The sequence below is a fragment of the Streptomyces sp. NPDC048416 genome, from assembly GCF_043200435.1.
Classification (GTDB): Bacteria; Actinomycetota; Actinomycetes; order Streptomycetales; family Streptomycetaceae; genus Streptomyces.
The window spans coordinates 287,542-395,135 of sequence record NZ_JBICXU010000005.1 but is presented as its reverse complement, the minus strand read 5'-3'; the positions used below and the strand labels follow the sequence as shown (position 1 = coordinate 395,135).

Below are 107,594 nucleotides of genomic sequence, written 5' to 3'. Positions count from 1 at the left end.
TGGAAGAGGGGGTGCCGGGACAGCGACCGCTCGGGGTTGACGACCTCGACAAGCCGCTCGAACGGCACATCCTGGTTGGCATACGCCGCCAGGTCGCCCTCACGGACCCGCGCGATGAGCTCCGCGACCTTCGGATCACCCGACACATCGGTGCGCAGAACCAACGTGTTGATGAAGAACCCGATCAGACGATCCAGCGCTTCGTCGGTACGACCGGCCACCGCCGTACCCAGCACAATGTCCTCACCCGCACCCAGCCGGCTCAGGAGCATCGCCAACGCGCTCTGCACCACCATGAACACACTCGCCTGCGAACCCCGCGCCAGAGCCGCGACACCCTGGTACAGCTCGGCGTCGATGCTGAAGGTGACGGCGTCACCCCGATAGGTGGAGACCGCGGGACGGGAACGGTCCACCGGCAACGCCAGCTCCTGCGGAGCACCGGCCAACTGCTCACTCCAGTACGCCAGTTGAGCGGCAATCGCACTGTCCGGATCGTCCTCCGAACCCAGCACATCACGCTGCCACAACGTGTAATCCGCATACTGCACGGCCAACGGCTCCCACTGCGGAGCCCGCCCACCGGCCCGCGCCGCATACGCCACCGAGAAGTCACCCGCCAACGGAGCAACCGACCAGCCATCACCAGCAATGTGATGCAGCACAAACAGCAACACGAACTCATCGCCGGGGAGGTCGAAGAGGACCGTGCGCAGCAGGGCGTCGACCGACAAGTCGAAGCCGCGGCCGGCCTCGGCGGACAGGCCGGTCAACAGCCCGTCCTCGTCGACCTGGATCACCGGCACATCCATCCGGACGTCGGCCAGGACCTGGCACGGCTCACCGTCGGCGGTCTGCGAGAAGACCGTCCGCAGGCTTTCGTGGCGGGCCACCACGTCGTCCAGGGCGGCGCGGACCACCTCGGGATCGACGGCGCCGGTCAGACGCAGCGCGCCAGGAATGTTGTACGCGGACGACTCGGGCTCCATCCGGTTCAGGAACCACAGACGACGCTGCGCGAACGACAACGGAACCACCTCGGGCCGCTCCACCGCCCTCAACGCTTTGCGCGCACCAGGCGAGCCCGACACCCGCAACGCCAACTCCGCCACCGTCGGCGCCTCGAACAACGCCCGAATCGCCACCTCCGTACCGAACGACGACCTCACCCGCGACACCAACCGCGTCGCCAACAACGAATGACCACCCAGTTCGAAGAAGTTGTCATCCACCCCCACACTCGCCACACCCAACACCTCGGCAAACAGACCACACAGAATCTCCTCCTGCGCAGACCGCACCGCCCGGCCCCCACCCGCACCACCAAACTCCGGAACCGGCAAAGCCCGCCGATCCAGCTTCCCATTCGGCGTCAACGGCAACGCATCCAACACCACCACAGCCGCCGGCACCATATAACCCGGAAGCGAACGACCCGCAAACGCACGAACCGCACCCCCATCCAGACCCGCCACACCAGCCACACCCGGCGACCCCACCACATAGGCAACCAGCCGACGGTCACCCGGACGATCCTCACGAACCATCACCACCACCTGACCCACCCCAGGACACCCAGCAAGCGCCGACTCCACCTCACCCAACTCAATACGGAAACCACGCACCTTCACCTGATCATCAACCCGGCCCACAAACACCAGATTGCCATCAGGCAACCACTTCACCAGATCCCCAGTCCGATACATCCGCTCACCCGCACCACCGAACGGACACGCCACAAAACGCTCCGCCGTCAAACCAGAACGACCCCAATACCCACGCGCCAACCCAGCACCAGCCACATACAACTCACCCACCACACCCACCGCCACCGGCGACAACCCACCATCCAGCACGTAGACCCGTGCGTTGGACTGGGGGCGGCCGATCGGCACCATGCCGTCGGGCAGCACCTGGCCGGGTTCGATGCGGAATTCGGTGCAGTTGACCGTGGACTCCGTCGGACCGTAGACGTTGCTGACGACCGCGTCGGGGTGCTGCTCACGCCACGTGCGCAGCGTCTCGCTGCGCAGGGCTTCGCCGCCGAGCAACAGGTGCCCGGCCGGCGAGTAGCCCGCGGGCTGGTTCTCAAGGAGCGGCAGGTGACTGGGCGTTGCCTTGAGGAAAGTGGTGGGCGTCTCGGCGAGGAGGGCAGCAGTCTGCTCGTCCTCGTCCTCCACGCTGGCCAGGACGATCCGGCCGCCGGAGACCAGCGGCGTGTAGAGAGCGGTCACGGTCAGGTCGAACGCGACCGGGGAGTGGACCAGGGCGACGCCTTCGGCGGCGGGGTAGGCCTGTCGGGTGTAGGAGAGATAGTCCACGACGCTGCGGTGCGCGACGACGACGCCCTTGGGGCGGCCGGTCGATCCCGACGTGTAGATGACGTACGCGGGGTGGTCGACGCGCAGCGGCTCACGCCGCTCACCGTCCACCACATCCGCATCCGACTGTGCCGCGACCACACCAGCCACCGCCGGATCATCCAGCACCACAACAGGCGTCCCACCCACATCACCCACATCCACACCGGCCAACGTCAACACCACCACCGGCGCCGCATCCGCCACCATGAACGCCATACGCTCAGCCGGATAACCCGGATCCACCGGCACATACGCACCACCAGCCTTCACCACAGCCAGCAACGCCACCACCAAATCCACCGAACGCGGCATCACCACCGCAACAAACGACTCCGGACCCACACCCCGACCCACCAACAACCGAGCCAAACGATTGACCCGACCGTTCAACTCCCCATACGACAACTCCACACCACCAACAACCACCGCCACCGCACCCGACGACACACCCACCTGCCGCTCGAACAACACCGGCAACGTCGACGGCACCACACCCACACCCGTCTCATTCCACTCCACCAACACCCGACGACGCTCCACCTCCCCCAGCACATCAATACTGCTCACCCGAGCCGCCGGATCCGCCACCATCGCCTCAAGCACCCGCAACAACCGCCGCCCCAACCCCTCAACCGTCGAACGGTCGAACAGGTCAAGACTGAATTGCAGATGTCCATTCAGAGCCACGGGACCATCTGCGCCACGGACCTCCGAGAAGGTCCACGCCAGGTCGTACTTGGTCGAGGTGGACTCGACCGCTTCCATGACGCTGCGCACGCCGGGCAGGTCGATGGTCGCTTCGGGGACGTTCTGGAAGACCAGCATCGTCTGGAAGAGGGGGTGCCGGGACAGCGACCGCTCGGGGTTGACGACCTCGACAAGCCGCTCGAACGGCACATCCTGGTTGGCATACGCCGCCAGGTCACCCTCACGGACCCGCGCGATGAGCTCCGCGACCTTCGGATCACCCGACACATCGGTGCGCAGAACCAGCGTGTTGATGAAGAACCCGATCAGACGATCCAGCGCCTCATCAGTACGGCCCGCCACCGCCGTACCCAGCACAATGTCCTCACCCGCACCCAGCCGGCTCAGCAGCATCGCCAACGCGCTCTGCACCACCATGAACACACTCGCCTGCGAACCCCGCGCCAGAGCCGCAACACCCTTGTACAGCTCCGGATCCACCGTGAACGTCACAGCGTCCCCGCGGTACGTGGAGACCGCCGGACGGGAACGGTCCACCGGCAACGCCAGCTCCTGCGGAGCTCCGGCCAACTGCTCACGCCAGTACGCCAGTTGAGCGGCAATCGCACTGTCCGGATCGTCCTCCGAACCCAGCACATCACGCTGCCACAACGTGTAATCCGCATACTGCACGGCCAACGGCTCCCACTGCGGAGCCCGCCCCCCGGCCCGCGCCGCATACGCCACCGAGAAGTCACCCGCCAACGGAGCAACCGACCAGCCATCACCAGCGATGTGATGCAGCACAAACAGCAACACGAACTCATCGCCCGGCAGATCGAACAACGTCGCCCGCAGCGGAGCATCCACCGACAGATCGAACCCCCGGCCCGCCTCAGCAGCCAGCGCCCCGATCAGCGAGGAGTCATCGACCGCGACCACCGGCACATCGACATCCACATCGACGACCACCTGGCACGGCTCACCATCCCCGGCCTCCGGGAACACCGTCCGCAGACTCTCATGACGGGACACCACATCCCGCAATGCCGCCCGCACCACATCCGCATCCACCGCACCCGAGAGTCTGAGTGCGCCCGGAATGTTGTACGCCGCCGACTCCGGTTCCATCCGGTTCAGGAACCACAGACGACGCTGCGCGAACGACAACGGAACCACCTCAGGCCGCTCCACCGCCTCCAACGCCTTCCGCGCACCGGGCGAACCCGACACCCGCAACGCCAACTCCGCCACCGTCGGCGCCTCGAACAACGCCCGAATCGCCACCTCCGTACCGAACGACGACCTCACCCGCGACACCAACCGCGTCGCCAACAACGAATGACCACCCAACTCGAAAAAGTTGTCATCCACCCCCACACTCGCCACACCCAACACCTCAGCAAACAGACCACACAGAATCTCCTCCTGCGCAGACCGCACCGCCCGGCCCCCACCCGCACCACCAAACTCCGGAACCGGCAAAGCCCGCCGGTCCAACTTCCCATTCGGCGTCAACGGCAACGCATCCAACACCACCACAGCCGCCGGCACCATATAACCCGGAAGCGAACGACCCGCAAACGCACGAACCGCACCCCCATCCAGACCCGCCACACCAGCCACACCCGGCGACCCCACCACATAAGCGACCAGCCGACGGTCACCCGGACGATCCTCACGAACCATCACCACCACCTGACCCACCCCAGGACACCCGGCAAGCGCCGACTCCACCTCACCCAACTCAATACGGAAACCACGCACCTTCACCTGATCATCAACCCGGCCCACAAACACCAGATTCCCATCAGGCAACCACTTCACCAGATCCCCAGTCCGATACATCCGCTCACCCGCACCACCAAACGGACACGCCACAAAACGCTCAGCCGTCAAACCCGAACGACCCCAATACCCACGCGCCAACCCAGCACCAGCCACATACAACTCACCCACCACACCCACCGCCACCGGCGACAACCCACCATCCAACACAAACACCCGCGTCCCCACCACAGGACGCCCAATCGGCACCACACCCCCACCCACCAACGGATCACTCACCGACACACACACCGTCGACTCCGTCGGACCATACGCATTCACCATCCGCCGACCCACCGACCACCGCTCCACCAGATCGGCGCCGGATGCTTCGCCGCCGACGATGACGGTGCGGAAGTCGGGCAGTCCGGTGGAGGGGACGCCGGCCAGGGCCACGGGAGAGATCAGGGCGTGGGTGATCCGGGCCTGCGCGAGGAGGTCGCCGAGTTCTTCACCGGCCAGCACTCCGGCCGCGGGAACGACGAGGGTCGAGCCCGCCAGCAGGCTCATGCACACTTCGAGGACCGAGGCGTCGAAGCTCGGGGAGGAGAACTGGAGGACGCGGCTCGTGGCGTCCACGTCGAACCGGTCGATCTCGGTGGCCGTCAGGTGGGCGATGCCGTGGTGGGTGACGACGACGCCCTTGGGGCGGCCGGTCGATCCCGACGTGTAGATGACATACGCGGGGTGGTCGACGCGCAGCGGCTCACGCCGCTCACCGTCCACCACATCCGCATCCGACTGTGCCGCGACGACACCAGCGACCGCCGGATCATCCAGCACCACAACAGGCGTCCCACCCACATCGCCCACATCCACACCGGCCAACGTCAACACCACCACCGGCGCCGCATCCGCCACCATGAACGCCATACGCTCAGCCGGATAACCCGGATCCACCGGCACATACGCACCACCAGCCTTCACCACAGCCAGCAACGCCACCACCAGATCCACCGAACGCGGCATCACCACCGCAACAAACGACTCAGGACCCACACCCCGACCCACCAACAACCGAGCCAAACGATTGACCCGACCGTTCAACTCCCCATACGACAACTCCACACCACCAGCAACCACCGCAACCGCGCCCGACGACACATCCACCTGCCGCTCGAACAACACCGGCAACGTCGACGGCACCACACCCACACCCGTCTCATTCCACTCCACCAACACCCGACGACGCTCCACCTCCCCCAGCACATCGATCGCCGAGGTCGGCCGGTCGGCGTCGCGGATCACCGAGGTGATGACCCGTATCAGGCGCTCCGCGATGGTCTCGACCTCGGCGTGTTCCAGCGCTCCCGACTGGTAGTTGAAGCGGAGGGAGAGCTGCGGGCCCGGCGCCATCACCAGGGCGAGCGGGTAGTGCGTGGCGTCGTGCGGGGTGACGTCGTCCAGGTGCAGTTCGGTGCCGGGGATCGCGGACTGGAGGTCGTGCGGGAAGTTCTCGAAGACCACCAGGGAGTCGAACAGCTCACCGATCCCGGCGCTGCGCTGGATGTCGGCGAGGCCCACGTACTGGTGCCGGGCCATCCGCAGGCTCTGCTGCTGGAGGCGTTCCAGCATGGCGAGCACCGGCTCGTGGGGCTGTACGCGGACGCGTACCGGGACGGTGTTGATGAACAGGCCGACCATGGACTCGGCGCCGGGCACCTCGGCGGGCCGGCCCGCCAGTGTGGTGCCGAACAGGACGTCGTCGCGGTCGGTGTGCCGGGACAGCAGGATCGACCAGGCGCCCTGGACCACGGTGTTGGCGGTGAGACCGTGGGAGCGGGCGAACGCGGTGAGCTCGTCGGTGAGTTCGGCCGAGAGCTCCACGACGTGGTTCAGCGGTGTCTTTGCTGCGTCGGCGGGAACGTCCGGGGCGATCAGGGTCGCCTCTTCCACGCCGTCGAGCAGGTCGCTCCAGGCGGCGTGGTGTGCTGCCGTGTCCTCGCGCATCAGCCAGGACAGGTACGTGCGGTGCGGGACGACGGGCGGCAGGCCCCGGCCCTCGGGGTCGGCGTACAGGCTGAACAGGTCCTCGATGAGCAGCGGCATCGACCAGCCGTCGAGCAGGATGTGATGGTTGGTCAGCAGCAGGACGTGGCTGTTCTCGTCCGTCCTGATCAGTGTGAACCGCAGGAGCGGGGGCGCGGCCGGGTCGAAGCGGCGGGCGCGGTCCTCGGCGACCAGTCGCTCCTGCTCCTCGGGCCGGCCGGCGGGGTCGAGGGCGCGCAGGTCGTGTTCGGCGAACTGGAGCGGGACGGTGCGGTGCACGACCTGGACGACGTCGCCGTCGCGCCGGGACCGGAAGCTCGCGCGCAGGCTGGGGTGGCGGGCGAGCAGCTTGGCGGCGGCCTCGCGGAGCGCGGGGACGTCGAGCGGGCCGCTCAGGGAGAGGGCGAACTGCACGGTGTAGACATCGGGCGCGTCGCTCTCGTCGTACTGCGCGTGGAAGAGCAGACCGGCCTGCAGGGGCGAGAGCGGAAGGACGTCTTCGATCCGTGACTGCTTCACTGTGCGATCTCCCATTCGTGGGCCAACTCGTCTTCGAGCGCGTCGAGTTCGTTCTGGCTGAGGGTGTTCAGGGTGAGGTCCGAGGGGGTCTGGACCGAGGCGTCCGACTGCTGCGAGCGAGCGACGAGCGCTTCGACGGAGCGCTGCCAGTGGTCCGCGAGGCGGCCGATCTCGTCCTCGGTGAACAGGGCCTTCGGCCAGCTCCACCGGGTGGTCAGACGGCGTCCTTCGGCCGTGTCGCGCACCATGACGTTGATGTCGAGCTGGTGGGCGGCGGGCATGGCGGGCTCTGTTGTCTCGCCGAGGGGTTCGTCGGGGGCCAGGCCCCAGCTGTGCGGGTCGGATGCGGCGGAGTCGAAACGTCCGAGGTAGTTGAAGGCGACGTCGGGGCCGGGACAGGCGGCGAGTTCGCGGGCCGTGCCCTGGTTGTGGTGGCGCAGCAGGCCGTATCCGATGCCGTCGCCCGGTACCGCGCGCAGCTGTTCCTTGATCTGCTTGACGGCGTGGTCGGCGCCGTCGCCGTCGTGGGCCGCGGCCCGGGCGTCGGCCGGGCCGAGGCTGAGGGTCACCGGGTAGAGCGAGGTGAACCAGCCGACGGTCCTTGACAGGTCGTGCGATGCGCGCAGCGGCACGCGGCCGTGACCTTCGAGGGCCAGCGTGAGTCGTCCTTCCTCACGCCCGTCCGGGCTGCGCCACGCGGACACGGCCATCATGAGGGCGGTCAGCAGGATGTCCGTGACGGCGCCGTTGATCCTGGCGGGCACCGTCGTCAGGAGCGGTTCGGTCGTCGTGGGCGGCAGTGCGGTGTCCAGCGAGGCGAGCCGGGCCACGGTGTCCCGGGCGGGGTCGAGGCGGGAGCCGTCGGGCTTCAGGGGCGCGGGGTGGGCGAGCGTGTCCTTCCAGGCGGCGAGCTCCGCCACCCGCTCGGGCGAGTGTGCTTCGTTGTCGAGCCGGCGGGCCCAGCTGCGGAAGGACGTGCCGCGTGCGCCGAACTGGGGGGCGTGGCCCGCGGCGGCCGCGGCGTGGGCGCTCTGGAGGTCGTCGAGCAGGATCCGCCAGGACACTCCGTCGACGACGAGGTGGTGCAGGATCAGGAGGAGTGTGCCGGGCCGGGTGTTGCCGGCGTCGAACCAGACGGCCTGGAGCATCACGCCGTCGTCCGGACGCAGCCGGGCGGCCGCGTTTTCGCGGTGGGTGGCGATGGTGGCGGCGAGTGCGCGCTGGTTCAGTCCGGCGACGTCTACGACGTCGGCGAGGCCGGCCGACGGTCCGGTGAGGGGTGCGTCGGGGATGTGGAGCCGCCAGGCCGGGGTGCGTTCGAGGCGGGCCCGCAGGACGTCGTGGTGGTCGGTCAGGGCGCGCAGGGCGGTGTCGAGGTGGTCGGCGCGGACCCCGACGGGGGTCTGGATGAGGGCGAACTGGCCGAATCCCTCGATGAGTTCGCCGCGCTCGCGCAGCCATTGCATGATCGGTGTCGCCGGGACGTCCCCGGTCGCCTCCCCGTCGTCCTCGATGTCGGCCTCGGCGGCCGAGGTGTGGGGGGCGAGGGCTTCGACGGTCTTGTGGGCGAAGATGTCCTCGGCGGTCAGGACGAGGCCGTGACGGCGCGCGCGGGAGATGAGCCGCATGGCGACGATGCTGTCGCCGCCGAGGTCGAAGAAGTTGTCGCTGACGCCGACCGTCTCCAGGCCGAGTACGTCGGCGAACGCCCGGCACAGGACGTCCTCGACCTCGTTGCGGGCCGCGGCACCGGTCGCGAGGCCTCCGTAGTCCGGTGCGGGCAGGCCCCGCCGGTCCAGTTTGCCGTTCGCGGTGGTCGGCAGGTCCGGCATGATCACCACGGCGGCGGGGACCATGTACTCCGGCAGCCGGTCGGCGAGCGTACGGCGCAGGCCTGCGGGGTCGGCGCTCGCGCCGGGCCGCAGGGTGGCGTAGCCGACGAGCTGCTTGCCGCTCGGTCCGTCCTCGCGCACGATCACCGCGGCCTGCGTGACGTCGTCGAGCGCGGACAGGGCGGTCTCGATCTCGCCGAGTTCGATGCGGAAGCCGCGGATCTTCACCTGGTCGTCGGAGCGTCCGAGGAAGATCAGGTTTCCGTCGTCGCGCCGGCGCGCCAGGTCGCCGGTGCGGTACATGCGCTCGCCGTGGCGGAACGGGTCGGCGACGAAGCGTTCGCCGGTCAGTGCGGCGCGGTTGAGGTAGCCGCGGGCGAGCTGGACGCCGGAGAGGTAGAGCTCGCCCGGGACACCGGCGGGGACGGGGCGCAGCGCGGCGTCCAGGACGTAGGTGCGGGTGTTCCACACCGGTGCGCCGATCGGCACGCTGTCCTCGTCGGCGTCCGGTGCGCACTGCCAGGCGGTGACGTCGACGGAGGCCTCGGTGGGTCCGTACAGGTTGTGCAGTTCCACGGTGGGGAACGCGGCGAAGAACTGGCGTTGGGTCTCGCGGGGCAGCGCCTCGCCGCTGCACAGGACGCGGCGCAGCGCGGGGAAGCTCTGGGTGAAGGGTGCCCGTGCGAGGAACGCCTGGAGCATGGAGGGGACGAAGTGGAGGGTGGAGATCCGCTGGGTCTCGATGATCTCCGCGAGGTAGGCGGGATCCTTGTGGCCGTCCGGGCGGGCCACGACCAGGGTGGCGCCCTCGACCAGCGGCCAGAAGAATTCCCACACCGACACGTCGAAGCCCGACGGGGTCTTCTGGAGCACCCGGTCCGCGCCGGTGAGGCCGTACCGTCCCTGGGTCCACTGGAGCCTGTTGACGATTCCGGCGTGCGGGACCACGACGCCCTTGGGGCGGCCGGTCGAGCCGGAGGTGTAGATGAGGTAGGCCGGGTGATGTGTGTGGAGCGCGCTCGTGCGGTCCTGGTCGGTGGGGTCCGTGGCGGCGTACCGGGCGAGCTCCGCCACGGTCGCCGGGTCGTCCAGGGCGAGTCGCGGGCCGTCGCAGGCGGGCAGTGCCGTGGCGAGTGCCGCCGTCGTCAGGACCGCCACCGGGCGTGCGTCGTCGAGCAGGTAGGCGATGCGGTCGTGAGGGTGCCCGGGGTCCACGGGGACGTAGGCCGCGCCGGACTTCAAGGTGGCGAGCAGGCTCACCACGAGGTCGACCGAGCGGGACAGCGCCACGGCGACGCGGTCCTCGGGGCCGACGCCGAGCGCGATGAGCCGGTGGGCGAGCCGGTTCGCCCGGGCGTTCAGCTCCCGGTAGGTCAGCGTCTCGTGTGCGAAGACGAGCGCTTCGGCGTCGGGGGTGCGGCTGACCTGGGCCTCGAACTGGGCGGTGAGGGTGGCGAGGTCGCGGCCGGTGGCGTTCCACTCCTCGATGAGGGTGTGGCGTTCGTGCGCGGTCGTCACCTCGATGTCGCCGAGCGGGCGCTCGGGCGAGGACTCGGCGAGCCGGGCGAGCAGGTGCTCGAAGCGGGCGCCGTGGTCTTCGACGTCGCCCGGCCGGTAGATGTCGCCGTTGGCGTGCAGGTCGATGGCGAGGCCGTCGCGTCCGGGGCGGCCGTCGACGACGAAGGTGATGTCGTCGTTGGGTCCGACGGTGAGGCTGTGCGACACCGTCTCGCAGCCGGGTATCGCGAAGTCCGTGTCGAACATGAGGAAGTTGACCTGGGGGCCGACGAGCCGGCGGTCGTCGCTGACGAGCTTCAGCTCGCGCCGCATGTCCTCGTAGCGGTAGCGCTGGTGGCGTACCGCGCCGTGCATGGCGTCGGACGCCGCCTTGACCAGGTCGGCCACGGTGCCCGTGGCCGGCACGGGTATGCGCAGCGGCAGGACGTTGGAGACCATGCCGGGGGTGCGCTTGGCGGCGCCGGCGCGGCGTGCGGCGACGGGCAGGCCGAGGACGATGTCGGTGGTGCCGGTCATCTTCGCCATGTACAGCGCGATGGCGGCGACGGTGACTCCCGGCCAGCTCGACCCGGTCTCGCGGGCCAGTGCGTGCAGGCCGGCGGTGAGGGTGTCGGGGAGGTGACCGGTGCGCCGGAGGAACGAGGACGGCATGGAGGGCTGGGTGCCCGAGAGGCTGGCCGGTTCGGGGCGGTCCGCGAACAGGTCGAGCCAGTACGCCCCGTCGCTCGCGAAGGCGTCCGACGCGCGGTATGCGGCGTCCGCGTCGACGAGTTCGGCCAGGGTCGCGAACTCCCGTCGGGAGGCGGGGACTTGGCCGCCGGTCAGCTCGCGGTAGAGCTCCGCGACCCGGGTGGCGACCAGGCCCCCGCTGAAGCCGTCGAGGACGATGTGGTGGGTGCGGTAGTACCACTGGTGCCGGTCGCCGCCGAGGTCGATGAGCGCGAACAGATACAGCGGGTCGCGGCCGGGATCGGCCGGGGTGCGCGCGTCGGCGAGCATCCACTGAAGGGCGGCCGCCGCCGGGTCCGGCTCGGCGCTGACGTCGACCTGCCGGACCTGCGCGGGCGGCGCGGGATGCACGCGCTGCACCGGCTCGCCGTCCCGCTCGTGGAACGTGGTCCGCAGGGCCTGCGCCTCACCGATGACCCGGTGCAGGGCCTCGACGAACGCGGCCCGGTCGAGCGCCCCCCGAATGTCGATGTATTCGGCGATGATGTAAAGGGCATTGGCCGGGTCCAAGCGCTGAGCGAACCACATGCCACGCTGCGCCGCAGTGAGATCAATGGTTCCAGCAGGCACTGCTGACATTGTCGTTCCCTCCGTTGGGTTTCTCGGCGCCGGTCCGACTCACATGACGTGATGTGCGCCGACGACGATGCTCAGCCACAGTCATCCGAAGTGATCCGGCTTCTTGGACCCGGCCAGGCGGAAACCGCTCAAGGGTTTCCTCGGATACGCGATGTTCGCCATTTCCGGAGTTCCAGCGCCCATTTCGGGCGTCGCCAGAACTCATCCATTCGGCATCAAAGCGAGACTATGTGCTGAGCGTGCGGAGGTCCTGCTCGATTTCAATACTTCAAAACAGCTTGTCGGAGGGGCGGAGCACGGCGAGGGCGTAGCCGATCTCGGCGACCAGCTCCCCCTCGCACCGGCTCTCGCCGCTCATGATGACGCCGGCGGCCGTGTACTGGTCGATGCGTACGGTGTGCCGCAGCGTGTCACCGGGATGGACGCCCCGGTGGAAGGTGATGCCGCGCAGCGCGGCCAGGAGGGGGGCGTCGGTGTCCGTGCGGCCCTCGGCCCGTTCGCGTTCGAGCCACAGCAAAGCGCCGCCCTGGCCCCAGGACTCGATCAGGAGGGACGGCGGGTAGCTCAGGGCGTGCTGTGCGACGCTCGGTCCGAGCCGGGCGTAGCAGGTTTCGCTGCCCGTGATCGCCTTGCTGGTGACGATGACGTCGTAGGGCTCCATGTCCAGCACCCGGTCGACGTGCAGCATGGGGTGGGCGTGCGGGATCCTGCCGCGGATCGCGGCGTGTTCAAGCATCCGTCACCTCCTGGTCCGCGGCGGGGACGATGCGAAAGCTCATGGAGACCTTGGCCGCCCTGGTTTCGCCCTTGCGGCATTCGGCCGTCACGTCGAGGCCGTCCGGTCCCGAGGGCGTGCACGCGCACCGGATGTCCAGGACGTCGCCGGGGCCGAACGCGGCCAGGAAGCGGACCGAGTCGATCCGTGCGGGGACCGCGAAGGAGCCGGTCCCGCGGGTTTCCCACACCAGGTGCAGAACGGCCTGGTAGACGGACTCCAGGAGGAAGGCGCCCGGGTAGATGGTGACGTCGGGGTAGTGGCCCTCCATGTACGGGTCGTCGGCGCGGACGAGCTTGCGCGCCGTGACGTCGCTCGCCGAAAGGACCGTGCAGGAGTCGACGGCCGGAACCGGCGCCGCCCGTGCCCGGCGGCCGGCTTCGACGGCGGCGCCGGGCACGGGGCGCGGGGTGGGTGGGGCGGTCACAGCACGACTCCGCCGTCCACCCGGATGATCTCGCCGGTGATGTAGCCGGCCTTGTCGGAGAGGAGGAAGGAGACGAGGTCGGCGACCTCGTCGGCGCCACCGTAGCGGCGCATCGGAATGCTCTTCAGCGCCTGGGCCCGCACCTTCTCCGACAGCACCTCGGTCATGTCGGTCTCGATGAACCCGGGGGCGACCACGTTGACGCGGATGCCGTAACCGGCCAGCTCCTTGGCGAGGGACACGCTCATGCCCTGGATGCCGGCCTTGGACGCGGAGTAGTTGGTCTGGGTGGCGTTGCCGTCGAGCCCCGCGACGGAGGACATGTTGACGATCGTGCCCTCCTTGCGCTTCATGAACCCGAAGACCACCGCCCGGCAGAAGTTGAACGTGCCGTCGAGGTTGGTGGAGATGACGGCCCGCCAGTCCTGCGGCGGCATCAGCACCATCGGGTTGTCGCGGACGATGCCGGCGGAGTTGACGAGGGCGCGGACCGGTCCGAGCGCCTTCTCGGCGGCGCCGATGAACTCCTGCACGGCGTCGAAGTCGGACACGTCGCACGGCGCGTGGTAGACCTGCACGCCCGCTTCGCGGAGCAGCTTCTCGGTCTCCTCGGCCGCCGCGACGTCACTGCGATAACAGAAGGCGATGTCGCGGCCTTCCTTGGCGAGCTGGACGGCCACCGCGCGTCCGATGCCCCTGGATCCGCCGGTGACGACGGTGCAACCCTGTTCGCTCACTGCTCTCTCTCCTCAGCTGGTGCGGTGCTGCCCGCGCCGGCCACGGCACACCCCGACGGGTGGCTCGCGGCCGGCGGCCGGCCGGTGCGGCTGGTCAGCCGCAGCCGCCCGCGGTGTCGTGGTCCAGGACGCCGACGCGGTCGACGAGTTCGGCCGGGATGCCCGCCAGCGGGTCCTCGCCCCACTCCGCGTCCACCAGCGGGTAGCCGGCGGACCTCTCGTGCGTCACGGGCATGTGCGCGGTGGCAGTACTCATGGGTCATCCCTTCTTCGCGGAGGTCAGCAGCGACTCCTCGAGCGCCGCGACGAAGTCGTCGAGACGGTCGAGGCCCCAGAAGCGGTGCCGGCCGAGCTTGAAGTACGGGACGCCGAACACGTCGTCCTCGTACACGTCCATCAGGGCCTGAACGCCCTGCTCCCGGATGGCGGGGTCCTCCGGCGCGGCCACCAGGGTGTCCCCGTCGAGCCCCGCCTCGCACAGGATGCGGCGCAGCTCCTCGCGGTCGCAGATGTTCTCGCCGCGCTCCCAGCGGGCGGCCATCACCGCCCGGTAGTAGGCGCGGTGCACACCGAGCTCACGGGCCTTGAGCCAGCCGAGGTGGGGCAGTTCCCACCACTCGTGGCCGGTGTCGAGCGGCCACTTCATGGCGTAGCCGTACTTCGCGGCGAGCCGCTTGGTGTCGGCCAGGATGTACAGGTGCTTGGCCTTGCTCATGGCGATGTAGTGGAACTCGCCGCCGCGGGATTCGAGTTCGGCCATGCTGATGTCGTCCGGCTCGGTGAACGGGACGTACTCGATCAGCTCCTCCGCGTTCGGCAGGCGCTCTTCGAGCTGGCGCACCGCCATCCAGCTGAAGGGGCTGCGCAGCGAGAAGTACAGCCGGGGCGGCCGCCTCACGCCTGCCCCCCGAGCAGTACCGCCTTCACGTCCTCGTCGAGGATCGCGACGGTGCCGGCCTTCTCGCCGCGGCTGATGGCGTAGCCGTGCATGATGGTGGCCGTCGCGGCCAGCTCAAGGCTGTCGCCGCGCCGCACGTAGCAGTCCATGCGGGCCGTGTAGACGGTGTCCTTGATGACGTCCTCGATCGTGAAGACCGTGTGCACGGTCTCCTCCATGAAGATGTCGGACAGCATCTGCACACGGGCGCGGGAGACGACGGGGATCCAGGCGCGCTCGTTGAGGAGCTTGCCGATGGCCAGGCCGCGGTCGTGCAGGAAGCGGTCGACGACCTCCTCCAGGGTGCGGACGTAGGCCGAGTGCTGGAGCCGGTCGGAGAAGTGGCAGTACGGGTAGGGGGCGCGCCAGGACCACAGGTAGGCGCCCGAGCCCTGCGGGACCAGGACGTCGGCGACGTCCTGACCCGAGGCGATGGGCAGGCTCGCGGACTTGGCGTTGACGAGGGCGGCCACCTCGGGCACCACGAAGGGCTCCAGCATCGCGGGGACCGGCTCGGTGCCCGAACCGTCCTTGACGGCGATCAGGGCGACGCGGAGCTTGCCCTTCAGGACGGTGACGGCCTCGCCGTCGCGCTCCACGGTCAGCGTGATGGTGAACGGGGCGCCCTGGCCGGGCTTCGCGGTGGCCGAGACGACGGTGGCGTAGACGCGGTCGTCCACGAAGAGCGTCGCGGGCAGCTGCACCGAGGAGTCGACGATCTCCAGGCCGAGACCGAAGCGGTGGTACATGTCGCGGGCGCCGACGCCGCGCTCGCGGAAGTACTCCAGTACGGCCTCCTCGGCCAGGTACATGAAGTGCTTGAACCCGATCCAGGTGCGGATGTTGGCACCCTCGTAGCGCGGCATGCCCACATAGGTGGTGGGGGCGCCGTCCAGCAGATTCGTCACAGTGCCTTTTCCTTCGGATTCGACGGGAACGTTGGCGGGGTCGAGCAGGGTGTGGCGCAGGAAGGCGCCGGCCTCCCGGGCCAGCTCCCCCGCCTGTGTCACATGGCAGAAATGTCCGTACGCGGCGCGCAGCCGCACCGTGGCCGCGGGCATGGCGCGGTCGAGCGCGGCGGCGCGCATCGGGGTCAGCGACTCGTCGTCGACCCCGGCCAGGACGAGGGTGGGCACCTCGATCCGGGACAGGTCGATCTGTCCCGACGCCTCGAACTCCCGGTAGAAGACGGGGAGTCCGCAGTCGACGGCGCGATCGCTCGCCTTCTGTTTCATCGCGGCGAGGATGTCCGGGTCGAGGGTGGCCGCGCGCGGTCCGAGCGCGATGTCGACGCCCTGGTGGATGACCTTGCGCAGGGCGCCCTCGGAGCGGGTGCGGATGGCGGGGGACACGGGGAAGTCGGCCGGGCGGTAGAACGGCGCGGCGAGCACCGCCGCGTCGGTGCCGGGGTCGCCCGCGCAGTCGGCCAGGTACTCAAGGACCGCGTTGGCCCCGAACGAGTGGCCCACCAGGGCGGCGGGCCGCTCGGGCACCAGGTCCAGGGCCCGGCGCAGCCATGCGCCCGGCGAGCCCTCGGCCCGCCAGGTGTAGGAGTTGCCGCCGTGCCAGGGCAGTTGGAGCGCGTAGAGGCGGTAGCCGGGCAGCTGGTCGGCAAGCGCGCGCCATACCGCCCAGGAGTCCTCTATGCCGTGCACCGCGACCAGCGCGGGCCCCTGCCCCGGGCCGCGGTGGACTTCCAGGCCGTCGGCCCGGGCCACCGTGTCCCATGCCGTCATGCCGGGCTGCCGATCGGTTCGGGCCGGGACACGTCCACGCAGGCCCAGGTGTCCTCGTGGTCGCCGCAGGTGACGACGGTCCGGTCCGCGGCGTGTCCGGCGGCGAGCCGGTCGGCCGCGACGGCCAGCGCGATGACGCCCTCGGCGCCGTAGAACCCGCTCAGGGCGGCCCGCGCGGCATCAGGCCGCTCCCGGTGGCGTGTCACGGACCCGATGCGGAGCTGTGTGCGGCCGGGCCAGGCGCCGGGCACGCCCAGCAGGACGCAGCCGGCTCCCTCGGTGAGCCCGCCGCCGTCGGCGCGCAGCGCCTCCAGGGCGCGCGACACCGGGTCGGCGGGTTCGACGCCCACGACGACAGCCCGCCGGGCGCGGCCCGTGCGCAGCAGCCGGGTGGCGAGCTGCACGGCGTCGAGGCCGGCCGTGGCGCCGCTGCACACCGCGAGGTTGGGGCCGGTGAAGCCGTACCGGATCGCGATGCTGCTGGCGATGATGTTGCTTGAGGCGTTGGGCGCGTCCAGGACGCTCACCGCGGAGCCGCCCTCGGCGCGCATGTCCGACACCATCGAGCAGACGGTCTCGACGTTGCCCAGGTTGGAGGCGACCACGACGGCCGTTCCGGCCGCCCCGTCCACGGCTCCCGCGGGCAGGCCCGCGGGGAGGCCGAGGGCCCGGTGGACGGCGCACAGGGCGAGCCTGGTGGCCGGCTCCTTGCCGAGCAGTCCCTTGCGGCCGAGGACGAGTTTGGCGTCGTTTGCCGAGCAGGCGGGTTCGGCCGGGGAACCGGGGAGTTCGGCCGCCGTCGCGCCGGGCACGTGGACGGCCCAGCCCGCCACCACGACCTGCGTGTCGCCGTCAGACATCGGATGCCTCCACAATCGTCACCGCATTGACTCCGCCGAACCCGAACGCGTTGATCTGCGCCAGGCGCGGACCGGCCGTGAGCGGGGCGCCGTGCACGAGGCCGAGTTCGGCGGCCTCGGCCATCGGTGAGCGCAGTCCCACCACCGCGGGGACGGTGCCGGTGCGCATCGAGGCGAGCGCGATCAGCACGCTCATCAGGGCCGCGCCGCCCGAGGTGTGGCCGATCGCGCCCTTGATCGCGGTGACCGGGGGTCCTTCGCCGCCGAAGACGTCGAGCAGGGCCGCGGTCTCGGTCGGGTCGTTGAGGCCGGTGGACGTGCCGTGCGCCACGACGAGGCCGATGTCCTCGGGCTTCACTCCGGCACGCTCATGCGCCTGGTGCATCGCGTCGATGATCCCGGCCCGGTCGGGCGCCGTCTCGTGATAGGCGTCGCAGGTCAGGCCGACACCACGGAGCGTACCGAGCGCGGGCCTACCGTCGGTGACGTCCTCGGGCCGTTCCAGGACGACGGCGGCGGCGCCCTCGCCGAGCAGCACGCCGGGGCGTTCCGCGTCGAACGGGCGCACCATGTCGGAGGTGCCGTCGGTGACCTTGCCGATGACGGTGAGCATGCTCTCGGTCATCGTGTCGCAGCCCGCGGCGACCACCACGTCGGCTTCGCCGAGTTCGAGGATGTCCGCGCCGAGCGCGAGCGCGTACCCGGAGGCCGCGCACGCGTTGGCGATGGTGTGCACCTCGGTGACCTCGGGCACCACGGCCCGTACGGCGGCGGTGAAGTGCAGCTGGTGCAGGCGCAGTTGGGCGCCGTCGCCGTGCCACTGCTCCACGCCCCGCAGTTCGCGAAGGCCGGTGCCGACGACGACGGCCACCCGGCGCCGCGCGGGGTCGACCCGCGCGGCGCGAAGGGCTTCGGACACGCAGTCGGCGAGCCAGCCGGCCGCCAGGCGCGGGCCGGACCCGTCGGTGCCGGGCCCGTCCGCGATCTGGTAGCCGTGGGCGACGCCGAGTTTGTCGGGGTCGCCCAGGCGCAGCGGTGCGACTCCGCTGCGCCCTTCGAGCAGTGCCTGGTGGGTGGCGTCCAGATCACCCAGGCAGGTGATCATGGAACTACCCGTGATGACCGCCGGCACGGCTCCACCCCCTGATGACCGCGGCGCCGGTGGCGCCCTCGGCCGAGCGGGTCGTGATCACGGAGATCTCGCCGTCACGGGCGGGTTCGCCGCGGTGCCGCGCGAGGAGCGCGGCGACCTGGAAGGCGCCGGTGGCGCTGAACGCCTCGCCGGTGACCTCCTTGACGCGCAGCCGGGGCACGTCCGCGCCGAGCACGGCGGTGACGGCCGCTTCCTCGGCGTCGTCCAGGCGCGGCATGCCGCTCCAGGCCGTCGCCACGGTGGCGACCTCCTCGGGTGCCACCCCGGCCCGGTCCAGGGCGCGCCGCAGGCAGGTTTCGAGACCGGCGGCGAAGGCTCCGTCGGGGCCGGGCGGGTCGAAGACGCCGACCTCGACGGCCAGTATCTCGGCGTCCATCGAACGCCCGGCGGCGCGGACGTCGTCGGCGCGTTCGAGCACGAACACCGCGGCGCCCTCGCCCGCGGGCAGGTCGCCGCCCTCGACGGACTGGCCGAAGTGCGCGGCCCAGGCCGAGTGCGGGCTGAACTCCTCCACGGAGCCGACCAGGAGCGCGTCGGCGTAGTGGCAGTTGATGAGGTTGCGGCCGTAGCGCAGGGCGTTGTGCATCGCCATGCTGCCGCCGGCCACTGTGGCGTTGGGGCCCTTGAGGCCGAACCAGATGCCGGCCTGTCCCGCCGTGCAGTTCATGACGGCGTTGGGGAAGAGCAGCGGGTTGACCAGGTAGGGGCGGTCCTGGACGAAGGTGTCCCGGCTGTAGTCGCTGGTCGACTTGGCGCTGCCGGCCGTGGTGCCGAGGGTGATGCCGACACGGTCCCGGTTGTCGTCGTCGACGACGAGGTCGGAGTCGGCGAGCGCGGCCTTGCAGGCGACGAGGCCCAGCCCGGTCGCCCGGTCGAAGAACGAGGTGCCCTTGCGGCCGAGGTGGTCACGGACCTTGAAGTCCAGGAGCGCGTGGGCCTCCTGGCGCGGCAGCGGCTCCTCGTACAGGTCGCGGACGTCGCTCGGCTCGGGGGCCGGGCCGGCGATCGCGGCCGCGAGGGCCTGGGGTCCGAGGCCGGCCCCGGACAGGACGCCGAAGCCGGTGATGGCCAGGGTGGCGGTGGCCGCCGTCCCGGCCCCGGAGGCGGCCGCAGAACTCCTGGTCGCGGTCGTCAAGACATCCTCCCGAGTATGACGATGGCGTTGTTGCCACCGAAGGCGAACCCGTTCACCTGGGCGATGCGGACGTCCGCGTCGCGGGCGTGATTGGGGACCGGGTCGATCGGCGGCATGTCGGGGTCCGCGGTGCTGTAGTTGATGGTGGGCGGCAGGAACGAGCCGGTGATGCCGAGCACGGACGCGATGGCTCCGAGTCCGCTCGCTGCTCCCATGGCGTGGCCCAGCATCGACTTGGTCGAGCTGATCGGCGGCGGGTTGTCGCCGAACACGTCGACCACGGCGCTCGCCTCGGTGAAGTCGTTCGCCGGGGTGCCGGTGCCGTGGGCGCAGATGTAGTCGACGTCCGCGGCCTCGATCCCGGCGTTCTTGTGGGCGAGGCGCATGCAGGCGGCGATGCTGGCCCGGTCGGGCGCCACCATGTGGCTGGCGTCGCAGTTCAGTCCGTAGCCCAGGACCTCGGCGTGGATGCGCGCGCCGCGGGCGAGCGCGGAGTCCAGGCTCTCAAGGAACATCGCGGCACCGCCCTCACCGGTGATGATGCCGGAGCGGTCCTTGTCGAACGGCGAGCACGCCTTCTCGGTGAGCGCGCCGAGCCGGTAGAAGCCGGCGTGCGACCAGCGGTGCACCGAATCGGCTCCGCCGGCGATCATGTAATCCATCTCGCCCGAGCGGATCATGTCGCAGGCGAACCCGAGCGCGTAGTTGCTGGCCGAGCAGGCGGTGGACAGCGTCACCGCGTCGCCGGTGAGGCGCAGTTCGCGGTTGACCGCCTGGGACAGCCTGGCGCTCGACACCTGCTTGATCAGGCCGGCGTCGAGGCCGTCGTACCCGCCGGCGAGGGTGTCGGCGGTCAGTCGCTCCAGTATCTGCGACTCGCCGCCGGTGGTCCCCATGCTCGAACCGGCTCGCGAGGCCGCGAGCACGTCCTCGTCGATTCCCGCGTCCGCCACCGCCAGACGGGCGGCGGACGCCGCGAAGAGACTGGTGCGGCCCCACTCTTCGACAGACAGCCGACGGACCATGTCCTCCGGCCGAAAATCGTGTACCTCTCCGGCCATGAAGTAGGGGAAACCGGTGGTGTCGAAGCACGCGATCGGCGAGACGCCGTTGACACCCTGCCGCAGCGCCTGCTCGTAGGCGGACGCTCCGATCCCGATGCTTGAGACAGGCCCCAGGCCCGTGATGACTACCCGTCGCATGGGATCAGCCCAGCCGGCCGGTGCGCTCGACGAGGATGTCGTAGACCGCGGTCAGGTTGACCATCTTCGGCAGGTCCGACTGCGGGATCTCGACCTTGTACTTCTTCTCCAGGCGGGCCAGGATCTCGATCGCGCGGAGCGAGTCGGCCTCGTGGTCGTCGGCGAAGCTGCTCGTGTCGGTGATCTCCTCCGGCTCGACCTCAAGAACCTCGGCGACAATCTCGCGGATCTCGTCGAGCTGGTCCTGCTTGATGGTGGCTGACATTCTATTTCTCCCTTTCACGTAAAGGCGAACTTCGTCTTTACGCATTCAGATTAGTACGCCCCGAGTCGGCGAATCCAGCTCGTATGGGGGTTCAGACTTGAGCCGTTTCCGCTCTTTAGCGGGAGGGCATGGTTCACCGGGCCGTGACCTTTTGGTCGCGGCCTTGAAGTGTTCGATGTCCGAGGGACGGAGCCGTTTCTCGCCGGGATTCGGCGCGGCAGGTGGCGCCCGGGTCAGCGGGCGGGCGCGGCTTCCAGCGAGGAGGCCGGCCTGACCAGCGTCACGGCCTGACCGACGGTCAGCAGCGGCTTGCCGGCGACCGAGGACGTACCCTCGAAGAACGTTGCGCCCGCAGCCTTCTGAGTGAGCGTCACCTCGTGGCGGACCACGTCACCCGGGTACGCGCGCCCGTGGACCGTCACGTCGGACATCCCGCCGAACAGGACGACGCCCTCTGCTTCCGTGTCCTGTGCGTCATGTTCTTCCGTGTCCTGCGCGGCGCCGTGCGCCCCGAGCAGCGCGGCGCTCTGGCACCAGGACTCGATGAGCAGCGCCGTCGGGTAGGAGTAGTCGTCGTCGGTCGCTTCCTCCGCAATACCCTGATACCAGGGCTCATTGCATGTGACGGCTTTGAGGGTGGTTATCCTTTCGCCCGCCACGACCTCGACGACCCGGTCCACCAACAGGATCGGGTATCGATGCGGAATAAGTGATTTCGCCGTTGCGGGCCCGAATGTGCCGTCCATGTGCGGCCTGCCTGCCTTTCCCCTGCGGGTTGATCGGTGGATACGTGAACCGTCAGAGCTCGCGGTAGCGCAGCCGGACGGTGGCCGCCTTGACGCCGTCCGCCACGCAGCGCGCGGTGACCGTGCGCAGCGCTCCCGGCCCGTCCTTGAACGCGCAGTCGACGACGACCTCGGCGCCGGGCAGAACCGGCGCGTGGAAGCGGGTCGAGGCGATGGCCTCCAGTTCGAGGGCGCGGCCGTGGCCTTCGGCGAACCGCTCAACGGCGCGTTCGGCCAGGTCGACGAGGAACACCCCGGGCAGCAGCGGGAAGTGGGGGTAGTGCCCGGTGAGCACGAGTGCCTGCGGATCGACCACCACGCTCAGGGTGATCCCGGTGTCGTCCAGGTGCTGCACGGTCTCCCCCGGCAGCAGGGTGACAGCGGACATCGATACTCCTTCTCTTCGGTGGGCGTGGGGTGTTGGGGGGGGGCGGGGGTGTCCGGGGTCGAGTAGCCGGCGCGCGGTCGTGGGGTGCGTGCGCGGCGCGGCCGGGGGCGCCGCACGGTGGGGCGGCGGGGTGCGGGTGGGCGCGAGGCCCGTTGGGTACGAGGCCCGGTTGGGTACGGGCCCGCTCGACGCGCCCGGTCGGGCGCGGGGTTCACAGGCGCAGTGCGCCACTCACCGATGCGCCCTCGCCGGCGACGGCGACCCTCACGTTCAGGGTGCGGGAGGTGTGTGTGTACGCCAGGTGCACTCCCAGGGAGCGGAACAGCGCGGCGTGCTCCTCGCCAGGCACGTCGGGCAGTGCCTGGAGCCGCACGCCGACATGGTGGACGGCGTGGCGCACCTCGGTGGCGTGGGCGCCGTGGCCCGTCAGCCGCAGCACCCGGGCCGGCGTCCACACCCGCCCGAGCCAGGAGACCAGGGCGGTGACGGCGGCCTGCTCGCGCAGGTAGACGTTACGGGGATGCCCGGCCCGAGCCTCCTGGGCGGGCCCGCCGAGAACACGGCAACGGTAGTACCGCTCCCCGTTGTTGAGGGCGCCCTGCATCAGCCGGTTGCACCACGTGCAGCGCACAAGTCCCCGCAGGGCGTAGGTGCGCCCGGACGGCGGGGACGACGCGGCGGCCGTCCGCCGCGCCCGGAACAGCTCGGCGACGCGGTCCATCACGTCGGCCCGCACGATCGGGGTGAGCCCGGCCGCCCGGCCGGCGCCCGCCGTGTAGCGCGGGTTCACCAGGATGGAGCGTACGGCGCCCTTGGACCACGCCGTCGTGACGTCGCCCGCACGGCAGCCCCGGGCGCCGGGGCTGGCAATGGCGTCGGTGGTCAGTCCTTCGGCGATGTCCTGGAGGCCCCGGCCGCCCAGGTACTCCTCGCATATGCGCCGCACCACCGCCGCCGCGTCCTCGTCCGGGACGACGGCGTGTTCCGTCGCCCCCGGCCCCTGGGCCAGGCGGTAGCCGAAGGGGGGACGGCCCCGGGGCCGCGGGGCGCGGGGTGCCGGAGCCTGCGCCCCGGCCGCCCACGGCTGAGTTGATCGGGCCGAACGTGCCGGCGACATGGTCATGGCGTCCCTCCCCTTGCCGCCGTCGAGGGGCAAGTACCGTCGTGCATGCGTACGAGAGGGCGCGGAAGTGCCCTTGCCCGGCCGGGATGTGTGATGCGGGTCCCACGGCGGCCCTGCCCGCTCCGGCGCCGGGTGCGCCCACGCTAGGCCGGGTTGGTGAGCCCGCCGGATTTCGTGTCCACAAGGTGCCATTCACGGGGGCGGGGCCCGTTGGCAGATGATCGCGCGGACGGTGGCGGCCGCCCGTTCAGGGGGCCGTACGACGCTCGGGCGACGACGTCCCCTCGCTCGGCTGCCCCGAGTCTGACCGCATCCGCGGTGCCCGGGCCACTCCAGTTTCAAAGCCTGAAAGCACAGGTGGGGCGCGTGTGGCCGGTCGGCCCGACGGGCCGGTGCCCGGCGCTGCGCCGGGGTCAGACGCCGACGACGCTCTTGATGCTCTCGAACAGGGACAGCATGGCCCGCGCCGAAGGCAGGATCATGCGGCCCTCGCGGGTGAGCCGGGCCCCGGTGGAGTCCCGGTCGAACAGCCTGGTTCCGAGCGCCTGTTCCAGGCACTTGATCTGGTAACTGACGGCCGGCTGGGAATAGCCCAGGTACTTGGCGGCCTGATCCATTCTCCCGATCTCCGCGATCGAGACGAAGGCGCGGAGCTCTCGCTCGTGCATGACCAACTCTCCTCAATGTTGCTGCCCATGGACGGAAGAGACCTCGGTCCACGGTGTCGACGCCCATGTTCGCGCCCGACGGCAGCACGCAGACAGAACGGTGCAGGAAGGTGTAGAGATGTCATCGGCGCTCCGCGGCGGTGTTATAAGTGGTCCACCGGGCCCGTCGTGATCCGCTGCCGGACCCGCCGTGATCCGCCGTCGGACGCGTCGTGATCCGCCGCCGGACCCTCGGCCCCGGCGCCGCGGGATCCACCCTCGGGGCCCCGCCCGGCCGCCACTTCGAAGAATTCGCAGTGGGATCGAGAACGTCCCCCGTACTGCGTACCGTCGTGCCGACGCCGGCTGACGGCCGGTCAGGCGTGAGCGTCACCGGCGTACTTCACCCGCCGGCCTCACGGCCGCGTGCGGACCCGCAGACCGGGGTGGGGCTCTCCGTCGCGCTTTCGGTTGCCGCATGACCCCCCAACTGCGCGAGGAGGCTGGCGTGAAATACGCCATAGAGACGCACGACCTGACCAAGAGCTACGAACGCCACAAGGCGCTGGACGCGCTGAATCTCGCGGTGCCCCGGGGCACGATCCTCGGGCTGCTCGGGCCGAACGGTTCGGGCAAGACCACCACGGTCCGGCTCCTGACGACCCTGCTGCGCCCCGACTCCGGCAGCTGCCGGATCGTGGGCCTCGACGTGGTCAAGCAGGCCAAGGAGGTCCGGCGCAACATCGGCCTCGCGGGGCAGTACGCCGCGGTCGACGAGCGCCTGACCGGCCTGGAGAACCTGCGTCTGATCGGCACGCTCTATCACCTGGGCCGGCGCGCCGTGCGCAGCCGCGTCGACGAACTCCTCGACCGGTTCAACCTGACCGATGTGGCGGACCGCCAGGTCAAGACGTACTCCGGCGGTATGCGCCGCCGGCTGGACCTCGCGGCGTGCCTGCTGGCCGATCCGCCGGTGGTCTTCCTCGACGAACCCACCACGGGTCTCGACCTGATCAACCGCATCGCCATGTGGGAGCTCGTGCGCGAGCAGGCCGCCCGCGGCGCGACGGTGCTCCTGACCACCCAGTACCTTGAGGAGGCCGACCAGCTCGCCGACCGCATCGTCGTCCTGGACGGCGGCCGTTCCATCGCCGAGGGCACGCCCGACGAGCTGAAGGTCAGCGTCGGCGGTGAGCGTCTTGAGGTGACCGTCGACGATCCGGCGCGCGCCCAGGGCGTCGCGCAGGCCCTGAGCGAGTGGGGCGTGGGCACGGCGGTCGTCGGTGAGGGCGGGCGGCGGGTCTCGGTGCCCGTCGACGGCGGGATCGACACGGTCGCGGCGGCGGTGACGGCCCTGAAGGGCGAAGGCGCCCGGATCGTCGACTTCAGCCTGCGTAAGCCCTCCCTCGACGACGTATTCCTCAGCCTGACCGGGAGCGGCACGCGCGCCCAGGATTCGCAGCCGGAACCGGAATCGGAGAACGTGGCATGAGTGAGGCAATCGTCGACGGCTGGGCCCTGATCGGTCGGCACATCCGGCACATCCGCCGGGTTCCGCAGAAGCTGCTCTCCGTCACCATCATGCCGGTGGCCTTCGTCCTGGCCTTCGGCTACGTCCTGGGCAGCGCGATGCAGGTGCCCGGGGTCGAGTACCGCGAGTACTTCATGGCGGGGGTCTTCTCGCAGGTCATGATCGCCGGTCTGACGACCACGGGCGTCGGGATCTGCGAAGACCTCAACAACGGTCTGATGGACCGCTTCCGGTCCCTGCCCATGTCCCGCTCCGCGGTCCTCGTCGGTCGGACCGTCTCCGATCTGCTGCTCTCCGCGATCGCCTGCGTCGTCATGTCCGTGGTCGGTTACGCGATCGGCTGGCGCATCCACGGCGGGCTCTGGAACAACCTGGCCGGTTTCGGTCTGCTGCTCCTGCTGGGCTTCGTCGCCATCTGGGGCGGTGCGCTGCTGGGACTGGTGCTGCGCAGCGGTGAGGCGGTCAATTCCCTCGGCTTCGTGATCGTCATGCCGTTCATGTTCCTTTCGAGCGCCTTCATTCCCCTCAAGGGCCTGCCGGGCTGGCTCCGCGCGGTCGCCCAGTGGAACCCGCTGACCGCGGTGACCGACGAGTGCCGGCGCCTGTGGGGCAACTCGACCACGGCCAGGGGCGACGGCTTCGCGGCCCAGCACCCCGGTGTGGTGGCGCTCGTGGCCCTGGCCGTGCTGTTCGTGGTGATCGTGCCGGCCGCGGTGCGCCGCTTCGGCAAGACCACGGCCCGCTGAATGACGACGCAGGAGAGTGCCCCCTCGCGTCTGGACGAGGTGATGCCGCGCTGGCACTTTCGCAAGCGGCGCCACCAGGTACGGATCGAAGGGTCCGGCGAGGCCGTCCTGCGGGCGGTCGGCCAGGTCACCTGGTCGCAGGTGCCGCTGTTCAGCTCGCTGTTGCGCGTCGCCTCCTTCGGCCGCGTGCGCCGCGATCCCGAGCAGCCGGTGCTCGACGAGTTCTTGTCCAGCGGCTTCGTGGTGCTGAGCCGCAGCGACCGGGAGCTGGTGCTGGCCGCGGTCTCGGGGAGCGAGGCGTTCCCCGAGGACCGCGGCGGGGCACGGCTCGACTGGTTCCTGGCCCACGCGGAGCCGGGGTCCACCAAACTCGCCTTCAGCTTCCGGTACGCCGACGGTGTCCTGAGTACGGAGACCCGGGTGCTCGGCGCCGACGAGACGGCCAGGCGGCAGTTCCGCCGGTACTGGACGCTGATCCGGTTTCCGGCCGGGCTCGTCCGCCGGGAGATCCTGCACGCCGTCCGCCGCAGGCTCCAGACGTGAGCGCGGGACCGCACGCATGACGACGCCGGCCCGCCGGATCGGGGATGTTCTCCCGATCCGGCGGGCCGGCCGCTTGCTTCACCGCACGACGTGCGCGGCGTCAGCTCTCGATGAGCCGCTGGAACACAACCGTGTCGAAGATGTCCTCCATCCGCACGGCACGGCCGTCGCGCAGCGTCCAGGAGTGCACGAACCGCAGCCGCTCGGTGTGCCCGCTCGCCGAGGTGACGTCACGCTCGCCGAAGACCACGACGCGGTCGCCCGACTCCACGAACTCCTGCGGATGGAGCCGCATGCCCCCGAGGACGGTGGGGACGCGGGCCAGGAACGCCTTGACGCCGTCGTGGCCGGTCCTGGTGCCGCCCAGGCCGTATGCGGCCATGCCGTCGGGGTGGACCCAGCGCACGTCGGGGTCCAGGACGTCCAGCAGGGCCTCGGCGTCCCTGCGGTGGAAGGCCTCGTACGCCCGGTGGATCAGCGCGAGGTGGGCCGAGATGCCGCGGGCGAGGGGGGCGCGGTCCGCGCCGGGGTGCGGCTCGTCGAGCGCGGGATACAGGGACAGGGACATCGCTCGCTCCTCAGGCGTGGGCACGCGGACGGACGTGGGCGGGGAAGTGGGCTTGGAGGGTGCGGCGGATGCCGTCGTGCCAGTCGACCGTGCAGGGACCGGTCAGGGTGCGGCGCAGGGCGGGGTCGAACTGGTAGGTCTCGCGGGTCACGGCGCTCGGGACCAGCTTCGCCTCGACGCCGGTCAGCTCCTGCATGAAGCGGACGCAGTCGGTGATGCCCACCGCCTCGTCGCCGCCCCAGTTGACGAGCGTGGCGGGTGTCCGGGCCGCCTCCCACAGGCGCGGCACCTGGGCCACCAGGTCGTCGGTGTGCAGCAGCGAGCACCAGTTCTGTCCGCTGAGCGGGACCGCGATGGGTTCGCCGGCGAGCATGCGCTTGAAGTACAGCATCGGCACTCCGCCGTAACCCCCGGGCCCGTACGCGATGTTGAGCCGCGCGATGGTGGTGGGCAGGTCGAGGACCCGCGCGAAGGCGCGCACCGCGCCCTCCGCCGCGAGCTTGGCCACGGGGTAGGCGGGCAGCCAGTCGGCGACCGCGTCGACCGGGTCGGTCTCGGTGTAGCGGTGGTCGAGGGACTGCCGGGCGTACACGGCGCCGGTCGACACGTACAGGAAGGCCTCGGCGTTGCGGCAGTGCGTCATCAGCCGGCCGGCGGCGACCGCGTTGACCTCGGCGGCGGCGTTGAAGTCGCCGTCCTCGCCCCGGCGTACGGCGGAGTGGATGACGTGGGTGAAGTCGTCGGGGACGCCGTCGAGTCCGGTGGACGACCCGTCGTCCATGTCCCAGAAACGGGTCGTGAGGGACTGCTCGGTGAGCTCTCGTTCGACACCCGGCGTGCCGAACCGGCCCAGGCACCAGACCTCGTTGTGCCGCGCCAGTGCCTCGGCCACCGGCCGGGCCACCTGGCCGGTGCCGCCGGTCACCAGGATCTTCTTGCCTGCCAGGATCGGCTCCTGGTCCTTGGGATGCGTCAGCATCGTCTCTCCCCCGTCATGTGCGTGTGATGCGGTAGTGCCTGACAGTAGCGGTGGGGTGTGTCAGTGGGCCTCGGTGCGCGGGGCTGCCGCCGCCCGCGCGGTCCGGTCGGCATCCGTCAGGGCCCGGTCGAGTTCGCCGCGCAGAATCGTCTGGAAGGCGGCGACGTGCCGGGGGCCCATCAGGGTGTAGTGCTCGCCGGGCACCTCGATGTACCGGTTCGGTCCGGTGGTGTGCTCGTCCCAGCGGCGCAGCTCGTGCGCGAGCCAGTCCTCCTTGGTGCCCCGCAGCGGTGTCGCGTAGAAGACGCTGACGGAGGGCACCGTGCCGCTCGGTTCGTACGTGCGGCCCAGGTTGGTGAGGGAGTTGGCGAGTTCCGCCCAGTCGCAGAACCGTTCGTGGTCCAGGTCGAGGGAGGCCATCCGCTCCGGCGATGCCGCGTCGAGCAGCTGCCGCAGCTGTTCTTCGAGCGGCAGGCCGCGCAGCGGGCCCGGCAGTTCCCGCGCCTGTTCCTTGTCGAGCAGGCCGAGGAAGAAGGCCAGGTTGGCGGCCGTCTCGATGAAGTCGAGTTCTTCCATGCGGTACTTGATGTGGGGCGGCAGATTGAAACTGCCGACGAAGTCGACGCGCTCGCCCTGGGCGCGGAGCGCCTTGGCGATCTCGAAGGCCACCGCCGCTCCGAAGGAGTAGCCGGCCACGGCGTAGGGGCCGTGCGGCTGCCGGGCCCGGATGGCGTCCACATAGGAGTCGACCATCTGGTCGAAGGTCACGAAGGGTTTCTCGCCCTCGTTGAAGCCCCGGGCGCGCAGCGCGTAGAACGGCCGGTCCCCCACGAAGTACTTGGCGAGGTTGACGAAGACCAGGACCTCGCCGACACCGGGGTGCACACAGAACAGCGGGGTCTTGGTGCCGGTGGTCTGGAGGGGCACGACGGGGTCGTAGGTCCCCGTGGCGCCGGCGGGCGCCGACGGTCCGGTGAGCCGGGCGGCCAGGGCACGGACCGTCGGCGCCTTGAGTACGGTGACGATCTGCGGGCCGCTGCCGCCGAGCCGCTGGGCCAGTCTGCTGCGCAGCCGGAGCAGGTCGAGCGAGGTCCCGCCCAGTTCGAAGAAGTTGGCGGTGGCGCTCACGGAGGCCGGGTCGAGGTCGAACATGTCGGCGTAGACCTCGGCGACGGCCTGTTCGGTCGCGCTGACGGGCGCGGTGTAGGCGCCGAGCATGCGGGTGGTGAGGTCGGCGACGGCGCGCTGGTGCGCCGCGTACTGGCCCGATGCGAGCCGGTCGCGCAGCAGGGAGCGCTGGATCTTGCCGAGGCTGGTCTTGGGGAACGCGTCCTTGGGCAGGGGCAGGACGAGCGCGGGCCTGAATCCCCAGTGCCCGACCACGCTGCCGCGCACGGCGGTCAGTACCCGGTACAGCGCGGCGTCGTCACCCGGTGCGACCTCCGCGTGGAAGGCGATCACCACCTGCTCGGTGTCGCTGCCCTCGGGCCGGACGGGAAAGGCCGCGACATAGGACCCGGCCACCGACTCCAGGGTTTCCAGGACGGTCTCGATCTCGTGGCTGAAGTAGTTGACGCCGTTGACGATGACGCTGTCCTTGCTGCGTCCCACCAGCGTCAGGCGGCCCTCGTCGAGGTGCCCGAGGTCGCCGCTGCGAAACCAGCCGTCGGCGGTGAACGCGTCACGGGTGGCCTGCTCGTTGTTGTAGTAGCCGCGCGTGATCACGGGCCCGGTGAGCTGGAGTTCACCGACCTCGCCCTCGGGCAGTTCACGGTCGTCGGGGTCGGCGATCCGGATCCGCACCCCCTCGACGGGCGTGCCGAGCCCGGCGAACTCGCGGCCCCGGTCGATGTCGGGGAAGGACCGCGAGTAGATGCTGCCGGCGCAGGTCTCGGTCATGCCGAAGGCGGGCCACAGGGTGTCGCGCGCCAGGCCGTAGGGGGCGAAGGAGTCGAGAAAGGCCTCTGCGGTGGCGCAGACCACGGCCTCGCCGCCGCTGATGATCTGGCGCACCCGGGACAGGTCGAGTTCTTCTCCCGTTTCCTTCAGCCCCGGCGCCGCGCTGTTGAGCAGACCCAGCAGGAAGTTGGGGGTGAAGGTCATCGTCACGCCGTGCCGCGAGATGAGCCGCAGGAATTCCAGCGGGTCCCCCAGAACCACCGCTGCCTGCGTGTGGAGCTGCCGGCTGCCCGTGGACAGCGGGAGCAGATGGCACTCCAGGAGGGCGGCCACGTGGTCGAAGGAGACCCAGTTCAAGGTGGTGTCGGCCGCGCCGAGCCGGTGGCGGGTGTTCTTGCCGGCCATCGAGGCCAGCAGGTTGGCGTGGCTGAGCATGACGGCCTTGGAGTGTCCCGTCGAACCCGAGGTCAGCACGAGGACCGCGGTGTCCTGCGGCGCTGCGGTGTGCGGCCGGGCCGGCTCCGTGGCGGAGAGCCGGTCGAGGTTCAGGGTGAAGTGGCGTTCCACCGGCGGGAGTTCGGCGGCCAGCGCCGTGCTGGTGACGATGAGCGGACCGTCGAGCAGCGTGTCGACGTGGGCCAGCTGGGCCGCCCAGCGCGTGCGGTCGCCGGGCAGCGGCGCCATGGGGCACGGTATGAACCCGCCCAGTACGGACGCCCAGAAGGCGGTGATGAACTCCCGGGGCCGCTCCAGGATCAGGACGACCTTGTCCCGGGGCCGCAGTCCCTGCGCGCGCAGGGTGGTGAGGAGCCGCAGGGCGTCGTCCAGCAGCTCGGTGTGACTCTGGTCGTGGAATCCCACGGCCGAGCCCTGCGGGCAGTAGCGGATGCCCGTGTCGTCGTGGTGCCGGGCGGCGTTCAGAAGCAGGTCGGTGACGGTGCGCGGTGCGGCGGTACTCACGTGGCTCTCCGTTGCCTCGGGGCGTGACGGGGGCGTGACGGACCCCGTTTCGTCGAAGGGTGGAACACGGGTGGTGGTTCGTCCCGGCGCGGGCCGGGCGGCGTACGGCGGCCGCGGTAGCTCCCGCGAAGGACGCGCTCAGGGGTGGACGGGCTCGGGCGGGACGGGGTCAGACGGGATGGACGCTGATGTCCTGGCCCGTGCCGAGGGGCAGCGCGACCGATGCGGTCCAGCCCTCGGGGACCTTTACGTCCATGACCTGCCAGGCCGAGAGGGAGCCCAGCGCGTCGGTGGTCATCTCGACGGGGCCGGTGAGCTCCGGGTGGGTCTCCAGCGCGGACAGGGTGGTGACGATGCCGATCCCGACGGCCTTGAGCACGGCCTCCTTGCGGGTCCAGCAGCGCAGGAACGCCCTCGTGCGGGCGGGAGCGGGAGTGGCGAGCACGCTCGCGCGCTCGCGCGGGCTGAGCACCTTGTCGGCCAGCTCCGGTGACCACTGGTCGCGTTCCGCCTCCACGTCGACGCCCACGGGAAGGCGGGACACCGCCAGCATGCCGAGCCCGCCGGTGTGAGAAAGGGAGAGGTGAATAGCCCGGCCCGCGTCCGGTGTGAGAACGGCCGGCGGGCCGTGCTCGGCCGAGCCGCATTCGGGACACGGTTTCCGGCCCAGCGAGATCTCGCCGTGGGGCACCCGGAGAACTTCGGCCAGTACCCGGCGTACGGCCGCCCGGCAGGTGACGTACTGCGCCGCGCCCGTGGCTGATTTTATTCGCCTGGCGTTTTCCGCCTCCGCCGCATTGAGGAGTTCCAGGTCGGACCGGCTGAATGTGTCGCTCGGAATCCGCCACCACCACACGCGGACGTCGGAGGTCCCGTCGGCGCGGGGGTCGGGATGACGTGGGGGCGGGGTCTGTGTACGGGTTGTCGTCACATCGTCACCGTAGGCAGGAAGGTGACCCGGAGGCCCGCCTTTTGACCTCTACTGGACAGTCTCGCGGCGGTGTGTGACAGGTGAAAGACAGAGGATGACCGAAACAACAATCGGAGCTTCCGCTTCCGGGATGCTGCTGCAACTTACTGACACCGGCCACAGGGGCCCCTTGCCCGCCGGGACGGGCCACGACGTGAAATATCCGCCAAGTGATGCAGGTCCTTGTGAAGTTGACTCAAACTGACTACTCGATCTACTGTCTGACCGCTTCAAGTTGACTGCTGCCGCCCACGGCCACAACAGCTCTAAACCCTTTAATGCGCAACCAATTACGAGGCTCGGGCGACTCTCGATGTGGCCGCTGCACACCGCGGACGCGACGGCAGACAGGACCTGGACGACATAACGGGGGATACAGGAATGGAAGCAGTACTTGATCTACTTGAATCCGATTCAACAGGGGGATGGGCGGCGGGTGAACACGCCGCTCACCTGGAGCACGCCCTGCTCCAGGCCAGGTCTCTGATCGAGTCCACGGTCTCGATGCACCGTCAGCGCCTCGTGGTCCCGTCACCCGTCGCGCGCAACAGCACCGCCCAGCTGGGCGGCGTCATGGAGCAGTTGATCGCCCGAGGGCGCCACTCCGTCGCGATCGCCCTCACCGGGCCGGGCGAGTTCACCGAGTCCGTCCTGCGGCTGCTGGGCAAGAACCCCGCACGCGCGACCGTCCGTGTGCTGTGCACGGCCGATGCCGCCGAGGCCTCGGCGCCCCGGCTGCGCCGGCTCCCCGAACCGCGGCTGGATGTGCGCGTCTCCGACAGCGAGCTGCGCGGCATCCTCGTGGTCGACGGCGTGACGGCGCTCGTCCCGGCCAACGGGCCCGGTTCGGGAGGGCAGTTCGCGGTGGTGAACGACGCCGCCGCGGTCCGCGCCCTTGAGCTCTTCTTCGCCGGCGCCTGGGCGGGCGGCCGTACGCTCGCCGATCATCTGCGGCTCAGCCCCCGCCTGCGTACGGAACTCGTCCGCAGCATCCTTGAGCGTCTGCGCGCGGGTCACACCGACGAGGCCGCGGCACGCGAGATCAACGTGTCCCTGCGCACCTACCGCCGGTACGTCGCGGAGATCATGCGCGAACTCGATGCCAGCTCCCGCTTCCAGGCGGGGGTCCGCGCGGTCGAGTTCGGCCTGCTGTCCGCTTGACCGGACAGGACCGTGTGCCGGTGAGCCATCCCGCACGCGGGGTGGCTCACCGGCATGAACCGAACGGGGAGGGCGTAAAGACATGTCCGATCGACGCGAGGACGAACTGGAACAGGCTCTGCTCGAAGTGCAGGCCCTCATCGAGTCGTCCGTAGCCATCCACCGCGACCGCAGTGTCCAGGAACAGCTGATCACCACGGTGGCCGGCGACTACGGCGCCGCGCTCGACACCGCCCGGGCTCTGATCGCCGGCGCGACCCGCAGCATCGAAATCGTCCACGCACGGCGTCCCAGCACCTCCGACCGGGCCGCGCGCCAGTCGGAGCGGGCGGAGCGGGAACTGCTCTACGGCGCGGCCGCCGGGGTCCGCGTACGCCTGCTCACCATCCCGCCGCTGCTCGACGAGGAGTTCGTGCGCGAGCAGTTCGGCAGAGAGAGACCGGTGGCCGTGCGGGTGGCACGGCTGCCCCCGTTGCAGGCGCTCATCGTCGACGGCAGCGCCGCCTTCGTGGTCGCGGAGTCCACGGTCGGGCGCCGCTCCTCCGTGATCCGGGCGCCGGACGTGCTGCGCACCCTCCACACGTTCTTCCAGAACGTGTGGAGCGACGCGGTGCCCGCCGGCGAGAGCATCATCTTCAGCGACCGCGAGCAGGCCGCCATGGCCCAGCGCATACTCGGCGCCCTGCGGGCCGGGGTCACCGACGAGGTCGCCGCGCGCGAGCAGACGGTCTCCGTGCGGACCTACCGGCGCTACGTGGCCGAGATCATGTCCCTGCTCGGCGCGAGTTCACGCTTCCAGGCCGGGGTGCGGGCCGCCGAACTCGGTCTGCTCCCGCCCTCGGCGGCCCGGCCCCTGACGGGCCATCCGGAGCGCTGAGCGTCCTTACTCGCAGCCGCGCTGCCAGTTCCACCCGACGAAGCTGTGCTTCAGCTCCACGTCGAAGGTGCAGGTCGCCGTGGCATCGGCGTTCAGCCGGACGGAGGAATGGTGGGTGTTCTCGTACCAGGCACCGGTCACATCGAAGATGCCGCGGTAGGTGAAGTCGGCGTGCGCCTCGGAGTTCACCACGGGGCAGTCCGTGGTGCAGTCGTCCTTGGCGCTCGCCGACTTCAGCGACCAACCGGCGTCCCAGGGCTCGCGGTTCCACTGCTGGGTCGCCGTGGTGGCGGCGGTGGTGACGCGCCCGCCGTCGGTGCTCCAGGCGGAGGTGGTGTACACGCCGGTCATCCGGATGTTGCAGCAGTCGAACATCTCGTTCCAGCTGCGCACCTGGTGGCCCGCGGCGGCGTTGGCCGCCGGGGCCGCCAGGAGCGCCTTGGCCGAGGGCGCCGCACCGGTGGCCGCGACGTGCTCGACGGGTCCCGGCTCGGGCTTGCAGTCCGGGCCGATGGTGATCTGCTGCCGTACCGCCTGGCCGGCCGGCGGCGCGGGAAGCTCCCCGGTCAGCCTGATCCCTTCGCAGGACTGCCCGGCGCGGCCGGTGTCCTGGACGGGAGCGGCGGACGCGGCCCCGGCCGTCAGGGACACCAGGGCGGCGGTGACGGCCGCGGTCATTGCGATGCGGTGATTCATTGCTCGCTGATTCCTCCGATGAATTGAGCCATGGTGCCTCTGTGCGGGCGCACAGGGCGTCGACGGCGGCGCCGTTGGAGCACGGCGCACCGGTTCGTGGTGGTGCGTGGGAAGTCTCTCGTACGGGGCGGCAGGCACCGCGAGAAGCTGCCGGCCGGGCCCGCAAGGGGTCCGGGGCGCCTCGGCCCGCACGTCACGAGCTGTCGCACGACCGGGGGCCGAAGCGCACGGGGGTTTGCGCCTGGCCCCCGGTCTCGCGCCCCGGCCGGCCTCGTCGGGGGGACGGATTGGCCGGCCGGAGTCCGGAGCTCTCCGCAGGGGACCGATGGCCGGTCCAGCGGAACCGAACTCCGCGCCTATTCTTGATCGCTACGGCCTTCCCACCGCAACCACCCTTACAGGAAGCTGCCATGGCTCCCGGCGGGCCACTGCGCCCCGCCCCTGGTGGCGGCCGTCTTCCGGGCCGTGTCCGGGGGCGCCCGGTGCGCACCCAGGCCGGGCAGCAGGCCGAGACCGGCCGCGTGCAGGCCCGCCTGGAAGCGGGAGCCCGCGCCCAGCGCCGTCATGATCTCGGCGACGTAACGCCGGTACGTCCGCATGGACACCGACAGTTCACGGGCCGCCGGCTCGTCGGCCATGCCGGCGTACAGGCACCCGAGGATCCGCTCGGCGAACTCCGAGCGTGCCCGGTCCCCCCAGTCGATCCGGCCGGGCACGGGGGCGGCGCCGTTCCACACGGCGCCGAACAGGGCGCACAGAGCTCCCACCACCCCGGCTCCCTGGGTGACGGACGCCTGGGGTCCGCTCGCCGACTCGGCGATCAGCAGCGCCCTGCGGCCGTCCACCACGAGGGAGTCGACGAGGGGGACGCGGGCGATCCGTACGTCGAAGCCCTCACTCGCCGCGGGACGGTCCAGGCGCGCGAGGAGCGGGTCGGGGCCGGGCGCCGAGCGGGCGTACAGCAGCCGTACGCGGACGGCGTCGCCCCGGTCGGCCACCAGGGCGCGCAGGAGTTCACCGACGCCGAGGGAGCGGCAGGTGCGGTCGGCGAAGGACACGTCCACCGAGTGCCGCGCGCGACCGATCAGTTCGCCGGCCATCGCCAGCACGGTCGCCTCGTCCGGTCCCACCGCGACGACCCGTGTCTCCTCGCGCTCCCGGCCCCCGCACATGGCGACCGTGTCCTCTATCAGGGCGCCGGCCTCAAGGAGGGCCCATCCGATCTCGTGGTCCCCGGCGCGTGGCTCCGGACGGCCATCGCTCCACTCACGCCCCGGGGGCGACCCTGGTGCAGCGGTGTACACGCCCGCATCACCCGTGACAGGGCATCAGCCCCAGCTCGACGGCCCGGGCACCTGCCTCGAAGCGTGTGCTGGCTCCCAGGGCCCGCATGAGCTCGGCGACATGACGGCGGTAGGTGCGCAGCGAGACCCGCATCTCCCGCGCCCCGGCGTCGTCCGTGAGCCCGGCGCCGAGATGGCTCAGGACGCTGCGCACGGTCTCGCTGTGGGCGCGGTGGCGCAGGCGGTCGTAGTCGGCCAGGGGCACGGCCGTGTCCCAGGCGCCGGCGAACATGGACTCAAGGACCCGCACCACGGCGGGAGTCCGTACGGTCGTGCGGCCCGTGCCGGACGCGTCCGCCGGAAAGTACGCCACCCTCCCGTCCACGATCACGGCCTCCCGGGCCCGGGTCGTCGCGACCCGGGCGAAGGACGCCATGCGGCTGTCCGCGAGGGCGCGCAGCACCTCGTCGTCGGGCGGGCCCGCCGTGCACAGCAGCCGGATGGCGAGCCCTCGGCGGCGCCTGTCGCCCAGGGCCTCAAGGGCCGCGCACATGGCCGGCACCTGTCGGCCGTCGCTGGGCAGCACCATGCCGACCGACCACTGGGCGAGGTCGACGAGCCGGCCCACCCGCTCGTCGGCGTCGGAGTCGGGGTCAGGGTCGGGGTCAGCACCGGCGTGCGCGTGCGGGTCCGCCACCGTGTCGTCCGGTGGTGGCGGCTGCGCCGGGCTCCGCGTGAGAGCGCCGTGCTGAGTCGACACACCCCACTCGATGAGCCCGTGCGCCTTGAGCAGGGCGCCTTCCAAGGCATCGAGGCCGATACCGGCCGCGCCGCGGCCGGCATCCGCGCGTTCTGTGAGGCCCCCCTTGTGCCGGGGGCCGGAGGCCACCCACCGACGGTCCACCGCTTTCACCACTTCCCTTCCCTGTCCGACACGACAACGGCCTTGCGCCCACTGCCCGTAGGGCAGCCCCCAGGGGCGCGGTCGAGGGGAAGGCTAGCCTTCACACCGGCACAAGAACCCCTATATGGCAGCAAGCTGCGCTCTTGCGCCAAGCATGCGTAAGGGCCGGGCGCAACCCTGTTCTTCTCGGGTTGCGCCCGGCCCCGTGTCCGTACGCTCTCTGGAGGCCGTGGCCTACGAGTGGCTGCCCACGGTGGCCGGTTCGCCGTGCCGGGGGCCCTCGCTGGGCTCCTGGGGGCCGTCAGGACGCTGTCCGGGCTTGTTGCCGGGCCACCACGCCTTCGGGCCGATCAGGGCGGTCAGTGTCGGCACCAGGAGCAGCGCCATGATGAACGCGGTCACCAGGATGCCGAACGCCACCGCGAAGCCCATCTGCTGGAGCATGGAGTTGTCGGCCAGCATCAGGACGCCGAAGGTGCCGGCCAGGATGACGGCCGCCGAGCCGATGGTGGGCGCCGACTGGGAGACGGCCAGGCGCACCGACTCGCTCGTGGAGCGCCCGTTGCGCACCTCCTCGCGCAGTCGGGCCACCATCAGGATGTTGTAGTCGGTGCCGATGGCGACGACGAACAGGTACACGACGATCGGCAGCGAGAACAGCAGCCCGTCCTCGCCCCTGATGTTCTGGAACAGATAGACCGCCGAGCCGAGGGTGGCGGTGAAGCCGAGGCCGACGGCGAGCATCAGATAGAGCGGGGCGACGACGCTGCGCAGGAGCAGGCCGAGGATGAGCATGATGGCGAGCGCCGCGATCGGGAAGACCAGGCGGTAGTCGTGCTTGACGGCGTCCTCGATGTCGGCGAGGACGGCCGTCTTGCCGCCCACGCGTGCCTTCGAGCCGTCGGGCGCGTTCTTGTGCACCGCGTCGCGCAGATCCCCCGCCACCAGGTCGATGGCCTGCTCGGACGAGGGCCGGAACTTCAGCACCACGCTGTACAGGGCGACATCGCCCTTGGGGTTCACCACGGCCGGGGAGACGTCACCGACGTTCTTCACCGCGGCGATGGACTTCCGGAAGGTGTCGAGGGCGCCCTTGTCCAGCGGCGTGCCCGCCGTCGACTTGACGGTGACCAGGCTCGGCTCGGTCTCTCCGGCGGAGAAGCTCTTCTGCAGATCGGCGTTGGCCTGGATGGACTCCAGGTTCTTGGGCAGCGAGCTCTCCTGGTCGAAGCCGGGCTTGAACCCGAGTGCGCCGATGGCGAGCAGCGCGAGCACACCCGCGGCGACCGTGGCGACCAGCGCGGGGCGCCGGGAGGTGATGTCGCCGGCCCTGGCGGCGAGCCGGTTCTTCGGGGCCCGCTTCCATGCCTTGGAGGGCCAGAACGCCTTGGTGCCGAGGAGCGAGAAGACCGCGGGGACCAGGGTCAGCGCGGCGACGAGCGTCACGGCGACGGAGATCGCCAGCGAGGGGCCCATGGCCCGCATGTTGCCCATGGTGGAGAGCACCAGGGCCAGGAAGGCGACGATCACGGCGCCGGCGGCGGAGGCGATGGTCTCGCCGACCCGGGTGACGGAGCCGATCAGGGCCTCCTTGGCCTCCTGCCCGGCTCGCAGGTGTTCGCGGTAGCGGAACAGCAGGAACAGGATGTAGTCGGATCCCACGCCGAACAGCACCACGATGAGGATCGCGGAGTTGCTGGCGTCCGCCTCAAGGCCGAAGAGCTCGCTCGCGGTCGCGATCAGGCCGTTGGCCGCGACGAACATCAGCGCGATCGTGAGGACCGGCAGAAGGGCGATGAGCGGGCTGCGGAAGATGATCCCGAGCAGCACGATGATCAGGGCCAGCGTGGCCATCATGATCATGGAGTCGGTGTCACCGGCCGCGTCCTTGGAGTCGACCATGAGGGCCAGGGGGCCCGTGACGCCCATCTTCAGCGCACTGCCGTGGAGTTCGGCCCTGCCGTCCGTCCGCAGTTGGCGCAGCGAGGTGAGACCGGCCTCGGCCGACGGGTCCTTCTCGGACGAGGCGACGCTCGCGAGCGCCATCTTCCCGTCCTTGGACACCGCCTCGGGTGTGGTCGCGACGTTCTTGAACGTCTTGTAGTGCTTGTCCTGGAGGGCCGCGGTGACCTTGGCGACGGTGGCCTTGTCGGCGTCCGACAGCGCGGCGCCGTCGGTGCGCTGGAAGACCACGATGGCCGCCGGGGTCTCCTTCTGCGGGAAGGACTCCTCCTGGATCTTCGTCACCTGGACCGACTCGTACCGGGAGGGCAGGAAGTCCGCCTGGTCCGTGCTGGATTTCAGCTCGGGCGCCAGGGTGGCCAGCGCAACCGTGGCGACGATCCAGAACACTATGGTCAGCCAAGGCCGGTTGACGGAGAACCGTCCTATCCGTCCGAACATGACGCTCCTTTGGAAATGGATACGGTGCAAAAACCGCGGGTTCGCGGCAGGGCAGCACCATGGGCCGCCCGGTGTCGGACGGCGGCAGTACAACGCCGGGTGCCAAGACGGCGGGCGGTTCCGTCCGGCAGGTCGGATTCCCCCCGGTCGGCGACCGGGGCCCGGGCGCTGTCCGCCAAGTCTTGCGCGCCGTCACGGAATTGAAGGCTCCGAGCGCGATGGCCGACAGGTTGTTGACAGCCCGTACGGAACTGCCGCCCGCAAAAGGCCCCGTCCGGGAAGCATGTGTCCTCTTGCGGACAGCGGTCCGGGTTTTCCTGTGCCCGGGCGATACCTCCCTCCTACGGTTCAGCGTGGGGGGCCGTGACCACGAGGACGCGGCCCGATGGAGGGGTGGATGTCAACGCTGACCACAGGGGGCCGGGTCCGTTCGCTGGTTTCCCGGATCGTCGTACGCGAAAACGGGCTGGAGAGCCGGTTGTCCGGGAGCCTGGAATTGGTGGAAAAGCGGCTCGCGGAATGCGCGGGGCGTGCCGCGGACCCGCGCGTGGCCGACGTGGTCGGTTATCTCGTGGCGGCCGGCGGCAAACGACTGCGGCCGCTGCTCACCCTGGTGGCGGCGGAGTTCGGGGACCCCTGGGCCCCGGGTGTCATCGACGCCGCCGTGGTCGCCGAACTCACCCACGCCGCCTCGCTGTACCATGACGACGTCATGGACCAGGCCCGCATCCGGCACGGCGTGCCCAGCGTCAACGCCCGCTGGGGCAATTCCGTCGCCGTCATGGCGGGCAACTGGCTGCTTGCCATGGCGGCCCAGCTCTCCGCGGACCTCGTGCGCCCGGCGCTGCCGCTGCACGCCGAGGCCTCCGAGCGCCTGGTGCGGGGCCAGCTCCTCGAGCTCGTGGGGCCGACGGCGAACGACGGCCCGCTGCCGCACTACTTCGCCGTGATTTCACACAAGACGGCGGCGCTGCTCTCCCTCTCGCTCAAGCTGGGCGCCCTTCAGTCGGGCGCGTCCGGCGCGGTCGGCGACGCGCTCGCGCAGTACGGGGAACACCTCGGGGTGGCCTTCCAGATCTCCGACGACCTGCTCGACATCACCTCGTCGTCCGCGCTGACCGGCAAGGAACAGGGCAAGGACCTGTCGGTCGGTGTGGCCGGCCTGCCCGCCCTGCTTGCGCTGGCCGGGGACGACCCTCGCGACGGCGAACTGCGCGCCCTGCTCCGCTCCCCCCTCGGGGTCACGGGCGAGGACCACCGCAGGGCGCTGCGCCTGCTGCGGAGGTCCGCGGCTCTCGGCGAGGCCCGCGCGATCAGGGACCAGCGGCTCACCATGGCGCGTTCGGCGCTGCGCCGGCTGCCGGCCGGTCCCCCGCGACGGGCCCTGGACACCCTGTGCGACGTCGTGGCCACCCGCACCAAATAGCCCGCATCCGCGCCCCTTTCCGGGGTGGCGGCAGACGCCCGGCGACCCGCTCGCACGGCATGTAGGGAGTGACACATGAAGCTGGACGACGGCACGGTGCGCGCGGCCGAGCTGCGCCGCATCCGGGACGAGGCCCACGAGGGCAGCGCCAGGGCCACCGAGCAGCAGCACGCGAAAGGCAAACTGACCGTACGGGAGCGCATCGCGCTGCTCTTCGACGAGGGTTCCTTCCGTGAGGTGGAGACCCTGCGCCGGCACCGGGCCACCGGATTCGGCCTTGAGGACAAACGGCCCCACACCGACGGCGTGGTCACCGGCTGGGGAACCGTGCACGGCCGCACGGTCTTCACGTACGCCCATGACTTCCGCATCTTCGGCGGCTCGCTCGGCGAAGCCCACGCCACCAAGATCCACAAGATCATGGACATGGCACTGGCCGCCGGGGCTCCGCTGGTGAGCCTCAACGACGGCGCGGGCGCGCGTATCCAGGAGGGCGTCTCGGCGCTTGCCGGGTACGGCGGCATCTTCGCCCGCAACACCAAGGCGTCCGGCGTCATCCCGCAGATCAGCGTGATGCTGGGGCCCTGCGCGGGCGGCGCCGCCTACTCGCCCGCGCTGACCGACTTCGTCTTCATGGTCCGCGAGACCTCCCAGATGTTCATCACCGGGCCCGACGTGGTCCAGGCCGTGACCGGCGAGCAGGTCTCGCAGAACGGCCTGGGCGGCGCCGACGTGCACGCGGAGATCTCCGGCGTCGCGCACTTCGCGTACGACGACGAGGAGACGTGCCTGGCGGAAGTGCGCTACCTGCTGTCGATGCTGCCGGACAACAACCGGCAACTGCCGCCGGGCGTGCCGTCCGGGGCCCCGGCGGACCCCTCGGGAGAAGCGTTGCGCTCCCTGGTGCCCAGCGACGGCAGCCGCCCCTACGACATGCGCCGCGTCATCGAGGAGATCGTCGACGACGGCGAGCACATGGAGGTGCACGAGCGCTGGGCGGCCTCCGTCATCTGCACCCTGGCGCGCCTCGACGGGCACGTGGTGGGCATCGTCGCCAACCAGCCGCAGTCGATGGCCGGTGTGCTCGACATCCACTCGTCGGAAAAAGCCGCGCGCTTCGTGCAGTTCTGCGACGCGTTCAACATCCCGCTGGTGACGCTCGTGGACGTGCCGGGCTTCCTGCCGGGTGTCGACCAGGAGCACGGCGGCATCATCCGGCACGGCGCCAAGCTCCTCTACGCCTACTGCAACGCCAGCGTCCCGCGGATATCGCTGATCCTGCGCAAGGCCTACGGCGGCGCGTACATCGTCATGGACTCCCGTTCCATCGGCGCCGACCTGTCCTATGCCTGGCCCACCAACGAGATCGCGGTCATGGGCGCCGAGGGCGCGGCCAACGTGGTCTTCCGCCGGCAGATCGCCGCCGCCGACGATCCCGAGTCCACCCGTACCCAGCTGGTCAAGGAGTACAAGGCCGAGCTGATGCACCCGTACTACGCGGCCGAACGCGGCCTGATCGACGACGTCATCGACCCCGCCGAGACCCGTGACGTGCTCATCGGCGCCCTCGCGATGCTCCGCGAGAAGCACGCCGCCCTGCCGGCCCGCAAGCACGGGAACCAGCCGGCATGACGGGCACCGAGAGCCCCGCGCTGCCCGGCCCCACCCCCGTGCTGCGCGTCGTGCGGGGGCGTCCCACCGAGGAGGAGCTGGCGGCGGTGGCGGCCGTACTGACCTCCGTCGCCGCCGCCCGCAACTCCCCTTCCGCGCCGGGCGGTTCGGGTCCGGACAGCGGTGTGCGCCGGCCCGTCCCCTGGCACACGAGCGGTTCCCCGCGCTCCTGGGTCACCCGGCAGAGCGGCCCTGCCGGGGACCGAGTGCCACGCGCGCGCTAGGGGGTGTCTGGTGGATCATGGCCGGGGGTGCGGCGCCTGGCACGGCACCTCGCGGCGTTGCCGGAACGCCCCGATAGCTCCGCTATCACGACGTTCCGGCGCCTTGCGATGCACCGCACCAGGCGCCGCACCCTGACCGACCCTGATCCACCAGACACCCCCTAGGGAAGGGCCGCCGCGTGCCCGCCGTACGGCCGTGCCTGCCCCTCCCCCGTGCGGGGGAGGCGGATGACCCCACAGGGTGAGGCACGGCGTCACCCCCGTGATGAGAATGGATCACATGCCGAGGAACGTACTTCCCGATGTGCCGCGCTGGGCCGCCCTCGTGGCCTACGCCGTGCCGCTGGCCACGCTGCCGTCGGGGCTGTGGCGGCTCGCCCTGGTCGTCGGGCTCCCGGTCACATCGGATCCCCTGCGCACCGGCTGGGGCGAGCTGTACGTCCTGACCCTGACGGCGGTCTCCGAGGGGCTTGCCCTGCTCACCCTCGGTCTGGTGCAGCCGTGGGGCGAGGTCGTGCCGCGCTGGATCCCGCTGATCGGCGGCCGTCCGGTGCGGCCGCTCGCGGCGGTGGTGCCGGCGCTGCTGGGCGCGGCGGCGCTCTTCCTCCTGAGCATCGTCGTCGGCATCGTCCAGACCCACAGCCTGACCTCGGGCAGCCTCACGCATTCCGCGGCCCAGGAGGCGCTTCTGGTCGTCTGCTACGTCCCGTTGCTGGCCTGGGCCCCGCTCCTTGCGGTGTCGGCGATCGCGTACTACCGGCGGCGCACGGCCGCGCCCGCGGTCCCGGAACCGGTGCGCGAGAACCACTGAGCGGCGCCCTGCCCCGGCGCCGGCGCCGGTGAAAACCCGGCGCCGCGGTGAACTCCATATCGAGGTATTCGAAGGACGAATGCGGCCATGGCCGGTTGATATCTAGGGTTTGCCCCATGTCGACTGCACTGCGCCGGTGCGGAATCCCGGTCCCCCAGGAGGGGAGCGCGAGCATTTCGCACACCGCAGTGGCCTGGTCCGAATGCCTGTCGAGGGGAGCGGCCGAAAAACGGAGCCCCCTTGAGGATGGAGTGGAATCCGTGCAAGGACACGTGCCGCGGTTCGCGGTGATTTCCGGCGCCCCGAAGAAACGGGCGCTTTTCGGAGACGAGCAGACCCCGGCGGACGGTATCGAGTGGGTCTCCCGCTTTTCCGAGCACGTCGCCGCGGGAATACCCCGGGCCTCGGCCGCCTTGAGAGGCTGACGGCGTGCCCATCGTCGACGCTCCTGAACAGTTCAATCAGGAAGACCTGTACCTCGACCTCAACTCGATGATGGACCTGCCAGTCTATCTCAAATGCGAGGGCTTCAACTTCGCGGGGTCGATCAAGCTCAAGGCCGCCACCGAAATGGTGGACGCCGCCGAGCGCCAGGGGCTGCTGAGCTCCGACTCCATCCTGATCGAGTCCTCGTCCGGCAACCTGGGTGTGGCGCTCAGCATGATCGCCGCCAACCGGGGTTACGCCTTCGAGTGCGTCACCGACGCCCGGTGCAACCTGGCCACGCGGCTGCTGATCGAAGCCATGGGCAGCCGGGTCAAGGTGATCACCGAGGCGGATCCCGAGCGCGGGCTGCTCGGCGCACGGCTCGACTACGTACGCGAACGCTGCGCGAGCGATCCCCGGTACGTGTGGCTGAACCAGCACGCCAACCCCAACAACTGGAAGGCCCACTACCGGGTCACCGCCCCCGCGATAGCCCGCCGGTTCCCGCACCTGGACGTGCTGTTCATCGGAGCGGGCACCACGGGCACCCTGATGGGCTGCGCGCGGTACTTCCGCCAGGCCCACCCGGGCGTGACCGTCGTCGCGGTCGACAGCGTCGGTTCCGTCACCTTCGGCACACCGCCGGGACTCCGCATGATCCCGGGCCTGGGCGCGGGCGTGCGTCCGGCGCTGCTCGACGAGTCCTTCGTGGACCACATCGTGCATGTGCCGGAGGCGGAGACGGTCCGGGTCTGCCACCAACTCGCCAGGCGGGGCTTCATGTTCGGCGGCTCCACCGGCACCGTCATCGCCGGTGCGCGCCGCTGGCTCGCCGAACACCGGCCGGGCGCCGAGGTCACCTCGGTGGCGATCGCACCCGACTTCGGCGAGCGTTATCTCGACACGCTCTATCACACCAACTGGGTGCGGGAGTTCTACGGCCCGGACGTCCTGGACGGGCTGAGCACCCAAGAGCAGTACACCCACTGACGGAAAGAGAAGAGGAACGACCGTGACCAACCCCTTCGAGGACAACGACGCCGGCTACTACGTCCTGGTGAACGACGAGGGCCAGCACTCCATCTGGCCCGTGTTCATCGACGTCCCGCGCGGCTGGACCACCGTGCACGGCCAGGACACGAGACAGTCCTGCCTGGACCACATCGAGCGGAACTGGACGGACATGCGTCCCAAGAGCCTCATCGCCGCCTCCGAGGGCCACGCGGCCTGACGCCCCGCGCGGGGCCCGGCACTCGCGCACCCTCGGCCCCGGTCTCCCTGCTCCGGCGGTCGTTCGGCGTCAACTCCGGCTACGGCTACAGCTACAGCGAGAAGAAGCCGCCTCCCGCACCAGGCCCACGGCGTGGTGCGGCGGGCGGCTTTGCGCTGACGCCCCTCAACGCCGGGCGTGACGGATCCTCAGCCGCCCGTACCCCATGGTGCCGGAGATCCGGATCTTCGGGCCGCCCGGTCGGGAGTGGCGCCGGGCCTTGTACAGGAGGTCCTTCCACCCGGTCCGCAGCCCCTCGACGTCGACGACCGCATCGCGCGGCACGGTGATCCTGGCGCCGCCCGTGCCGAGTTGCAGCTCGATGTCGATCACCGGATGCTCGATGACGGCACGCGACAGGTCCAGGCGCACCCGTCCGTGCGCGGACTCGACCTTGAGGAACCGGGGCACCCGCCAGGGGCCGCCGCGCCGGATCCGTCCCGCGGCCGCGGCGATCGTGGACGTGGTGCCCGCGTCCTGCGGCGGGAGCGATGCCATGGCCGACACGATCGCGTCGCCCGCCTCGGCGGTGAGCACCCGGTGGAGACGTTCGTCCATCTCCTCGTGCGTGATGTGCCCTTGCACGTACGCCTCCTGGAGGCGCCGCACGGCCGCGTCGCGGTCGTCTTCGCCGAACGGTGACGCAGGGTCCTGTGCCGGGGAGGTCATCGTTTCACCCTAGCGCTCGCGCCACGGATCGCACGCGTCAAGTCCCGGGCCTGTCGCGGCATTTGGGTGCGGCCCTGTAGGCCGCGCGGGTCCCGGTCCGCGCTTCGGGCGCGGCCTGACGCGTGCCCCCGGGCCAGGTCGTCGCGGGCGGGCGGCACCTGATGACCGGTGCTCCAGTGGTGCACGAGTGCGCGTCGGTTGGATGCGGTCGGCCGTATGTGCAACCGAACCCCTCTTCCATCGGAGGTCCCCGCCATGCAGGTGAACGTCGACCAGGACCGGTGCTGCGGCTCCGGCCAGTGCGTCATGACGGTTCCTTCCGTCTTCGACCAGAGCGAGGACGACGGTCTGGTCCTGCTGCGCCCGGGCGGCGCCGAGCGGGCCGCCCGCGCCGATCTTGAGCTGGCCGCGGGCCTCTGCCCGACCGGCGCCATCACCGTGCACACGGACCGCGGGCCCGGGGACGCCGACGGCGCAGACCCCGCCGGCGCCTGACCGCCCGCCACCCCCAGTCCGACCCTCGTCCGCGCAAGGAGCCCGTCGTATGACTTCCGCCCATTCCACGATCGCCGACCGGGAGCTGACCCTGCCGGCCCCTCGGGGAGCCTGCCCCTTCTCCCCGCCGCCCGCCTATGTCGAGGCCCACCAGGGCGCCCCCCTCACGAAAACGAGCCTGTGGGGCGGCGAGCCGTGCTGGCTGGTGACGGGTCATCAGCAGATGCGTACCGTCCTCCAGGACAAGCGGTTCAGCGCCGACGCGCGGGTGCCGGGTTTCCCCTTCCTCTCCCCCGGGCGCCGGCAGCTGCTCACCAAGGCCCAGCCGAGCTTCCTGCGCCTGGACGACCCCGAGCACGCCAGGCTGCGGCGCATGCTCACGGGTGACTTCATCGTCAAGCGGGCGGAATCCCAGCGCCCGCAGCTCCAGAGGATCGTCGACGAGGCCCTGGACCACGTGATCGCCAAGGGCTCCCCCGCGGACCTCGTACGCGACTTTGCGCTGCCGGTGCCCTCCCGGGTGATCTGCCTGCTGCTCGGTGTCCCGTACGCCGACCACGAGTTCTTCGAGAGCCAGACCAGCATGCTGGTGGACCTGAGTACTCCCCCGGAGCAGATCAAGTCGGCGATGGGGACGCTGAACGGGTATCTGACCGAACTGGCCGAGCGCAAGCGGCGCGAGCCCGACGACAGTCTGCTCAGCCGGCTGGTCGAACGCGGTGAGCTGAACCAGGCCGAGTGCGCGGCCATGGGAATGGTCCTGCTCGTCGCAGGTCACGAGACCACCGCCAACATGATCTCCTTCGGCACTCTCGCGCTGCTGCGCAACCCCGGGCAGCTGGCCCTGCTGAGGGCGCGGCCGGAGCTGATCAAGGGCGCGGTCGAGGAGCTGTTGCGCTATCTGTCCGTCGTGCACTTCGGGCTGCCGCGCGCGGCCCTGGAGGACGTGGAGATCGACGGCACGCTGATCCGGGCGGGCGAGGGCGTGCTGTGCATGCTGTCCGCCGCCAACCGGGACGAGCTGGTCTTCCAGGACGGCGACGCGCTCGACATCACCCGCGACGCCCGCCGTCACCTCGCTTTCGGCTTCGGTGTCCATCAGTGCATCGGCCAGCCGCTGGCCCGCGCCGAGTTGCAGATCGCCCTCGGCACCCTGCTGCGCCGGCTGCCCGAGGTGCGCCTCGCGGTGCCCTACGAGGAGTTGGAGTACCGCACGGACAAGGCGGTCTACGGCGTGCGTTCGCTGCCCGTGACCTGGTGAGACGCGGAGGCGGGTGTCACGGCTCGGGGCCGGCGGTTGGAAACCGCCGGCCCCGAGCCGTTTGGATGACCGCCCGTCGGGCGTGCGTGGCGCCGGGCTCAGTACGGGCCGACGAATCCGGCGGTGACGTCCGACAGCCGGCGCACCTGGGACGAACCTCCGTCGACCATGTCGAGGCAGACGGCCGCGATACGGTCCGCGTTGGGATGGAAGGCCTCCTCCAGCGGGTGCGACACGGGCGCCGGGCAGTTGGGCAGGGTGACCCGGCGCACCGGCCGGCGCAGCGCGTCGAACGCCTTCTCCGCGACGACCGCCGCCACCTCGGCGGCGAACCCGTACCGCGCCCAGCTCGTGTCGGCGACCACCAGGCGTCCCGTGCGCGCGACCGAGGAGCAGATCAGGTCGTCGTCCAGCGGGCGGATGCTGCGGACGTCGACGACCTCGACGCTGATGCCCTGCTCGGCGAGCAGAGCGGCGGCACGTTCGGCCTCGTGGACCATCAGGGAGGCGGCGACCACGGTCACATCCGTGCCGGACCTGACGATCCGGCCACGCCCGAACGGGACGGCGACCGGCTCATCGGGCACCTCGCCCTCCATGCGGTACAGGCCGCGGTTCTCCAGGACGAGCGTCGGGGTCTCGGCGCGCAGTGCCTGGACGAGCAGCCCCTTGGCGTCCGCGGGAGACGCGGGCATCACGACGTTGAGTCCGGGAAAGTGCCCGAAGACCGACTGAAGGCTCTGGGAGTGGGTGGCGCCCTGGCCCCAGCCACGGCCCACCACGGCGCGGGTGACGACGGGCACGCCGCCCTGATCGCCGTACATGTAGCGCCACTTGGCGGCGAGGTTCACCAGCGCGTCCATGGCGAGGAAGAGGAAGTCCGCGCGGGAGTGGACGATCAGGGGCCGGCGCCCCATGGCGGCGGCCCCGACGGCGATGCCTGAAGTGGCGTTCTCCGCATTGGGCACGTCGAAGACGCGGGAGGGGCCGAAGCGTTCGAAGGCGGCGCGGGTCGTGCCGTAGATGCCCTTGTCGTCATCGACGCCCTCACCCGCGACGAAGACGGCCGGGTCGTCGGCCATGCACTGCACGGTGGCCTCGCTGATGGCCTGCCAGTACGTGAGTGTGCGCATCGGTTCAGTTCCTCCTGGTGGTCGGGGCGAGGGGCCGCGGCTCGTCGGCGCCCGAGAGCAGATCCGTCACATCGGGGAAGGGGGCGGCCCGTGCGAGCTCCACGGCCCGTGCGACCTCCTCGGTGAACTCGGCCCGCCAGGCGTCGATGCGGTCGTCGACGGTGGGGTCCTCGGGGCGCAGCGCGTCGGCCGCCGTCCGGATCGGGCAGCGCTCGATCCAGGAGGCGACTTCGGCGTGGCTGCGGTAGCCGCCCGCGTCCGGGTGCGGGCCGACGTGCTCACGCCAGCGGTAGGTGTCGAGCTCCAGCAGGTGCGGGCCCTCTCCCGCGCGGGCGGCCTCGACGGCCGTACGGGCGGCGTCATGCACGGCGAGGACGTCGTTGCCGTCGATCCGGCTCGCCCGCATGCCGTATCCAAGGGCCCGCTGCCAGATGCTGCTGCCTGCGGGCTGACGGGCCGAGAGCGGCGAGGCGATGGAGTACTGGTTGTTCTCGCACACGAACACCACCGGAAGGCGGTGCAGCGCCGCGAAGTTGAGCGATTCGTGGAAGACGCCCTCCTCGGACGCGCCGTCCCCGAAGAACGTGAGCGCCACGCGGGGCGCGCCGTCCATCGCGAACGCCCATGCCGCGCCGACCGCGACGGGGATCATCTCGCCGAGGATGGCCGCGGATCCACCGAAGCCCGCCGCGTGGTCCACCAGGTGCACCGAGCCGCCGCGCCCGCGCGCGCAGCCGGTCTCCTTGCCGTACAGCTCGGCGACCAGCGCGGCCAGGTCGCCCCCCTTGGCGAGGTAGGGGGCGTGCGAGCGGTGGGCGCTGTAGACCACGTCGCCGCGCCGGGTCGCGGCGCACACCCCGACCGCCGTGGCTTCCTGGCCGATGGAGAAGTGCGTGGGGGTACGCATCAGCTGTTCGTCGCGGTACAGGTCCGCAAGCGTCTCCTCGGCACAGCGGATGCGCACCATGTCGCGCACCAGCCGCAGCCGGTCCAAGGTCGTCATCGGTCTCTTCCTTTCAAGGGGAACACCAGCCGGGCCGGGCGCCGCCCGCCCAGCGCCCCGCGGCAGGTGCGGGATCGGCGCCGCTCGGCCAGTGCGGCCGGGCGGCGGTCTGCTCGGCGGCCGGCTCAACGGCCCGGCGGGACAGCGCAAGCAGGGCGAGGGTGAGGACGGCGACCTCCTCGGAGGTCGGGGCGCCGCGCACGACGCGCAGCGCCTGGGGGTCCCGGCCGTTCACTGGGGCTGGTTCCCGTGCTTGCGGCTGGGCAGCGCGCTGTACTTGGCGCGCAGCATCTTCAGGCCGCCGATCAGCTTGGCGCGGGTCTCGCCCGGGTGGATGACGTCGTCGACGAGTCCGTGCTCGGCCGCGTAATAGGGGTGCATCAGCTTGTCCTGGTACTCCTCGATCAGGCGGGCGCGGGTGCCCTCGGGGTCTGCGGACGCGGCGATTTCGCGGCGGAAGATGACGTTGGCCGCGCCCTCCGCGCCCATGACCGCGATCTCGTTGGTCGGCCAGGCCAGCGTCAGGTCGGCGCCGATGGACTGGGAGTCCATGACGATGTACGCGCCGCCGTACGCCTTCCTCAGCACCACGGAGATCCGGGGCACGGTGGCGTTGCAGTACGCGTACAGGAGCTTGGCGCCGTGCCGGATGACGCCGCCGTGCTCCTGGTCGACGCCCGGCAGAAAGCCCGGCACGTCGACGAGGGTGACGAGCGGGATGTTGAACGCGTCGCAGAACTGCACGAAGCGCGCGGCCTTCTCGGAGGAGGAGATGTCGAGTACGCCGGCGAGTTCGCCGGGCTGGTTGGCGACGATGCCCACCACCTGACCGCCGAGCCGGGCCAGCGCGCAGATGATGTTGCCGGCCCAGCGGTGGTGCACCTCGACGTACTCGCCGTCGTCGACGATCTCCTCGATGACCCGGCGCATGTCGTAGGCGCGGCCGCGCTCGGCGGGCACCAGGTCCACCAGGGAGTCGGTGCGCCGGTCCTCGGGGTCCTCCACGCCCGCGCGGGGCGGCAGTTCACGGTTGTTGGCGGGCAGCAGCGTCAGGAGGTAGCGGACCTCCTGAAGGCACTCCTCCTCGGTGTCGTACGCGAACTGGGCGACTCCGGAGACTCCCGTGTGCACGTCGGCGCCGCCCAGTGCGTTCTGGGTGATCTGTTCGCCGGTGACCGCCTGGACCACATCGGGTCCTGTGATGAACATCTGCGAGGTCTCGCGCACCATGAACACGAAGTCGGTGAGCGCCGGCGAATAGGCGGCCCCGCCCGCGCACGGGCCCATGACGACGCTGATCTGCGGGATGACGCCGGAGTTGCGGACATTGCGCTGGAAGATGCCGCCGTATCCGGCGAGCGCGGTGACCCCTTCCTGGATGCGGGCGCCCGCCCCGTCGCACAGGCCGACGATGGGCGCGCCGGCCGCGGCGGCCATGTCCATGATCTTGTGGATCTTGGTGGCGTGTGCCTCGCCGAGCGCCCCGCCGAAGATCCTGAAGTCATGGGCGTACACGAAGACCTCGCGGCCCTCGACCAGTCCCCAGCCGGTGATCACGCCGTCGGAGTGCGGCCGCCTGGCCTCCATGCCGAAGCCGGTGGCCCGGTGCCTGCGCAGCCCCTCCACCTCCGTGAAGGTGTCCTTGTCGAAGAGGAGGGCGATGCGCTCGCGGGCGGTCAGCTTGCCCTTGGCGTGCTGGGCCTCGGTGGCCTTGTCGCCCGGGCCGCCCAGCACGGTCCGCCTGAGCTCCACCAGGTCCGCGACGCGGTCCGCGGTGGCCTTCACCGGCTTGTCGCCGGTCGGGTAGGGCGGGGCGGCGGGTGGCGGGGGCGGAGCGGCGGCGGGGGCGGGCGGGCGCGTGGCCACGTCCGCGTGCAGCTGTGCCCAAGGGGCTTCGTCGATGGTGGTCATCTGCGTCCTTCCACTGGATGCGGTGGGGGGTCGTCGACGGTGGACCGCGGAGCTCCGCGGGGCCATGGCGGCTGTGCCGAGCGGCGCACCTCGTCCAGGAGGTCGGCCTGTTGGAGACAGGCACGCACGTCGGGGAGCGCGGACTGGTCACGGTTTCCGTCGGCCGCGGCCCGGCACGCGGCGGCGAACGCCCTTGCGGTGAGGGCGACTTGGTCGGCGGGCGGCAGCTCGATGCGTTCGGTGACGCCACGCCGCTCCAGCTGAATCACCGGCCGGTGACCGGGGGGCGGGGTGAAGGCGCGCTCCAGGGTGATCCGGCCGTCGCTGCCCCACACTTCGTATGCCGACCGGTAGGAGTGGTGCATGCCGAAGGTCAGTTGGGCGCTGACGCCGTGCTCGTCGCGCAGCAGGGCGGCGCCCGCCGTCTCCACGGCGCTGCCGGGGCCCGCGTGCAGGGTGGCGGCGACGGTGTGCAGCCGCTCGCCGAGGAAGTGGGCGGCGGCCCGGACCGGGTAGACGCCGATGTCGAACAGCGCGCCGCCGCCGAGTTCGGGGGCGTGCCGGATGTCGTGCGCGGGCAGGCGGGGCACGGCGAACGCGGCACTGAAGGAGCGCAGCTCACCGATCGCCCCGCCGGCGAGCAGTTCCCGCACGGCCCGGTGCTGGGGGTGGTGGACGAACATGACGTTCTCCATCAGCGCGAGCGACCGCTCCCCGGCCAGTGCCGACAACGCGCGGGTGCTTGCCGGTTCACAGGTCAGCGGCTTCTCCCCGAGGACGTGTTTGCCGGCCAGCAGCGCCGCCCGGACCCAGGTGGCGTGCAGCGCCGCGGGCAGCGGGACGTACACCGCGTCGACGTCGTCCCGGTCGAGCAGCCGCGCGTAGCCGGTGACGGGGCGGCAGCCGTGACGGCCCGCCAGTTCCGCGGCGCGCGCCGGGTCGCGGCTCGCGATGGCCGTCACCTCGATGCCGTCGGTGGCCGCGAAGGCGGGCAGCATCCTGCGCCGGGCGATGTCCGCGCACCCCAACACCCCGATGCGCAGCGGGCGTTGGGCGCCGGACCGGGTGGATTCAGCCATGGTCACCGAGCTCCGTGGCGGCCAGGCAGGCGGCCAGGGTGCGGGCCTGGACGTTGACGCAGTGCCCCTGCTGGATGAACCGCGACAGCTGTCCTGCGCTCACCCAGCGGTAGCCGGGCGGCTCGTGCAGGGGCGCCTGCGACGCGTCGGCCTCGATCAGCAGATAGCGGCTGACCGCGCCGAGGAAGCGTCCGCCCTCCTCGGAGTGCAGTGCCTCGTAGCGGATGCGGGAGGCGTCGGCCCGCAGCGCCAGGTCCAAGAACGCGGGCCGGTCCGCCTCGGCTCGTCCCTCGTAGGTGTCCGGTGTGCACATCACGGTCGGCGACAGCTCGACGGCTTCTCGCAGTCCGCCCTCGGTCCTGGCGTGCACGAGCAGGTGCGGCACGCCGTCGACGCGACGGGTCAGCATGGCCACGAGGCCCTGGCCGCACGGGCGGATCAGAGGCTGCGTCCAGTGCGTCACCTCGCGGCTGCCGGCCTGGATGGACGCGGCGACGACGTCGAAGTAGCGGCCGTCGGCGCGACGGATGGTGTACGCGTCGCGCTCCCAGTCCGGCAGGCCCGCGAGCGGCACCCGTTCGGTGTGGACGTCGTGCGCGGAGCGGGCCGCGGTGAGCCAGAAGGCGAGTTCGGCATCGGAGTGCAGCGCGGCGGATCCGCCCGCGACGTCCGCCAGGGGCGCGCAGGACAGGACCGTACGGGAGTCCATGTTCACCACGTTGTCCAGCCGCAGCAGCTGGGCGATCTGGCCGAACGTGAGCCAGCAGAAGTCGTCGTGGAGCGGCACGTCGTCCGTGGTCTGCACGATCATGTTCCGGTTGTGCTTGCCGTGGAACCAGGAGCCGTGTTCGGACTGGAGCACGTCGGCAAGCACCTCGGCCCGTCCGGGGCGGGTGAAGTACTCGATGTACCGCACGTCCGTGCCCCGGTGCACCTTGGTGTAGTTGGACCGGGTGGCCTGGACGGTGGGCGAGAGCTGGAGCAGATGGGGATTGCCGGGTTCCATCTTGGCCTGCATCAGACAGTGCAGGACCCCGTCGAACTCCTTGACGAGGATCCCCAGGATGCCGATCTCCGGCTGCCGGATGATGGGCTGGTGCCAGCCGCCCGCGCCCGCGTCCACGCTCACCCGCAGCCCCTCGACGCTGAAGAAGCGCCCGCTGTCGTGGACGAGGTTGCCGGTGCCCTCCTGGGTGCGCCAGCCTTCGAGATCGGCGAAGGCGATGGTCTCGACCCGGAAGGGGTGCGCCGCGCGCCGCTCGGCGAACCACCGGTGGAACTGGCCGAGGTCCATGAACGCGCCCTGGGTGGCCGCCGTCGAACGGGCGATCCGGACGGCCGGGGCCGCGTCGTACCGCGGCCGCAGCGCCGTGGGCACGGCGAGCTTGGGTGACATGGGAGTTGGCTCCTCGAAGTCGTGGGGACGTGACGCGGGCGGGCATGCGGGGGCGCCGGGGCACCGACGGGGCGCGGGGGAAGGGAGCACCCACGGGTGCGGGGAGAGGGAGCACCGACGAGTGCGGGGGGAGGGAGCAGCACCGGCCGCCTGCCGTGGCACGCGGGCGGCGTCGGCGCGGGCGGGCCGGGAGGTTCTAGCGGCCGCCGGCCACGGCGACCGACTCGCCGGTGATGTTCCCGTTGGCCGCCGAGCACAGGAAGAGCACGGTTCTGGCCACGTCGTCGGGGTCGCTCAGCCGCCCGGTGGGTGTCGCGGCGACCTCCCGGGCGCGGACCGGCTCCGGCAGCCCCTTGAGCATCCGCTCGGTCACGGTCAGCCCGGGGCAGACCACGTTGACCAGCAGCCCGTCGCCGCCGAGGTCCCACATGAGGCTGCGGGCCAGGCCGTGCAGGCCTGCCTTGGCCGCCCCGTAGAACTCCTGCCCGCGGTTGCCGCCCAGGGCGTTGTGCGAGGAGATCAGCGCGATCCGGCCCCAGCCCCGCCTGCGCATGCCGGGCACCGCCTGCTGGACGGTGCGGATCACCGGTGCGAGGTTGCCGTCCACGACCGGCAGCCAGTCCTCCTCGGGCACGTTCTCGAAGGGGGTGCCGGGTGTCCTTCGCACACCCCAGCGCACCGCGTTGGCCACCAGGACGTCCAGGGAGCCCCAGCGCTCCTCGACCGCGGCCACCACGCGCTTGGGCGAGGAGGGGTCGTCCAGGGCGTACCGCACGGGGAAGGCACGGTCCTGCTCCGCGCCCAGTTCCTGGGCCAACTCCTCGGCCGCCACCCGGTCGTTGCGGTACGAGACCGCCACTCGGGCCCCTTCCCTTGAGAGGGCCCGGGCCACCGCCCGGCCGATCCCACTGGTCGCTCCCGTGACGAGCGCGGTGCGTCCACTCAGGCCAAGATCCATGTCCGATCCTTCACGTCCGTCGCGTGCTCTGCCTTGCCGGTCTGCCTGCCTGCCTGCTCCAGGCGGTGCTCAGCCCCGGGCCGCCACGAACTCCTTGATGGTGCCGATGACGTAGTCGAGCATCTCGTCGGTGAGGGCGGGATAGACGCCGATCCAGAAGGTGTGCTCGGTGATGAGGTCGCTGTTCGTGAGGTCGCCGACGACCCGGTGCGGCTGGTCGACATAAGCCGGCTGACGGGTGAGGTTGCCGGCGAAGAGCCGGCGGGTGCCGATCTTGCGGTCCTCCAGACGGGCGACGAGTTCGGCCCGGGTGAAGGGCGCGCCGGGAAGGACAGTGAGCACGAAGCCGAACCAGCTGGGGTCGCTGCCCGGGGTGGGCTCCGGGAGCAGGAGGTGGGGCAGGCCGTCCAGGCCTTCGCGCAGCCGGCGCCAGTTGCGTTTGCGGGCGGCGGTGAACTCCTCCAGCCGGGCGAGCTGGCTGAGCCCGAGGGCCGCCTGGAGGTCGGTCGCCTTCAGGTTGTAACCGATGTGCGAGAAGATGTACTTGTGGTCGTAGCCGTGCGGGAGGGTGCCCAGTTGGTAGTCGAACCGCTTGAAGCAGGTGTTGTTCCTGCCGGGTTCGCACCAGCAGTCCCGGCCCCAGTCGCGCAGGGACTCCACGATCCGGGCGAGCTTGAGGTCGGAGGTCAGCACACAGCCGCCCTCGCCCATGGTGAGGTGGTGGGCGGGATAGAAGCTGACGGTGGTCACATCGCCGAAGGTGCCGGTGAGGCGGCCCCGGTAGGTGGTTCCGACCGCGTCGCAGTTGTCCTCGACGAAGTACAGGTCGTGGGCGCGGGCCAGTTCGGCGATCTCCGCCGCTTCGAAGGGGTTGCCGAGCGCGTGGGCGATCATGATCGCGCGGGTCTTGGGGCCGATGGCCCGGGCCACGCGGTCCGCGGTGGTGTTGTACGTGCCCAGCTCCACGTCGACGAAGACGGGCACCAGACCGTTCTGGATGATCGGGTTGACGGTGGTGGGGAACCCGGCCGCGACGGTGATCACTTCGTCGCCGGGCCTGAGCCGGCGCTCGCCCAGGGTGTGGGAGGTCAGGGCCGTCAGGGCGAGGAGGTTGGCCGACGAACCGGAGTTGGTCAGATGGGCCTTGCGTCGCTTGAGGGTCCTGGCGAACCGTGACTCGAAGGTGCGGGAGCTCTTTCCGGCCGCGATACGCAGATCGAGGGCAGCCTCCACCAGCGCGGCCCGGTCCTCCGCGTCCAGCGTCGCCCCGGACGGCCAGATCTCCGTCACCCCCGGCTCGAACGGCCGCTTGTCCCTGATGTCCTCGTGGTATTCGCGGACCTGGTCGAGAATGAGCGCCTTGTCGCCGCGCATCCCTGCCTCCTTCACCATCGGCCTCGGCCCATCCCCGCACCTGTGGGGAGCGCTCCGTACGCACCCAAACTGCGCCACGTGCCTCGAACCGGGCTTGACACGAGATGGACACCCGATGGACCGGACACGCGAGCGGCGTTCGAGCCGGGGCGCCTAGCGTGCGCGCGATGGACATCCACGACACGGCCGTGCCCGACGCCTACCGCATCGAGCCGCGCGCCCTCACCGACGCCCGGGGCACCTTCCACGAGTCGTTCCGGCACGAGGAGTTGGCGCGTGCGACCGGGCATGTGCTGCTCCCCCGGCAGGTCAACCTCTCCTCGTCCAGGCGCGGCACCGTCCGCGGTCTGCACTCGGTGCTGCTGCCGCCCGGGCAGGCCAAGTTCGTCAGTTGTGTACGGGGCGCGGTGCGTGACTTCGTCGTCGACGTACGCCTGGGTTCGCCCGCCTTCGGCGCGTACACCACGGCGGTGCTCGACGCGCACGCCGGCACCGGCATGTTCGTGGCCGACGGGCTGGCCCACGGGTTCGTGGCGCTGACGGACGACGCGTGTGTGAGCTATCTGTGCTCCACCGAGTACGTGCCCGGCACCCAGGTCGACATCTTCCCCTTCGACCCGGACCTCGGCCTGCCCTGGGAGCTGGGGCTGAGCGGGGAGCCGCTGCTCTCGCAGAAGGACGCCGATGCGCCCCCGCTCGCCCGCGCCGCCGACCTCGGGCTGCTCGCCACGTACGACGCGTGCCTGAGTCACTACGCCGACCTGCGGCGTGCGGCACGCCGGGACGGGCCCGCGCCGGGCGGACGGCGGCCGGCCACCGCGTGACGCGCTCGCCGGCCGCTCGCCGGCCCCGACCCGCCGGGCGCCCGCTAGCGGGGGTGGGCGCGGGCCGCGAGCTCCAGGAGCGAGGCGGCCGTCCGGGACGGCGCGGGCAGGGACCGCACCTCGTCGCGCAGGGCCGCCGCCGCTTCGCGGGCGGGGCCGGCGAGCAGTTCCAGCGCGGTGTCCCGCACCCGGACCGCGGCCTCGCTGTCCTGCGCGAGGTCGGCGCCCGGCAGGTGCAGGCCCGCGCCCACGGCGCGCAGCCGCTCACCCGTGAGCAGCTGCTCGGGGCGCGGCGACACCACGAGTTGGGGCACTCCGGCGGCCGCCGCGGTCATCGCGGTGCCACCGCTGCCCTGGTGCACGACGGCCGCGCAGGTGGGAAGCAGCAGATGCGCCACGGACGCGTCCGTGGCGCCGACTTCGTCGGGGAGACGGGTGAGCGCGGCCCGCTGGGCGGGGCCGAGGGCCAGCATCACGTCAAGGCCCTCGGCCGCCAGCAGGCCGGCGGCGGCCAGCAGGGGGTCGGGGTCCGCCCCGGGCCCGCCGGCCGGGCGTGCGCCGGCCTCCCAGGTGACGCACACCCGCGGCCGCGCGGGTGCCCGCAGCAGTCCGGTGGGCAGTTCACCGGGGCCGCTGTACGGCACATGGCGCACCGGCATCCGGAGCTCCGGGGTGGGCAGTTGGAGCATCGGCGGGCATGGGTCGATCCAGCCGAACGGGGTGTGCGCGGGGTCCGCGCCGTGGCGTTCGAACAGGTCGCGGTAGCAGGGCAGCGGGCCGCCCATCGGTGGGGATGCGCCGCCGAGCTCCAGTCGCAGCACCGCGGCGCAGCCCCACAGATGGGCGGCCAGCGGCACCCCGAGCACCTGGGACACGACGGTGCCCGCGTAGGTGGAGGCGTCCGCGACGATGAGATCGGGCCGCCAGGCGCGGGCGACGTCCAGCAGGCCGGGCACCATGTCGTCCGCGATCCCCACCTGACGCTCCACCAGGGAGGCCATGAACCGCCGCCGCTTCTCGTCCAGTTCACCCAGCCGCAGCGGCCAGTCGGCAGGCCAGCCGCGCAGGAGGGCGCGGGCCCCGGCGCCGCCCATGGCGGGCGGCGTGGCGGGGGGCGCGGTGGCGCCGACGGCCACCGCGGTCAGGCCGGCGGCGCCGACCGCCGGGGCGCACTCGGACGGTACGGCGACCAGCACGTCGTGCCCCGCGGCGCGGAAGGCCCAGGCGAGCGGGACCATCGGGAAGAGATGCGCGGACGGGGACCAGGTGGTGAAGAGAATGCGCACGGGGCTCCTTCGGACGGTCGACGTGGCGCGCGGCTCACTTCACGAAGGGGCCGGCCCCCCGGGGCAGGTCCCGCGCCGCGCCTTCGCCCAGCCAGGTGAGCAGGGCGCGGCGGCGCTCCTGCGCGTCCTGGGCCAGGGTGTCGGGACGGGCGACGGCGAGGCGTTCGGCGGTGACGCGTACGCCGTCGGCCTCCTCGGCCAGCCGCCAGGTGCGCCGGTACAGCGCGAACTCGGCGGGCGGGTCGAGGTGTTTGACGACGACGGTGTGCGGCGCGCGGCCGATGTGGACGGTGCGGCCGTCGTGCGTGGTGCCGTCGGGGTGCTCGGTGGCCGCGGTCCCGAACCCGGCCGTCTCCCCGGTCGCCGGTCCCCCGAGCCCCAAGTCGGCGGACAACCGTGCGTGGACGTCCTTGACGGTGCCGGGCACGAGCGTGTCCCGCGCGGCGCGCAGCACCAGGGGCGACTGCTGTTCGCGGCCCTCGACGGCCTCCTTGAGGGTGCGCATCTGAAGGGCGCCGTGCCGGTCCAGCTCCCCTGCGGTGAGCGCCGGGTCCTCGTCGGTGGTGAACCAGTGGTGCGACTCGACGCGGCAGCCGCCGCCCTCCAGATCGGTGAACAGCCACTCGCCGCCCAGCTCGCGAATGGCACCCACGCTGCCCCGCTGCTCGAAGACCATGCGCAGCGTGTCGTCGTGCAGGCTGCGCCGGGACTGCCAGATCCGCAGGCCGCCTTCGGGGCCCGGGCGCACCGCCCAGAACGTGGCCAGGTCCTCGATGCCGCTCCGCTCGACGATCTCGGTGTGCACGATCCACGGGTACAGCAGCGGCCAGCCGGTCACGTCGGTGAGCGTGCGGTAGACCAGCTCGGCCGGTGCGTCGACGGTGATCGCGGCCTGTGTGCGGTGGATCTCCCGCGCCGCCGCGGGACCCGTCCCGCGTGCGGCATCGGTGATGATCTCGGTCATGGTCACAGTGCTCCTAGCAGAGTCGGGCGGCGGTTCAGGAGGTGGCGCGGGCTTCCAGGTGGCCGACCAGTTCACTCGGCAGCGGCATGGCCTCGATCTCCTGGCGGACCTCACGGGCGTGTTCGGCATACCGGGGCTCGCCCAGCACGTCCTCGATCGCGGTGCGCAGGGCGCCGGGGGTGGACTGCCGGTCGGGCGCGAGGATGGTCCCGGCCTTGGCCTGCTCGACCAGTTCGCCCCACAGCCACTGGGTGGACTCGGTGGTGTCGGGCACCGTGACCTGCGGGACGCCGTGGGCGAAGCCCGTCATGCCGGTGCCGGCGCCTCCGTGGTGCACGAGCAGGTCGCAGGTGGGCATGAGGGCGCCCAGCGGTACCCAGCCGGTGGTCCGCACATGGGCGGGCAGCGGGGTCCTGACTTCCTCGGCGCCGGCCACGGCCAGGACGACCTCGGCGTCCAAGTCGGCCACCTCCTCCAGGAGTTGGCGACGGCGGTCGGCGAAGTTGCTGGTGGTGATGCCGCCGGACAGCACCACCCGGGGCCGGTCCGGGCGGTCGAGCAGGTGGCCGGGGACCTCGCCCGGCCCGTTGTAGGGGATGTAGCGCATGGGCACGCGCGGCACCCGGCCGGGGCGGCGCAGCGCGGGCGGGCAGGTGTCGATCCAGGTGTCGGTGCCGATCCTGGGCTCGACGCCGAAGCGTTCGAACATCCGGATGTAGGCGGGCGGCACCTCCTTCTCTTCGAGGAAGTAGATGCCGACGGGCTGGCACCAGCTGTAGCCGACCGCCGGTACGCCGACCGCCGCGGCGGCGACCAGGCCCACGACCGCGCCGATGTCGTACACGACCAGGTCGGGGCGCCAGGCGCGGGCGAAGGCGACCAGATCGTCGGCGAGCGAGTCGGCGAGTCCGATGAGCTGGGAGGCCCAGCTCATGCGGCGCTCCTCGGACCAGGGCAGCGGGCCCATCGGCCAGTCCTCGGGGATCCGTTCGGGCCGCTCGGTGCTGTCCGGGATGCGCCAGGAGGCGAAGGCGTCGCCGGCCGCACGGTCGCCGATGGGTACGGCGATCAGGCCTGCGGCCTTGACGCGGTCGAGGGACTGCGGCCGGGCCGCGACCCGCACGTCGTGGCCCGCCAGTTGAGTGGCCCAGGCCAGTGGTACGGCCCAGGGGACATGACTTGCCCCGTGGGCGACAAAGAGGACACGCATGCTGTCGTCACCTGCCTGAGGTCGAGGAACGTACGTTCTGCGGGGGTGAGGGCGGTTCGTGGTCCGGCCGCGGTCAGTCGCGGGGCCGGCCGGGCAGCGCAAGACCCGGCAGGAGGGTGAGCGCGCTGATGGCCAGCGCCCACCAGAACGTCGTGCCGAACGCGTCGGCCAGGCGGGCGCCCTGCCCGTCGCTCTGGTGCTGGAGGACGATGACGAGGGTGGCCGTGCCGAGCGAGCCTCCGATGCGGTGCACGACGTTGTTGATGCCGGCCGCCTGCGGCATCTGGTGCGGTTCGATGCTCTGGAAGACGGCGGTGATCATCGGGGACATGGCCCCGCCGAGACCCAGACCGCGCACGAACAGCGCGGTGCCGAGAAGGAGTTCACTCGGCGCGTGACCGACCTGGGTGTAGGCCAGGGTGCCCACCATGGCCAGGGCGATGCCGATCAGGATGACGGTGCGCAGGCCGAGACGGCTGGTGAGCCGGCCCGCGAAGAACATGGCGACCGCGATGCCCAGGTCCTGCGGGATCAGCAGGAGTCCTGCGTGCAGCGCGTCCTGGCCGCGGGCCTGCTGGTAGTAGAGCGGCAGCATGAACATGGAGCTGAAGAGGGCGGCGCCGACCAGGAACGAGGTCAGCATCGCCTGGGAGAAGGCGCGCCGGGCGAACAGCCGGAGATCCAGTACGGGTGAGGAGCCGGGACGCAGCGCGTGCACGGCGTATCCGATCAGCAGCAGCGCGCCGACGGCGACGGGGGCGTGCACGATGGTGTCGGCGAAGCTGTGGCCGTTGCCGGTCTCGGAGAATCCGTAGATGATCGCGGCGAGTCCTGGTGAGATCAGCGCGAGCCCGAGCACATCGAGCTTCTGGCCGCCCTCGGGGGTGCTCCTGGGCAGCACCCGGGCGGCCAGGAGCAGGGTGAGCGCGCCGAGCGGGATGTTGATGTAGAAGATCCACTGCCAGCTGAGCAGGCCGATGAGGACACCGCCGACGACCGGGCCGAGCGCGGGTGCGAAGGTCAGCGGGATGATCAGCAGGCTCATCACCCGGCCGATGCGCTGGGGTCCCGCGGCCTGGGCGATCATCGACTGGCCGATGGGCTGGATGAGCCCGCCGCCGAGGCCCTGGAGCACGCGGAAGAGGATCAGCGAGGCGGCCGACCAGGCCAGGCCGCACAGCGCCGAGCCGAGGACGAAGCAGGCCACCGAGGTCATCCAGACGCGCTTGGCGCCGAACCGGTTGGTGGCCCAGCCGCTGATCGGGGCGACCAGTGCGAACGCCAGCAGGTAGCCGGTGCTGATCCACTGCACTGTGGCGAGCGAACTGCCGAAGTCGCTGCGGATGGCCTCGATGCCGACGTTGACGACGGTGGAGTCGAGTACGGCGAGGATCGTGCCGAGCACCAGGACGCTGCCGAGTTTGAGGACGGCGGGTTCCAGACGATCGCTCGGTCGGGCCGCCGTGGCACGCACGGTCGTGGACATGACTGTCTTCCCTTGGGTCGGTCGGAAAGGGGGCAGGCGAAACGAGGGAAACGGGACAAGCGCGGGGAAAACGGGGGGAGAAACGGGGGAACCGCGAGACGCAGAGAGGAAAAGGGTGCTGCGGCCCGCCGGGGGAATCGCGGGCCGCAGCGGTTCGTGGGGGCCGCCGGGTGGGACTGCCGGGGGTCAGGGGACGAGGACGATCCGGCCCAGCTGCATGCGGTCCTCCATCAACTGGTGGGCCTTCGCGGCCTCTTCCAGCGGCAGTTCGGTGTGTACGACGGGCCGCACCGCGCCGCTGAGCACCATCGCGCACACTTCCTCGACGATCCGGTCGAAGTTGTCGACCTGGCTGTCCATGACGCCCATGGAGAAGTGCGTGACGTACTTGCCCGCCAGGTCCTCCAGCGCGATCTTGGGCAGCTCCAGGCCGCCGCCTGCCGAGCCGTAGAAGACCAGCCGGCCGAACGGCTTCAACAGGGCGATGCTCTTGGGCGTGATGTCGGCGCCGACGCTGTCGAGGACGATGTCGACCCCGGCGCCGCCGGTGGCCGCGCGGACCTCCTCCTCCCAGCCCTCACGGCTGTAGTCGACGGCGTGGTCGGCGCCCAGCTCCTTGGTGAACGCCAGCTTCGCGGGGTCCTTGGCCGTGGCGATCACGGTGCCGGCGCCCAGCGCCTTGACCATCTGGATCACGAGGTGGCCGATCGCCCCGGCGCCCGCGTGCACCAGGACGCTCTCGCCCTTCTTCAGGTACGCGGCCTGGACGACTTCGAGGCCGACCTGGGCGGGCGAGCTGAGCATGGTGGCCTGCGCGGCGTCCATCTGCGCGGGAACGCGGACCACGTCCTTCACCCGCGCCAGGGAGTACTCGGCGAAGGCGTCCTTAAAGATGACGCTGGCCACCCGGTCACCGATCTGCCACCCCTGGACCCCGGGGCCGAGGGCGTCAATGAAGCCCACCGCGTCACCGCCGGGGCTCGCGGGCAGCTGAAGCCCTTCCCCGTAGTAGAACTCTCCGGCGCGCTCCTGGATCCCGGCGAAGTTGACGCCGATGGCCTCGGCCCGGATCCGTACCTGCCCGGGACCCGGCTCGGGCTTGGCGACCTCGTCGACCTGGAGTACCTCCGGCGTTCCGTGCTGGTGGTAGCGGACGATGCGCATGGGTCTCTCTTTCTGTAGCTCCAGGGACCGCGGCTGCCGGCTCCCGAGGGAGTGGCCTTGCGCCCGGCCGCGGGCGCGAGGGGACCGGCGGCGGGCGCGAGGGACCGTGCCGCTCGGCGCGGTGTCGGTGCGTTCAGCCTCGCGCGCGTCACTGGAGTCCTGGCCGAGCCCCGGCGGACCCGCCGGGCGCGCGCCTCACGCCTCGGGGGTCACACCCGCGAAGAGGTCGTCCTCGGGCAGTTCGGTGGTCACATGGCTGCGCGCGAGGTGGTAGTCCTCGGTGGGCCAGGCCTGCTGTTCGATCTCCAACGGGCAGGAGCGCTCGGGGCCGTTGGGGTTGACCTGCGTGACGTGGGCGAGCAGCGCCCGCAGCCGGGTCGGGAACCACTCGGCGCACTCCACCCGCGAGGTGATCCCCCACTTCTCCTCGACGCCTTCGAGCTCCTTGAGGACCTCGCCGTGCGGCGAGTCGAGTCCGGCGGCCGTCATGGCCTCGTAGATGGCCTTGAAGTACGCCTTGCTGAAGGCGAGCGTGTAGTAGAGCTTCAGCGGCTGCCAGGGCTCACCGGTGCCGGGGTAACGGGCCGCGTCCCCGGCCGCGTTGAACGCCTCCATCGTGACCTGGTGGGTCTTGATGTGGTCGGGGTGCGGGTAACCGCCGTTCTCGTCGTAGGTCACGACGACGTGCGGGCGGAAGGCGCGCATCGCGGCGACCAGGGGCCGGGAGGCGGTCTCCAGGGGCTGGACGGCGAAGCAGTCCTCGGGCAGCGACTCGCCCTCGGCGGGCAGCCCGGAGTCGGTGAAGCCGAGGAACTGCTGGCGCACGCCGAGGATTTCGCGGGCCCGCTCCATCTCAAGGCGGCGCAGCCGGGGCAGGTCGGCCCACACCTCGGGGCGGTCCATGGCGGGGTTGAGTACGTCTCCGCGCTCGCCGCCGGTCATGGTGGCGACCAGGACGTCGACGCCCTCGTCCTGATAGCGGGCCAGGGTCGCCGCCCCCTTGCTCGACTCGTCGTCCGGGTGGGCGTGCACGGCCATCAGGCGCAGTCCGGTGCGGGAGGGTGAGGTGGACCTGGTCATGCGGAATCTCCTGTACGGCTGGGGTGCGGTGGGGATGGTGGGGACGGGTGAGGGTGGCGCGGGCGCGCAGGGGCGGGCGGCCCCTCACCCCTTGCCGGGGGCGTGCCTGGGGTACAGGGCGGCGGGCAGGAGGGTCAGGGCGCCGAACGCCAGGGCCCACCGGAAGGTGTGGGCGTAGGCGCTCGCGGCGCCGACGCCGTGCGCCTGGGCGTGGGCGTGGGCGAGGGCGCTCTGAAGGATGACGGCGAGCACGGCGGTGCCCAGGGAGCCGCCGACGCGGTTGAGGACGGTACGGGCGCTGGTGGCGGCGGCCGCCTGGCTCCGGTCGACCGAGGTGTACGTCGCGGCGACGTTCGGCGGGACCACCGCCCCGAGGCCCACCCCGCGGACGAACAGGGCCACCGTGAGCAGGAGTTCCCCGGGGGCGTCGGCGGCCAGCGCGAAGGGGAGGGTGCCGACGATGGTGAGCGCGATGCCCACGAGGACGGTGTTGCGCGGCCCGTACCGGTCGGTGAGCCGTCCCGCGAGCGGGGTGACCAGCGCGCTGCCCAGCGCCTGGGGGGCGAGCATGAGACCGGCCTGGAGGGCGCTGACGCCCTTCACCTCCATGAAGTACAGCGGCAGCAGCAGCATCGAGGAGTACAGCGCCGCGCCCAGCAGGAAGGTGTTGACGGCGGCCAGGGTGAAGCCGCGGCCGGCGAACAGCCGCAGGTCCAGCAGCGGCGCCCGGGTGGTGCGCAGCGCGTGCACGACGTACCCGGCGAGGAAGGTGACGCCGACCGCGAGGGCCACGGCCTGCGTGAGGTCGGTGCCGCCGCCCTGTCCGTACCGGGCCAGGCCGTAGACCAGCGCGGCGAGTCCGGTGGGGAGCAGGGTCAGGCCGATGCCGTCGGGCCGTACGGAGGTGTCGCGTTCGCCGCTGTCGGCCGGGACCAGCCGGATCGCGAGGGCGAGCGCCACAAGGCCGACGGGGATGTTGACGAGGAACAGCCAGCGCCAGCCCGCCCATTGGACCAGGACACCGCCGAGTACGGGCCCGAGGATCGGCGCGACGGAGACGGGCACGGTGATGATGCCGACCAGCCGTCCGATGCGCTGGGGGCCCGCGTGGCGGGCGACCAGCGCCTGACCGACGGGCTGCATGAGCCCGCCGCCGACGCCCTGAAGGACGCGGAAGGCGATCAGGGAGGAGCCCGACCAGGCCAGGCCGCACAGCGCGGACGCGGCGATGAACAGGGCGACCGCGGCGAGCCAGACACGCCGGCCGCCGTACCTCTTCTGGAGCCAGCCGGAGAGCGGGGCGACGAAGGCGACGGTGAGCAGATATCCGGCGCTCACCCACTGCACGGTCGCCATGGGGGTGTGCAGACCCTCGGCCATCGGGCCGAGGCCGACGTTGACGATGGTCGCGTCGAGCTGGGCGAGCACGGCGCCCAGGATCAGCACCGAGCCGAGCCGCACCAGCGCCGGGTCCAGGGGCTCGGGTCGCGGACGGGAGGAGGTGTCGCGGCGGGCGACCGTGGGGTCCAAGGTGCCTCCTGGGCCGTGGGTTTTCTTGACGGACACAAATTTAGGTCGCACCAAATTTTTTGTCAAACCAATCTTTATGTTGGCCAAATCAAGTGGGTACGATGAACGCATGACCGAGGCGAGAACCACCGAGGCGCGGGCCCCCGAAGAGGGCCGACGCGGGCGCAAGAAGCGCGAGACACGCGAGCGACTGGCCCATGTCGCGACGCTGATGTTCATCGAGCGCGGCTTCGAGAACGTGACGATCACCGAGATCGCCGAGGCCGCCGATGTCTCCAAGATGACCGTCAGCAACTACTTCCCGCTCAAGGAGGATCTGGTCTTCGACGCCTACGAGGGGCTGGTGGACAGCCTGGCCCGGGTGGTGCGCGAACGCGCCGTGGGAGAGTCCGCGCTGCACGCCCTGCACCGCGTCTTCGTCACCTCCCTCGACCGGCAGCATCCGGTGAACGGCCGCTGCACGCCCGGCTTCGCCCGGCTCGTGTACGACAGCCCCCGGTTGCGCGCCCGGGAGCGCGAGCTGGACGAGCAGCGCGAGGCGGCACTCGCCGAGGCCCTTGCCGACGCGACCGGGGCCGGACCGGAGGATCCCGTATCCCCCTTGAGCGCGGCTCAACTCGCCGCCGTCCACCGCGCGTTGTGCCGCCGGGTACGGGCCCTGTGCCGCACCGCCACACCCGCGGTCCAGCTCCGCGAGGAGATGACCGAACTGGCCGCCACCGCCTTCGGCATGCTTGAGCCGGCCTTCGGCGCGTACTGCGTACGGGAGCCGTAGCAGCCCCACCCCGTGCCCTGCGCACAAGGACGCCGCACGGCAGGCCGGGCGGCCCCGGCCGCCCGCTCCGGTGCACGCCGGTCGAGCGGGGCTCGACCGCCGCGCGCCAGACTCCCCGCCACACGAGCCTGCCGGGCGTACCGGCGGCTGGCACGAGAGGAGTGGGCGTTGTCCGCGACGACCGCAACGACACAGCCCGGCACCGAGCCGGCTCCCCCGGCCGGGACACCCGGCACCGAACCGGGCAACAACCTCACCGGGTTCACCCTCACCCACGACCTGATCCGCCGGGTGATCCCGGAGCTGGGCCGGCGGCTGGCGGGCGCCGCGGCGGCCGGCGTCCTGGACGCGAACGCCGTGGACCGCCTGAGCGCCTGGTGGCAGATGTTCACCACCATCCTGGACGGACACCACACCAGCGAGGACTCGCACGTGTGGCCCGTCGTCCTGGAGGCCGAGCCGGGCCTGGCCGGCGTCGCACGCACGCTGGAGGACCAGCACGCCTCGCTCGACGACCACCTGGCAGCCATCGACGAGGGCCTGCGCCGGCTCGTGTCCGGGCAGGGCGAGCGGGAGGTCCGGCTCACCGGACTGCTGGCCCGCATCGCCGAGTTCGACGCCCTGATGCACGACCACCTCAGGCTGGAGGAGCGCACGATGGTGCCGGTCCTGCGCGAGAAGGTGAGCGCCGAGGCGTACCGGGCGATGCTCGCCTCCCTCGCCTCGGGGCACGACCCCCTCGACTTCGTGCCGACGATGCCGCTGCTGCTGGAGAAGGCGGCCCCCGAGGCCGTGACCTTCATGCTCGGCGGCATGCCCCCGGCGCTGCGGGCCCGCTACGAGGCCGAGTTCGAGCCCGCCTACCGGGCACTGGTGGCCGCGCTGCCCGCGGCCTGAGCCGCCCCCGGCCCCTTTCCCCGCACGTTTTCGACAGGAACGGTTTATCTGGCATGAGACTTCTGGTGATCGGCGGAACGGTCTTCCTCGGCAGGGCTTTCGTGGCCGACGCGCTCGCCCGCGGCTGGGAGGTCACCACCTTCCACCGCGGCCGCTCCGGCTCCGACCTGCCCGGCGTCGAGACCATCCTGGGCGACCGCGAGAACGAGGCCGACCTCGCGCGGGTGGCCGCGGCGGGGCCCTTCGACGCGGTGGTCGACGTGTGCGGCTATGTGCCGCGCACGGTCGGCGCATCGGCCCGCGCACTGAGCCCGCGGGCCGGTGCCTATCTGTACATCTCCTCCATCAACGCCCTGCGACCCTGGCCCGCGGCCGCCGTGGACGAGTCCTCCGTGCGCTTCGAGTGCTCCCCCGACGCCGGGCCCGACGACGGCCAGTACCCCGCGCTCAAGGCGGGCTGCGAACGCGCCGTCGAGCGGGACTTCGACGGCCGAGTGCTGGTGCTGCGCCCCGGCGTGGTCATCGGCCCCGGCGACCGCATGCGGCGCGTGCCGTACTGGCTGCGGCGGGCCACGCAGGGCGGACGGATGCTCGCCGCCGGCGCCCCCGAGCGCACGATGCAGCTCATCGACGCCCGGGACATCGCGGCCTTCGGCCTGGACCGGATCGCGGCCGGCGGCTCCGGCACGTACCTGACCACCGGCGAGCCCGCCAATGCCACCTGGGGTGAACTCGTCGAGCACGCCGTGGAGTTGACGGGCGCGGGTACCGAGCCGGTGTGGGTGCCGGACGCGTTCCTGGCCACCCAGCAGATCCCCCCGTTCGTGACCGTGCCGTTCTGGGCGCCGCCCATGGAAGCGCTCGCGGGCGTCTGGGACTTCTCCTCGAAGAAGGCGCTGGCGGACGGGCTGCGCTGCCGTCCCTTCGCCGACTCCGTGCGCGACACCTGGACCTGGATGACGGAACAGGGCGGTATGGAAGAGGCGTTCGCCGAGTACCGCTACCCGGACCAGACGCTGACCCGCGAGCGGGAGGCCGAGATTTTGGCGGCCTGGGACGCGCGCGAGACCGGCTGATTCGCCGGACATAGCAAAAGCGCCGTGGGGCGCCGGCCGGGACGGCCCGGCCGGCGCCCCACGGCGTTCGGCGACGTCAGCGGATACCGGCCGGGGACGGCTGCGGCTGCGGCTCCGGCTCCGGCTGCGGCTGCGGCTGCGGCTGCGGCTGCGCGAGGACACGGGCCAGCACCGCGGGCAGTTCGCGCGCGGCCCCTGCGTCCCAGACGGGAGTCCGCCAGGCGACGAAGCCGTCCGGACGCACCAGCACCGCTCCCCCGCCCCCCACGCCGTGCGCGGCGGCCCAGCGCCCCGAAGGGTCGGCCAGTTCCCGGCCGACACGCAGCACCTTCAGCCACCCGTGATCCGTCTGGGGCGCGTCCGCTGCCGCGTCGGGACCGAGGACGAGGGTGAAGTGCGGCTCGTACACGTCGATGCTGGAGCACGTCCGGCCGTCCCGCTCCAGGACCAGGTGCGGGGCGCGGGTGCCGGGGCGGCCCGCATCGCCGGGTTCCTCGTCATCCACCACCGCGTCCGAGGCGTACCGGTAGCCGAGGCCCAGCGCGATCCGGGAGACCTGGGAGGCCGCGTCGTCGCCGCCGGCGCCCGCCCGCTCCTCCTGGAGCCGGGTGGACAGCGCGCAGGTCAGTTCGGCCACGGGCCGGCGCTCCGGCTCATAGGTGTCCAGGAGGCCGGGGCCCGCCTCGCCGCCGAGGACCGCGGCCAGTTTCCAGGCGAGGTTGTGCACGTCCTGGATGCCGGTGTTGGCGCCGAGCCCGCCCGAGGGCGGCATCACATGGACCGCGTCCCCGGCCAGCAGGATCCGCTCGCGCCGGTAGGCGTCGGCGACCCAGGAGGCCAGTTCCCAGGTGTGCACGCCACGGCCGGTGCCGGGCACCGCGGGCAGCACCCGTACGCGAAGGTCCTGGTCGCCGACCGCGGCCCGGATGTCCGCCACGCAGCGCGCGGGCGTGAAGTCGTCCGGCCCCTCGCCGCGTTCGGGGTCGTAGGGCACCATCAGGACCCAGCGGCCGGCGCGGTCCAGCCGGGCCAGCAGCGTGCCGGGCACCGGGCGGGTGAGGTAGGCCAGGCCGACGGGACGGCCGCGCAGCGCGGCGCCGAGGTCCGCCTCGAAGGCGATGTTGACGACATGCGCCAGCCGCTTGCCCCACGTGCCGATGCCCAACGCGGCGCGCAGCGGGGAGCGGTGTCCGTCGGCGGCGATGAGATGGCGCGCCCGTACGGTGTACCGGCGGCCGTCGGCGCGGTCGGTGACGCTCGCGGTGACCCCGTCGGCGTCCTGGGCGACCTCCCCCAGTTCGGTGTGGAACCGCACGTCGGCGCCCAGTTCCTCGGCGCGGGCGCGCACCAGCGGCTCGACGGTGCTCTGCTCGACCAGGGCCGGCGGGCAGGGGCTCGCCCAGCCGGCCGATTCGCCGGCCGGCCTGCTGCCGCGGTACTCCTCCGGGCCGGCCAGGGTGGCGGCCCGCACGACGTCGGTCGCCTCAAGGAACACCGAGGGCGGAGCGGCGCGGACGGCTTCCTCCAGGCCGTGCGCCCGGTACAGCTCCATCGTGCGCGGGCTCAGGACCCGCGCCTTGGCGAGCATCGACGTCCCCGGATGCCGCTCCACCAGCAGGACCGGCACGTCGTGGCGGCGCAGGAACACCGCCGCCGACAGGCCGACGATGCCGCCCCCCGCGATCAGCACCGCGGTGTTCTCCTCGCTCATCAACTTCCCTCCGTCGTGCGGAACCCGCCGGTTCCGTCGGCGGCCCGGCCCCGGACCGCGTGCGCCGGGGGCGGCCCCAGCATGCGCGCCGGGCATCAAGCCGCACTCGAAGGCGGACGGAACCCGGGCGCCGCCCGCGCCGGGTACCGCGGCCCGCTCCGGCGGGACTACAGCGCGAGCGGCGAGGCTCGTCCCCCGGGTCCCCGGGTCCGCCTCGGACCCGTCGGGCCGAACCCGATGAAGACACGCCGGAACATGGAGGACATTGTGGACGTGGACACGTCGAGCACGCCGACCCGAGCACACCCCGAAGCCGGCCGCGGCGCGCAATCCGCCTCCGCCCTGCTGGCCCTCGGTCTGCTGCTCGAACGGCCGATGACACCGCGGGAGCTGGCACTGACCGCGGCCGAGCGGGCCGCGGACAGCCCCCTGGAATGCCTGCCGGAGCCGGGGCCCGAGGAGTTCGCCGCGGTGGCGGACGCGCTGTCGGCGGCGGGCCTGACCGAGGCCGTGGCGGGCGCGGAGGGCCCCGCCCACGCGCTGACCGACCGGGGCCGGGCGGAGTTCGCCCGGCGCGTCGTCGCGCGGCTCGGCGCTCCCGACGGACAGCCGCCCGCCTTTTTGACGGCGGTCGGCTACCTGGGCGCCCTCGACCCCGGCCGGGCCACCGGGGCACTGCGCGAACGCGTGGAGCGGCTGCGCGAGCGGGCCGCGAGGATCGAGCGGGCCCTGGCCGCGGGCGACGGCGTTCCCCGCCTCTTCCTGATCGAGAACGAGTACGCGCTGCGCATGTGCCGTGCCGAACTGGCCTGGACCGAGGAGGTGCTGGCCGAGATCGACTGCGGGACGCTGGCCTGGCCCACGGTCCGGGTCACGGAGAACGGCTGGGAATGGGAAGCGGCGGGCGGCGCCGCGGACCAATGACCTCCGCGGACCACTGACCTCCGCGGCCCTCGGCCGGGCGGCTCCTGCGTTCCTCAAGTCGCCTTCAGGCGCGCCCTCCTAGCGTCGGCGGCATGACTGAACTCTCTCTCAAGGGCAGGACCGCACTGGTCACCGGCGCGAGCCGCGGCATCGGCGCGGCCATCGCCGCCGAACTGGCCCGCCGTGGCGCATCGGTCGCCGTGAACTACCTCAGCTCCGAGGAGGCCGCGCAGAAGGTCGTCGCGGGCATCGAGGAGCACGGCGGCCGCGCCGTGACGGCACAGGCCGACATCACCGACGGCGAGAGCACCAGGGCCATGATCGAACGGGTCGAGCAGGAGCTCGGCCCGATCGACGTGCTCGTCCTCAACTCCAGCGGCTACCGCGACGTGTTGCGCGGTCCGGCGCTCGGCCACCCGGTCGAGGCCCTGGTGGACAAGATGGCGACCCAGGCCCGTGCCACCCTCGGGCCGGCCTACGCGGTGCTGCCCGGCATGATCGAGCGCGAGCAGGGCACCGTGATCCTCATTTCGGACAGCTTCTCGCGCCAGGCCGCGGCCGGCGCCATCGGCCACGCGGTGGCCAAGGCCCCGATGGAGGCCGCGATGAAGCACCTGGCGATCGAGCTGGGCCCGAAGAACATCCGCTTCAACACGGTCATCCCGGGCGCCACGCGCAGCGAGAACCTGATGAAGAAGTGGAACGCCAAGGACGAATGGGGCCGCACCCTCGCCTCCGTCATCGACCAGACCCCGCTGCGCCGCATCGGCGAACCGGAGGACGTGGCCCGCGCCGTCGCCGTCCTGGCGGGCGACGAACTGTCCTACGTGACTGGCGCGTTCCTGCCGGTCAGCGGCGGTCATCTCATCATCTGACCTACCGTGTTCCCTGCCCCGCCGACGGGCGTCGATCCGCCTCCCGATCCGCCTTCCCGTGCCGTCGGGCCGTCCGCACCTCTGCGCGGACGGCCCGACGGCACGCCCGTTGCGGGGGCGCCGCCCCTGGCCCCCCCGACCCCGAACCCATGAGCCGCACGACTCCCATGGAAACCGAATGAAGGAAACACCGATGAAGACTGTGCCGTCCGCCGGCCTCCCAGGACCGACGCCAGGATGGACCGTGGCGGCGGTGGCGTGTGCCGCTCAGTTCATGGTGGTGCTGGACACCACCATCGTGAACGTCGCTCTCCCCTCGATGCGTGAGGACCTGGGGCTCGGCGCCGGGGGCCAGCAATGGGTCGTCAACGCCTACCTGCTGACCTTCGCCGGGTTCTTGATGCTGGGCGGCCGGGCCGCCGACCTCTTCGGCCGCCGCCGGATGTTCACCGCCGGACTCGTCGTGTTCACCGCCGCCAGCCTCCTGGGCGGTCTGGCCACCGGAGGCGGGCTCCTGATCGCCGCCCGCACCCTTCAGGGCCTGGGTGCGGCGTTCCTCGCACCGGCCCCGCTGGCCCTCATCAACGCCACCTACCAGGACGTCCGGACGCGCACCAAGGCGATCGCGGCCTGGGGCGCGACCGCGACCGCGGCCGGCAGCTGCGGCATTCTGCTGGGCGGGGTGCTGACGGACGCGCTGGGCTGGCGCTGGGTGCTGTTCGTCAACGTGCCCATCGGGGCCGTGCTCGTGGTGGTCGCGCTGCGCGCTCTTCCCGGCTTCCCCGGACAGGCACGCGGCCGCGCCCTGGACGTGCCCGGCGCCGTGCTGGTCACCGCGGCCCTTGCCTGTGCCTCCTACGGCCTGTCCGAACTGGAGACCCGTTCGTTCCCCGACCCGCTGACCGGCGGGGTCCTCGCGGTCGCCGTGCTGCTCCTTGTCGCCTTCCTCGTCGTGGAGGCGCGCAGCGCCCAGCCGCTGATGCCGTTGCGGATCTTCCGCAGCCGGGCCCTGGTGCTGGGCAACGTGGCCGCACTGGTCATCGGCGCCGTCACGACCTCGGTGATGTTCTTCGTCACGCTCTACCTCCAGCGGGTGCTCGGCTACACGCCACTCCAAGCGGGCCTGGCCATGCTGCCGTTGACGCTGGCCATCGCCGTGGCCTCGCTCTCGGTCCGGCGCATGGTCCAGGCGATGGGGCCCCGGGTGCCGCTTGCGCTCGGCTGGCTGCTTACGGCGGGCGGGCTCCTGTGGCAGTCGCGGTTCTCACCCGGCGGCTCGTTCGGCGTGGACATTCTGGGCCCCGGCATCCTGCTGGGCCTGGGGCTCGGTGCGGTCGTGCTGCCGATGACGACGGCTGCCACCTCCTCGGTCGCCGCCCAGGACGCGGGGCTGGCCTCCGCCCTGATGAACACCGCCCGCCAGATGGGCGGCGGCCTCGGTCTTGCCGTGCTCAGCGCGATCGCCGCGACCTCGTCGGGGGCGGCCGCGCCGCTCACCCACGGCTACGCCAGGGCGCTGCTCGTGGCGACCGTACTGGCGCTGGTGGCGGGCGCGCTCGCGCTGCTGATGCCGCGTCCCGGGTCCGTTCCCGCTCCTGCCCCGGCCCCGGCCCCGGCTCCGCAGGACGCCGCCCGGCGCCCGTCGCCGACCGCGGCCGAACCCGCCGAGTGAGCCGGCTGCGACACCGGCGCTGATGCCCGAAGGGCTCCCCTCCCACCGGAGGGGAGCCCTTCGCGTCGGGCCCGGTCAGGCGGCGGCCGCCGCCCGCTTGGCCCGCAGCATCCGGCTCAGGGTGAGCTGCGGGTCCCGTACCACCGCGTCGCCCAGCACCTCGTCGATGCGTGCCGTGAGCCCAGGATCCAGCGCGGCGTCCACCGCGTGCAGGTTCCGCGCGATCTGCTCCGGCGCCGAGGCGCCGATGACGGCCGAGGCGACGCCCGGCCGGTGCAGCACCCAGGCGAGGGCGAGTTGAGGGGGCGTCAGACCCGCCTCGGCGGCGAGCGGCCGCAGCTCCTGCACCCGGTCGAGCACCCGGTCCTCAAGGAAGCGCCAGCGGCGCAACGAGACGTCACCGCCCCGGGCGGCCACGGCACGCGAGCCCTCGGGGAGTTCGGCGCCCGCCCGGTACTTCCCCGTCAGGACACCACCGGCCAGCGGCGACCACACCATCTGTCCGATGCCGAGCGGCACACAGGCGGGGATCACCTCCGCCTCGACGACGCGCCACAGCAGGTTGTACTGGGGCTGGTTGGACACCAGCGGTACGCCCGCCTCCCGGGCCAGCCGGCCGGCCTCGGCCAGTTCCGGCGCGGCCCACTCCGAGACGCCCACATGGCGCACCTTGCCGGCGGCGACCGCGTCGGCGAACGCCGCCATGGTCTCCTCAAGTGGCGTGGCGTCGTCGTACAGGTGCGCCTGGTACACGTCGATGTGGTCGGTGCCCAGCCGTCGCAGCGACGCGTCGAGACAGGCCCCGATCCGCGCACGGCTCAGGCCCCCGGGCCCGTTGGAGTCGCCGCCTGCGCCCCGGCCGACCTTGGTGCAGATCACCACCTGGTCGCGGGGCACGGCCGCCAGGGCCCGGCCGAGTACTTCCTCGGCCCGGCCGTCGGCGTAGACGTCGGCGGTGTCGAACGTGGTGACGCCCGCGTCCAGGGCGGCGCGCACACAGGCGATGGCCGCGCTGTCGTCCACCTGGTTGCCCGCGGTCAGCGAGTTGCCGAAGGCCACCCGGCTGACGACGGGCCCGTGGTCACCCAACCGCAGGTACCGCATGATCCTGTCCCTCCTCGGCGTCCGTGGCCCGTGCCGTGTCGTGCCGGTCCGCCGGGCGGATGCCCAGCGCGGTCAGCGCCCGTCGCGGGTCGTCCGCAGGCCCGCCGCTCGCGGCCGTGTAGCCGTCCGGGCGGATCAGCAGCCAGCCACCGGGCCCGAGCCCCAGGTCGGCGACGAGCCGCCCGTCCGGATCGGGCAAAAAGCCGACGGGCTCCTCCCCGTTCATCGGCCGCTGCCCCGGTACGACACCGCGGACGCGGACGGCGCCCGCGTACGTCCGCGCGAGCTCGGCCCATGTCGAGGCCCGGTCCGCCGCTCCGGTGCCCGGCCGCGTCAGCAACGTCCAGCCGGGGCTGCGCAGTTCGTCGACGAGGTGGCGCCAGCCGGCCGACTCGGCGGCGCCGGCGGCGGTCACCCGGCTCACCCGGCCGCCGGCCGGTATGGCGGACGTGGCTGCCGTGGCGGAGCTCCCGCCCTCGCCCGCTCCCAGCGCCAGCGGTCCGTAGCCGTACCCCAGGTCGAGCGCCGACATCCCGCCCATGATCTTCTGCTCGATGCGGGACTTGAGCGGCGGCACCGACCTGAGGAAGGTGAACAGCGCGCGCAGCGCCCCGGCCGCCGCGCGGCTGCGCAACTGCACCAGCAGCGTGGCGAACCTGGTGGACTTCAGGAGGGCGGCGCCCACCGGGACGCGCTCGTCGCCGTAGCTGTCCAGCAGGCTCTCCCCCGACGTGCCGTGGATGACGGACGCCAGCTTCCAGGAGAGGTTGACGGCGTCCTGGACGCCCGTGTTCATGCCCTGCCCGGAGGCGGGGCTGTGGACGTGCGCTGCGTCGCCGGCCAGCAGGCAGCGGCCGGTGCGCATGCGGGGGATCATGCGTTGCTGGATGGTGAAGACGGACACCCAGGTGGGTTTCTCCACCCGCACCTCGCGGCCGATGCCGGCGCGGATCTTCCGTTCGAAGCGGCGTGCCACCGCGTCGTCGTCACCGTCGTACGACACCTCGGCGGTGTCCAGCAGCCGCCACTTGCCCGGGTCCGGGAAGGGCACCAGCATCACGGTGCCGGCCGGGGTGCGCATCCAGTGGATGCTGTCCCTCGGCAGGTCGCAGTGGACGACGGCGTCCGAGATCAGCCAGGTCTCGCTGCTCTCTCCGACCAGTTTGAGCCCGAGCTGCTTGCGCACCGTGCTGTGCCCGCCGTCGCAACCCACCAGCCAGCCCGCCTCGAAGCTCTCGGTGCGGCCGTCCGCGTGTTCCAGCTCGGCGCGCACGCCCAAGCCGTGGTCGGTGAAACCGGTGAGGCGCACGCCCCACTCCACCTCGACGCCCTGGCGGCCGGCCGCGGCGCGCAGCACCTCCTCCGTGATGACCTGGTCGACCATCAGCGTGAAGGGGTAGCGCGTGGGCAGTTTGCTGTAGTCGGTGTCGAAGCGGATCAGCCTGCGGCCGTTCTGGTGGAGGGTGAAGTGCTCCACCCGCTGACCGCGCGGCAGCAGGTCCTCCAGCACGCCCATCTGGTCGTAGGTCTCCAGGGTGCGGGCGTGGGTGGCCAGCGCGCGGCTCGTGGTGGCGGGGCCCGGCGCCGCGTCCACGAGCCGCACCCGCACGCCCTGGCGGGCGAGTTCGTGGGCCGCGGTGAGCCCGACCGGTCCCGCGCCCACCACCAGGACCGGCTGCCCGGCCGGCCGCGGGTGTCCTTCGGCGGTCATCGGTTCTCCTCCTCGGAGTCCTTGAGGGGTTTCCACCAGCCGGGGTTGTCGCGGTACCAGGCGGCGGTGTCCGCGAGGCCCTGCTCGAAGGGGACGCGCGGCGCGTACCCCAGTTCCTGGCGGATCTTGGTGTCGTCGATGGCGTAACGGCGGTCGTGGCCCTTACGGTCGGCGACCCGCTCGATCATCTCGGGCCCGGCGCCGCACAGCCGGAGCAGTTCCTCGGTCAGCGCGACGTTGGTGCGGTCGTCGCCGCCGCCCACGTTGTAGATCTCGCCGGCCCTGCCGCCGGTGAGCACCAGCTGGACGGCACGGCAGTGGTCGTCCACGTGCAGCCACTCCCGGACGTTCAGGCCGTCCCCGTACAGCGGCACCCGGCGGCCCTCCATGAGATGGGTGACGAACCGCGGGATGACCTTTTCCGGGTGCTGGTAGGGGCCGTAGTTGTTGGAGCAGCGGGTGATCGACAGGTCGATGCGGTGGGTGCTCCAGTAGGCGCGCGCGATCAGGTCGGACGCCGCCTTGGACGCCGCGTAGGGCGTGTTGGGCAGCAGCGGGCTGTGCTCGGTCCAGGAACCCTCCTCGATGGACCCGTACACCTCGTCCGTCGAGACGTGCACCACCCGCTCGACCCCCGTGCGCAGCACGCCCTCCAGGAGCGTCTGGGTGCCGCCGGCGTTGGTGCGGACGAACTCCGCAGCGGCGTGCAGGGAGCGGTCGACGTGCGACTCGGCGGCGAAGTGCACCACCGCGTCATGGCCGGGCAACAGGTCGAGCAGCAACGGCAGATCGCACACGTCGCCCCGCACGAAGGTCAGCCGGGGGTGCCGCTCGGGCAGGTTGTCCCGGTTGCCCGCGTAGGTGAGCTTGTCCAGGACGGTGATCTCGGCGTCCTCGTAGCCGGGGTGCCGGCCGTCGAGCAGACCCCGTACGTAGTGCGAGCCGATGAAGCCCGCACCTCCGGTGACCAGGAGCTTCATGCCGCCACCTCCACATGGGTGTGGTCGCCGACGACCAGCCGGCCGTGTGCGGAGCCCACGTCGGCCGATGTGACGGCGGCGGCGCGGCCGATGAGGGAGCCGCGCAGCGCGGGTACCCGGGAGACGGAGGCGCCGTCCAGCATGATCGAGCCCTCAAGGGCGGCGTCCAGCAGCCGGCAGTCCCGGCCGATCGAGGTGTACGGGCCCACCTGGGAGTCGACGACGTGGCTGCCCGCGCCCACGATGGCGGGGCCCACGATCCGCGAGCGCACCACCCGGGCACCGGCTTCGACCACCACGGGACCTACCAGCTCGCTTTCGGCGTCCACCAGGCCGGTCACCGACCCCTTCAGGTCACCGAGGAGTTCACGGTTGCAGTCCAGCACGTCCTCGACGCAGCCGGTGTCCTTCCAGTACCCGGTGTACTCCCGGGCCAGGACGGTGGCGCCGTACGAGATCAGCCATTGCAGGGCGTCGGTGATCTCCAGTTCCCCGCGTGCGCTGGGGGTGATGCGGTCGATCGCCTGGTGGATGAGGGGGGTGAGGAAGTAGACGCCGGTCAGCGCGAGATCGCTGTTCGGCCGCTCGGGCTTCTCCACCAGCCGGGTCACCCGGCCGTCGGGCGCGACCTCGGCGACGCCGAAGGCCCGCGGGTCGGCGACCCGCCGCACCACGACCTGCGCGGTGGGGCGGCGCGCGGCGAACTCCCGCGCGATCTCCTGGACGCCGTCGGGCAGCATGTTGTCGCCGAGGTACATCACGAAGTCGTCCTCGCCGAGGAAATCGCGGGCGATCGTGACGCAGTGGGCGAGGCCGAGCGGCTTTTCCTGCCGGATGTAGGTGAGTTCGAGACCGAACCGGGAGCCGTCCCCCAGCACCGCGGCGATTTCCGTCGCCCGGTCGCCGACGACGATGCCGACCTCGCTGACGCCGAGCTCCCGGATGTTCTCCAGGACGTGCTCCAGCACCGGCCGGTTGGCGATGGGCATGAGCTGCTTGGGCATGGAGTAGGTGAACGGGCGCAGTCGGGTTCCCGACCCGCCGGACAACACCAGAGCCTTCACCGGTTCCTCCTTTCCGATACGTCGGGTACGAAGATCTCCTCGGCGATGCGCACCGAGGGGTTTCCAAAGGCGATGCGGTCGAGCACCTTGCGGTAGACCGGCGTGCGCCTGAGCAGTGCGGCCAGCTTGGGCCGCACGCGGGTGGCGAAGGTGCCGTGCGAGAGCATGGCCCTGCTCTGCACCCGCTGGAGCCGCATGACCTGCTCGATGTCCGCGGACCGCGTCCTCTCGAACGCCGAGAGGAATGCCGCGCTCGCGTCGCCCGCGCGGTGCGAGGCGACCAGCAGCGGATGCAGCAGCACCGCGTCCTGGACGGCCAGGTTGATGCCCTGCGCGCCGATGGGGCTGTGGGTGTGGGCGGCGTCACCGATGAGGACAAGGCCGTCGTCGGTCCAGCGTTCGGCGCGCCCGGAGAAGACGTCCAACAGGCTCAGATCCCGCATCGAGCCGATCTGCTCGCGGATCAGCTCCGCGTACGGCGGGACGGCCAGCGCCAGTTGTTCCTTGACGTGTTCGATGCCCCGGGCGGCGACGTCCTTGAAGCCCTTGTGCGGCAGCGTCCAGCCGATCTGGACGCGGTCGGGCCAGGAGTCGTAGACGAGGACGGGGCTCTTGCCGGCCCGGAACACGCGGACGTCCCTGGCGGCGTCGGGGCCCCGGGCGCCGGACCTGTCGTCGGTCAGCTTGAACCACAGCACGTCCAGGTCGAACGCCTCGCTGCGGCCCGCCTCGATGCCCGCGAGACGGCGGACCTTGGAGAAGCGGCCGTCGGCGCCCACCACGACGTGCGCGCGGACCGTGCAGGCTCCGCCGGGCCCGTCGGCGGCGACGCCGGTGATCCGGCCGCCCTCGCGCAGCAGCGCGCCGACCCGCCGTCCGTCCAGGTAGCTGAAGCCCTCGTACGTCCGGCAGTGCAGCAGCAGTTCGTCAAGGACGTGGGCCTGGGGGATGCTCAGGAGGTAGTCGTACGGGGCGGGCAGCGCCCGGTAGTCGATGTCGAGCAGTGCCCGGCCGCCCTCGACCAGCCGGAAGTGGGTGTGCTCGTGTGCGCCGCGGGCCCGGGCGCCGGCGAGCACGCCGAGACGGTCCAGCAGCTTGAGGGCGCCCGGCTGAAGGATCTCGCCGCGGAACTCCCGCTGGTGGGCACGGGCGCGCTCCACGACCGCGACCCGCAGTCCGGACTTCAGCAGCAACAGCGCGAGGACCAGCCCGGCGGGTCCCGCACCGACGACACAGATGTCGGCCGTGAACTCCTCGGCGGCCGCGGCCCGTTCGGGCCCGGCGACCCCGAGGGCCGTTCGTGCGGTCCCGGTCTGTTCGGCCCGTTCGGTCTCCGCGTTCCCTCCGGCCGGGGTGTTTGGTCCGGTGTGCGCGTTGCCTACGGCCTGCGCGTTGCCTCCGGCCCGCGCGTTCCGTCCGGCCTGCTGGGTGTCTGCGTCGGTGGCCTGTTCGTACCGTCCGATCTGCCCGGCGTCTCCGGTCCGTTCGTTCCGTCCGATCTGCCCGGCGTCTCCGGTCCGCTCGTACCGTCCGATCTGCCCGGCGTCTCCGGTCCGCTCGATCCGTTCGTTCCGCTCGGTCTGTGGCCTATGCACCGTCCCGTTCCTCTCTAGCCCCGCAGGCCCAGGCCGCCGTCGGCCGTGATCACCTGGCCATGGATCCATCCGGCCTCATCCGTGCACAGCAGAGCCACCGCGTCCGCCACGTCCCCGGGCGTGGTGAGCCGTCCCGCGGGGGTGCGCGCCGCGAGGGCGGCGCTCACCTCCGGCTGGGGCGTACCCGGTCCCTTGTCGATCTTGGCGGTGGAGACGGCGTTGACGGCGATCCCCCGCCCCGCGAGCTCCACCGCGAGATAGCGGACCAGGCTCTCCAACGCCGCCTTGGCCACCCCGGGGCCCACATAGCGCGGCACGACCGAGTGCGCGCCGCTGCTGGACACCGCCACGATGCGGCCCGGGCCCCCGGCCATGAGGCCGGCGATCGCGGACGCGCCGTGCAGCAGCGGGTCCAGGGCGGCCGAGAGGTCGGCGCGCACCCCGGCGGGGTCCGCGCCGACGGCGGTCGAAGGGTGCCAGGAGGCCGCGTTGTGCACGAACACGTCGAGCCGCCCGTACCACTCCCCCACCTGCCCGAGCAGCCGGTCCAGCTCCTCGGGCCGGGTGACATCGGCCCGCAGGGCCAGCGCCTCGCCCCGCAGCGGTGCCAGCTCCTCGACGGCACGGCGGGCGTCGTCCGCGCTGTGGGCGTAGTTCAGTACGACGGTGGCGCCCGCCGCACACAGCTTGCGCGCGACAGCCAGCCCCACCCCACGGGTCGCACCGGTGACCAGCGCGACCCTGGTGTCCAGGCCGATGTCAGGCATGGCGTATCACCTCGGGGGAGCGGTTGCCCGCGACCGGGGACGCGGGCAGCGTCTCGACGTCGGCCAGCTTCAGCACGGCCGCGTACTCGGGGCTCCGGTGTGCGGCCCGGTAGGCGGCCGGTCCGCTCCACCGGGTGGCCGCGGAGTAACCCCCGGGCCGTACAAGGGACTTGGCGAGGTCGGTGTGGCCGAAGCCGTCGAGGCGGGCGGCCGCTTGGGCGTAGGCGCGGTAGGCGCCCTCGAACGCCTCCGCCTCACCGGTGACGGTGAACCGCTCGACCAGGACGACGCCCCCGCCGTCCGCCGCCCGCGTGTCCTCGGCGTCGATGCGCAGGATGCCGAGGGAGGGATCGGCGGTGACGTCCACGAGACGGTGGAACTCCTTGGCGTGCTCCTGGAACGTCTCGCTCGCCATGACCTGCTTGAAGAGGTCGGGCGCCGCCCACCAGCCGAGGTTCACATAGACCTCGGGCCGCTCCGTGGCGCGGACGGCCTGGTGGGCCCTGAACCCCTCCTGCGCCCTCATCCACCGGACGTGGTCGAGGAAGCGGCGCTCGAAGTCCTCGGCGCCTGCGGGGTCCTTGAGAAGGAAAGTGTTGATCACGGTGAACAGCGGTGCGGGCATGGGCGCGCCTCTCTGGTGCGTAAGGGGAAGAGCGGCGGCAGCGGCCGCTCGGGCGGGGAAGGCGGCTCAGACGTCGGCCCGCAGACCGAGCAGTCGCTCGCGCAGCAGCCGACGCTGGATCTTGCCGTTGCCGGAACGCGGAATCGCCTCGACGGCGTGGGCGTACCGGATGTGCTGGTAGTACGGCAGGCGGTCGCTCACGAAGGCCACGGCGTCGGCGACGGCCTGTCCGGTGTCCTGCGCGGCCACCGACGGGTCGAGCACGAGCAGGGCTCCGGCCACCGCGCCGCTGAACTCGTCGGGCAGGTCGACGACCACCGCCTCGCGCACCAACGGGTGCCGGGCGACGACCAGTTCGACCTCGGAGGGCGCGACGAGGAAGTTGTCGCACTTGAAGACGTCCTTGAGACGGTCGACGAGGAAGAGCCGCCCCTCGTCGTCGATCCGCCCGACGTCGCCGGTGCTCAGCCAGCCGTCCGGCTCCAGGCCGGCGCCGTCGGGGCCGCCCAGGTAGCCCTTCATCACCTGGGGCCCGCGCAGCTGCACCTCCCCCACCGAACCGGCGGGCAGCACGGCGCGGCTCTCCACGTCCACCACCCGGCACTCGGTGCCCTCGACCGGCCTGCCGACCGAGCCGTGCACCGGATGGTCGGGGTCGTCGCTGTGGGTCAGCGGTGAGGTCTCGGCCAGTCCGTACCCCTGGAAGACCGGGATGCCGAAGCGCTCGGTGAGCCTGGCGGCGGCGGCCACCGGCAGCCCCGAACCGCCCGAGGCGATCCGGGTGACGGTACGCAGTCCCAGCTCGTCCAGGCCCGGGTCCGCGGCCAGCCGGGCCAGCCGCACCGGCAGGCTGTACAGATGTGTCGCGCCGTGCTCGTTGGCGGCGGCCACCGCGTGGAACGGCTCGCGGCCGGTGCACAGCACCTGCGTGGCGACGGCGCGCACCGCGGAGTTGAGGTGCATGGGGTGGAACGTCGGCAGGTGGTTGACGCTCACCGAGGTGGCGGTGAGGCGGTGTGCCACGGCGATCTGGTCGGCGTTGACGGTGAGGTTGCGGTGCGTGAGCCGCACCGCCTTGGGCCGCCCGGTGGTGCCGCTGGTGAACTGCACGCAGGCCACGTCGTCGGGGCCGGCCGGTGCCGCGGGCGGGACCGCGCCGGACGGCGCGCCGTCCACCAGCTCGCGCAGCCGGGTGAGTCCTTCCCGGGCGCCGTCGCCGATGAGCACGACCTGTTCGAGGTCGGGCAGCCGGTCCCTGACCGCGGCCAGCCGCTCGTACAGCGCGGCGTCGACGAACGCCAGCCGGGCCCGGCCGAGGGTGAGGACGTGCAGCAGATCGTCCTCGCCCAGCAGGGGGTTGACCACGGCGGCGACATGGCCCGCACGGGCCGCCGCGTAATACGCCACGGCGAAGTCCGGGTGCAGCACCGAGGCGACCGCGACGGTCGCGCCCGTGCCGGGCACCAGCGCGCGAAGGGCCGCGGCCGCCGCCGTCACCCGCCGGTCCAGCTCGCCGTAGGTGACCCGGCCGGCGCCGTGGATCAGAGCGGCGCGGTCGGGGGCCGAGGCGGCCGCCTCGCTCAGCAGGGCGTCCAGCCGGCGGGGCACGTCGCGGGCGTACGGCCGCCCGTCAGCCACGGCGGCTCTCCGCGTACGCACGGGCGTGCTTGAGGGTGTTGGTGCTGTTCGTGCTGAGGGCCCGGTGGATGTAGGCACGGGCGTCGGCGACGGTCCTGCCCTCGCCGAGCACCTGCTCGACGGCGGACGCCTTGATGATCACGGTGTGCCGGGACGTCACGTCGACGCCACCACCGTCGGCCGGCACGATCGTCCAGCGACCCGTGTGGGCCGTCATCAGCGCGGGCACGGTCGTCTGCTTGTAGACGATCCGGTTCTCGCCGAAGACCACGCGGACCGACTCGGTGGTGTGCACGGAGCCGTCGGCGGTACGCGTGTCCATGGCCATGACCTGGAGACCGGGGGTCTTCTCGGTCAGGTCGAGACGGGCGACGTGCGGCAGTCGCTCGGGCCACAGATCGGCACGGTCGAGGAAGTCGAAGACGTCCTTGCCGTCCGCGTCGACGTGCACCGTGTCGTCGAAGGTGAACATCAACTCGTCGAGTCGGTCCGCGAGTTCGGCGATGCGCTTGATGCCGTCGAGTTCGGCGGCGCTGTTGCGGTCGAGGGCGGCGCGGATCCACTGCTCGCCGTCGGCCGAACCGTCCACGGCACGGAAGTCGTGGTACAGCTCCAGCAGGGAGGTGGCCGGGGAGATCGGGGTGATCACCCACTTGCCGCCCATGGAGGCGACGGGCGGTTGGGAGACTTCCTGGCGGAAGGTCACCGACAGGTTCGCGCGATCCAGCTCACGGCGCGAGATCCAGTGCTTGACCTCGCCGTTGGCGGTGGCCCAGATGTGGATGCGCTCGCGCTGTGCGTCGCCTTCCAGCTGCTCGACGTGGACGTTGGGAGCGAAGAACTGCGGCCAGCGGGAGACGTCGGCGATGATGTCGTACACGACATCGGCCGGTGCCTCGATGGTGGTGCTGTGCAGGGTCCGGTGCTCCTTGGACGCTGCGGTGGGGGCGGAGACGTCAACGGACACGGGGGTTTCCTACCTCTCTTGGTTCGGGATGCTCAGTAGTTGCCGAGGCCGCCGCAGACGTTGAGCGCCTGCGCCGTGATGGAGGCGGCGGTGTCGGTGGTCAGATAGCCGACCAGACCCGCGACCTCCTCGGGGGTCGAGTAGCGGCCGAGCGGGATCTTCGCCTCGAACTGCTTCTGGATGTCCTCGACGGTGGTGTCGAAGGCGGCCGCATAGCCCTGGCGGACCCGCTGGGCCATCGGCGTCTCGACGTAGCCGGGGCAGACCGCGTTGACGGTGACGCCGGTGGGTGCCAGCTCCTTGCCGAGCGCCTTGCTGAACCCGATCACGCCGTGCTTGGAGGCGGAGTACGGGGCGGCGAGCACGACACCCTGCTTGCCGCCGGTGGAGGCGATGTTGATGATGCGGCCCCAGCCGCGGCCCTGGAGACCGCCCTGCTTCAGGACCTCGCGCGTGGTCAGGAAGACACTGTTGAGGTTGGTGTCGATGACGTCGTACCAGAGCTCGTCGGTCAGGTCGGCGGTGACGCCGCCGCCGTTGCGGCCCGCGTTGTTCACCAGGACGTCGATCCGGCCGTACCGCTCGATCACGGCGGCGACCAGGGCCTTGACCGACTCCGCACGGCGCACGTCGGCGGTGGCTCCGGCCACTTCGAGGCCCTCGGCACGCAGCTCCTTGACGGTCTGGAGGACCGCCTCGTCGCCGCGCGCGCAGATGAAGACCGCGAAGCCCTTGGCGCCCAGGTCCCTGGCCGTCGCGAGGCCGATGCCACTGGTACCGCCGGTGACCAGTGCGACCCGCGTCTCGTCGTTCGTCATGGTGCACGCTCCCTTCGCCCACTGATGGAGGACGTCCGTTGCGGACGTTGTTGAGGACGTTGACGAGGACCAACGTGCCGGGCCGCTCTCGACGGGGGATCGAGCGGAGCTGGACGGGCCCCCGCCACCGGCGGTCGAGCGGCCTTCCATCGCGTTTTGAGTCGGCTCGCGCAGACTCGCGGGCGAACGAACCCCACGCCTCATCGAGAAGGGACCCGCATGACCACCACGGACACAGCCGTTGCCGAGGCCGTCCTGCACGCGCAGATCCAGCAGTTCTACGCGGGCCAGATGCAGCTGCTGGACAGCGGCAGGGCCGAGGACTGGGCCGACACCTTCACCGAGGACGGCGTCTTCGCCGCGAACGCGCACCCCCAGCCTGCCGAGGGGCGCGCGGGCATCGCCGCCGCGGCCCGCAAGGCCACCGACGACTACGCGGCCAACAAGATCCAGCGCCGGCACTGGCTCGGCATGGTCAACGCCGAACGCCGGGGCCCGGACGAGGTGTTCGCCCAGTGCTACGCCATCGTCATCGAGACCCCGCGCGGCGGCCAGGCCAAGCTGCACGTCAGCACCCGCTGCGACGACCTGCTCGTGCGCGTGGAGGGACGCTGGCAGGTCAAGCACCGTCAGGTCTACCGCGACGACCTGTCCTGACCCGCTCTCCCGCGCGCCGCGCCCCGACCGTGCCCACGGCCGGGGCGCGGCGCTTTCGTGCGCGTGCCGCCGGATGCGCACGGGGCCGCGCCCGCGTGGGCGTACGCATACGCCGTCCGCCCGGAGCGAGGGCTCCGGGCGGACGGCGGGGGCTGCTGCCGGGTGGCGGGATCAGGCAGCGGCGGCGGACTGCGACAGGCTCTCGTTGATGAAGGCCAGCAGCATCCGCGGCGTGTGCGCCTCGGCGGCGGCGTCGTCCGAGATCTGGACGTCGTAGTCCTGCTCGATACGGCCGGTGGTCTGGAGGACGGCCAGCGAGTCGTAGCCCAGCTCGACGAAGGGGACGTCCATGACGTCGCCGTCCAGGTCCACGCCTTCCTCCTCACCGGCGCACTCGCGCAGCAGCGTGGTCAGTTCCTTGAGCGTCATCTCAGCCATGAAGAAACACCTTTCGGTACGGAACCCGTTCTCGGGACCGGTGGTGGGGGACATCCGGCCGCGAGCCGGCCGGCTGGGAGCGGAGCGGGGCGCCCGGTCACGGGGCGGCGGTCACCACCGCGGCGGCGTTGAAGCCGCTGAAGCCGCGGGCGAGCACCAGCGCGGTGCGCACGGGACCCCGGCGCAGCTCGGTGACCAGGTCTAGGGAGATTCCTTCGGCGAGCTCGGTGACGTTGACCGTGGGCGGGATCACCGAGTCCCTGATGGACAGCAGCGCCGCCGCCACATCGAGCGAGGCGCCGCCCGCCGCCAGCCTGCCGGTCATGGTCTTGGGCGCGGTGACGGGCACCGCGCCGGGCCCGAAGACCGCGTTGACGGCCTGCGCCTCAAGCCGGTCCAGCTCGGCGACGCCGGAGGCGTCGGCGAAGACGACGTCCACGTCCGCCGGTGTCATCTGGGCCCTGGCGAGGGCGAGTTCCGCGGCCCTGCGCAGTCCGGGCTCGCCCTCGCGGCCGGGCCCGGGGTCGAAGGTGGCCGCGTAGCCCGCGAGCCTGCCGTAGCGGTGGGCGCCGCGCTCACGGGCCGCTGCGGCGTCCTCCAGGACGAGGATCGCGCCGCCCTCGCCGGGCACATGCCCGTTGGCGCGGGCGTCGAACGGCAGATACGCCTCGCGCGGGTCGTCCCGGGTGCTCAGGCGCCCGCTGCTGAGCTGCGCGGCCCAGCCCCAGGGGCAGATCGCGCCGTCCACACCTCCGGTGACCATCACCCGGCTGCCCTTGCGCAGTTGACGGCCCGCCTGGGCGACCGCGTCAAGGCCGCCGGCCTGCTCGGTGACCAGCACGCCACTGGGGCCGCGCAGTCCGTGCCGGATGGAGATCTGCCCGGTGTTGACGGCGTAGAACCAGGCGAAGGACTGGTACGCGCTGACCGCCTGGCCACCCTTGCTCCACAGCGCCTCCAACTCGCGCTGGCCGAACTCGAAGCCGCCCGCCGACGCGGCGGTGACCACGCCCGCCGCGTACTCCGCCAGCTCCTTCAGGTCCAGCCCGCTGTCCTCGACGGCCTCGGCCGCCGCGGTGAGGGCCAGGCGCGTCATGTGGTCGGTCTGCGGTATCAGGCGGCTGGGGATGTGCTCGGTGACGTCGAAGCCGGGCACCTCCCCGGCGAGTGTGGCCGGGTAGCGGGAGGCGTTGAAGCGGCTCACCGGGCGGATGCCGCTCTCCCCCGCGAGGGTGGCGCTCCACCAGTCCTTGGTGCCGAGGCCGTTGGGCGCGGCGACGCCGATGCCGGTGAAGACCGGGGCCTCGGTGCGGGCCCCGCCGTCGTGGGCCGCGCCGACGGGCGCGGTCCGCTCTGCCTGTGGGGCGCTCATGCCGCCTCCCTCTTGTCGGGCCGGGTGAGAACCATGGCGCTCTGGAATCCGCCGAAGCCGCTGCCGACGCTGAGCACGGTGTCGATCCGTGCCTCGCGCGCGGTGATCGGGGTGTAGTCCAGGTCGCACTCCGGGTCGGGCTCGTGCAGGTTGGCCGTCGGCGGGACGACGCCGTGTTCGATGGCCAGGGCGCAGGCGGCGATCTCCAGCGATCCGATGGCGCCCAGCGAGTGACCGATCATCGACTTGATGGAGCTGACGGGGACGTCGTAGGCGTGTGCGCCCAGGCTCCGCTTGAACGCGGTGGTCTCGTGCCGGTCGTTCTGCTTGGTGCCCGAACCATGGGCGTTGATGTAGTCGACCGCCGTCCCGTCGAGCCGGGCCTCGTCCAGGCAGACGCGGATGGCCTCGGCCATCTCCTTGCCGTCCGCCCGCAGGCCCGTCATGTGGTACGCGTTGGAGCGGGAGGCGAAGCCGGCGATCTCCGCGTAGACATGGGCGCCGCGCGCACGTGCCGCGTGCAGCTCCTCCAGGACGAACACGGCGGAGCCCTCGCCCAGCACGAAGCCGTTGCGGGTGCGGTCGAAGGGCCGCGAGGCGTGCTCGGGGTCGTCGTTGCGGGCCGTGGTCGCCTTGATGGCGTCGAAGCACGCGACCGAGATCGGCGAGATCGGGGCGTCGGTGGCGCCGGCGATCATGACATCGGCGCTGCCCTCCCGGATCAGCTCGACGGCGTGGCCGACGGCGTCGAGGCCCGAGGTGCAGCCGGTGGAGACCACTCCCACCGGGCCCTGGGCGCCCACCACCCAGGCCACCTCGGTGGCGAAGGAACTGGGCACGAAGTGGTTGAACAGGTGGGACACGGCGTACTCGTGGTCCACGTGCCACTTGGCGCCGCTGTCGCTGACCACCGCGTACTCGGTGTCCAGACCGGTCGTCGCGCCCACCGCGCTGCCGATGGTGACGCCCATGCGGAACGGGTCCTGCGCCTCCAGGTCCAGGCCGCTGTCGGCGACCGCCTCGCGGGCGCTGACCACGGCGAACTGTGCGGCCCTGTCCATGCGGCGGATCTCCCGCGGGGTGAGCCCCGACCTGACCGGGTCGAAGTCGGCCTCGGCCGCGATCCGGGACCGGAAGGAGGACGCGTCGAACAGGGAGACGGGCCGGGTCGCGGTGCGGCCCTCGGTCAGCAAGGACCAGAACTGCTGCGTTCCCCCGGTCCCGCCGGGGGCGACAACACCGATTCCGGTGATGACCACTCGACGGTTCATCGCTGCCCACCCTTCCGGAGCCGCGCGGCCCGGATGCGGTGACGGGTGCGCTCTGTCTTCACGACCACGTCCTCTCTGTTCGGTTCTCGGGTCACTGAAGGTGTTGGTGTTCCCGAAGGTGCTTTCGACGGTGCGCCACGGTGCTCAAACGGTGCTCGATCCCGACCGGACGGCCGCTGGGGAGGGCGGCGTCGCCCCGTCCAGCTCCCCGTCCAGCTCCTCGCGCAGCAGGCCGGGCAACCGCGCGTCGCGCACGAAGAAATGACCGCCGGTGACCGTGCGCAGCGCGAAGCCGGCGGTGGTGTAGGCGCGCCACTGTCCGATCTCGGTGACCGGCGCGACGGTGTCGTCGTGGCCCGCGACCGCGAGTACGGGTACGTCCAGCGGGGGGCCGCCTGCCGTGTCGCGCAGGGCGCCGGCCAGCTTCAGGTCGTCGCGGATCACCGGGAGCGCCCTGCGGTGCCAGACGCCGTCCTCGCCCTCCTCCAGGGCCTGCCGGGGCAGTTGGCCCTGCGCCACCAGGCGGCACAGCAGTTCGTGGTCCGGCGGGAAGGGGGCGGGCAGCAGTGGGGAGGGCAGGTGCGGGGGGAGCGCGGCGCCCAGCACCACCCGGTCGGGCCGGCGCAGACCGAGCCGGGCCACGGTGCGGGCGAGGGTGTGGGCGACCAGGGCGCCCAGGCTGTGCCCGTACAGCGCGTACGGGCGGTCGAGCAACGGCCCCAAGGTGTCCAGGAGTTCGGCCGTCAGCCGGTCGGGGTCGGTGATCCTGGGCTCGGCCGCGCGGGCGTCACGTCCGGGCAGCAGGACGGGCACCACCTCGCGGTGTTCGCCGAAGACCCGCTGCCAGCGGGCGAAGGAGCTGACCCCGGCGCCCGCGTGATGGAAGCAGAACAGGCGCGGGCGCCCGTCCTCGTTCACTCCTCCACCAGGGCCACGGCCCGCGTCCAGCCGGCCCCGGCGCCCGCTATCTTCACGGGGAAGCAGGCGACCTGGAAGCCGAACGGCCGCTCCAGTGCGCCGAGTCGGGTCAGCCGCTCGATCTGGCAGTACTCCCGGCGGCGTCCGGCGAAGTGCGCGGGCCACAGCGTGGAGCGGTCGCCGGTTTTCTGGTACCGCCCGATCATGTCGGTGAAGGGGGCGTCCAGGCTCCACGCGTCGGTGCCGATGACGCGCACCCCGAGGTCCAGGAGGTGATCGACGGCCGGTCCGTCCAGTCCGGCGAAGTCGGTGAAGTAGCGCGGCGTTCCGGCGTGTTGGTCCGCGCCGGTGCGCAGCAGCACGATGTCCAGCGGGCGCGGACGGTATCCGATCCGGTCCAGCTCCGCCTCGATGCGGTCCACGCCGATCACGCCGACGCCGACGTCGCTCACGTCCAGGACGACCGCGGGGCGCAGGAACCAGTCCAGCGGCATCTGGTCGATGTGGCGCGGTACGCCGTAGTCGCCGGCCGAGCCGTAGTGCGAGGGGGCGTCCACGTGCGTGCCGGTGTGGCTGGTGAGGGTGAGGGTGTCCAGGGAGAGCAGTTCGCCGCCGGGCAGTTCGGCGGGATCGAATTCCAGGCCGAAGTGTTCCCGCATCTCCTCGCTCATGTGGCGGGCGCCCTCGGCCGGCGTCATGATCTCGTGGGTGATCGGGTCTGGTTCCCAGCCGGAGGCGTCGATCGGCTGTGAAAGGTCGATGATGCGCAAGGTTCCTCCCACACGCGGTGTGTCTCGTTCCGGCCGTACGACACGGCGGAACCCTTGCGTGCACTGTGGAGGTCCGGGCTGGAGTGCGGATCGAGGCCCGGCCGCGGCCCGTCCCCGTCGCCCGGGAGGAGGGGGGCGGGGGGCCGGGACCGCGATGTGCCCGCGTCGGGTCAGGCGACGTACAGCTCGGCCACGGGACCGCGTTCGGTGCCGGGCGCGTCCAGCGACGGGTCGGCGGCCAGGATCGCCTGGTGCAGGCTCCGCAGGGGCGCCGAGGGCTCCAGACCCAGCTCGTCCACCAGGCGCCCCCGCAGCCCCTGGTAGACCTCCAGCGCCCGCCAGCGACGGCCCGCGCGGTACAGCGCGGTCATGCAGTGGGCGTGCAGGTTCTCGTGCAGCGGGTTCCGGCCGATCAGCGTGGTCAGCTCGGCCAGCAGCTGGTTGTGGCGGCCCAGCCGCAGATCGGCCTCGATGCGCCGTTCCAGGGCGCCGAGCCGGCTCTCCTCCAGCCGCGCGAGCTCGATCTCCAGGAGCGGGCCGATCCGCACGTCGACCAGCGCGTGGCCGCGCCACATCGACAGTGCCTCGCCGTACGCGGCCGAGGCGGCCACGTCGTCGCCGTCACCGATCGCCTGCCGGCCCACGGCGACGAGCCGTTCGTAGGCGTGCACGTCCACGGACTCCTGCGGAATCTGGAGCAGGTAGCCCCCGTGCCGCGTCACGAGGACGTCCTTGGCGCCGTTCGACGCGTCGGGGCCCAGTGCGGCGCCGATCAGCCGGCGCAGTTGGAGGATGTACGTCTGGAGGGTGGTGAGCGCGCTGCGGGGCATCTCGGTGCCCCAGATCTCCTCCATCAGCGTCGGCACCGGCAGCACCTGGTTCGCGTTCATCGCGAGCAGGGAAAGGAGCTGGCGGGGCTTGCCCGCGTTGGGGGTGATCGAGACCGAGTTCAGCTCGGCGCTCAAGGGGCCCAGAAGTTTGATGTCCATGGGATTCTCCGAGATGTGGTCCGCGGGGTGAATCCGCCGACGTCGTGGGTGGCCGGTTCGCACCGGCTCTCATGACCGCTTGAGCATGTCGCAGGGACACCGCCGCGCCCCAGTGCCGCACTCCCGAACCCGGCCCACATCGCACACACGCCACCCATGAACTTTTCACCCCCCGAGCATGAAGCTGGCACTGGTCCGGCCCTCCCGGCCCCAGCAGACTTCTGGCTGTCACCGCGGCAGCCCGCCCACAACGGTGCGGGACAGCACCAGTGCCCCTGTTCACCCCCACTCATTCACAGCGAGGACGACACGATGGCCCTGCAGACCTTCGGCGCGATGGACGAGTTCGACGACCTGATCGAGGACCTCGTCCACGGTTCCCCCTGGGCGCCGCCCACCGACACGTTCGTGTGCTGGGCCGAGGCCGCCTTCCCCGCCTCCGCCCACCAGGACGGCCGGCTCACCCACATCGCCGCCTGATGACCCTCGCCCCGTTCTCCGGTGCCGGTACCTACCTGGGCTTCAAGCCGCATCTGCGGGTCGAGGCCGTACCGGGCGAAGCCGTGTACCTGATTTCGGACCAGCGGGTGACCGCGCTGCACGGCGAGCAGGTCGAGCGGCTGGCGCCGCTCCTGGACGGCACACGCCGTCTGGACTCGGTGCTGCGGGAGGCCTCGGACATCATGTCCGAGGAGCAGGCCGACCGGCTGGTGGCCCGGCTCTCCCGAGCCGGGCTGCTGGCCGAGCGCCCCGCCCTTCCGGCACCCGGAACAGCGGCCGAGCATGCCTTCTGGGAAGCGGCGGGCCTGTCCGGGCCCGCCGCGTCGGAACAGCTGCGGGCCCAACGGGTGCACGTCACCGCCGTGGGCAACGCCGCGGCCGACGAGCTGGAGCGGGCGGCCGGTGCGGCGGGCCTTGACACCGTGCCGGCCGCCCGGGCCCTCGAATCGGACCTCACGCTCGTGCACTGCGAGGACTATCTGGACCCCGCACTCAAGGCCATCGACGCCGAGCACCGGGCGGCGGGCCGGGCCTGGCTGCCGGTGCGCACCGGCGGCACGCAGACCTGGATCGGCCCGTTCTTCGGCGCGGCCGACGGGCCCTGCTGGCACTGCCTGGCCGACCGGCTGTGGCGCGGGCGTCCGGTGGAGGCCCATGTGCAGCGCATGCTGCACCGCTCCGGGCCACTTCCCCGGCCTTCCTGCTCCCTGCCCGCCGGCCGGCTGGCCGGGCTGCACCTGGCGGTCCTTGAGGCCGTCAAGTGGCTGGGCGGCCACCGCCATGCGGGCCAGCGGCAGTTGTGGACGCTGGACGGCCTCGACCTCACCGGCGGACGCCACCCCGTACAGCGCCGCCCGCAGTGCGTCTCCTGCGGCGACCCGGACCTGATGCGCCGTCAGGTCAGTTCGCCCGTCACTCTCGTCCCGCGCGCCAAGCAGGACATCGGCGGCGGCGGTCACCGGGCGGTGGGCTGCGAGGAGATGCTGAACCGGTACGGGCACCTGGTCGACCCGATCACCGGGCTCGTCAAGGAGATCCGCCGGGACCCGCGGGGCCCCGCCTTCCTCAACTCCTTCCACGCCGGGCACAATCCGGCGGCCGGCACACACGGACTCACCTCCCTGCGGGCCGGGCTGCGCAGCACCAGCTCCGGCAAGGGTGCCACTCCCCTCCAGGCCAGGGTGGGCGCCCTCGCCGAGGCGATGGAGCGGCACTGCGGCCATTTCCAGGGCGACGAGCCGGTCCGCCGGGCGACCCTGCGCGAGCTGGGCGACGAGGCCGTCCACCCGGACGACGTGCAGCTCTTCGACCCGCGCCAGTTCCGCGACCGCCACCGCTGGAACGCGGAGCACAGCCACTTCCACCGTGTGCCCGAGCCCTTCGACGAGCGCGCCGAGCGCGCCGAGATCGAGTGGACCCCGGTGTGGTCGCTCACCTCCGGCCGGCACCGGCTGCTGCCGACCTCCCTGCTGTACTACGGCACCGCGCAGCTGGACGCGGGCCGCTACTGCCACGCGAACTCCAACGGCACCGCCGCGGGCGGCAGCCTGGAGGACGCGGTGCTGCAAGGCTTCCTCGAACTCGTCGAGCGGGACGCGGTGGCGTTGTGGTGGTACAACCGCACCCGCCGGCCCGGCGTCGACCTGGACTCCTTCGGCGATCCCTGGACGGCCGAACTGCGCACGGTGCACGCCTCGTTGCACCGCGAGGTCTGGGCCCTCGACCTCACCGCGGACCTCGGTGTGCCCGTCTTCGCCGCGCTGTCGCGGCGCGTCGACAAGCCCGCCGAGGACATCGTGCTGGGGTTCGGCGCCCACTTCGACCCGCGGGTCGCGCTGCGCCGCGCCCTGACCGAGATCAATCAGCTGCTGCCGCCGGTGCTGGACGCCCGCCACGACGGCACCGGTTACGCCCTCACCGACCCCGAGACCCTGCGCTGGATGCGGACCGCCCGCGCCGGCGAGCAGCCCCATCTGCTGCCCGACCCGGCCGCACCCGCCGTGCGCGCCGCGGACCATCCCCATGTGCCGCGCGCCGACCTGCTGGATGACGTCTCGGCCGCCAAGGACATCGTCACCCGGGCCGGCCTGGAGCTCCTGGTCCTGGACCAGACCCGCCCCGACGTGGGACTGCCCGTGGTCCGTGTGATCGTGCCGGGCCTGCGCCCGCACTGGGCGCGTTTCGCGCCCGGCCGGCTCTTCGACGTCCCCGTGCGGCTCGGCCGGCTCGCCGCCCCCACCGCGTACGAGGACCTGAACCCGCTCCCCCTCTTCCTCTGACCCGCTGCCCACCCCTGCACCACGGCTTGCCCGTTCTCCTCGCTCGTGACGCCCGGGCTCCCCTGCGGACGGCCACGACAACCGAACCTGGATTCGACTCTTGCTGATCGGCTACCTTGCCGGGCCCCGGCTCACCGAGCTGTGGTCCCTGCGCGACGACACCTTCTTGAACTCCGGCTGCGACCCCTCCGACGGGGCGGGCCCCGTCGTGCTCGACACCCGCTGGGGGGAGCTACGGGTCGATGCCCCGGGCCCGGCCGTCAGGGAAGCACTGCGCCGGATGGACATCGGCCCCGTCTCGCTGCGCAACGTCGTCGCGGACTTCCCCGAGAGCGGGGCCGTCGAGCCGGGTACGGTGCTCAGCGCCGAGGCGACCGAATTGCTCGACGTGCTGCGCCGGATCCAGCACGTGGTGGTGCGCACCATCGCCGTCGGTTCGCTGCCGCTCCTGTCGGTCGTCCCGCTGTCGGCGCGGGCCAGGTTCGCGCCGGTGCCGCCGCCCGGGAACGCGACGGCGCGCCTGTCGCGTCGCACCGTGGTGCGGCGCCCCCGGGGCGGGCTGTGTCTGGAGTCCCCCCTGTCCCTGCACCGCGCCGAACTGCTGCGCCCCGAGGCGTCCCTGCTGCTGGTCGGGCTCGGCGGCACGGCCCGGAACACGATCGGCGCCGTCCCGCCCGCGGAGCACGACATCCCCGACCTGCCCGCCGCCTTCGTGGACACCGCCCTGTCCTACCTGGCCGCGGCCGGCCTGGTGGAGTTCGCCGAGCCCGGGCGCGGCGGGAGCGCCGAGAAGCGGCGCCACTCCGGCCGGCCCGACGCGGACAGCAACGGCAACGGCAACGAAAACGGCAACGCACCGTCGGCGCCCGGACAGCCGCCCGGCAAGACCGCTGTCGACGCCGCGCACGACCTGTATTTCCTGCTGGGCAAGGCCACTTGGCCCGCGCCGGGCGGCCCCTGCCGTGGCCGGATCGGCGCGCTCCAGCGGACCCTGTCCCTGGTCGCCGCGGCCGTGGTCTCGGCCGGTGCGCGCCGGCTGGGGAGGGCGTCGGCACCGCGGCACGGGCATCACGGCCGGCCGGGCTTACGGAGTCCGGCGTGAGGGCGTTACTGATCGGTTCGCCCGCGCCGGCCCGCCAGGAAGCCGGCGTGGACGGTGCGAAGCACCAAGCCTGTATCAGCGTTCGGACAGGAACCCGTCGCAGCGTGGCGAGCAGGGGCCGTGCGTAGTTAGCCTGCGCACACGAGCAAGCGATTACCGGCGACGAGCCTCGGGCCCGCTGCCGGATCAACGGGGAGGACAGAGCAGATGGATGCTGGCTGTGTGCCGAAGGCCGGACTGATCACCTCACGGGTCAACAGCTCCAAGAGCCTGGCACCGAGACTCGCCATGACCATCACGACGGTGGTGCTGTGCGCCTTCTGTTTCGTCGCGCTCACCTATGAATGGAGCGGCAACCCCTCCCCCGGGACGCTGGCTCAGGCCGTGGTGCTGCTGTTGGTGGTCCTCACGATCCAACTCCTCGTGTCCTTCCCCCGGTTGATACCGCGGCTCGGCCGGCACCGGCTGCTGCTCCTGGTGCTTCAGGCCCTGTTGACGTACGTGCCCTTCCTCACCTTCAAGCAGGCGTGGCTGCCGCTGCCCGGCCTGCTGTCGGGTTCGGTGCTGCTCGTGCTGCCCGAGGTGCTGGCGTGGCCCTGCTTCCTGCTGATCGTGCTCAGCACCGACGTACTGCAGTTCTTCGTGGGGCTCGGCTGGCGCGACCTGTCGTACACCGGCGTCTCCACCGTGCTGACCGGCCTGGTGGTCTTCGGTCTCTCCCGGCTGACCGACATGGTCGCCGAGGTCCATCAGTCCCGGGCGGACCTGGCGCGGATGGCCGTGGACGAGGAGCGGCTGCGCTTCGCTCGCGATCTGCACGATCTGCTCGGCTACAGCCTGTCCACGATCACGCTCAAGTGTGAGCTGGCGTACCGGCTGCTGCCCGACGGCGCCGGTCGGGTGCAGCAGGAGCTCACGGAGATCCTGAGCACCTCGCGGCAGGCCCTGTCCGACGTTCGCGCGGTGGCCAGCGGTTACCGCAACATGAACCTGGCCACGGAGGTGGCCGACGCCGAGTCCATGCTGGGCGCGCTCGACATCGCCGCCGTCGCACGCGTCGAGTGCGGGACCCTGCCGCGGGACGTGGACACCACGCTGGCCACCGTCCTGCGTGAGGGCCTGACCAACATGCTCCGGCACAGCAACGCCTCGCGCTGCACGATCACTTCACTGCGCCGGGGCCGTACGGTCACCCTGCGGCTGGCCAACGACGGTGTGGACGGGCGCGCCGTGCGCCTTCAGCCCCTGGCGTGCGAGGAGGGGAACGGCAACAGCGGCATCCGCAACCTGGCCACCCGCGTGGAGGCGCTGGGCGGCACCCTGACCGCGGCGGGCCGGTGCGACGGCTGGTTCGTGCTGGAAGCCGTCATCGAACTCCCGGCGGTGGAGCGGGACAACGGGGAACTCGACCACTCCCTGGAAGTGGGCGACCCGCGGCTGGAGGGTGCCGGCGGCGCCGCGTACGGCCGCTGACCGGCACCCCCCGGCTCACAGCCAGCCGGCCTCGCGGGCGATGCGGATGGCGTCCACGCGGTTGCGGGCGTTGAGCTTGTTGACCGTGGACGTCAGGTAGTTGCGGACCGTGCCCGCCGAGAGGAAGAGCCGGGCCGCTATCTGCCGGGCCTCGTCGCCCTGCGCCGCCAGCCGCAGCACTTCGAGCTCGCGGCTGGTCAGCGTGGTGGCCTCCGGCTCCAGCGCGGCAAGAGCGAGCGAGGGGTCCACCACGCGCTCGCCGGCCACCACCGCGCGGATCGCGGCGATCAACCGCTCGGGTTCGGTGTCCTTGAGCAGGAAGCCCGAGGCATGCGCGGCCACCGCGCGGCGCAGGTTCCCGGGGCGGCCGAGGCTGGTGAGGATCAGGGTGCGACAGCTGGGGACCGCCGTGTGCAACTCACCGGCGGCGGTGATCCCGTCCGTGCCCGGCAGGTCGATGTCCAGTACGGCCACGTCCGGCCGTTCGGCCTGTGCTCGGGCAACGATGTCATCGCCGTTGGAGAGCTCGGCCACCACCACGATGTCGGACTCCAGCTCGATCAGCGCCACCAGAGCCTTCCTGAGCATGTGCAAGTCTTCGGCGATCAGCACTCTGATCATTTTTCCCCCATAGTGCCAAGTCCTGTAGCGCTTGTTGATCGCCATTATGCAGTTCGCAACGTCTTCGGTAGTAAAAGGTCACCGCTTCACCCACAAACCACCAAGCACGCCTCGCACCGGCCGACTTGACCCTCAGCGTCCCCTGCCGAGCAGATCCACCACCTCCCCCAGGAATCCCTCGTCGAGCATCGTGCCGACCGAGGTGTCCTCCACGGCCCCGTGTCCCGCGTCCTGGCACGCGACGCTCACCACGTAGCCGTCGTTCGATGTCGGGCCGCCGTTCAGATCCAGTCCGAAGGTGCCGAACGACCACTCGCCGTACGACGCCGCGTCCCCGTCCGGTGTCTGTAGTTCACGTCCCTCCGGGTCGAAGCCGAACTGGGTGAATCCCATCCGCATGCCCTGCCCCAGCGCCTTGGTGTACGCCTCCTTGAGCGTCCAGGTCCGCAGCAGTTCCGCCTCCTGCTCGGACTCGGGCAGCGGGGCGAGCGCCCTGCGCTCCGCCGCCGTGCAGATCTGCCGGTGCACCTGCGAGTACCGCAGCCTGCGCCGCGCCAGCTCCGTGTCCACCCCGATCCGGCCGAGCCGGTTGAGGCCCACCACGACCAGGTCCAGGGTGTGGCTGAGACTGATGTCGATCTGGTCGCAGCCCCGCAGATACGGCCTTCCGCCCGGTTTGTACGCAAGCTCCACCGCTTCGGGCAGGACCTGTAGTGCGGCGCTCGCGGCGTGCCGCACCAGCATCCTGGAGACCGCGAAACGGTACCTGACCTCGGGTTTGTCCAGGGCGCTGAAACGCTGCCAGTCGTTGTTGCCCAGGAGGGAGCGCAGTTCGGGCTCCGCGGCCACGGCGGACCGCCACTGCTGCCAGTTCGCGTAGACCACCGCGTTCCCGAAGAACGCCAGGGACTCGCGCACCCGCAGCCAGTGGCCGTCGGGGCTCGCCATGTGGATCGGTGCGGACACCGTGTCTCGCCCCGCCATCAGGCTGCCCTCCCCGGCCGTCGGTGTCCGTCCGCTCCCGCATCCGATCCGTCGAGCGCCACGCCGTGCACGTCGTAGGCACGCCCGGTACGCAGGCGGGCCACCGCCTCGCCGTACACCCGCTCCACACAGCCCGGCGGGGGATCGGGGAGCCTGATGCCCAGCCGTCCGGCGAGCCTGGTGAGCGCGAGCACCAGCCAGGCCGGGTCGGCGAGGAAGGGGTCCGTGCCGTCGAGGCGCACCCAGTGGCCGAGCGCGGCCCCGGCGGCCGCCACCAGGACGTACCGGTCCGTGAGCGCCGCCCAGCGCGCGCTCGCCATGAACGTACGGTCGTGCGGCGGCGCCTCGCACAACCGCGCGCGCAGCTGCGCCAGTTCGGCCGCGAACGCCTCCACGGCGGTACGCAGCGCGGCCCGGGTCGCGCCGTCCCCGTGATCCGTTGACGCGCCGCCGTCGCCGTCGCGGAGCCTGTGGGCCGCGCCGAGCAGCGCGGCAACGAGGTGGTCCTCGCCTCCCGCCACCGCCAGCGATTCCAGCGCGAGCGGCGCCAGTGGTTCCTGGACGGCGAACAGCAGGTCCGGCGGATCCGGTGTCTCGCCCCACGACGTCCTTGCCAGGAGCGGGAGTTGGGGGATGAGCACCGCCTGGCACGCGGCCGTGCCCATGTGCCCGAGGCCTGCGGCGGGCAGGTCCCGCAGCAGCTTGCTCAGGAATCCCTGCGCGCTGTCGCGCCGGTGGCCCGATGTGCCGAGCACCGTGCCCAGCTCCTCCAGGTCCTCCCGTACCAGATCGGGCACCAGGTACTTCACCGCTGCGGCCCCCAGGTGGCCGCTGTCCGGGAACAGGTGCAGCGAGCGGAGCACCGCCGTCGCCATCGTGTCGCAGAGCAGCAGGTCGGCGAAGACCGAGGCCAGCACCGCGGGTTGGCGGCCGCCGGGTCGGCTCTTTCGGTCCGTCGCCACGGTCCGCACGGCGGCCCGCAGTACCGTGTCGGCGGCGCCCAGCAGCACCGAGGAGACCAGCGACCGATTGAGCTGGAACGTGCGCAGCGCCAGCCGCATCCCTTCGCCCCGCTCGCCGACGAGGGCATCGGCGGGCACCGGGTGGTCCGTGAACTCCAGGCCGGCGAACCGGCAGCCGCGCATCCCCGTGCTCAACCGCCGCGGCAGCACCCGCAGTCCGGGTTGCGCCTCCACGTCCTCAAGGAGCAGCACGGAATGACTCGCCGCTCCCCGGCCTTCGCCGGTCCTCGCGTACACGACGAAGGCCCCGGCCCGCTCGGCGTTGACGACGTCCTCCTTACGGCCCTCCAGCGTGAATCCGTGGGTGTCACGGCGGGCGGTGAGTTCGCCCTGCCACATCGTGTTGCCGTGCGCGAGGCGGTGGTGCACGACCGCCGTCCGGCCGCCGCCCCGCATCAGTTCCGCCAGGCGCGTGCGCTGCCCCTGCGACCCCGCGGCCCAGACCGCCGACGCGGCGAACAGCGAGGTGATCCCGTACCCGAATCCGAGTGCCACGTCGCGGCGGAACACGGGGCGCAGCACGCGTGCGAGCACATCGGCCCGGGCCAGTCTGCCGCCGAGCGCCACGGGGACGAATTCGGCGCCGAAGCCGATCGCGTCCAGTCGCCGCTCGGCCTCGGCCGGCCACGCGAAGTGTTCGTCCGCCGACAGCAGGGCGGCGAAACCGGCCGGGTTCGCCGGGTCGTCCGGGTCCTGAAGAGCCCTCTCGACCTGCGTGATCCTTCGCCGCACCGCGGCTTCGGCTTGTGTCGTCGCCGCGTTCACCACAAACTCCTCGTCGGAGGCCAGTAGCTCAGTTTCGTCAGCTCCCGTACGAGTTCCCGCTCCAGAGCGCTGAGCGGGACATCGGTCAGCAGTCTCTCGGGATGCCCGGGGAGCGGTCCGGTGAGCATGTCCTGCTCACCACCTCCGGGAAGCCCACCCACCATGGCCTCACCGAAAGCGACCAGTCCCCGCCACACGCCCTTCGCGCCGCGTACCACGCCCAACGCCAGCAATCGCCCGACACACCTGAAAGCCACCCAGCTCACCTCGATCCTCTACAGACCCCCTCACCATCCCTCCCCCCGCTAGATCCGCACTCGACCCCGGCATACCGTGGCGCCGAGCCCCGCGGGCCGCTCGCAGGCACGGCGTCGGCCAGAACCTGGCGACCGGTGCGAGCGGGCGGAGGTGAGCCGGGGTCCTCCGGGGGCTTTGTGGTCCAATGTGACATCTGCCCGGCACGGGGCTCGGCCGGCTGTCGCGCGCCGGCTGGGCGCGGGCCCCGGCATCAGCGAGGAGCGAGGAGTCGCCGTGACCGTATGGGGGCCAGGGCCTGACGGGGGCGGTGGGCCGAGCACGGGCGCTGCGGGGAACGGGGGTGGCCGGGGCGCGGCGATGACGTTGGCGGGGACGTTGGCGGCGGCGGAGACCGCTGCGCCCGTCGAATCCCTGGACGTGGTCGCGCGGATACTCAAGGAGCACTTGGGAGCCGCGTCGGTGTCGTTCCTGATCACGGATTTCACCGGCGGCTCGGTCGTGCGGCTGGGGGCGGCGGGCAGCGTCGAGACCGACGAGCCCGCCCGGCGCATCATGCTGCGGGGCACCCTGTACGACGACGTGATCCGCACGCAGCGGCCGAGGGTGGAGGACAAGGGCCACGGCGCGCTGGTGCGGATCGTCGCGCCGGTGACCAACCGGGGGGACGCGATCGGGCTCCTGGAACTCTTCCTGCCCGCGGCGCCGGACGCGGAGGTGATGCGGGAGATCGGCGAGACGGCGCACGCCCTCGCGTACATCGTCATCGCCAACCGGTCCTTCACCGACGTGTACCAGTGGGGCCGCCGCACCACCCCGCTGAGCCTGGCCGCGGAGATCCAGCACCGGCTGCTCCCGGCGTCCCTGGCGTGCGAGGCCGCGCAGTTCGCGGTCGCCGGAGCGCTGGAGCCGGCCGACCATGTCGGGGGTGACACCTTCGACTACGTGATCGACCGGGACACGGTCCAGCTCTCCGTCACCGATGCCATGGGCCACGACGTCGAGGCGGCGCTGCTGGCCACCCTCCTGGTCGGCGCGCTCCGCCGGTCGCGCCGGGCCGGCGCCGGGCTCGCCGAGCAGGCCCGCCAGGCCGACCGGGCCATGCGCGAGCACGGCCGCCAGAGTTACGTCACCGGCCAGCTGCTGCGCATCAGCCTGGTCGACGGCACGACCGAATTCATCAATGCCGGGCATCCCTGGCCGCTGCGCCTGCGGGACGGGCAGGTACGGGAGATCACGCCGGAGATCGACATGCCGTTCGGTTTCCAGGTCCCCCACGCCTACCGGGTCCAGACCCTGGACCTGCGGCCGGGTGACCGGCTGGTGATGCTGACCGACGGCATGCTGGAGCGCGGAGCCGCCACCGTCGACCTGTCGGACCTGATCGTCCGCAGCCGGAAGCTGCATCCCCGCGAGGCCGCTCGCACGCTCATCGCGGCGGTCGTGGACGCCAATCGGGGGCATCTCCAGGATGACGCGACGGTGATGTGCCTGGACTGGCACGGCGTCGGCCATTCTCGACGGGACGCCGACACCGGCGCCGACCTCGCCGGCGCCTCCGCGCCCTCACGGATGGGCCGGACCGCCCACGGGCGGTGACATGAGGGCCGCTCGCCGAGGCTTCGGTGCCCTCGTGGCCGGTCGGCGGGCGCGCCGACCGGCACGCTCCGCCTCAGGCGGCGGTCGAGGGACCGGCCGATCCGGTGGCGCGGCGGTGTTCGGCGTTGATGCGCCGGGCGTCCTCCAGCTGGTCCTCCAGGACGACGATCCGGCACGCGGCTTCGACGGGTGTGCCGCGGTCGACGAGTTCCCGGGCACGGGCGGCGATGCGCAACTGGTAACGGGAGTAGCGGCGGTGGCCGCCTTCCGAGCGGAGCGGGGTGATCAGGCGCGCTTCCCCGATGGCTCGGAGGAAGGCGGGAGTGGTGCCGAGTATTTCGGCGGCTCGGCCCATGGTGAAGGCAGGGTAATCGTCGTCGTCGAGACGTCCGAAGCAATCGTCTGCTGTCATCTCACCTCTCGGGAACACATACCTCTCGGGAGCACATGGCGGGGCCCTGGCGCCGTACCGGCACCAGGGCCCCGAAGGAATTGCTACACCATCTGCCGGCCCCAATGCTGCGCCGGCCCTGTGTGTCCGCGGACCCGACCGAGAAACCGCCGGGGCTGCGGGGATCGCGGATGCGTGACCGGAGACCACCTCACTGTCGATGTCCTGCGGTACCCGGACACGCGTGGCGTCCGGGCGATCCTGATGGCGTCGGCTCCTCCGTTCTTTCCCTCTGGATCACGCACGTACCGAACGGGTACTGCGTGCTTCTGTTACTGCGTACTGCTTGTTACTGCTGTTACCGCTGACCGCACTTACCTGTACTTGTACTGGACTTACCTGTACCTGTACTGCGGCACTGCTCACGGCGGCCCCTGACGACTGCGGGCCACCCGGTCCGGTCACCAGTCCCGTCGCCGTCCTGCACCGCTCTGGCTTCGACACTCCGTCACCGCACCGTCCTGCACCTGCACTTGCTGTTACCGCTGCATTTCCGCTGCCCGGCAGTTCGTCCCTGCCGGGCCTTCTTCGATCTCGGCTACGAGAGAAACCATAACGACCCCACCACTCAATGTCTACTCCGGCCGCCATAGATTTTCGCGTGTCCGGCGATGAGACAGTCGGCCCCGAACGGCAGCGCCGGGCGCCTCGGCCGGCCCGTGGTCCGGCGCCGGGCGGTGCATATGATCTGCTTCATGTCGAAGCCTGACGAGCTGCTCGTTGCCGTCGCCACCCTGGTGGAGTCGGACCGGAGCAATCAGATGTCCCTGACCGTGGTCACCGGTGGCGCTGTCATCACCGGCCGGCTGGCTCCCGAAGCGGATTGGCGTCAGCGCGTGTCGGAGGTCTTGACGGATTCCGCCCGGCTGGGCGAGTTCTCCGCCGTCTTCGATACCGCCGCGAAGACGAACGGACCGCCCACCCACCTGCACTTCCATGTCGCCCGCATCTTGCAGGGCACCGTGGGGATCCCGGAGACGGGCGGGATGTACCGCGTCGCGATCGAGGACGTGAACGCCTGGACCATGGGCGACTTCAGCTACTCCGACCACTGATCAGGGGCTCCATGACAGCAGTGTGGGACCTGCCGGCACGCCGGCAGGTCCCACACTGGTTTCGCGATGTCGGCGTGCGCCGAAGGGGAGAGTGGTCAGCCCTCAGGCCCGGGTGATCACGCCGGTGCACTGCCGTCCTGGTCGAGGTCGCCGCTCGCGGAGAGGTCCTGCGGCTGACCACGCGTCTGAACCAGCGTCACAGGGTGCCTCCTGCGGCGATGGGTGAACGTCCTCGGCACGAAGGTGCTACGCGGCCGCCTCGACGACGGTCCGGCTCGCGGCCGTACGCCGGGGCGCCGACGAAGGACGTCGCCGCCCACGGGTCGCGGCACCGCGCTTGGCGCGTTCGGTCACCGGTGCGGCGATCACGACCGGGACGCCCGAAGGGGCCTGCGCGCCGGTGATCCGGTTCAGGGCCTCGTCGCCCGAGCGGATCTGGGTGGTCTGCGGCTGGATACCGGCGTGAGACATGAGACGGACCATGTCCCGGCGCTGGTTCGGCGTGACGAGCGTGACGACGCTGCCGGACTCACCCGCGCGGGCGGTGCGGCCGCCGCGGTGGAGGTAGTCCTTGTGGTCGGTCGGCGGGTCGACGTTGACGACGAGGTCGAGGTTGTCGACGTGGATGCCGCGCGCCGCGACATTGGTCGCCACCAGCACGTTGACGTGCCCCGTCTTGAACTGCGCCAGCGTGCGGGTGCGCTGCGGCTGCGACTTGCCGCCGTGCAGGGCGGCGGCCCTTACGCCCTGGTGGAGCAGGTCCTGGGTCAGCCGGTCGACGGCGTGCTTGGTGTCAAGGAACATGATCACGCGGCCGTCGCGCGCGGCGATCTCGATCGTGGCGGCGTGCTTGTCGGCGCCGTGGACGTGCAGGACGTGGTGCTCCATCGTGGTGACGGCACCGGCCGACGGGTCCACCGAGTGCACGACCGGGTCGCTGAGGTAGCGGCGCACCAGCAGGTCGACGTTGCGGTCAAGGGTCGCCGAGAACAGCATCCGCTGTCCCTCCGGCCGCACTTGGTCGAGCAACGCGGTGACCTGGGGCATGAACCCCATGTCGGCCATCTGGTCGGCCTCGTCGAGCACGGTGATCGCGACCTGGTCGAGCCGGCAGTCGCGGCGCTCGATGAGGTCCTTGAGGCGGCCGGGGGTGGCGACGACGACTTCGGCGCCGGAACGCAGCGCGCCGGCCTGCCGGCCGATCGACATGCCGCCGACGACGGTGGCCATGCGCAGCTTCAGAGCACGGGCGTACGGGGTGAGGGCGTCGGTGACCTGCTGCGCCAGCTCACGCGTCGGTACGAGGATCAGGCCGAGCGGCAGGCGGGGCTCGGCACGCTGTCCTGCGGTACGGGCGAGCAGGGCGAGACCGAAGGCCAGGGTCTTTCCGGAGCCGGTGCGGCCACGGCCCAGGACGTCACGGCCCGCGAGCGAGTTCGGCAGCGTCGCGCCCTGGATCGGGAACGGCACGGTCACGCCCTGCCGAGCCAGCTCGGCCAACAGCTGCTCGGGCATGCCGAGTTCGCCGAACGCTTCGACGGCGGGCAGGGCGGGGGTGATCGTCCTGGGGAGCGCGAACTCACCCTGCACCGCGCCGGGCCTGCGGCCGTAACCGCCGGAGCGGGCCGGCCCGCCGGAGCGGCGCGGCGACGATGACGACGAACCGCCGCGGCCACCGCCGGTGCGGGAGTCGGCACTGCCATTGCGGGTACGGGCGAAGCGGTCGTTCGTGCGTGTCTGGTTCATGTGGAACCTTCCTCGATACGGCACATATCAAGGAATTCCCACGGCGATGAACGGCACGGAGAATTACGAGTATGGACCGACGGCAAAAGAAAGCAGATCCGGTCGGCGAAAATACACGCCGAGCGGAGGTGCTGGAGCAAATGACGCGATGGGCGCGTGATTTCACGCAATGCCCGGGCGTCGACTGCGATGCAGATCGTCAATAAGCGGCGGCAGCGTACATGAAGCAGGCACCGCGCGTGGTGAGACCGGGGAGTTCCCCCAAGTCGTCCCGCCGGTGAAACCGCAGCGGGAAATGCGTGCAGCTGGGGCCCGCACCCCGAAGGATGCGGGCCCCAGCTACAGCGTGCGCTCAGCGTCAGGCCGGAACGATGTTCTCGGCCGTCGGGCCCTTCTGGCCCTGCGCGATGTCGAAGGTGACCTTCTGGCCCTCAAGCAGCTCACGGAAGCCCTGAGCGGCGATGTTCGAGTAGTGGGCGAACACGTCGGGGCCGCCACCGTCCTGCTCGATGAAGCCGAAGCCCTTTTCCGCGTTGAACCACTTCACGGTACCAGCAGCCATGTCATATCTCCTTTGGGGCAGTACATCGGAATCCACACCGTGCGAACACCGTGTCGCCGCGATGATTACCCCGCCCGGAACACGACCGGAAATACAAAAGCGCTCCCACTGGCCGGAGCCGCGTGGAGCACTTGAAGTTTTGGGAACCACAACTGCAACTGAGATCGACAGTAGCACACGGCAACGGGCTGCGTACGTCGAAATATTCGACTCCAACGGCTGCGGCAATAACGCTCTCGGCGCGGCCGGTAAAACCCTCTCTCGGCGGGCACAGATATTGCTGCACCGCAGTGCGACGTTCGCAGAATTCCCGGGGCGCGACGCGGCGCGGCGGTGACGCGGCGGCGAAGCGGCCCGCGACACCGAGGGGGGCCGACGCAGCGGTCAAGTGCGTCCCGCGTGTGCTGCGGGGCTCCCTTCGAAGCCGTGCTCGTACCCGGCGGCGCCAAGTTGGCGGAAAACGTCGGCGTTGGCGACGATCCCCGCCCGGCGAGAGCTCCGGTCGCGCATTCCGCGCAGGCGCGGGTAGGGAATGGTACGGAAGATGGACCAGGACGTCTTGATTGCCTTGGACGCCGCTGCGGGCGCGGGCGGTCATTCATCCCAGCGTTTGAACGCCCTCTTCGTCAGCAGTCAGCAGTCAACAGCAGGAAGCGAGGAACCGATCGTGGACCTGACCTATCTGATCCGTGCGGCCCGGCGCGCCGCAGCAAAAGAGCAGGCCGTCTACCAAGGCCAGGAGAAACGCCCCTTGGCGGGCTACCTCGCCCTGATGGGCACCTACGCGGCCACTGTCGTCGGGATCGGCCTGACGGCCAAAGCCAACGGGCGCCCGTTGCCCAGGCTCGGCCCCTTCGATGTACTGATGCTCGCCTGCGCCACCCAACAGCTCTCCCGGATGCTGACCAAGGACCCGGTCACCAGTCCGCTACGAGCCCCTTTCACCCGCTACCGCGGTACCTCCGGACCAGCGGAACTGGAGGAGGAGGTGCGCGGCACGGGCATCCGCCACGCTGTCGGTGAACTCGTCACCTGTCCCTACTGCGCCGGTCTGTGGACCACCACCGCCCTGACAGCGGCGCACATCTTCGTCCCGAAGACCGCGCGCTTGACCACAGCCGGACTCAGTGCCCTGGCGGGTGCTGACCTGCTGCAGCTGTGTCGCAGTCGCCTGCAGTGAG

General features: G+C 71.5%; 93 protein-coding genes. 28 read left to right on the top strand and 65 right to left on the bottom strand.

All coding sequences use genetic code 11. The features are described from left to right. From ACGFW5_RS09985 to ACGFW5_RS09905, 17 genes are all read right to left on the bottom strand, one after another. Positions 1 to 7,385, bottom strand: a 7,385-nt coding sequence (locus ACGFW5_RS09985; RefSeq protein WP_393833689.1) for an amino acid adenylation domain-containing protein, incomplete at its 3' end; no start/stop codon positions are given. Beyond that, complete coding sequence (locus ACGFW5_RS09980; RefSeq protein WP_393833688.1) at positions 7,382 to 12,034, bottom strand: amino acid adenylation domain-containing protein; 4,653 nt, start codon at positions 12,032 to 12,034, stop codon at positions 7,382 to 7,384. The genes ACGFW5_RS09980 and ACGFW5_RS09985, both read right to left, overlap by 4 nt. A 277-nt stretch (positions 12,035 to 12,311) precedes the next feature. Next, positions 12,312 to 12,779, bottom strand: coding sequence for a 3-hydroxyacyl-ACP dehydratase FabZ family protein (locus ACGFW5_RS09975; protein WP_393833687.1), 468 nt, complete (start codon positions 12,777 to 12,779; stop codon positions 12,312 to 12,314). After that, entirely contained in the window at positions 12,772 to 13,245 is a 474-nt protein-coding gene (locus tag ACGFW5_RS09970) for a 3-hydroxyacyl-ACP dehydratase FabZ family protein (protein ID WP_393833686.1), read from the bottom strand. Before ACGFW5_RS09970 ends, ACGFW5_RS09975 begins: the two co-directional genes overlap by 8 nt. Beyond that, positions 13,242 to 13,982: a 3-oxoacyl-[acyl-carrier-protein] reductase gene (fabG, locus tag ACGFW5_RS09965; protein WP_393833685.1), complete on the bottom strand. Its 741-nt coding sequence runs from the start codon at positions 13,980 to 13,982 to the stop codon at positions 13,242 to 13,244. The genes ACGFW5_RS09970 and fabG overlap by 4 nt, the downstream gene beginning before the upstream one ends. Before the next feature lie 94 nt (positions 13,983 to 14,076). Then, complete coding sequence (locus ACGFW5_RS09960; RefSeq protein WP_393833684.1) at positions 14,077 to 14,238, bottom strand: hypothetical protein; 162 nt, start codon at positions 14,236 to 14,238, stop codon at positions 14,077 to 14,079. 3 nt (positions 14,239 to 14,241) lie between these two features. Then, the gene (locus ACGFW5_RS09955; RefSeq protein ID WP_393833683.1) at positions 14,242 to 14,880 is read right to left on the bottom strand and encodes a 2-hydroxychromene-2-carboxylate isomerase; all 639 of its coding nucleotides are present in this window, start codon (positions 14,878 to 14,880) and stop codon (positions 14,242 to 14,244) included. Further along, positions 14,877 to 16,655: an alpha/beta fold hydrolase gene (locus tag ACGFW5_RS09950; protein ID WP_393833682.1), complete on the bottom strand. Its 1,779-nt coding sequence runs from the start codon at positions 16,653 to 16,655 to the stop codon at positions 14,877 to 14,879. The genes ACGFW5_RS09955 and ACGFW5_RS09950 overlap by 4 nt, the downstream gene beginning before the upstream one ends. Then, positions 16,652 to 17,515, bottom strand: a complete 864-nt coding sequence (locus tag ACGFW5_RS09945) for a beta-ketoacyl synthase N-terminal-like domain-containing protein (protein WP_393833681.1) — start codon at positions 17,513 to 17,515, stop codon at positions 16,652 to 16,654. The genes ACGFW5_RS09950 and ACGFW5_RS09945 overlap by 4 nt, the downstream gene beginning before the upstream one ends. After that, positions 17,508 to 18,620 (bottom strand): beta-ketoacyl synthase N-terminal-like domain-containing protein, encoded by a 1,113-nt coding sequence (locus ACGFW5_RS09940; RefSeq protein ID WP_393833680.1) that lies wholly within the window; start codon positions 18,618 to 18,620, stop codon positions 17,508 to 17,510. The genes ACGFW5_RS09945 and ACGFW5_RS09940 overlap by 8 nt, the downstream gene beginning before the upstream one ends. Positions 18,621 to 18,624: 4 nt before the next feature. Beyond that, positions 18,625 to 19,803, bottom strand: coding sequence for a beta-ketoacyl synthase N-terminal-like domain-containing protein (locus ACGFW5_RS09935; RefSeq protein WP_393833679.1), 1,179 nt, complete (start codon positions 19,801 to 19,803; stop codon positions 18,625 to 18,627). Further along, on the bottom strand, positions 19,800 to 21,005 hold the full coding sequence (locus ACGFW5_RS09930) for a beta-ketoacyl-[acyl-carrier-protein] synthase family protein (RefSeq protein ID WP_393833678.1): 1,206 nt from the start codon (positions 21,003 to 21,005) through the stop codon (positions 19,800 to 19,802). The genes ACGFW5_RS09935 and ACGFW5_RS09930 overlap by 4 nt, the downstream gene beginning before the upstream one ends. Positions 21,006 to 21,009: 4 nt before the next feature. Further along, positions 21,010 to 21,270, bottom strand: a complete 261-nt coding sequence (locus ACGFW5_RS09925; RefSeq protein ID WP_393833677.1) for an acyl carrier protein — start codon at positions 21,268 to 21,270, stop codon at positions 21,010 to 21,012. A 233-nt stretch (positions 21,271 to 21,503) separates the two neighbouring features. Beyond that, entirely contained in the window at positions 21,504 to 22,016 is a 513-nt protein-coding gene (locus tag ACGFW5_RS09920) for a 3-hydroxyacyl-ACP dehydratase FabZ family protein (RefSeq protein ID WP_393833676.1), read from the bottom strand. Positions 22,017 to 22,068: 52 nt separating this feature from the next. After that, the gene (locus ACGFW5_RS09915; protein WP_393833675.1) at positions 22,069 to 22,443 is read right to left on the bottom strand and encodes a hypothetical protein; all 375 of its coding nucleotides are present in this window, start codon (positions 22,441 to 22,443) and stop codon (positions 22,069 to 22,071) included. Between the two features lie 211 nt (positions 22,444 to 22,654). Beyond that, entirely contained in the window at positions 22,655 to 23,566 is a 912-nt protein-coding gene (locus tag ACGFW5_RS09910) for a recombinase family protein (RefSeq protein ID WP_393833674.1), read from the bottom strand. A gap of 413 nt (positions 23,567 to 23,979) precedes the next feature. Then, positions 23,980 to 24,234, bottom strand: coding sequence for a LysR family transcriptional regulator (locus ACGFW5_RS09905; protein WP_393833673.1), 255 nt, complete (start codon positions 24,232 to 24,234; stop codon positions 23,980 to 23,982). Positions 24,235 to 24,721: 487 nt separating this feature from the next. On the opposite strand from ACGFW5_RS09905, the gene ACGFW5_RS09900 reads away from it, so the two are divergent. Genes ACGFW5_RS09900 through ACGFW5_RS09890 form a run of 3 tightly spaced genes read left to right on the top strand, consistent with a single transcriptional unit; the run spans position 24,722 to position 27,033 of the window. Then, positions 24,722 to 25,705: an ATP-binding cassette domain-containing protein gene (locus ACGFW5_RS09900; RefSeq protein ID WP_393833672.1), complete on the top strand. Its 984-nt coding sequence runs from the start codon at positions 24,722 to 24,724 to the stop codon at positions 25,703 to 25,705. Next, complete coding sequence (locus ACGFW5_RS09895; protein ID WP_393833671.1) at positions 25,702 to 26,490, top strand: ABC transporter permease; 789 nt, start codon at positions 25,702 to 25,704, stop codon at positions 26,488 to 26,490. Before ACGFW5_RS09900 ends, ACGFW5_RS09895 begins: the two co-directional genes overlap by 4 nt. Further along, positions 26,491 to 27,033 carry a hypothetical protein gene (locus ACGFW5_RS09890; RefSeq protein ID WP_393833670.1) on the top strand — a complete coding sequence of 181 codons (543 nt, stop codon included), beginning with the start codon at positions 26,491 to 26,493 and terminating at the stop codon, positions 27,031 to 27,033. Positions 27,034 to 27,133: 100 nt separating this feature from the next. Here the strand turns inward: ACGFW5_RS09890 and ACGFW5_RS09885 are convergent, their stop codons facing one another. The 4 genes from ACGFW5_RS09885 to ACGFW5_RS09870 all read right to left on the bottom strand — a co-directional run bounded on the left by ACGFW5_RS09885 (position 27,134) and on the right by ACGFW5_RS09870 (position 32,370). Beyond that, on the bottom strand, positions 27,134 to 27,601 hold the full coding sequence (locus ACGFW5_RS09885) for a nuclear transport factor 2 family protein (protein ID WP_393833669.1): 468 nt from the start codon (positions 27,599 to 27,601) through the stop codon (positions 27,134 to 27,136). A gap of 10 nt (positions 27,602 to 27,611) precedes the next feature. Beyond that, positions 27,612 to 28,580, bottom strand: coding sequence for an NAD-dependent epimerase/dehydratase family protein (locus ACGFW5_RS09880; protein ID WP_393833668.1), 969 nt, complete (start codon positions 28,578 to 28,580; stop codon positions 27,612 to 27,614). Positions 28,581 to 28,640: 60 nt separating this feature from the next. Next, a complete protein-coding gene (locus ACGFW5_RS09875) occupies positions 28,641 to 31,439 on the bottom strand; it encodes an AMP-binding protein (protein ID WP_393833667.1) in 2,799 nt (932 codons plus the stop codon). 169 nt (positions 31,440 to 31,608) lie between these two features. After that, positions 31,609 to 32,370 carry a 4'-phosphopantetheinyl transferase family protein gene (locus tag ACGFW5_RS09870; protein WP_393833666.1) on the bottom strand — a complete coding sequence of 254 codons (762 nt, stop codon included), beginning with the start codon at positions 32,368 to 32,370 and terminating at the stop codon, positions 31,609 to 31,611. A 420-nt stretch (positions 32,371 to 32,790) separates the two neighbouring features. Here ACGFW5_RS09870 and ACGFW5_RS09865 point away from each other — a divergent pair, with 420 nt between their 5' ends. Together ACGFW5_RS09865 and ACGFW5_RS09860 are read left to right on the top strand one after the other, a co-directional pair. Continuing rightward, entirely contained in the window at positions 32,791 to 33,570 is a 780-nt protein-coding gene (locus tag ACGFW5_RS09865) for a DNA-binding response regulator (RefSeq protein ID WP_393833665.1), read from the top strand. 82 nt (positions 33,571 to 33,652) lie between these two features. Beyond that, positions 33,653 to 34,447, top strand: coding sequence for a TrmB family transcriptional regulator sugar-binding domain-containing protein (locus ACGFW5_RS09860; RefSeq protein WP_393833664.1), 795 nt, complete (start codon positions 33,653 to 33,655; stop codon positions 34,445 to 34,447). Positions 34,448 to 34,453: 6 nt separating this feature from the next. Here the strand turns inward: ACGFW5_RS09860 and ACGFW5_RS09855 are convergent, their stop codons facing one another. From ACGFW5_RS09855 to ACGFW5_RS09840, 4 genes are all read right to left on the bottom strand, one after another. Next, positions 34,454 to 35,143 carry a hypothetical protein gene (locus ACGFW5_RS09855; protein ID WP_393833663.1) on the bottom strand — a complete coding sequence of 230 codons (690 nt, stop codon included), beginning with the start codon at positions 35,141 to 35,143 and terminating at the stop codon, positions 34,454 to 34,456. Between the two features lie 395 nt (positions 35,144 to 35,538). After that, a complete protein-coding gene (locus tag ACGFW5_RS09850; RefSeq protein ID WP_393833662.1) occupies positions 35,539 to 36,447 on the bottom strand; it encodes a hypothetical protein in 909 nt (302 codons plus the stop codon). A gap of 7 nt (positions 36,448 to 36,454) precedes the next feature. Then, complete coding sequence (locus tag ACGFW5_RS09845) at positions 36,455 to 37,315, bottom strand: LuxR family transcriptional regulator (protein ID WP_393833661.1); 861 nt, start codon at positions 37,313 to 37,315, stop codon at positions 36,455 to 36,457. Between the two features lie 249 nt (positions 37,316 to 37,564). Next, positions 37,565 to 39,733: an MMPL family transporter gene (locus ACGFW5_RS09840; RefSeq protein ID WP_393833660.1), complete on the bottom strand. Its 2,169-nt coding sequence runs from the start codon at positions 39,731 to 39,733 to the stop codon at positions 37,565 to 37,567. A 397-nt stretch (positions 39,734 to 40,130) separates the two neighbouring features. Between ACGFW5_RS09840 and ACGFW5_RS09835 the strand changes: the two genes are divergently transcribed. The 6 genes from ACGFW5_RS09835 to ACGFW5_RS09810 all read left to right on the top strand — a co-directional run bounded on the left by ACGFW5_RS09835 (position 40,131) and on the right by ACGFW5_RS09810 (position 45,522). Continuing rightward, the gene (locus ACGFW5_RS09835; RefSeq protein WP_393833659.1) at positions 40,131 to 41,159 is read left to right on the top strand and encodes a polyprenyl synthetase family protein; all 1,029 of its coding nucleotides are present in this window, start codon (positions 40,131 to 40,133) and stop codon (positions 41,157 to 41,159) included. A 75-nt stretch (positions 41,160 to 41,234) separates the two neighbouring features. After that, positions 41,235 to 42,791: an acyl-CoA carboxylase subunit beta gene (locus ACGFW5_RS09830; protein WP_393833658.1), complete on the top strand. Its 1,557-nt coding sequence runs from the start codon at positions 41,235 to 41,237 to the stop codon at positions 42,789 to 42,791. Further along, complete coding sequence (locus ACGFW5_RS09825) at positions 42,788 to 43,054, top strand: acyl-CoA carboxylase subunit epsilon (protein ID WP_393833657.1); 267 nt, start codon at positions 42,788 to 42,790, stop codon at positions 43,052 to 43,054. Before ACGFW5_RS09830 ends, ACGFW5_RS09825 begins: the two co-directional genes overlap by 4 nt. Before the next feature lie 280 nt (positions 43,055 to 43,334). After that, a complete protein-coding gene (locus ACGFW5_RS09820) occupies positions 43,335 to 43,865 on the top strand; it encodes a hypothetical protein (RefSeq protein WP_393833656.1) in 531 nt (176 codons plus the stop codon). Positions 43,866 to 44,294: 429 nt separating this feature from the next. Continuing rightward, positions 44,295 to 45,281 (top strand): 2,3-diaminopropionate biosynthesis protein SbnA, encoded by a 987-nt coding sequence (gene sbnA / locus ACGFW5_RS09815; RefSeq protein ID WP_393833655.1) that lies wholly within the window; start codon positions 44,295 to 44,297, stop codon positions 45,279 to 45,281. A gap of 22 nt (positions 45,282 to 45,303) precedes the next feature. Then, positions 45,304 to 45,522, top strand: coding sequence for an MbtH family protein (locus tag ACGFW5_RS09810; RefSeq protein ID WP_393833654.1), 219 nt, complete (start codon positions 45,304 to 45,306; stop codon positions 45,520 to 45,522). Positions 45,523 to 45,687: 165 nt separating this feature from the next. On the opposite strand, the gene ACGFW5_RS09805 is transcribed toward ACGFW5_RS09810, so the two are convergent. Continuing rightward, positions 45,688 to 46,230, bottom strand: coding sequence for a DUF1707 domain-containing protein (locus ACGFW5_RS09805; protein WP_393833653.1), 543 nt, complete (start codon positions 46,228 to 46,230; stop codon positions 45,688 to 45,690). Between the two features lie 255 nt (positions 46,231 to 46,485). Here ACGFW5_RS09805 and ACGFW5_RS09800 point away from each other — a divergent pair, with 255 nt between their 5' ends. After that, entirely contained in the window at positions 46,486 to 46,725 is a 240-nt protein-coding gene (locus ACGFW5_RS09800) for a ferredoxin (protein WP_393833652.1), read from the top strand. Between the two features lie 49 nt (positions 46,726 to 46,774). After that, a complete protein-coding gene (locus ACGFW5_RS09795) occupies positions 46,775 to 47,986 on the top strand; it encodes a cytochrome P450 (RefSeq protein WP_393833651.1) in 1,212 nt (403 codons plus the stop codon). A gap of 98 nt (positions 47,987 to 48,084) precedes the next feature. On the opposite strand, the gene ACGFW5_RS09790 is transcribed toward ACGFW5_RS09795, so the two are convergent. The 8 genes from ACGFW5_RS09790 to rfbH all read right to left on the bottom strand — a co-directional run bounded on the left by ACGFW5_RS09790 (position 48,085) and on the right by rfbH (position 56,840). After that, a complete protein-coding gene (locus tag ACGFW5_RS09790) occupies positions 48,085 to 49,119 on the bottom strand; it encodes an alpha-ketoacid dehydrogenase subunit beta (protein WP_393833650.1) in 1,035 nt (344 codons plus the stop codon). Between the two features lie 4 nt (positions 49,120 to 49,123). Beyond that, positions 49,124 to 50,122 carry a thiamine pyrophosphate-dependent dehydrogenase E1 component subunit alpha gene (locus ACGFW5_RS09785; protein WP_393833649.1) on the bottom strand — a complete coding sequence of 333 codons (999 nt, stop codon included), beginning with the start codon at positions 50,120 to 50,122 and terminating at the stop codon, positions 49,124 to 49,126. Positions 50,123 to 50,135: 13 nt separating this feature from the next. After that, entirely contained in the window at positions 50,136 to 50,357 is a 222-nt protein-coding gene (locus ACGFW5_RS09780) for an acyl-CoA carboxylase epsilon subunit (protein WP_393833648.1), read from the bottom strand. Continuing rightward, the gene (locus tag ACGFW5_RS09775; protein WP_393833647.1) at positions 50,354 to 52,033 is read right to left on the bottom strand and encodes an acyl-CoA carboxylase subunit beta; all 1,680 of its coding nucleotides are present in this window, start codon (positions 52,031 to 52,033) and stop codon (positions 50,354 to 50,356) included. The genes ACGFW5_RS09780 and ACGFW5_RS09775 overlap by 4 nt, the downstream gene beginning before the upstream one ends. Beyond that, on the bottom strand, positions 52,030 to 53,112 hold the full coding sequence (locus ACGFW5_RS09770) for a Gfo/Idh/MocA family protein (RefSeq protein ID WP_393833646.1): 1,083 nt from the start codon (positions 53,110 to 53,112) through the stop codon (positions 52,030 to 52,032). The genes ACGFW5_RS09775 and ACGFW5_RS09770 overlap by 4 nt, the downstream gene beginning before the upstream one ends. Further along, a complete protein-coding gene (locus ACGFW5_RS09765) occupies positions 53,105 to 54,508 on the bottom strand; it encodes an NDP-hexose 2,3-dehydratase family protein (protein WP_393833645.1) in 1,404 nt (467 codons plus the stop codon). The genes ACGFW5_RS09770 and ACGFW5_RS09765 overlap by 8 nt, the downstream gene beginning before the upstream one ends. Positions 54,509 to 54,704: 196 nt before the next feature. Beyond that, positions 54,705 to 55,466: an SDR family NAD(P)-dependent oxidoreductase gene (locus ACGFW5_RS09760; RefSeq protein ID WP_393833644.1), complete on the bottom strand. Its 762-nt coding sequence runs from the start codon at positions 55,464 to 55,466 to the stop codon at positions 54,705 to 54,707. Positions 55,467 to 55,535: 69 nt separating this feature from the next. Continuing rightward, entirely contained in the window at positions 55,536 to 56,840 is a 1,305-nt protein-coding gene (rfbH, locus tag ACGFW5_RS09755; protein ID WP_393833643.1) for a lipopolysaccharide biosynthesis protein RfbH, read from the bottom strand. 167 nt (positions 56,841 to 57,007) lie between these two features. Between rfbH and ACGFW5_RS09750 the strand changes: the two genes are divergently transcribed. Then, positions 57,008 to 57,664 carry a dTDP-4-dehydrorhamnose 3,5-epimerase family protein gene (locus ACGFW5_RS09750; protein WP_393833642.1) on the top strand — a complete coding sequence of 219 codons (657 nt, stop codon included), beginning with the start codon at positions 57,008 to 57,010 and terminating at the stop codon, positions 57,662 to 57,664. Between the two features lie 44 nt (positions 57,665 to 57,708). Here the strand turns inward: ACGFW5_RS09750 and ACGFW5_RS09745 are convergent, their stop codons facing one another. The 7 genes from ACGFW5_RS09745 to ACGFW5_RS09715 form a co-directional block, all read right to left on the bottom strand. After that, a complete protein-coding gene (locus ACGFW5_RS09745; RefSeq protein WP_393833641.1) occupies positions 57,709 to 58,950 on the bottom strand; it encodes a nucleotide disphospho-sugar-binding domain-containing protein in 1,242 nt (413 codons plus the stop codon). A gap of 34 nt (positions 58,951 to 58,984) precedes the next feature. Continuing rightward, a complete protein-coding gene (locus ACGFW5_RS09740; RefSeq protein WP_393833640.1) occupies positions 58,985 to 59,914 on the bottom strand; it encodes an SRPBCC family protein in 930 nt (309 codons plus the stop codon). A gap of 34 nt (positions 59,915 to 59,948) precedes the next feature. Then, complete coding sequence (locus tag ACGFW5_RS09735; protein WP_393833639.1) at positions 59,949 to 61,124, bottom strand: nucleotide disphospho-sugar-binding domain-containing protein; 1,176 nt, start codon at positions 61,122 to 61,124, stop codon at positions 59,949 to 59,951. 73 nt (positions 61,125 to 61,197) lie between these two features. Then, on the bottom strand, positions 61,198 to 62,610 hold the full coding sequence (locus tag ACGFW5_RS09730) for a DHA2 family efflux MFS transporter permease subunit (protein ID WP_393833638.1): 1,413 nt from the start codon (positions 62,608 to 62,610) through the stop codon (positions 61,198 to 61,200). A 186-nt stretch (positions 62,611 to 62,796) separates the two neighbouring features. Beyond that, positions 62,797 to 63,774 carry a zinc-binding alcohol dehydrogenase family protein gene (locus tag ACGFW5_RS09725; protein ID WP_393833637.1) on the bottom strand — a complete coding sequence of 326 codons (978 nt, stop codon included), beginning with the start codon at positions 63,772 to 63,774 and terminating at the stop codon, positions 62,797 to 62,799. Positions 63,775 to 63,969: 195 nt separating this feature from the next. Further along, positions 63,970 to 64,854, bottom strand: coding sequence for a mycothiol conjugate amidase Mca (mca, locus tag ACGFW5_RS09720; protein WP_393833636.1), 885 nt, complete (start codon positions 64,852 to 64,854; stop codon positions 63,970 to 63,972). Between the two features lie 84 nt (positions 64,855 to 64,938). After that, a complete protein-coding gene (locus tag ACGFW5_RS09715; RefSeq protein WP_393833635.1) occupies positions 64,939 to 66,384 on the bottom strand; it encodes an MDR family MFS transporter in 1,446 nt (481 codons plus the stop codon). Positions 66,385 to 66,493: 109 nt separating this feature from the next. Here ACGFW5_RS09715 and ACGFW5_RS09710 point away from each other — a divergent pair, with 109 nt between their 5' ends. The 3 genes from ACGFW5_RS09710 to ACGFW5_RS09700 all read left to right on the top strand — a co-directional run bounded on the left by ACGFW5_RS09710 (position 66,494) and on the right by ACGFW5_RS09700 (position 69,132). After that, on the top strand, positions 66,494 to 67,159 hold the full coding sequence (locus tag ACGFW5_RS09710; protein ID WP_393833634.1) for a TetR/AcrR family transcriptional regulator: 666 nt from the start codon (positions 66,494 to 66,496) through the stop codon (positions 67,157 to 67,159). Positions 67,160 to 67,327: 168 nt separating this feature from the next. Next, positions 67,328 to 68,056 carry a hemerythrin domain-containing protein gene (locus ACGFW5_RS09705; protein ID WP_393833633.1) on the top strand — a complete coding sequence of 243 codons (729 nt, stop codon included), beginning with the start codon at positions 67,328 to 67,330 and terminating at the stop codon, positions 68,054 to 68,056. Positions 68,057 to 68,109: 53 nt separating this feature from the next. Then, entirely contained in the window at positions 68,110 to 69,132 is a 1,023-nt protein-coding gene (locus tag ACGFW5_RS09700; protein WP_393833632.1) for an NAD-dependent epimerase/dehydratase family protein, read from the top strand. Between the two features lie 76 nt (positions 69,133 to 69,208). On the opposite strand, the gene ACGFW5_RS09695 is transcribed toward ACGFW5_RS09700, so the two are convergent. After that, positions 69,209 to 70,843, bottom strand: a complete 1,635-nt coding sequence (locus ACGFW5_RS09695; protein ID WP_393833631.1) for an FAD-dependent monooxygenase — start codon at positions 70,841 to 70,843, stop codon at positions 69,209 to 69,211. Between the two features lie 255 nt (positions 70,844 to 71,098). Here ACGFW5_RS09695 and ACGFW5_RS09690 point away from each other — a divergent pair, with 255 nt between their 5' ends. From ACGFW5_RS09690 to ACGFW5_RS09680, 3 genes are all read left to right on the top strand, one after another. Continuing rightward, complete coding sequence (locus ACGFW5_RS09690; RefSeq protein ID WP_393833630.1) at positions 71,099 to 71,767, top strand: PadR family transcriptional regulator; 669 nt, start codon at positions 71,099 to 71,101, stop codon at positions 71,765 to 71,767. Between the two features lie 92 nt (positions 71,768 to 71,859). Next, entirely contained in the window at positions 71,860 to 72,642 is a 783-nt protein-coding gene (locus tag ACGFW5_RS09685) for an SDR family NAD(P)-dependent oxidoreductase (RefSeq protein ID WP_393833629.1), read from the top strand. A 193-nt stretch (positions 72,643 to 72,835) separates the two neighbouring features. After that, positions 72,836 to 74,314: an MFS transporter gene (locus ACGFW5_RS09680; protein WP_393833628.1), complete on the top strand. Its 1,479-nt coding sequence runs from the start codon at positions 72,836 to 72,838 to the stop codon at positions 74,312 to 74,314. Between the two features lie 75 nt (positions 74,315 to 74,389). Here ACGFW5_RS09680 and ACGFW5_RS09675 read toward each other — a convergent pair whose 3' ends face one another. The 10 genes from ACGFW5_RS09675 to ACGFW5_RS09630 form a co-directional block, all read right to left on the bottom strand. Further along, on the bottom strand, positions 74,390 to 75,418 hold the full coding sequence (locus ACGFW5_RS09675; protein WP_393833627.1) for an aldo/keto reductase: 1,029 nt from the start codon (positions 75,416 to 75,418) through the stop codon (positions 74,390 to 74,392). Next, positions 75,396 to 77,129, bottom strand: a complete 1,734-nt coding sequence (locus ACGFW5_RS09670; RefSeq protein WP_393833626.1) for an FAD-dependent oxidoreductase — start codon at positions 77,127 to 77,129, stop codon at positions 75,396 to 75,398. The genes ACGFW5_RS09675 and ACGFW5_RS09670 overlap by 23 nt, the downstream gene beginning before the upstream one ends. Beyond that, positions 77,126 to 78,109 carry a dTDP-glucose 4,6-dehydratase gene (gene rfbB, locus ACGFW5_RS09665; protein WP_393833625.1) on the bottom strand — a complete coding sequence of 328 codons (984 nt, stop codon included), beginning with the start codon at positions 78,107 to 78,109 and terminating at the stop codon, positions 77,126 to 77,128. The genes ACGFW5_RS09670 and rfbB overlap by 4 nt, the downstream gene beginning before the upstream one ends. After that, complete coding sequence (locus ACGFW5_RS09660; protein WP_393833624.1) at positions 78,106 to 79,173, bottom strand: glucose-1-phosphate thymidylyltransferase; 1,068 nt, start codon at positions 79,171 to 79,173, stop codon at positions 78,106 to 78,108. The genes rfbB and ACGFW5_RS09660 overlap by 4 nt, the downstream gene beginning before the upstream one ends. Next, complete coding sequence (locus ACGFW5_RS09655; RefSeq protein WP_393833623.1) at positions 79,170 to 80,768, bottom strand: FAD-dependent monooxygenase; 1,599 nt, start codon at positions 80,766 to 80,768, stop codon at positions 79,170 to 79,172. The genes ACGFW5_RS09660 and ACGFW5_RS09655 overlap by 4 nt, the downstream gene beginning before the upstream one ends. 14 nt (positions 80,769 to 80,782) lie before the next feature. Beyond that, a complete protein-coding gene (locus ACGFW5_RS09650) occupies positions 80,783 to 81,535 on the bottom strand; it encodes an SDR family oxidoreductase (protein WP_393833622.1) in 753 nt (250 codons plus the stop codon). Further along, a complete protein-coding gene (locus ACGFW5_RS09645; RefSeq protein WP_393833621.1) occupies positions 81,528 to 82,160 on the bottom strand; it encodes an antibiotic biosynthesis monooxygenase family protein in 633 nt (210 codons plus the stop codon). The genes ACGFW5_RS09650 and ACGFW5_RS09645 overlap by 8 nt, the downstream gene beginning before the upstream one ends. A 66-nt stretch (positions 82,161 to 82,226) precedes the next feature. After that, the gene (locus ACGFW5_RS09640) at positions 82,227 to 83,798 is read right to left on the bottom strand and encodes a class I adenylate-forming enzyme family protein (RefSeq protein ID WP_393833620.1); all 1,572 of its coding nucleotides are present in this window, start codon (positions 83,796 to 83,798) and stop codon (positions 82,227 to 82,229) included. Next, positions 83,791 to 84,765: an aromatase/cyclase gene (locus ACGFW5_RS09635; protein ID WP_393833619.1), complete on the bottom strand. Its 975-nt coding sequence runs from the start codon at positions 84,763 to 84,765 to the stop codon at positions 83,791 to 83,793. Before ACGFW5_RS09635 ends, ACGFW5_RS09640 begins: the two co-directional genes overlap by 8 nt. Before the next feature lie 32 nt (positions 84,766 to 84,797). Continuing rightward, complete coding sequence (locus tag ACGFW5_RS09630) at positions 84,798 to 85,583, bottom strand: SDR family NAD(P)-dependent oxidoreductase (protein WP_393833618.1); 786 nt, start codon at positions 85,581 to 85,583, stop codon at positions 84,798 to 84,800. Between the two features lie 219 nt (positions 85,584 to 85,802). Here ACGFW5_RS09630 and ACGFW5_RS09625 point away from each other — a divergent pair, with 219 nt between their 5' ends. After that, positions 85,803 to 86,240, top strand: a complete 438-nt coding sequence (locus tag ACGFW5_RS09625; protein WP_393833617.1) for a nuclear transport factor 2 family protein — start codon at positions 85,803 to 85,805, stop codon at positions 86,238 to 86,240. A gap of 171 nt (positions 86,241 to 86,411) precedes the next feature. Here the strand turns inward: ACGFW5_RS09625 and ACGFW5_RS09620 are convergent, their stop codons facing one another. From ACGFW5_RS09620 to ACGFW5_RS09595, 6 genes are all read right to left on the bottom strand, one after another. Further along, on the bottom strand, positions 86,412 to 86,678 hold the full coding sequence (locus ACGFW5_RS09620) for an acyl carrier protein (protein WP_393833616.1): 267 nt from the start codon (positions 86,676 to 86,678) through the stop codon (positions 86,412 to 86,414). A gap of 97 nt (positions 86,679 to 86,775) precedes the next feature. Then, positions 86,776 to 88,050, bottom strand: a complete 1,275-nt coding sequence (locus ACGFW5_RS09615; protein WP_393833615.1) for a ketosynthase chain-length factor — start codon at positions 88,048 to 88,050, stop codon at positions 86,776 to 86,778. Next, complete coding sequence (locus ACGFW5_RS09610) at positions 88,047 to 89,321, bottom strand: beta-ketoacyl-[acyl-carrier-protein] synthase family protein (protein ID WP_393833614.1); 1,275 nt, start codon at positions 89,319 to 89,321, stop codon at positions 88,047 to 88,049. The genes ACGFW5_RS09615 and ACGFW5_RS09610 overlap by 4 nt, the downstream gene beginning before the upstream one ends. 144 nt (positions 89,322 to 89,465) lie before the next feature. Further along, complete coding sequence (locus tag ACGFW5_RS09605; RefSeq protein ID WP_393833613.1) at positions 89,466 to 90,239, bottom strand: thioesterase II family protein; 774 nt, start codon at positions 90,237 to 90,239, stop codon at positions 89,466 to 89,468. Further along, entirely contained in the window at positions 90,236 to 91,009 is a 774-nt protein-coding gene (locus ACGFW5_RS09600) for a cyclase family protein (RefSeq protein WP_393833612.1), read from the bottom strand. Before ACGFW5_RS09600 ends, ACGFW5_RS09605 begins: the two co-directional genes overlap by 4 nt. A 170-nt stretch (positions 91,010 to 91,179) precedes the next feature. Continuing rightward, the gene (locus tag ACGFW5_RS09595) at positions 91,180 to 91,998 is read right to left on the bottom strand and encodes a BTAD domain-containing putative transcriptional regulator (RefSeq protein ID WP_393833611.1); all 819 of its coding nucleotides are present in this window, start codon (positions 91,996 to 91,998) and stop codon (positions 91,180 to 91,182) included. Positions 91,999 to 92,310: 312 nt separating this feature from the next. Between ACGFW5_RS09595 and ACGFW5_RS09590 the strand changes: the two genes are divergently transcribed. From ACGFW5_RS09590 to ACGFW5_RS09575, 4 genes are all read left to right on the top strand, one after another. Continuing rightward, positions 92,311 to 92,478 carry a hypothetical protein gene (locus tag ACGFW5_RS09590; RefSeq protein ID WP_393833610.1) on the top strand — a complete coding sequence of 56 codons (168 nt, stop codon included), beginning with the start codon at positions 92,311 to 92,313 and terminating at the stop codon, positions 92,476 to 92,478. Next, a complete protein-coding gene (locus ACGFW5_RS09585) occupies positions 92,478 to 94,778 on the top strand; it encodes a TOMM precursor leader peptide-binding protein (RefSeq protein ID WP_393833609.1) in 2,301 nt (766 codons plus the stop codon). Before ACGFW5_RS09590 ends, ACGFW5_RS09585 begins: the two co-directional genes overlap by 1 nt. A gap of 100 nt (positions 94,779 to 94,878) precedes the next feature. Then, positions 94,879 to 95,880 carry a hypothetical protein gene (locus ACGFW5_RS09580; protein WP_393833608.1) on the top strand — a complete coding sequence of 334 codons (1,002 nt, stop codon included), beginning with the start codon at positions 94,879 to 94,881 and terminating at the stop codon, positions 95,878 to 95,880. A gap of 222 nt (positions 95,881 to 96,102) precedes the next feature. Continuing rightward, on the top strand, positions 96,103 to 97,353 hold the full coding sequence (locus ACGFW5_RS09575; RefSeq protein ID WP_393833607.1) for a sensor histidine kinase: 1,251 nt from the start codon (positions 96,103 to 96,105) through the stop codon (positions 97,351 to 97,353). A gap of 15 nt (positions 97,354 to 97,368) precedes the next feature. On the opposite strand, the gene ACGFW5_RS09570 is transcribed toward ACGFW5_RS09575, so the two are convergent. The 4 genes from ACGFW5_RS09570 to ACGFW5_RS09555 form a co-directional block, all read right to left on the bottom strand. Continuing rightward, entirely contained in the window at positions 97,369 to 97,974 is a 606-nt protein-coding gene (locus ACGFW5_RS09570; RefSeq protein WP_393833606.1) for a DNA-binding response regulator, read from the bottom strand. 132 nt (positions 97,975 to 98,106) lie between these two features. Continuing rightward, on the bottom strand, positions 98,107 to 98,958 hold the full coding sequence (locus ACGFW5_RS09565) for a 4'-phosphopantetheinyl transferase family protein (RefSeq protein WP_393833605.1): 852 nt from the start codon (positions 98,956 to 98,958) through the stop codon (positions 98,107 to 98,109). Then, positions 98,958 to 100,745, bottom strand: coding sequence for an acyl-CoA dehydrogenase (locus tag ACGFW5_RS09560; protein WP_393833604.1), 1,788 nt, complete (start codon positions 100,743 to 100,745; stop codon positions 98,958 to 98,960). The genes ACGFW5_RS09565 and ACGFW5_RS09560 overlap by 1 nt, the downstream gene beginning before the upstream one ends. Continuing rightward, on the bottom strand, positions 100,742 to 101,002 hold the full coding sequence (locus ACGFW5_RS09555) for a DUF6059 family protein (RefSeq protein WP_393833603.1): 261 nt from the start codon (positions 101,000 to 101,002) through the stop codon (positions 100,742 to 100,744). Before ACGFW5_RS09555 ends, ACGFW5_RS09560 begins: the two co-directional genes overlap by 4 nt. Before the next feature lie 358 nt (positions 101,003 to 101,360). Here ACGFW5_RS09555 and ACGFW5_RS09550 point away from each other — a divergent pair, with 358 nt between their 5' ends. Beyond that, complete coding sequence (locus ACGFW5_RS09550; RefSeq protein ID WP_393833602.1) at positions 101,361 to 102,599, top strand: PP2C family protein-serine/threonine phosphatase; 1,239 nt, start codon at positions 101,361 to 101,363, stop codon at positions 102,597 to 102,599. A gap of 73 nt (positions 102,600 to 102,672) precedes the next feature. Here the strand turns inward: ACGFW5_RS09550 and ACGFW5_RS09545 are convergent, their stop codons facing one another. Then, positions 102,673 to 103,011, bottom strand: coding sequence for a MerR family transcriptional regulator (locus ACGFW5_RS09545; RefSeq protein ID WP_393833601.1), 339 nt, complete (start codon positions 103,009 to 103,011; stop codon positions 102,673 to 102,675). A 734-nt stretch (positions 103,012 to 103,745) separates the two neighbouring features. Here ACGFW5_RS09545 and ACGFW5_RS09540 point away from each other — a divergent pair. Continuing rightward, the gene (locus tag ACGFW5_RS09540) at positions 103,746 to 104,105 is read left to right on the top strand and encodes a hypothetical protein (protein WP_393833600.1); all 360 of its coding nucleotides are present in this window, start codon (positions 103,746 to 103,748) and stop codon (positions 104,103 to 104,105) included. Between the two features lie 246 nt (positions 104,106 to 104,351). On the opposite strand, the gene ACGFW5_RS09535 is transcribed toward ACGFW5_RS09540, so the two are convergent. Both ACGFW5_RS09535 and ACGFW5_RS09530 read right to left on the bottom strand, forming a co-directional pair. Further along, a complete protein-coding gene (locus tag ACGFW5_RS09535; RefSeq protein WP_393833599.1) occupies positions 104,352 to 105,851 on the bottom strand; it encodes a DEAD/DEAH box helicase in 1,500 nt (499 codons plus the stop codon). 358 nt (positions 105,852 to 106,209) lie between these two features. Then, entirely contained in the window at positions 106,210 to 106,413 is a 204-nt protein-coding gene (locus ACGFW5_RS09530; protein ID WP_045556499.1) for a cold-shock protein, read from the bottom strand. A gap of 544 nt (positions 106,414 to 106,957) precedes the next feature. On the opposite strand from ACGFW5_RS09530, the gene ACGFW5_RS09525 reads away from it, so the two are divergent. Further along, positions 106,958 to 107,593 carry a DUF1360 domain-containing protein gene (locus tag ACGFW5_RS09525; RefSeq protein ID WP_393833598.1) on the top strand — a complete coding sequence of 212 codons (636 nt, stop codon included), beginning with the start codon at positions 106,958 to 106,960 and terminating at the stop codon, positions 107,591 to 107,593. The last annotated feature ends 1 nt before the right edge of the window (position 107,594 follow it).

Coding starts and splice junctions, on each gene's coding strand:
- ACGFW5_RS09975 (WP_393833687.1), bottom strand. CDS start 12,779: ATGCTTGAACACGCCGCGATCCGCGGCAGGATCCCGCACGCCCACCCC.
- ACGFW5_RS09960 (WP_393833684.1), bottom strand. CDS start 14,238: ATGAGTACTGCCACCGCGCACATGCCCGTGACGCACGAGAGGTCCGCC.
- ACGFW5_RS09950 (WP_393833682.1), bottom strand. CDS start 16,655: ATGACGGCATGGGACACGGTGGCCCGGGCCGACGGCCTGGAAGTCCAC.
- ACGFW5_RS09945 (WP_393833681.1), bottom strand. CDS start 17,515: ATGTCTGACGGCGACACGCAGGTCGTGGTGGCGGGCTGGGCCGTCCAC.
- ACGFW5_RS09940 (WP_393833680.1), bottom strand. CDS start 18,620: ATGATCACCTGCCTGGGTGATCTGGACGCCACCCACCAGGCACTGCTC.
- ACGFW5_RS09930 (WP_393833678.1), bottom strand. CDS start 21,005: ATGCGACGGGTAGTCATCACGGGCCTGGGGCCTGTCTCAAGCATCGGG.
- ACGFW5_RS09925 (WP_393833677.1), bottom strand. CDS start 21,270: ATGTCAGCCACCATCAAGCAGGACCAGCTCGACGAGATCCGCGAGATT.
- ACGFW5_RS09920 (WP_393833676.1), bottom strand. CDS start 22,016: ATGGACGGCACATTCGGGCCCGCAACGGCGAAATCACTTATTCCGCAT.
- ACGFW5_RS09915 (WP_393833675.1), bottom strand. CDS start 22,443: ATGTCCGCTGTCACCCTGCTGCCGGGGGAGACCGTGCAGCACCTGGAC.
- ACGFW5_RS09910 (WP_393833674.1), bottom strand. CDS start 23,566: ATGACCATGTCGCCGGCACGTTCGGCCCGATCAACTCAGCCGTGGGCG.
- ACGFW5_RS09905 (WP_393833673.1), bottom strand. CDS start 24,234: ATGCACGAGCGAGAGCTCCGCGCCTTCGTCTCGATCGCGGAGATCGGG.
- ACGFW5_RS09895 (WP_393833671.1), top strand. CDS start 25,702: ATGAGTGAGGCAATCGTCGACGGCTGGGCCCTGATCGGTCGGCACATC.
- ACGFW5_RS09890 (WP_393833670.1), top strand. CDS start 26,491: ATGACGACGCAGGAGAGTGCCCCCTCGCGTCTGGACGAGGTGATGCCG.
- ACGFW5_RS09885 (WP_393833669.1), bottom strand. CDS start 27,601: ATGTCCCTGTCCCTGTATCCCGCGCTCGACGAGCCGCACCCCGGCGCG.
- ACGFW5_RS09880 (WP_393833668.1), bottom strand. CDS start 28,580: ATGCTGACGCATCCCAAGGACCAGGAGCCGATCCTGGCAGGCAAGAAG.
- ACGFW5_RS09865 (WP_393833665.1), top strand. CDS start 32,791: ATGGAAGCAGTACTTGATCTACTTGAATCCGATTCAACAGGGGGATGG.
- ACGFW5_RS09860 (WP_393833664.1), top strand. CDS start 33,653: ATGTCCGATCGACGCGAGGACGAACTGGAACAGGCTCTGCTCGAAGTG.
- ACGFW5_RS09855 (WP_393833663.1), bottom strand. CDS start 35,143: ATGAATCACCGCATCGCAATGACCGCGGCCGTCACCGCCGCCCTGGTG.
- ACGFW5_RS09840 (WP_393833660.1), bottom strand. CDS start 39,733: ATGTTCGGACGGATAGGACGGTTCTCCGTCAACCGGCCTTGGCTGACC.
- ACGFW5_RS09835 (WP_393833659.1), top strand. CDS start 40,131: ATGTCAACGCTGACCACAGGGGGCCGGGTCCGTTCGCTGGTTTCCCGG.
- ACGFW5_RS09830 (WP_393833658.1), top strand. CDS start 41,235: ATGAAGCTGGACGACGGCACGGTGCGCGCGGCCGAGCTGCGCCGCATC.
- ACGFW5_RS09825 (WP_393833657.1), top strand. CDS start 42,788: ATGACGGGCACCGAGAGCCCCGCGCTGCCCGGCCCCACCCCCGTGCTG.
- ACGFW5_RS09820 (WP_393833656.1), top strand. CDS start 43,335: ATGCCGAGGAACGTACTTCCCGATGTGCCGCGCTGGGCCGCCCTCGTG.
- ACGFW5_RS09805 (WP_393833653.1), bottom strand. CDS start 46,230: ATGACCTCCCCGGCACAGGACCCTGCGTCACCGTTCGGCGAAGACGAC.
- ACGFW5_RS09800 (WP_393833652.1), top strand. CDS start 46,486: ATGCAGGTGAACGTCGACCAGGACCGGTGCTGCGGCTCCGGCCAGTGC.
- ACGFW5_RS09795 (WP_393833651.1), top strand. CDS start 46,775: ATGACTTCCGCCCATTCCACGATCGCCGACCGGGAGCTGACCCTGCCG.
- ACGFW5_RS09790 (WP_393833650.1), bottom strand. CDS start 49,119: ATGCGCACACTCACGTACTGGCAGGCCATCAGCGAGGCCACCGTGCAG.
- ACGFW5_RS09785 (WP_393833649.1), bottom strand. CDS start 50,122: ATGACGACCTTGGACCGGCTGCGGCTGGTGCGCGACATGGTGCGCATC.
- ACGFW5_RS09775 (WP_393833647.1), bottom strand. CDS start 52,033: ATGACCACCATCGACGAAGCCCCTTGGGCACAGCTGCACGCGGACGTG.
- ACGFW5_RS09770 (WP_393833646.1), bottom strand. CDS start 53,112: ATGGCTGAATCCACCCGGTCCGGCGCCCAACGCCCGCTGCGCATCGGG.
- ACGFW5_RS09765 (WP_393833645.1), bottom strand. CDS start 54,508: ATGTCACCCAAGCTCGCCGTGCCCACGGCGCTGCGGCCGCGGTACGAC.
- ACGFW5_RS09760 (WP_393833644.1), bottom strand. CDS start 55,466: ATGGATCTTGGCCTGAGTGGACGCACCGCGCTCGTCACGGGAGCGACC.
- rfbH (WP_393833643.1), bottom strand. CDS start 56,840: ATGCGCGGCGACAAGGCGCTCATTCTCGACCAGGTCCGCGAATACCAC.
- ACGFW5_RS09750 (WP_393833642.1), top strand. CDS start 57,008: ATGGACATCCACGACACGGCCGTGCCCGACGCCTACCGCATCGAGCCG.
- ACGFW5_RS09740 (WP_393833640.1), bottom strand. CDS start 59,914: ATGACCGAGATCATCACCGATGCCGCACGCGGGACGGGTCCCGCGGCG.
- ACGFW5_RS09735 (WP_393833639.1), bottom strand. CDS start 61,124: ATGCGTGTCCTCTTTGTCGCCCACGGGGCAAGTCATGTCCCCTGGGCC.
- ACGFW5_RS09730 (WP_393833638.1), bottom strand. CDS start 62,610: ATGTCCACGACCGTGCGTGCCACGGCGGCCCGACCGAGCGATCGTCTG.
- ACGFW5_RS09725 (WP_393833637.1), bottom strand. CDS start 63,774: ATGCGCATCGTCCGCTACCACCAGCACGGAACGCCGGAGGTACTCCAG.
- mca (WP_393833636.1), bottom strand. CDS start 64,854: ATGACCAGGTCCACCTCACCCTCCCGCACCGGACTGCGCCTGATGGCC.
- ACGFW5_RS09710 (WP_393833634.1), top strand. CDS start 66,494: ATGACCGAGGCGAGAACCACCGAGGCGCGGGCCCCCGAAGAGGGCCGA.
- ACGFW5_RS09700 (WP_393833632.1), top strand. CDS start 68,110: ATGAGACTTCTGGTGATCGGCGGAACGGTCTTCCTCGGCAGGGCTTTC.
- ACGFW5_RS09695 (WP_393833631.1), bottom strand. CDS start 70,843: ATGAGCGAGGAGAACACCGCGGTGCTGATCGCGGGGGGCGGCATCGTC.
- ACGFW5_RS09690 (WP_393833630.1), top strand. CDS start 71,099: ATGGAGGACATTGTGGACGTGGACACGTCGAGCACGCCGACCCGAGCA.
- ACGFW5_RS09685 (WP_393833629.1), top strand. CDS start 71,860: ATGACTGAACTCTCTCTCAAGGGCAGGACCGCACTGGTCACCGGCGCG.
- ACGFW5_RS09680 (WP_393833628.1), top strand. CDS start 72,836: ATGAAGACTGTGCCGTCCGCCGGCCTCCCAGGACCGACGCCAGGATGG.
- ACGFW5_RS09675 (WP_393833627.1), bottom strand. CDS start 75,418: ATGCGGTACCTGCGGTTGGGTGACCACGGGCCCGTCGTCAGCCGGGTG.
- ACGFW5_RS09670 (WP_393833626.1), bottom strand. CDS start 77,129: ATGACCGCCGAAGGACACCCGCGGCCGGCCGGGCAGCCGGTCCTGGTG.
- rfbB (WP_393833625.1), bottom strand. CDS start 78,109: ATGAAGCTCCTGGTCACCGGAGGTGCGGGCTTCATCGGCTCGCACTAC.
- ACGFW5_RS09650 (WP_393833622.1), bottom strand. CDS start 81,535: ATGCCTGACATCGGCCTGGACACCAGGGTCGCGCTGGTCACCGGTGCG.
- ACGFW5_RS09645 (WP_393833621.1), bottom strand. CDS start 82,160: ATGCCCGCACCGCTGTTCACCGTGATCAACACTTTCCTTCTCAAGGAC.
- ACGFW5_RS09630 (WP_393833618.1), bottom strand. CDS start 85,583: ATGACGAACGACGAGACGCGGGTCGCACTGGTCACCGGCGGTACCAGT.
- ACGFW5_RS09625 (WP_393833617.1), top strand. CDS start 85,803: ATGACCACCACGGACACAGCCGTTGCCGAGGCCGTCCTGCACGCGCAG.
- ACGFW5_RS09620 (WP_393833616.1), bottom strand. CDS start 86,678: ATGGCTGAGATGACGCTCAAGGAACTGACCACGCTGCTGCGCGAGTGC.
- ACGFW5_RS09615 (WP_393833615.1), bottom strand. CDS start 88,050: ATGAGCGCCCCACAGGCAGAGCGGACCGCGCCCGTCGGCGCGGCCCAC.
- ACGFW5_RS09610 (WP_393833614.1), bottom strand. CDS start 89,321: ATGAACCGTCGAGTGGTCATCACCGGAATCGGTGTTGTCGCCCCCGGC.
- ACGFW5_RS09595 (WP_393833611.1), bottom strand. CDS start 91,998: ATGGACATCAAACTTCTGGGCCCCTTGAGCGCCGAGCTGAACTCGGTC.
- ACGFW5_RS09590 (WP_393833610.1), top strand. CDS start 92,311: ATGGCCCTGCAGACCTTCGGCGCGATGGACGAGTTCGACGACCTGATC.
- ACGFW5_RS09585 (WP_393833609.1), top strand. CDS start 92,478: ATGACCCTCGCCCCGTTCTCCGGTGCCGGTACCTACCTGGGCTTCAAG.
- ACGFW5_RS09570 (WP_393833606.1), bottom strand. CDS start 97,974: ATGATCAGAGTGCTGATCGCCGAAGACTTGCACATGCTCAGGAAGGCT.
- ACGFW5_RS09565 (WP_393833605.1), bottom strand. CDS start 98,958: ATGGCGGGGCGAGACACGGTGTCCGCACCGATCCACATGGCGAGCCCC.
- ACGFW5_RS09550 (WP_393833602.1), top strand. CDS start 101,361: ATGACGTTGGCGGGGACGTTGGCGGCGGCGGAGACCGCTGCGCCCGTC.
- ACGFW5_RS09545 (WP_393833601.1), bottom strand. CDS start 103,011: ATGACAGCAGACGATTGCTTCGGACGTCTCGACGACGACGATTACCCT.
- ACGFW5_RS09540 (WP_393833600.1), top strand. CDS start 103,746: ATGTCGAAGCCTGACGAGCTGCTCGTTGCCGTCGCCACCCTGGTGGAG.
- ACGFW5_RS09535 (WP_393833599.1), bottom strand. CDS start 105,851: ATGAACCAGACACGCACGAACGACCGCTTCGCCCGTACCCGCAATGGC.
- ACGFW5_RS09530 (WP_045556499.1), bottom strand. CDS start 106,413: ATGGCTGCTGGTACCGTGAAGTGGTTCAACGCGGAAAAGGGCTTCGGC.
- ACGFW5_RS09525 (WP_393833598.1), top strand. CDS start 106,958: ATGGACCAGGACGTCTTGATTGCCTTGGACGCCGCTGCGGGCGCGGGC.